This window comes from Pseudomonas sp. JAI115 (genome assembly GCF_014200835.1).
GTDB lineage: Bacteria > Pseudomonadota > Gammaproteobacteria > Pseudomonadales > Pseudomonadaceae > Aquipseudomonas > Aquipseudomonas putida_A.
Genome location: NZ_JACHCY010000006.1, coordinates 57,672 through 173,014, shown reverse-complemented (window position 1 = coordinate 173,014; position 115,343 = coordinate 57,672). Strand labels below are relative to the sequence as shown.

At 60.5% G+C, this 115,343-nt stretch carries 98 protein-coding genes and 1 tRNA gene (2 of these 99 cut by a window edge); 39 read left to right on the top strand and 60 right to left on the bottom strand.

Annotated features, from left to right (window positions below):
- Together HDC30_RS16225 and metR are read left to right on the top strand one after the other, a co-directional pair.
- Positions 1 to 4,905, top strand: partial view of a dermonecrotic toxin domain-containing protein gene (locus HDC30_RS16225; RefSeq protein WP_183783989.1) — the 3' portion only. Its footprint begins 258 nt before the window's first position; the window shows 4,905 of its 5,163 coding nt (coding positions 259-5,163); the start codon falls outside the window, past its left edge; the stop codon is at positions 4,903 to 4,905.
- A 120-nt stretch (positions 4,906 to 5,025) separates the two neighbouring features.
- Positions 5,026 to 5,943, top strand: a complete 918-nt coding sequence (metR, locus tag HDC30_RS16220) for a transcriptional regulator MetR (protein ID WP_007968856.1) — start codon at positions 5,026 to 5,028, stop codon at positions 5,941 to 5,943.
- 217 nt (positions 5,944 to 6,160) lie between these two features.
- Here the strand turns inward: metR and HDC30_RS16215 are convergent, their stop codons facing one another.
- The 4 genes from HDC30_RS16215 to HDC30_RS16200 all read right to left on the bottom strand — a co-directional run bounded on the left by HDC30_RS16215 (position 6,161) and on the right by HDC30_RS16200 (position 9,186).
- The gene (locus tag HDC30_RS16215; protein ID WP_183783987.1) at positions 6,161 to 6,658 is read right to left on the bottom strand and encodes a GNAT family N-acetyltransferase; all 498 of its coding nucleotides are present in this window, start codon (positions 6,656 to 6,658) and stop codon (positions 6,161 to 6,163) included.
- Positions 6,659 to 6,660: 2 nt separating this feature from the next.
- Complete coding sequence (locus tag HDC30_RS16210) at positions 6,661 to 7,299, bottom strand: LysE family translocator (protein WP_096795594.1); 639 nt, start codon at positions 7,297 to 7,299, stop codon at positions 6,661 to 6,663.
- 23 nt (positions 7,300 to 7,322) lie between these two features.
- Positions 7,323 to 7,757, bottom strand: a complete 435-nt coding sequence (locus HDC30_RS16205; RefSeq protein ID WP_183783985.1) for an NUDIX domain-containing protein — start codon at positions 7,755 to 7,757, stop codon at positions 7,323 to 7,325.
- Positions 7,758 to 7,824: 67 nt separating this feature from the next.
- Positions 7,825 to 9,186 (bottom strand): HD domain-containing phosphohydrolase, encoded by a 1,362-nt coding sequence (locus tag HDC30_RS16200; protein WP_096795592.1) that lies wholly within the window; start codon positions 9,184 to 9,186, stop codon positions 7,825 to 7,827.
- Between the two features lie 241 nt (positions 9,187 to 9,427).
- Between HDC30_RS16200 and HDC30_RS16195 the strand changes: the two genes are divergently transcribed.
- The 5 genes from HDC30_RS16195 to HDC30_RS16175 are packed head-to-tail and all read left to right on the top strand — an operon-like array spanning position 9,428 to position 17,768.
- Complete coding sequence (locus HDC30_RS16195; protein ID WP_183783982.1) at positions 9,428 to 11,692, top strand: EAL domain-containing protein; 2,265 nt, start codon at positions 9,428 to 9,430, stop codon at positions 11,690 to 11,692.
- The gene (locus tag HDC30_RS16190; RefSeq protein WP_183783974.1) at positions 11,689 to 13,563 is read left to right on the top strand and encodes a bifunctional diguanylate cyclase/phosphodiesterase; all 1,875 of its coding nucleotides are present in this window, start codon (positions 11,689 to 11,691) and stop codon (positions 13,561 to 13,563) included. Before HDC30_RS16195 ends, HDC30_RS16190 begins: the two co-directional genes overlap by 4 nt.
- Positions 13,564 to 13,603: 40 nt before the next feature.
- Positions 13,604 to 14,557: a cytochrome-c peroxidase gene (locus tag HDC30_RS16185; RefSeq protein WP_183783972.1), complete on the top strand. Its 954-nt coding sequence runs from the start codon at positions 13,604 to 13,606 to the stop codon at positions 14,555 to 14,557.
- Positions 14,554 to 16,368 carry a DAHL domain-containing protein gene (locus HDC30_RS16180; RefSeq protein WP_096795588.1) on the top strand — a complete coding sequence of 605 codons (1,815 nt, stop codon included), beginning with the start codon at positions 14,554 to 14,556 and terminating at the stop codon, positions 16,366 to 16,368. The genes HDC30_RS16185 and HDC30_RS16180 overlap by 4 nt, the downstream gene beginning before the upstream one ends.
- A complete protein-coding gene (locus tag HDC30_RS16175; protein ID WP_183783970.1) occupies positions 16,365 to 17,768 on the top strand; it encodes an ATP-binding protein in 1,404 nt (467 codons plus the stop codon). The genes HDC30_RS16180 and HDC30_RS16175 overlap by 4 nt, the downstream gene beginning before the upstream one ends.
- 6 nt (positions 17,769 to 17,774) lie before the next feature.
- Here the strand turns inward: HDC30_RS16175 and HDC30_RS16170 are convergent, their stop codons facing one another.
- Both HDC30_RS16170 and HDC30_RS16165 read right to left on the bottom strand, forming a co-directional pair.
- Positions 17,775 to 19,100, bottom strand: coding sequence for an APC family permease (locus HDC30_RS16170; protein ID WP_183783968.1), 1,326 nt, complete (start codon positions 19,098 to 19,100; stop codon positions 17,775 to 17,777).
- A gap of 207 nt (positions 19,101 to 19,307) precedes the next feature.
- Positions 19,308 to 20,129, bottom strand: coding sequence for a carbon-nitrogen hydrolase family protein (locus HDC30_RS16165; protein WP_183783967.1), 822 nt, complete (start codon positions 20,127 to 20,129; stop codon positions 19,308 to 19,310).
- A 125-nt stretch (positions 20,130 to 20,254) separates the two neighbouring features.
- On the opposite strand from HDC30_RS16165, the gene HDC30_RS16160 reads away from it, so the two are divergent.
- Together HDC30_RS16160 and HDC30_RS16155 are read left to right on the top strand one after the other, a co-directional pair.
- Positions 20,255 to 21,055 carry a LuxR C-terminal-related transcriptional regulator gene (locus tag HDC30_RS16160; protein WP_027612094.1) on the top strand — a complete coding sequence of 267 codons (801 nt, stop codon included), beginning with the start codon at positions 20,255 to 20,257 and terminating at the stop codon, positions 21,053 to 21,055.
- A gap of 241 nt (positions 21,056 to 21,296) precedes the next feature.
- Positions 21,297 to 22,916, top strand: coding sequence for an FMN-binding glutamate synthase family protein (locus HDC30_RS16155; RefSeq protein ID WP_183783965.1), 1,620 nt, complete (start codon positions 21,297 to 21,299; stop codon positions 22,914 to 22,916).
- A 6-nt stretch (positions 22,917 to 22,922) separates the two neighbouring features.
- On the opposite strand, the gene HDC30_RS16150 is transcribed toward HDC30_RS16155, so the two are convergent.
- Both HDC30_RS16150 and HDC30_RS16145 read right to left on the bottom strand, forming a co-directional pair.
- Positions 22,923 to 24,410 (bottom strand): glucosyltransferase domain-containing protein, encoded by a 1,488-nt coding sequence (locus HDC30_RS16150; protein WP_183783963.1) that lies wholly within the window; start codon positions 24,408 to 24,410, stop codon positions 22,923 to 22,925.
- 165 nt (positions 24,411 to 24,575) lie between these two features.
- Positions 24,576 to 25,994, bottom strand: coding sequence for an amino acid permease (locus HDC30_RS16145; protein WP_027612097.1), 1,419 nt, complete (start codon positions 25,992 to 25,994; stop codon positions 24,576 to 24,578).
- A 624-nt stretch (positions 25,995 to 26,618) separates the two neighbouring features.
- Between HDC30_RS16145 and HDC30_RS16140 the strand changes: the two genes are divergently transcribed.
- From HDC30_RS16140 to HDC30_RS16130, 3 genes are all read left to right on the top strand, one after another.
- Positions 26,619 to 27,077 carry an REP-associated tyrosine transposase gene (locus HDC30_RS16140; protein ID WP_027612098.1) on the top strand — a complete coding sequence of 153 codons (459 nt, stop codon included), beginning with the start codon at positions 26,619 to 26,621 and terminating at the stop codon, positions 27,075 to 27,077.
- A gap of 341 nt (positions 27,078 to 27,418) precedes the next feature.
- Positions 27,419 to 30,532 (top strand): transglycosylase domain-containing protein, encoded by a 3,114-nt coding sequence (locus HDC30_RS16135; protein WP_097086093.1) that lies wholly within the window; start codon positions 27,419 to 27,421, stop codon positions 30,530 to 30,532.
- A 165-nt stretch (positions 30,533 to 30,697) separates the two neighbouring features.
- On the top strand, positions 30,698 to 35,380 hold the full coding sequence (locus HDC30_RS16130) for an NEL-type E3 ubiquitin ligase domain-containing protein (RefSeq protein ID WP_183783962.1): 4,683 nt from the start codon (positions 30,698 to 30,700) through the stop codon (positions 35,378 to 35,380).
- 48 nt (positions 35,381 to 35,428) lie between these two features.
- Here HDC30_RS16130 and HDC30_RS16125 read toward each other — a convergent pair whose 3' ends face one another.
- The 5 genes from HDC30_RS16125 to HDC30_RS16105 form a co-directional block, all read right to left on the bottom strand.
- Complete coding sequence (locus HDC30_RS16125; protein WP_183783961.1) at positions 35,429 to 35,920, bottom strand: CS1 type fimbrial major subunit; 492 nt, start codon at positions 35,918 to 35,920, stop codon at positions 35,429 to 35,431.
- Between the two features lies 1 nt (position 35,921).
- Positions 35,922 to 36,680: a molecular chaperone gene (locus HDC30_RS16120; RefSeq protein ID WP_183783960.1), complete on the bottom strand. Its 759-nt coding sequence runs from the start codon at positions 36,678 to 36,680 to the stop codon at positions 35,922 to 35,924.
- A gap of 59 nt (positions 36,681 to 36,739) precedes the next feature.
- Positions 36,740 to 37,996, bottom strand: a complete 1,257-nt coding sequence (locus tag HDC30_RS16115; RefSeq protein ID WP_183783959.1) for a hypothetical protein — start codon at positions 37,994 to 37,996, stop codon at positions 36,740 to 36,742.
- Between the two features lie 28 nt (positions 37,997 to 38,024).
- Positions 38,025 to 40,547 carry a CS1-pili formation C-terminal domain-containing protein gene (locus tag HDC30_RS16110; protein WP_183783958.1) on the bottom strand — a complete coding sequence of 841 codons (2,523 nt, stop codon included), beginning with the start codon at positions 40,545 to 40,547 and terminating at the stop codon, positions 38,025 to 38,027.
- Between the two features lie 105 nt (positions 40,548 to 40,652).
- Positions 40,653 to 41,129, bottom strand: a complete 477-nt coding sequence (locus HDC30_RS16105; RefSeq protein WP_027612105.1) for a CS1 type fimbrial major subunit — start codon at positions 41,127 to 41,129, stop codon at positions 40,653 to 40,655.
- A gap of 515 nt (positions 41,130 to 41,644) precedes the next feature.
- Between HDC30_RS16105 and HDC30_RS16100 the strand changes: the two genes are divergently transcribed.
- Together HDC30_RS16100 and HDC30_RS16095 are read left to right on the top strand one after the other, a co-directional pair.
- Positions 41,645 to 42,226 (top strand): PadR family transcriptional regulator, encoded by a 582-nt coding sequence (locus HDC30_RS16100; protein WP_183783956.1) that lies wholly within the window; start codon positions 41,645 to 41,647, stop codon positions 42,224 to 42,226.
- Positions 42,223 to 43,008: a siderophore-interacting protein gene (locus tag HDC30_RS16095; protein WP_183783954.1), complete on the top strand. Its 786-nt coding sequence runs from the start codon at positions 42,223 to 42,225 to the stop codon at positions 43,006 to 43,008. The genes HDC30_RS16100 and HDC30_RS16095 overlap by 4 nt, the downstream gene beginning before the upstream one ends.
- Positions 43,009 to 43,114: 106 nt before the next feature.
- On the opposite strand, the gene HDC30_RS16090 is transcribed toward HDC30_RS16095, so the two are convergent.
- Positions 43,115 to 43,753 (bottom strand): Pr6Pr family membrane protein, encoded by a 639-nt coding sequence (locus HDC30_RS16090; protein WP_183783952.1) that lies wholly within the window; start codon positions 43,751 to 43,753, stop codon positions 43,115 to 43,117.
- A gap of 1 nt (position 43,754) precedes the next feature.
- A complete protein-coding gene (locus tag HDC30_RS16085) occupies positions 43,755 to 43,985 on the bottom strand; it encodes a VF530 family DNA-binding protein (RefSeq protein WP_003227831.1) in 231 nt (76 codons plus the stop codon).
- Between the two features lie 300 nt (positions 43,986 to 44,285).
- Between HDC30_RS16085 and HDC30_RS16080 the strand changes: the two genes are divergently transcribed.
- The 9 genes from HDC30_RS16080 to cmoB all read left to right on the top strand — a co-directional run bounded on the left by HDC30_RS16080 (position 44,286) and on the right by cmoB (position 56,005).
- The gene (locus tag HDC30_RS16080) at positions 44,286 to 45,647 is read left to right on the top strand and encodes a carbohydrate porin (RefSeq protein ID WP_183783950.1); all 1,362 of its coding nucleotides are present in this window, start codon (positions 44,286 to 44,288) and stop codon (positions 45,645 to 45,647) included.
- Positions 45,648 to 45,872: 225 nt separating this feature from the next.
- On the top strand, positions 45,873 to 48,284 hold the full coding sequence (locus HDC30_RS16075) for a glucose/quinate/shikimate family membrane-bound PQQ-dependent dehydrogenase (RefSeq protein ID WP_183783948.1): 2,412 nt from the start codon (positions 45,873 to 45,875) through the stop codon (positions 48,282 to 48,284).
- Between the two features lie 509 nt (positions 48,285 to 48,793).
- Complete coding sequence (locus tag HDC30_RS16070) at positions 48,794 to 49,159, top strand: DUF6124 family protein (RefSeq protein ID WP_027612112.1); 366 nt, start codon at positions 48,794 to 48,796, stop codon at positions 49,157 to 49,159.
- A 756-nt stretch (positions 49,160 to 49,915) separates the two neighbouring features.
- On the top strand, positions 49,916 to 52,333 hold the full coding sequence (gene lon / locus HDC30_RS16065; protein WP_095136918.1) for an endopeptidase La: 2,418 nt from the start codon (positions 49,916 to 49,918) through the stop codon (positions 52,331 to 52,333).
- A gap of 173 nt (positions 52,334 to 52,506) precedes the next feature.
- Complete coding sequence (locus tag HDC30_RS16060) at positions 52,507 to 52,935, top strand: hypothetical protein (RefSeq protein WP_183783946.1); 429 nt, start codon at positions 52,507 to 52,509, stop codon at positions 52,933 to 52,935.
- 133 nt (positions 52,936 to 53,068) lie between these two features.
- Positions 53,069 to 53,461 (top strand): protease inhibitor I42 family protein, encoded by a 393-nt coding sequence (locus tag HDC30_RS16055; protein WP_007964468.1) that lies wholly within the window; start codon positions 53,069 to 53,071, stop codon positions 53,459 to 53,461.
- 2 nt (positions 53,462 to 53,463) lie between these two features.
- Positions 53,464 to 54,099: a lysoplasmalogenase gene (locus HDC30_RS16050; protein WP_178083197.1), complete on the top strand. Its 636-nt coding sequence runs from the start codon at positions 53,464 to 53,466 to the stop codon at positions 54,097 to 54,099.
- 245 nt (positions 54,100 to 54,344) lie between these two features.
- Positions 54,345 to 55,052, top strand: a complete 708-nt coding sequence (gene cmoA, locus HDC30_RS16045; RefSeq protein ID WP_208101786.1) for a carboxy-S-adenosyl-L-methionine synthase CmoA — start codon at positions 54,345 to 54,347, stop codon at positions 55,050 to 55,052.
- Complete coding sequence (gene cmoB / locus HDC30_RS16040) at positions 55,049 to 56,005, top strand: tRNA 5-methoxyuridine(34)/uridine 5-oxyacetic acid(34) synthase CmoB (protein WP_096795532.1); 957 nt, start codon at positions 55,049 to 55,051, stop codon at positions 56,003 to 56,005. The genes cmoA and cmoB overlap by 4 nt, the downstream gene beginning before the upstream one ends.
- A 134-nt stretch (positions 56,006 to 56,139) precedes the next feature.
- Here the strand turns inward: cmoB and tadA are convergent, their stop codons facing one another.
- Both tadA and HDC30_RS16030 read right to left on the bottom strand, forming a co-directional pair.
- A complete protein-coding gene (gene tadA, locus HDC30_RS16035) occupies positions 56,140 to 56,637 on the bottom strand; it encodes a tRNA adenosine(34) deaminase TadA (protein ID WP_183783944.1) in 498 nt (165 codons plus the stop codon).
- Positions 56,637 to 58,013: a multicopper oxidase family protein gene (locus HDC30_RS16030; RefSeq protein WP_183783942.1), complete on the bottom strand. Its 1,377-nt coding sequence runs from the start codon at positions 58,011 to 58,013 to the stop codon at positions 56,637 to 56,639. Before HDC30_RS16030 ends, tadA begins: the two co-directional genes overlap by 1 nt.
- 226 nt (positions 58,014 to 58,239) lie before the next feature.
- On the opposite strand from HDC30_RS16030, the gene HDC30_RS16025 reads away from it, so the two are divergent.
- A complete protein-coding gene (locus HDC30_RS16025; RefSeq protein ID WP_183783940.1) occupies positions 58,240 to 61,182 on the top strand; it encodes a membrane-targeted effector domain-containing toxin in 2,943 nt (980 codons plus the stop codon).
- 82 nt (positions 61,183 to 61,264) lie between these two features.
- Here the strand turns inward: HDC30_RS16025 and guaA are convergent, their stop codons facing one another.
- The 4 genes from guaA to HDC30_RS16005 all read right to left on the bottom strand — a co-directional run bounded on the left by guaA (position 61,265) and on the right by HDC30_RS16005 (position 65,994).
- Positions 61,265 to 62,842 (bottom strand): glutamine-hydrolyzing GMP synthase, encoded by a 1,578-nt coding sequence (gene guaA, locus HDC30_RS16020; RefSeq protein ID WP_150368528.1) that lies wholly within the window; start codon positions 62,840 to 62,842, stop codon positions 61,265 to 61,267.
- 99 nt (positions 62,843 to 62,941) lie between these two features.
- A complete protein-coding gene (gene guaB, locus HDC30_RS16015; protein WP_027612123.1) occupies positions 62,942 to 64,411 on the bottom strand; it encodes an IMP dehydrogenase in 1,470 nt (489 codons plus the stop codon).
- A 116-nt stretch (positions 64,412 to 64,527) separates the two neighbouring features.
- Positions 64,528 to 65,076 carry a sugar ABC transporter ATPase gene (locus HDC30_RS16010; RefSeq protein WP_096795528.1) on the bottom strand — a complete coding sequence of 183 codons (549 nt, stop codon included), beginning with the start codon at positions 65,074 to 65,076 and terminating at the stop codon, positions 64,528 to 64,530.
- Positions 65,077 to 65,220: 144 nt separating this feature from the next.
- On the bottom strand, positions 65,221 to 65,994 hold the full coding sequence (locus HDC30_RS16005) for a sulfite exporter TauE/SafE family protein (protein ID WP_096795527.1): 774 nt from the start codon (positions 65,992 to 65,994) through the stop codon (positions 65,221 to 65,223).
- 100 nt (positions 65,995 to 66,094) lie between these two features.
- Here HDC30_RS16005 and HDC30_RS16000 point away from each other — a divergent pair, with 100 nt between their 5' ends.
- The 4 genes from HDC30_RS16000 to leuA all read left to right on the top strand — a co-directional run bounded on the left by HDC30_RS16000 (position 66,095) and on the right by leuA (position 71,474).
- Complete coding sequence (locus HDC30_RS16000; protein ID WP_183783938.1) at positions 66,095 to 67,024, top strand: LysR family transcriptional regulator; 930 nt, start codon at positions 66,095 to 66,097, stop codon at positions 67,022 to 67,024.
- Positions 67,025 to 67,123: 99 nt separating this feature from the next.
- Positions 67,124 to 68,503, top strand: coding sequence for an exodeoxyribonuclease VII large subunit (gene xseA, locus HDC30_RS15995; RefSeq protein ID WP_183783936.1), 1,380 nt, complete (start codon positions 67,124 to 67,126; stop codon positions 68,501 to 68,503).
- A gap of 3 nt (positions 68,504 to 68,506) precedes the next feature.
- Positions 68,507 to 69,331 carry a peptidoglycan DD-metalloendopeptidase family protein gene (locus HDC30_RS15990; protein WP_096795524.1) on the top strand — a complete coding sequence of 275 codons (825 nt, stop codon included), beginning with the start codon at positions 68,507 to 68,509 and terminating at the stop codon, positions 69,329 to 69,331.
- 463 nt (positions 69,332 to 69,794) lie between these two features.
- On the top strand, positions 69,795 to 71,474 hold the full coding sequence (gene leuA / locus HDC30_RS15985) for a 2-isopropylmalate synthase (protein ID WP_027612129.1): 1,680 nt from the start codon (positions 69,795 to 69,797) through the stop codon (positions 71,472 to 71,474).
- Positions 71,475 to 71,651: 177 nt separating this feature from the next.
- Here leuA and HDC30_RS15980 read toward each other — a convergent pair whose 3' ends face one another.
- From HDC30_RS15980 to trmJ, 21 genes are all read right to left on the bottom strand, one after another.
- The gene (locus HDC30_RS15980; protein WP_007964443.1) at positions 71,652 to 72,443 is read right to left on the bottom strand and encodes an amidohydrolase; all 792 of its coding nucleotides are present in this window, start codon (positions 72,441 to 72,443) and stop codon (positions 71,652 to 71,654) included.
- Complete coding sequence (locus HDC30_RS15975) at positions 72,431 to 73,579, bottom strand: pyridoxal phosphate-dependent aminotransferase (protein WP_027612131.1); 1,149 nt, start codon at positions 73,577 to 73,579, stop codon at positions 72,431 to 72,433. The genes HDC30_RS15980 and HDC30_RS15975 overlap by 13 nt, the downstream gene beginning before the upstream one ends.
- Positions 73,580 to 73,816: 237 nt before the next feature.
- Positions 73,817 to 75,289, bottom strand: coding sequence for a ribosome biogenesis GTPase Der (gene der / locus HDC30_RS15970; RefSeq protein ID WP_041071834.1), 1,473 nt, complete (start codon positions 75,287 to 75,289; stop codon positions 73,817 to 73,819).
- Positions 75,290 to 75,500: 211 nt separating this feature from the next.
- Positions 75,501 to 76,652 carry an outer membrane protein assembly factor BamB gene (gene bamB, locus HDC30_RS15965; RefSeq protein WP_027612133.1) on the bottom strand — a complete coding sequence of 384 codons (1,152 nt, stop codon included), beginning with the start codon at positions 76,650 to 76,652 and terminating at the stop codon, positions 75,501 to 75,503.
- Positions 76,645 to 77,286: a tetratricopeptide repeat protein gene (locus HDC30_RS15960; protein ID WP_007964436.1), complete on the bottom strand. Its 642-nt coding sequence runs from the start codon at positions 77,284 to 77,286 to the stop codon at positions 76,645 to 76,647. Before HDC30_RS15960 ends, bamB begins: the two co-directional genes overlap by 8 nt.
- 41 nt (positions 77,287 to 77,327) lie before the next feature.
- The gene (gene hisS / locus HDC30_RS15955) at positions 77,328 to 78,617 is read right to left on the bottom strand and encodes a histidine--tRNA ligase (protein ID WP_027612134.1); all 1,290 of its coding nucleotides are present in this window, start codon (positions 78,615 to 78,617) and stop codon (positions 77,328 to 77,330) included.
- A 36-nt stretch (positions 78,618 to 78,653) separates the two neighbouring features.
- Positions 78,654 to 79,763, bottom strand: coding sequence for a flavodoxin-dependent (E)-4-hydroxy-3-methylbut-2-enyl-diphosphate synthase (gene ispG, locus HDC30_RS15950; protein ID WP_007964434.1), 1,110 nt, complete (start codon positions 79,761 to 79,763; stop codon positions 78,654 to 78,656).
- A gap of 3 nt (positions 79,764 to 79,766) precedes the next feature.
- A complete protein-coding gene (locus tag HDC30_RS15945) occupies positions 79,767 to 80,804 on the bottom strand; it encodes a RodZ family helix-turn-helix domain-containing protein (protein ID WP_115988960.1) in 1,038 nt (345 codons plus the stop codon).
- The gene (gene pilW / locus HDC30_RS15940; protein WP_007964430.1) at positions 80,804 to 81,562 is read right to left on the bottom strand and encodes a type IV pilus biogenesis/stability protein PilW; all 759 of its coding nucleotides are present in this window, start codon (positions 81,560 to 81,562) and stop codon (positions 80,804 to 80,806) included. The genes HDC30_RS15945 and pilW overlap by 1 nt, the downstream gene beginning before the upstream one ends.
- Positions 81,563 to 81,574: 12 nt before the next feature.
- Entirely contained in the window at positions 81,575 to 82,723 is a 1,149-nt protein-coding gene (gene rlmN, locus HDC30_RS15935) for a 23S rRNA (adenine(2503)-C(2))-methyltransferase RlmN (RefSeq protein WP_003227893.1), read from the bottom strand.
- Positions 82,724 to 82,751: 28 nt separating this feature from the next.
- A complete protein-coding gene (gene ndk / locus HDC30_RS15930) occupies positions 82,752 to 83,177 on the bottom strand; it encodes a nucleoside-diphosphate kinase (RefSeq protein WP_007964426.1) in 426 nt (141 codons plus the stop codon).
- Between the two features lie 87 nt (positions 83,178 to 83,264).
- A complete protein-coding gene (iscX, locus tag HDC30_RS15925; protein WP_003227895.1) occupies positions 83,265 to 83,465 on the bottom strand; it encodes a Fe-S cluster assembly protein IscX in 201 nt (66 codons plus the stop codon).
- Positions 83,466 to 83,479: 14 nt separating this feature from the next.
- Complete coding sequence (fdx, locus tag HDC30_RS15920) at positions 83,480 to 83,821, bottom strand: ISC system 2Fe-2S type ferredoxin (RefSeq protein ID WP_007964424.1); 342 nt, start codon at positions 83,819 to 83,821, stop codon at positions 83,480 to 83,482.
- The gene (hscA, locus tag HDC30_RS15915; RefSeq protein WP_183783934.1) at positions 83,821 to 85,686 is read right to left on the bottom strand and encodes a Fe-S protein assembly chaperone HscA; all 1,866 of its coding nucleotides are present in this window, start codon (positions 85,684 to 85,686) and stop codon (positions 83,821 to 83,823) included. The genes fdx and hscA overlap by 1 nt, the downstream gene beginning before the upstream one ends.
- A 51-nt stretch (positions 85,687 to 85,737) precedes the next feature.
- Positions 85,738 to 86,259 carry a co-chaperone HscB gene (gene hscB / locus HDC30_RS15910; RefSeq protein ID WP_003227901.1) on the bottom strand — a complete coding sequence of 174 codons (522 nt, stop codon included), beginning with the start codon at positions 86,257 to 86,259 and terminating at the stop codon, positions 85,738 to 85,740.
- Positions 86,260 to 86,267: 8 nt separating this feature from the next.
- On the bottom strand, positions 86,268 to 86,591 hold the full coding sequence (iscA, locus tag HDC30_RS15905) for an iron-sulfur cluster assembly protein IscA (RefSeq protein WP_003227904.1): 324 nt from the start codon (positions 86,589 to 86,591) through the stop codon (positions 86,268 to 86,270).
- Positions 86,592 to 86,619: 28 nt separating this feature from the next.
- The gene (gene iscU / locus HDC30_RS15900) at positions 86,620 to 87,006 is read right to left on the bottom strand and encodes a Fe-S cluster assembly scaffold IscU (protein WP_003227907.1); all 387 of its coding nucleotides are present in this window, start codon (positions 87,004 to 87,006) and stop codon (positions 86,620 to 86,622) included.
- An 83-nt stretch (positions 87,007 to 87,089) separates the two neighbouring features.
- Positions 87,090 to 88,304, bottom strand: coding sequence for an IscS subfamily cysteine desulfurase (locus HDC30_RS15895; protein ID WP_007964423.1), 1,215 nt, complete (start codon positions 88,302 to 88,304; stop codon positions 87,090 to 87,092).
- Positions 88,305 to 88,354: 50 nt separating this feature from the next.
- On the bottom strand, positions 88,355 to 88,846 hold the full coding sequence (gene iscR / locus HDC30_RS15890; RefSeq protein ID WP_007956690.1) for a Fe-S cluster assembly transcriptional regulator IscR: 492 nt from the start codon (positions 88,844 to 88,846) through the stop codon (positions 88,355 to 88,357).
- Between the two features lie 239 nt (positions 88,847 to 89,085).
- Positions 89,086 to 89,862, bottom strand: a complete 777-nt coding sequence (cysE, locus tag HDC30_RS15885; RefSeq protein WP_003227913.1) for a serine O-acetyltransferase — start codon at positions 89,860 to 89,862, stop codon at positions 89,086 to 89,088.
- Between the two features lie 3 nt (positions 89,863 to 89,865).
- Positions 89,866 to 90,636 (bottom strand): tRNA (cytosine(32)/uridine(32)-2'-O)-methyltransferase TrmJ, encoded by a 771-nt coding sequence (gene trmJ, locus HDC30_RS15880; RefSeq protein WP_183783932.1) that lies wholly within the window; start codon positions 90,634 to 90,636, stop codon positions 89,866 to 89,868.
- Positions 90,637 to 90,781: 145 nt separating this feature from the next.
- Between trmJ and suhB the strand changes: the two genes are divergently transcribed.
- On the top strand, positions 90,782 to 91,600 hold the full coding sequence (gene suhB / locus HDC30_RS15875) for an inositol-phosphate phosphatase (RefSeq protein ID WP_003227916.1): 819 nt from the start codon (positions 90,782 to 90,784) through the stop codon (positions 91,598 to 91,600).
- A 248-nt stretch (positions 91,601 to 91,848) separates the two neighbouring features.
- Here the strand turns inward: suhB and HDC30_RS15870 are convergent, their stop codons facing one another.
- The 6 genes from HDC30_RS15870 to queA all read right to left on the bottom strand — a co-directional run bounded on the left by HDC30_RS15870 (position 91,849) and on the right by queA (position 97,952).
- Positions 91,849 to 92,397, bottom strand: a complete 549-nt coding sequence (locus tag HDC30_RS15870; RefSeq protein ID WP_027612139.1) for a glycine zipper 2TM domain-containing protein — start codon at positions 92,395 to 92,397, stop codon at positions 91,849 to 91,851.
- Between the two features lie 121 nt (positions 92,398 to 92,518).
- Complete coding sequence (secF, locus tag HDC30_RS15865) at positions 92,519 to 93,433, bottom strand: protein translocase subunit SecF (protein WP_096795519.1); 915 nt, start codon at positions 93,431 to 93,433, stop codon at positions 92,519 to 92,521.
- A 9-nt stretch (positions 93,434 to 93,442) separates the two neighbouring features.
- Complete coding sequence (secD, locus tag HDC30_RS15860) at positions 93,443 to 95,311, bottom strand: protein translocase subunit SecD (protein WP_103367340.1); 1,869 nt, start codon at positions 95,309 to 95,311, stop codon at positions 93,443 to 93,445.
- A gap of 64 nt (positions 95,312 to 95,375) precedes the next feature.
- Positions 95,376 to 95,714, bottom strand: a complete 339-nt coding sequence (gene yajC, locus HDC30_RS15855; RefSeq protein ID WP_003227923.1) for a preprotein translocase subunit YajC — start codon at positions 95,712 to 95,714, stop codon at positions 95,376 to 95,378.
- A gap of 43 nt (positions 95,715 to 95,757) precedes the next feature.
- The gene (gene tgt / locus HDC30_RS15850; protein ID WP_161794909.1) at positions 95,758 to 96,873 is read right to left on the bottom strand and encodes a tRNA guanosine(34) transglycosylase Tgt; all 1,116 of its coding nucleotides are present in this window, start codon (positions 96,871 to 96,873) and stop codon (positions 95,758 to 95,760) included.
- A gap of 14 nt (positions 96,874 to 96,887) precedes the next feature.
- Entirely contained in the window at positions 96,888 to 97,952 is a 1,065-nt protein-coding gene (queA, locus tag HDC30_RS15845; protein ID WP_007964414.1) for a tRNA preQ1(34) S-adenosylmethionine ribosyltransferase-isomerase QueA, read from the bottom strand.
- Positions 97,953 to 98,060: 108 nt separating this feature from the next.
- On the opposite strand from queA, the gene HDC30_RS15840 reads away from it, so the two are divergent.
- Positions 98,061 to 98,145, top strand: a tRNA-Leu gene (locus HDC30_RS15840).
- 166 nt (positions 98,146 to 98,311) lie between these two features.
- Here the strand turns inward: HDC30_RS15840 and HDC30_RS15835 are convergent.
- A complete protein-coding gene (locus tag HDC30_RS15835) occupies positions 98,312 to 98,668 on the bottom strand; it encodes a hypothetical protein (RefSeq protein WP_183783930.1) in 357 nt (118 codons plus the stop codon).
- A gap of 67 nt (positions 98,669 to 98,735) precedes the next feature.
- Positions 98,736 to 98,996, bottom strand: coding sequence for a DUF6429 family protein (locus HDC30_RS15830; RefSeq protein WP_027612145.1), 261 nt, complete (start codon positions 98,994 to 98,996; stop codon positions 98,736 to 98,738).
- Positions 98,997 to 99,260: 264 nt separating this feature from the next.
- Here HDC30_RS15830 and HDC30_RS15825 point away from each other — a divergent pair, with 264 nt between their 5' ends.
- The gene (locus tag HDC30_RS15825; RefSeq protein WP_027612146.1) at positions 99,261 to 99,590 is read left to right on the top strand and encodes a hypothetical protein; all 330 of its coding nucleotides are present in this window, start codon (positions 99,261 to 99,263) and stop codon (positions 99,588 to 99,590) included.
- A gap of 25 nt (positions 99,591 to 99,615) precedes the next feature.
- Here HDC30_RS15825 and HDC30_RS15820 read toward each other — a convergent pair whose 3' ends face one another.
- The gene (locus HDC30_RS15820; protein ID WP_183783928.1) at positions 99,616 to 100,365 is read right to left on the bottom strand and encodes a hypothetical protein; all 750 of its coding nucleotides are present in this window, start codon (positions 100,363 to 100,365) and stop codon (positions 99,616 to 99,618) included.
- 119 nt (positions 100,366 to 100,484) lie between these two features.
- Between HDC30_RS15820 and HDC30_RS15815 the strand changes: the two genes are divergently transcribed.
- From HDC30_RS15815 to HDC30_RS15805, 3 genes are all read left to right on the top strand, one after another.
- Complete coding sequence (locus HDC30_RS15815; protein ID WP_049827877.1) at positions 100,485 to 100,859, top strand: hypothetical protein; 375 nt, start codon at positions 100,485 to 100,487, stop codon at positions 100,857 to 100,859.
- A gap of 110 nt (positions 100,860 to 100,969) precedes the next feature.
- A complete protein-coding gene (locus tag HDC30_RS15810) occupies positions 100,970 to 101,701 on the top strand; it encodes a hypothetical protein (RefSeq protein WP_183783926.1) in 732 nt (243 codons plus the stop codon).
- A gap of 72 nt (positions 101,702 to 101,773) precedes the next feature.
- Positions 101,774 to 103,693: an alkaline phosphatase D family protein gene (locus HDC30_RS15805; protein ID WP_183783924.1), complete on the top strand. Its 1,920-nt coding sequence runs from the start codon at positions 101,774 to 101,776 to the stop codon at positions 103,691 to 103,693.
- A gap of 125 nt (positions 103,694 to 103,818) precedes the next feature.
- On the opposite strand, the gene HDC30_RS15800 is transcribed toward HDC30_RS15805, so the two are convergent.
- A complete protein-coding gene (locus tag HDC30_RS15800) occupies positions 103,819 to 104,991 on the bottom strand; it encodes an aspartate aminotransferase family protein (protein WP_183783922.1) in 1,173 nt (390 codons plus the stop codon).
- 102 nt (positions 104,992 to 105,093) lie between these two features.
- Here HDC30_RS15800 and HDC30_RS15795 point away from each other — a divergent pair, with 102 nt between their 5' ends.
- Positions 105,094 to 105,999, top strand: coding sequence for a LysR family transcriptional regulator (locus HDC30_RS15795; RefSeq protein WP_183783920.1), 906 nt, complete (start codon positions 105,094 to 105,096; stop codon positions 105,997 to 105,999).
- Between the two features lie 54 nt (positions 106,000 to 106,053).
- Entirely contained in the window at positions 106,054 to 106,458 is a 405-nt protein-coding gene (locus HDC30_RS15790) for a GNAT family N-acetyltransferase (protein ID WP_183783918.1), read from the top strand.
- A 10-nt stretch (positions 106,459 to 106,468) separates the two neighbouring features.
- Here the strand turns inward: HDC30_RS15790 and msrA are convergent, their stop codons facing one another.
- Genes msrA through msrB form a run of 3 tightly spaced genes read right to left on the bottom strand, consistent with a single transcriptional unit; the run spans position 106,469 to position 109,526 of the window.
- Positions 106,469 to 107,173 carry a peptide-methionine (S)-S-oxide reductase MsrA gene (gene msrA / locus HDC30_RS15785; protein WP_027612155.1) on the bottom strand — a complete coding sequence of 235 codons (705 nt, stop codon included), beginning with the start codon at positions 107,171 to 107,173 and terminating at the stop codon, positions 106,469 to 106,471.
- A 15-nt stretch (positions 107,174 to 107,188) separates the two neighbouring features.
- Positions 107,189 to 108,964, bottom strand: a complete 1,776-nt coding sequence (locus HDC30_RS15780) for a cytochrome c biogenesis protein DipZ (RefSeq protein ID WP_183783916.1) — start codon at positions 108,962 to 108,964, stop codon at positions 107,189 to 107,191.
- A 43-nt stretch (positions 108,965 to 109,007) separates the two neighbouring features.
- On the bottom strand, positions 109,008 to 109,526 hold the full coding sequence (gene msrB, locus HDC30_RS15775; protein ID WP_150368506.1) for a peptide-methionine (R)-S-oxide reductase MsrB: 519 nt from the start codon (positions 109,524 to 109,526) through the stop codon (positions 109,008 to 109,010).
- 151 nt (positions 109,527 to 109,677) lie between these two features.
- On the opposite strand from msrB, the gene HDC30_RS15770 reads away from it, so the two are divergent.
- From HDC30_RS15770 to HDC30_RS15760, 3 genes are all read left to right on the top strand, one after another.
- Positions 109,678 to 110,388, top strand: a complete 711-nt coding sequence (locus HDC30_RS15770) for a response regulator transcription factor (RefSeq protein WP_183783914.1) — start codon at positions 109,678 to 109,680, stop codon at positions 110,386 to 110,388.
- A complete protein-coding gene (locus tag HDC30_RS15765; RefSeq protein ID WP_183783912.1) occupies positions 110,385 to 111,905 on the top strand; it encodes a HAMP domain-containing sensor histidine kinase in 1,521 nt (506 codons plus the stop codon). Before HDC30_RS15770 ends, HDC30_RS15765 begins: the two co-directional genes overlap by 4 nt.
- Positions 111,906 to 112,024: 119 nt before the next feature.
- Positions 112,025 to 112,726 carry a hypothetical protein gene (locus HDC30_RS15760; protein ID WP_183783910.1) on the top strand — a complete coding sequence of 234 codons (702 nt, stop codon included), beginning with the start codon at positions 112,025 to 112,027 and terminating at the stop codon, positions 112,724 to 112,726.
- A gap of 67 nt (positions 112,727 to 112,793) precedes the next feature.
- Here HDC30_RS15760 and HDC30_RS15755 read toward each other — a convergent pair whose 3' ends face one another.
- The 5 genes from HDC30_RS15755 to cyoD all read right to left on the bottom strand — a co-directional run.
- On the bottom strand, positions 112,794 to 113,285 hold the full coding sequence (locus HDC30_RS15755) for a RidA family protein (protein WP_135296519.1): 492 nt from the start codon (positions 113,283 to 113,285) through the stop codon (positions 112,794 to 112,796).
- Positions 113,286 to 113,483: 198 nt separating this feature from the next.
- Positions 113,484 to 113,798, bottom strand: a complete 315-nt coding sequence (locus HDC30_RS15750) for a DNA-binding transcriptional regulator (protein ID WP_047599259.1) — start codon at positions 113,796 to 113,798, stop codon at positions 113,484 to 113,486.
- On the bottom strand, positions 113,795 to 114,139 hold the full coding sequence (locus HDC30_RS15745) for a toxin (protein WP_096795494.1): 345 nt from the start codon (positions 114,137 to 114,139) through the stop codon (positions 113,795 to 113,797). Before HDC30_RS15745 ends, HDC30_RS15750 begins: the two co-directional genes overlap by 4 nt.
- A gap of 126 nt (positions 114,140 to 114,265) precedes the next feature.
- The gene (gene cyoE, locus HDC30_RS15740) at positions 114,266 to 115,153 is read right to left on the bottom strand and encodes a heme o synthase (protein WP_003227980.1); all 888 of its coding nucleotides are present in this window, start codon (positions 115,151 to 115,153) and stop codon (positions 114,266 to 114,268) included.
- Between the two features lie 10 nt (positions 115,154 to 115,163).
- Positions 115,164 to 115,343, bottom strand: the 3' portion of a protein-coding gene (gene cyoD / locus HDC30_RS15735; RefSeq protein ID WP_003227981.1) for a cytochrome o ubiquinol oxidase subunit IV. It continues 156 nt past the right edge of the window; 180 of the gene's 336 nt are visible here — the last part of the coding sequence; the start codon falls outside the window, past its right edge — the gene reads right to left on this strand; its stop codon occupies positions 115,164 to 115,166.

Genomic DNA, 115,343 nt, shown 5'->3' with positions numbered 1-115,343 from the left:
GCGGGGGCCGAAGGCAGGCTCGACGCCACACAACGACAGAGGCTGTCGCAGCTCCTCCCCCCTTCGAACAAGGTCGCGGCGGACCTGCGGGTCGCGCAGCCGGTACTCAACCGCGTCGATAACAGCCGCCTGCGTGTGTACGGCACGTTGCTGATCAAGCTGGAGGAAACGCTGCTGCTTTATCTGCCCACGCACTCGCAACCGTTGATCCGTTTCGAACAGCAGACCGCGCTGGAACGCTGGCTGATTGACCAGCAGCCGGATCCGTTACGCATCACCTCGCTGGACTTCATCGAGTTCGGTAGCGATCCACTCACACGCGGAATTGAACCACTGCTGTCCACATCGGCAAGCAGCGGTGCCAGTTGGGCCGCGCTCGACAAATTTTTCCCGGTCGCGCCCACCCTGCCGGAGAGTGCCGGGCAAACCGTCGATGAAGTTGCGCCCTTCGGTTTGCTGGTTGCCGATATTCCCCTGGACGCGCGCCGGCAGACGCTGGCGCTTGAACAACGTGCGCTCGACCGCTTGTTTGGCGACGCCGAGCTGAACAGCCCGCAACGTCAGCAACTGGCGCAACGATTCGACGCTTTGAGCGAGGCGCAGCAAGCCAGTCATGACGCGGCATCCGCCCTGCTCGACAGCCACCATCCGCTGACGATGCTCGAACTGCGCCAGGCCAGCAACCAGCACTACCACGCCCTGCTTCAGGCGCGTATCGCGGGACTGCGCGCCGAGGTCGAACTGCAACGGGCGCTGGAGCAACTGTCCATCGAGGAGCATCGGCGCGTCATCGCAATGCTGGACGCACCGGGGCGCAACCTGCTGACAGCGGACGGGGTTATCGCGCGCGTATCGTTGGCGGCGACAAATGAGGGCGTTACCGCGGTCGAGGAGCTGCATGGCGTGCTGATCATCGCGACGACTGCGGCGCTGGCGCCCGACTCAAGCGACAGCCTGTTGCTTTACTGGCCCGGCCACTTCGGCGGACTGCAACGTTTTACTTCGCGTGCGGCGCTGGAGCAGAACCTGTTCAAACGCTCGCCCAACGACGGCGGGCTGACCTTGCACCTGACGCCACTGGCTGGCGATTCGCTCGTTTGGTCGCTTGATCAGCAACTCTATGACTGCGAACAGCAAGCCGCGCAGATCCTGCGTGACAACCCGCTGCCCGGCCGTGCCGACGAGCGCCGGGCCGAGATGGAAAAGCTGCGCGAACAATATCTGCCACGCCTGACCGTAGCGGTCGCGCAAGCCCGTGAACGGGCATTTACCGAACGTCAGGCGCAAGATCGCAGCGCGGCGCTGGCCGGCAACCTGCCTGCATGGTTTGAAAAGCTGGACGACGCGCCACGTGCACGGATCAAAACGCTGATCAGCCAGTACCTCGGCGCCATGCAACGCGCTCATGCGTTGCTCGAACGGGAATTACCGCCGCGTCAGGCCTTTGCCGAACAACGCATCGACGCCCGCTTGCGCGCAGACTTTGCGCTCAAACAAAGCGCGAGCGTGAGCCTCGACCTGCCCGACTCGACCTTCTGGCAAAAAACCGTGATGGAAGGCGCCGCGCCTGGCACACCGCAACGCAATATCCTGACCGCGAGCGACAAGCGCGGCGACCTCACCCTTGAACAACTGGCACAGGAAAACATCGATCAGGACGTGCAGTGGCGCCTGTCCTTCATGCGGGCCAGGATCCGCGCCGAGAACCCCACTGATCGACAGCGCCTGGAAGCCGGGATCACCCCGGCCTATTTGCGCAATCTGGTAACAGAGCTGGATCTGCCCGGACGTTACGAAGAACTGATTCGCCAGGCATTTTTCGGCGCGCCGGGAGAACCGGCGTTTCAGCAGGCCTGGCGCCGTGAATGCCTGAGCGAACCGTGGCGGCTGATGCTCAGGTTGCAAGGTGAGTTCGCGCTGCTGCAACGGCACATCGACAATGCCGGCCATGCCGTGCTGAAAGTCGCCATCGAGGCGAATACACCTCAGGCGTATGCCGTGAATGGACAACGCATCGCGCTGCTGCCGGTGCACCTGACCGTCGGAGGAGAGGACACCGCGCATCAAGGACCGAGCACGCTCGCGGGTGTCACATTGATTGTCGAGCAAACCAGTGGCCTGACGCTGCTGTACCTGCCCGACAGCCCCGACGCGATCCTCCTGCGTCAATACGAAACGCTGGAACAGGCGCGGGTGGATCTGTTCAGGCGTTGTGTGGACAGCAAAATGGTCAGCTACCTGGCCGGACGCGCCGTGAGCGGCGATTTTGCCAGCCATGTCAGCCGGATCAACCAGGCCCAACTGCGCAATTTCGATGCGCTGATCGGCGTCGGGATGGCCTGGCCGGCGACCACATCGTTGGCCATTCATTTATTGAACGTGCACATGGGCCGGTTGCTGGAGGCCCATCGCAGCAGTTCACGCTCCAACGATGCGTTGTATCTCGAACGCTGTGCACTGAAGTCCGGGGCGTTGTTCAACTATCTGAAAATGGCTATCGGCATGTTGCCGTTCGTGGGCGCGGCCGTGGCCCTGTATGACGCCTGGAACAGTGCCAATCTGGCGGTCGCGGCGTTCTTGCGCGGCGAGCTCGGACATGGTCTGGCGGAGGTGGAAGCGGTGCTGCTGTCGCTGATCGACGCGGCAATGGATGTGCTTCCCGGAACAGTTTCGGCACCCGCAGCCGCACGTCTGGCCAGCCGCCAGCGGCAACGCGCGGCACTGGGCAGATCCGCCGCGATGTCGACGTCCTGGCAATGGACCAGGCAGACGCTCGAGCGTTTCAAGGGTTACGAGTACGAATACGAAATTTCCCTCGCCGGCCTGCACCCGGCCACCCACGGGGTCTATCGCAACGTCTACCGCCACGCCGATGGCGACTTCATTGTTCGTCAGGGCCGCATCTATCAGGTTCAGCTCAGCGATGCGCCGCGTGGCTGGAGGCTTTATGGCTCACGGATGCGCAGCTACAAACAACCGATCGCCCTCGACGAAAATGGCCAGTGGAACACCCATTACGCGGTGTACGGCACCGTTATGGACGGTGGCGGTGCAGGCGGTGGCGCCGTGCTCGGACATCTGGCCGACGGCATAGACCCACTTTGGCCCGCGCCAATTCGCCAGTGGTTGCCGCGCTGGTGGACCGATCGGCAACTGCGCAGGCAATTGACCCTGACCAATACCGTCGAGGCCTATAGAAGACGCCTGAAGGCCCAGATAGATACCTCCAACCAGTTGCTGAAAAAGCATCAGAGTCTTGAGTTCGCCCAGCGCAAGCCGCTGCAGGCGGAGGTCGACACGGCCTGTGTCAACGACATCGACAGGGCCATCCAGCTTTTTCAGAACTCGGACGAACTGCTGCCTCTGAGCCACGGCAACAAACGCCAACAGCTCAAGGAGCTGAAGAGCGGCAGTGCATTACTGGTGGTAGACCGGACGGTAGAACGCGCGACCATCGCCCGCGACCGACTGCTCGAATACCTGAACCAGATCGATGCTCTGGTCGCCGAATCGGACGCCACGCCTTACCACCACACGGCAGCGCATGTGCACCTGATGGGCCGACGCAAGCTGATTCGCAAGGCTTTTCTCAAGGAGTTCGATCACCTGCACGCGACCATTGAACAGGCCAACCTGTGGAAGACTCACATCAACCCCACCCAGAGAGCCAAGATAGAAGCCGACATCACAGCCCTCAACCGCAATTACGGCGAACGCACTCACTATTACCTGAGAACCGCACATCTGTTGGAGACCATTACCCGATACGAAGCGGTCGATGATTTGTACTGGATGTACTTCCACACGCAAATGAAGGAAGCGAGGGGAAAAGTCGGGCGCGCGCTCCTGACCCAGCATCACCTGCCAGAGGTCAGCGCCAGCCTGGTCGAGCGCAAACAAGTGATCGAGGATTGCCTGCAGATCTATGCCGGTTTCCGTCGTCAGCTCAACGCCTGGACACTGGGTTATGCGCAGCACCTGGATCTGGAACAGGTCGGGCCATTCCTCGATGGCCTGAGCAAGGTTGAAGCACACGCGCGGCACTCGATCAAACAGCGCCCGCCGATCAAACCGAAGGAGCCCGGCGGCAGGCAACTGTTCGAAACCGAGGACAACCAGTTGCTGATCGGTACCGAAAGCATTGACCCCGGCACCCGGGAAAAACGCTTCACCGTCGAAGGCATCGACGGTTTCCGCGAAACCTGGCTACAGCGCTCCAGCGGTAAATACCATCTGCCAGCCCAACCCGCGCAAGCCGCTGCACCACTGCCTACCGATGTTCAGCCGTTGCTGGCCGAGGCGCGAAAACGTCTCGCGGCGGTTCCGGCCTACAGCAACCGGGTTCAGGCCTACGCTCCCCAGGACATGCTGCCGGTGGATCTGGAACACATGCTCGTCAGCGAAGCGACCGAGCTGAGCACCCGCGCACAGACCATCGAGCAATTGTCACCGGTTGAACCAGTGGTGCGGCAACTGCGCGACACGGCCGCTGAACTGCGGCGCACCGGCCGCACGCTGCGCATCGATCAATCACTGCGCAGCAAGACGCCTACCGAAGGCTATCTGGATTATTTGCTGCAACAGCAAGTGGTGGAGATTCGCAAGGAAGGATCGCTGCGGGCACTGGGCAAACGCGCTGACGGGCGCAAGGATTTCCTTCAGGAATACCAAGTGCGCGACCTCACCAGCACGCCGCCGCGCACGCTGTGGTATGCGCACTTTCACTACACCTCGGACAAGGTGCCGTTCGCCGACTTCGTCAAAGCCCATCTGAAATTGCCGGAGCAACGCAATCTCGGCCTGCAATGGCAGCAGGCCCAGGCCGCCGGCGGTGCGCAGGTCGAGGCGATCTGGCGTGGCGATATCGGCAAACCGCTGGGAATCCTGCATTTCGCTGATCTCTAAAGCAAAACCAGCGGGGCACTGCCTGTGCCCCGCTGCTGCTTGAGCGGTCGACAGCGCCGTCAACATGAGACAAACTCACCGCTTTCGTCATGATCACAAATTTTCTTCATGGGGCCAGCAGTGCTTGAAATCCGTCATCTGAAAACCCTGCACGCCCTGCGCGAGGCTGACAGCCTGGTCGATGCCGCCGACCGCCTGCACCTGACCCAATCGGCGCTGTCGCACCAGTTCAAGGAACTGGAGGAGCGCCTGGGCATGCCGTTGTTCGTGCGCAAGACCAAACCGGTGCGTTTCACCAGCGCCGGCCTGCGCCTGCTGCAACTGGCTGACGCCACCCTGCCGCTGCTACGCGCCGCCGAACGCGACATCAGTCGTCTGGCCGGGGGTACCGCCGGGCGCCTGCACATGGCGATCGAATGCCACAGCTGTTTCCAGTGGCTGATGCCGACCATCGACCAATTCCGCGACGCCTGGCCGGAGGTCGAACTCGACCTCGCCTCGGGCTTCGCCTTCGCCCCGCTGCCGGCGCTGGCCCGCGGCGATCTGGATCTGGTGGTGACCTCCGATCCGCTGGACATCGCCGGTATCACTTACGTGCCGCTGTTCACTTACGAAGCGATGCTCGCAGTCGCCAACCAGCACCCGCTGGCGAGCAAACCGTACATCGTTCCCGAAGACCTGCTGACTGAAACGCTGATCACCTATCCGGTGGAGCGCGATCGGCTGGACATCTTCACCCGCTTCCTCGAACCGGCCGACATCGAACCGGCGCAAGTGCGCACCTCGGAGCTGTCGGTGATGATGATGCAACTGGTCGCCAGCGGCCGTGGCGTCTGCGGCATGCCGCACTGGGCGCTGCACGAATACAGCTCGCGCGGTTACGTGAAGGCCAAGCGTCTGGGCGAGAAGGGTCTGTTTGCCACGCTGTACGCGGCGATCCGCGCCGACATGCTCGATGCGCCTTACATGCGCGATTTCCTGCTGACCGCCAAGGACACCTCGTTCTCGACGCTGGATGGGGTCAGCGCGGTTCGCTGACACCAAGGTGCCTCATGACTGACGGTAAACCGAGAACATTTGCGAGACAAAAAGATTCATTGTGGTGAGGGGATTTATCCCCGATGGGCTGCGCAGCAGCCCTGAGACCTGTGCACTCGGTGTTTCAGATAGCCCGCGTTTGTAGGATTTGGGGCTGCTTCGCCGCCCATCGGGGATAAATCCCCTCGCCACAAAAACCTCTCACTTAGGGGGACGATCAGAGTTGTCGCCACATGTGAATCTTGTCGAAGTAGTCTTCGCCGACCCGCACCGCCAGCGGCTCAAGGCCGAACTGGATGAAGCCGCAGCGTTGGTACAGGGAGAACGCGGCGTCGTTGCCAGCGGTGACGGTCAGTTGGATCAGTTTCAGTGCCGGATGGGTGTGCGCTTCGGCGATGGCAGCCTGCACCAATTCATGGCCCAGACCGTGCTGGCGAAAATCGGCTGATACGTACATGCCGAACAGGGTCGACTTATGGCGGGCCTTTTCTCGCGGCTCGAATGCCAGGCCGACGATGCCGGCCAGTGTGCCTTCCTCGAACGCACCGAGCACTACGTCGAGCTTGCTGGTCAGCCGCGCTTCCCACCAGCTCAACGGCATCACCGCGCGCTCGCGCACGCTGGAGGTGAAGGCCTGCGGATGGCGGTCGTAGGCTTCGAGCATCATCTCGCGGTAAGCCAGGGCATGACTGGCGTCGAGGCGTTCGATCCACATGTTCAGGCCGTCCTGCGTTGTTCAAGCATCAGACGCACCGCCAGACCGGCGAGTACAAATCCCATGAAGTAACGCTGCAGCGCCAGCCATGTCGGATTGCGCACGAACCACGACGCAATGCCCGCCGCGAACAGCGCGATCAGCAGATTGACGCTGAAACTGACGCTGATCTGGGTCAGGCCAAGAATGATGCTCTGGGTGAACACAGAACCGTGTTCGGGGCTGATGAATTGCGGAAACACCGAGAGGTAAAACACGGCGATTTTCGGGTTCAGGGCGCTGGTAAGAAAGCCCATGGTGATCAGTTTGCGCGACGAATCCGCCGGCAGTTGCTGCGCTTCGAACGGCGAGCGCGCACCGGGTCTGACCGCTTGCCAGGCCAGCCACAGCAGATACAGCGCTCCGGCCCACTTCAGCACTTCATAAGCCAGCGGCACCGCCAGAAACACCGCGGTCAAACCGGCGGCCGCGGCAAACATATGCACGAAAAATCCCGCGACCACACCGAGCAACGAGGTGACTCCGGCCTTGCGTCCCTGACAGATCGAACGCGAGATCAGGTAGATCATGTTCGGCCCCGGCGTCAGTACCATCAACAGCGCGGCGGCGGCGAAGATCAGCAGGTCTTGAAGCGGGATCATGGCAATGTCCTTTGCGTGAATGATCAGGCGAGCGCCGTCAGTGAGCTGCGATAAAACGGCAGGATCAGGTCGCGTGTCAATGGCGCCAGAACCACAGCAGGATCAGTGGCGGGATCAATCCAGATCACTTCCTCGATTTCGGCAGCGGGCGTCACATCGGCGTCGATGGTCAGCTGAAAGATCTCCGCTTGCACGACGAATCCCAGCTCGTTGGCGGCCGGCGCCGAGAACTGGCCAAGGAAGCAGGCCTGCGCCGGCTCGATCTGCAGGCCCAGCTCTTCTTCCAGCTCGCGGGCCAGTGCGTGCACCGGCAACTCATGCGCTTCGATCTTGCCGCCCGGCTGCATGAACGCCGTGGTGCCGCGCTTGCGCACCAGCAGAGTCTGGCCTTCGGCGTTGAGCAACAGCGCCGCGGCGATACGGATGAGGTTTGGAGCGACAACGGATGCAGAGGTCATGGGTCAGCCACCGGCCTGGAAAAACCGCAAGGATCCCATGCCCGGCCTGATTCAGTCACCTCACAGGTCACTCCCCCTGAGCCTTGAGCGCGGTTTCATCCTCCTCGGGCAGCTTGACGAATATCTTGTATTTGCCACCCTCCATGGCTTCGAAGGCAATCAGCTTTTCCACCAACAGCGCGCTGAGCACCTTGCCGGCGTTGAGCAGCAGCATGCCGTTATCGGCATTGAGATTACGCGCCAGAATCATCCCTGCCGCCAGGTCCCGGGTGGTCAGCACCTTGACCGACGGGTCGGCCAGGGTGACGTCGCCCAGAAATGCCGCGCACACCTGAATGAAATCTTCGACCAGCTCGGGATCATACAAACGCCCGGCGTACTGCCGCAGATAGAGCAGCGCTTCGTCGCTGTTCAAATGCCGTTCGAGGATCAGGCCGCGTTGCAACTCGACGAAATCCACCGCCAGTTTCAGCAACCGCGACCCCAACGGAATCGCCTCGCCCTTGAGCCGGTCAGGAAAACCGCTGCCGTCCCAGCGCTCCTGGTGATGCAGGATCAGACGGGCCGCGTCCTTCATCGGGTCAAGCGTCATCAACAGCGATTCGCTCTGCTTCGGATAGCTGCGATAACGCTCGCGATCGGTATGGCGCAGCAAGTCCGAAGGCGTGGTCATCATGCCGTCGGTCCAGCTCAGTTTGCCAATGTTGTACAGCGCGGCGGCCATGGTCAGATCACGGCTGGTGGCCTCGTCCAGACCGTGCTGTTTGCAGTAGCTGCGCACCAGTTCGATGATCTGCCGATTGGTCTGCTTGGCAGGCGGCAGACGCAAATTGGCCAGCAGCGAGAACACTTCGGTGCCGGTGACATAGCTGTGTTTGAGTTCTTCGTAGGCCAGGTCAAGCATGTCGGCGGTCTGCTGCAGTTCGGCAGTGCGCGCCGCGACGTGCTTTTCCAGGGTGCTGTTGAGCAGCTTGAGCTGGTCGTTCTGCACCTGGGTCAAGCGCTCCAGACGTAGGCGCTCCTGCTCGGAATGCTGATGTTCGAGGGCTTGGCGCAGGATCAGCAGCAACTCCTCGTCATTCCACGGTTTGCTGATGTAGCGGTGAATCTGCCCGTCGTTGATCGCCTTGATGATTGCCGACGGGTCGGCATAACCGGTGAGCATGATGCGCACGGTCGCCGGATAGCGTTGACGGACATGCGCCAGTAACGAGGCGCCATCCATGTTCGGCATGCGCGCATCGCTCATCACCAGGTCCACTGGCTGTTGCTCCAGCATCTCCAGCGCCTGGGCACCGCTGGTCGCCAACAGGACGTCATAGGGTTGTCCCCGCAGCAGACGACGCAGGCTGTTGAGGATCGATTCCTCGTCATCGACCAGCAACACCTTGGGTCGATGTACCGGCAACGGGGCGGATTGCTCTTCCATGGCTTGGCCTCAAGAAACAGGGTTAACGACACATCGACCGACCGCCTCACTGGCCCGCGCCTGAGTCCAAGGCTAGATGATTTTTGACTGCATTCACGCAAATCTTCGCTCACAGGCCACGGCGTCGCGCCGGGACGACTATGCTGAACACGGCGCAATACTCCATCGGTTGAACCGACAAGTTGCGAGGGAAAAGGATGCCCCGGATGACACCCGCCAGCGGCCTCATGGGCGGCGCGGCATGAACCAGCCAGCAGCGCATATCAATCGTCGGGTGCTTATCGTCGACGACAGCCCGTCGATTCATGGCGATTTCGCCAAGATTCTCTACCCGCTCGTCCCCGCTGACGACGGCCTGGGCGAAACCGAGAATCTGTTGTTTGGCACCCCGTCCGCGACACCGTCCCAGCATTTCGAGCTGGACTCGGCCTTTCAGGGCCGCGAAGCGCTGGAAAAACTCGAAGCCGCGCTGGCTGAAAACCGCCCCTACGCCATGGCGTTCATCGACATGCGCATGCCCCCAGGCTGGGATGGCCTGGAGACCATCGAACGGCTGTGGCAAGTCGACCCCAAGCTGCAAGTCGCGCTGTGCACGGCGTATTCCGACTATTCCTGGGAAGACATCGACCAGCGTCTGGCACTGAATGACCGCTTGCTGATTCTGAAAAAGCCGTTCGACGCGATCGAGATCCGGCAGATGGCCAGCGCGCTCACGGTCAAATGGCAGATGACCGAAGACGCCGAGCTGAAAATGAACCAGCTGGAACAGGCGGTTCAGGAGCGCACCCGCGAGCTGTCCGACGCCAACATGATTGTGCAGAACAGCCCGACCATCCTGTACCGGCTGCGCGGCGATCCGTCGTTTGCCCTGATGTACATCTCCCACAACATCACCCGCTACGGCCATGTCGCCGCCGACCTGCTGCGCTCGCCCAACTGGGCGCAGGAACTGATTCATCCGGACGATCAGGCCAGCGTCGATGCCGCCATGGCCCGGGTGCTGGACCGGCATGCGTCAGGCGCTTCGATCGAGTTCCGGATGCGCACCGGCCAGGGCACCTGGCGCTGGGTGGAAAACCGCTATATCCCGGTGCGCGATGATGACGGCCGTCTGCTGGAAGTCGAAGGCATCATCCTCGACATCACCGAGCGCCGCGTGGCCGAGGAAAAACTGGCGTTGCTGGCGCGCTCCGACGGCCTGACAGGCCTGGCCAATCGCGCCACGCTGATCGAACGCCTGCATCAGGCCTTCGCCGCCGCGCGTCGGGGGGCCGCGCCGTTTGCGGTGTTTTATCTGGATCTTGACCACTTCAAGCGGATCAACGACACCTTGGGCCACCCGGTGGGCGATCTGCTGCTGCAGGAAGTCGCCCGCCGCATCAAATCAGGCGTGCGCGAAAGCGACGTGGTGGCGCGCCTGGGCGGCGATGAATTCGCGATCCTGCAACTGGACGTCAGCGATCCGACCCAATCAGCCGCCATGGCGGCCAATATCCGCGACACGCTGCTGGCGCCCTACAACCTGGCCGGCAATGCGCTGCACATTTCGGTGAGCATCGGCATCAGCAGTTACAGCGGGCTCAGCCTCGACGCCGACAGCCTGCTCGGGCAGGCCGACATGGCGCTGTACCGCGCCAAGGAAATGGGGCGCAACCAGTATCACTTCCACTCCGAGGACATCTCGCGGGAAGTGGCCGAACGCATGACCCTGGTCGACGAATTGACCAGCGCCCTTCAGGGCAATCAACTGTTGCTGCATTACGCACCGGAGATTGACCTGCACAGCGGCAGGATTCTGGGCATGGAGGCACAAATCCTCTGGCAACATCCGCGCCTCGGCCTGTTACCCGCCTCCGCCTTCGTACCGATTGCGGAGAAAACCGGCGCGATCATTCCGCTCGGGCGCTGGGTACTGAATCACGCCTGCCACCAGATGCACCTGTGGCGAAATGACGGGGTCGCCCCGCCAGTGATGGCGATCAAGATTTCCCTGGCACAGCTCAAAAGTGGCCCCGAACTGATCTACGACGTTCTGCGCACCACCGCACGCTGGGAACTCGCCCCCTGGGACCTGCGATTCGATGTCACCGAAGCCACGCTGGCCCAGACCAAGTGGACCCACAACGATGCATTGCCGCGCCTGCGTGAGCTGGGCGTGGCGATTGCCATCGATGATTTCGGCACCGAATATTCCTCGTTCGATTACCTGAAAACCTACCGGGTCAATCACCTCAAACTGGCCCAGGGCTTTATCGCCAGCGCGTCCCAGGATGTGGCCGGAGCCAACGCCCTGCGAGCGATCGTCAATTTCGCCCGGGACCTGGACATCGGCATCATCGCCGAAGGCCAGACACCCCTGAATCGACCTGATGTTCCCCGTGCCGAAGCACCGCTGCCCAGCGCACAGGGGTTGTATTTCAGCGAAGCGGTCAGCGCCGAACAGGCGGGCCGGTTGCTCCGGGACGTGCCCCGCGCGGCGCCCTCCCCCAAGGAGGATGAGGCATGAAAACGGCCTTCCCCCAGACCAACCGGCGCATCCTGATCATCGATGACACGCCAGCGATTCATGAGGACTTTCGCAAGATTCTGGCCCCGCAGGCGCAGGACGACGTCGACTTGCATCAGTTGGAACAGACACTGTTCGGCACCCGTCAATCGCCGCACCTGACCTTCCAGCTCGATTCCGCCTATCAGGGCCAGGAAGCCCTGGCCCTGGTCAAACAGGCGCTGAGCCATGGCAGTCCGTATGCTCTGGCGTTCATCGACATGCGCATGCCACCGGGCTGGGATGGCCTGGAAACCATCGAGCAATTATGGCAAGTCGACCCCAACCTGCAGATAGCCTTGTGCACGGCGTACAGCGATTACAGCTGGGAGGCGATGGCCGAACGGCTGGAATTCGGCGACCAGTTGCTGATCCTGAAAAAGCCGTTCGACAGTCTGGAAATCCGCCAGATGGCCAACGCCCTGACCTGGAAATGGCAACTGGCGCAGGACGCAGCGCTGAAGATGCTCAGCCTTGAGCGGACCATCGAAGCGCGGGTTCACGAATTGCTCAAGGTCTCGCATCTGTTGCAATACGACAGCCTCACGGAGCTGCCCAACAGCACCTTGCTGGGTGATCGCCTGAGCCAGGCCATGGCTGTCTGCCGGCGCCATGACAAGCAACTGGTGGTGATGTTCCTCGGTCTGGATCGCTTCAAGCGCATCAACAATGCGCTGGGCCATCCGGCGGGCGACGAAATGCTCAAACGCACCGCCCGCCAACTGCTGTCATGCGTGCGTGATTCCGACTCGGTGTTTCGCTATGGCTCGGACGAGTTCGTGGTGATCCTCGGCGACATCAACCATCCTCAGCAAACCCACGGCGTCGCGGAAAAACTGCTGGCCGCCATTCGTCTGCCGCAGACGATAACCGGGCATGACGTCAGCGTCACCGCCAGCGTCGGCATCAGCGTGTACCCCGATGACGGCCTCGAAGCCATCGAGCTGATCAAAAAAGCCGAGACGGCGATGCGCAACGTCAAGGAGCACGGCCCTGACAGCGTTGGCTTCTTCATCGAAGCCATGAACCAGCACGCCCGCGAGCAGCACAGCATCGAGTCGGGCATTCGCCGCGCTCTGCACGAACACGAGTTTGTCCTGCACTATCAGCCGAAAATCGACCTGCGCAGCGGCACCGTGGTCGGCGCCGAAGCGCTGATACGCTGGCAGAAACCGGGACACGGCTGGATCTACCCGGCGGAGTTCATTCCGGTGGCCGAGGACAGTGGACTGATCGTGCCCTTGAGCAAATGGGTACTGGGCGAAGCCTGTCGCCAGACCCGCGCCTGGCAAACAGCCGGTCTGCCGCCGATCCGCATGTCGGTGAACATGTCACCCATCGATTTTCGCCAGCGTGACTTCGTTGCGGGCGTCGAACGCGTGCTTGAGCAGACAGGCCTGGCCCCTGACTGGCTGGAGATCGAGATCACCGAAGGTGTGCTGATGCAGAACGTCGAAACAACGATGGTAGCGCTCAATCGTTTGAAGGCGCTGGGCACCCGCCTGGCCATCGATGACTTCGGCACCGGCTATTCCAGCCTGAGTTACCTGCGCCGGTTTCCGATTGATGTGCTGAAGATCGACCAGTCGTTCATTCGCGGCCTGTGCAACGACAGCAATGATGCGGCACTGGTCAGCGCCATTATCAGCCTGAGCAAGAGTCTGGGGCTCAACGTTATCGCCGAAGGCATCGAAACCGCCGAGCAACTGGCGTTCCTCAAGGCCCACGACTGCGAAGAAGGTCAGGGCTACTTTTTCAGCAAGGCATTACCGGCTGACGACTTTGCGCACTGGCTGGCCAACGCAGCCCCGCCACCGTGGACGGCGCGATGAACGCCTCGATACCGGCCTTGAGTCAAGGAGACGATTGCCGATGAACCTGTTCCGTCCCGCCATGACGCTGCTGCTGTGCGGACTCTGCGCCGGGGCCAGTGCCGACCCGCTGGACGAGCCGCTCAAACCGTTGCCCGCCGTGCCACAGCAGGACGCCCGACGCGTGGAACTGGGTCGTCGGTTATTCCACGAGCCACGCTTGTCGATCAACAACACACTGTCCTGTGCCAGTTGCCACCAACTGGACAAGAACGGTGCCGACAGCCGGGCGCTCTCGCTGGGATTCGACGGCAAACCGGTGGCGGTCAACACGCCGACCGTGTTCAACGCCAGCCTCAACTTCCGCCAGTTCTGGGATGGCCGCGTCGAGACGCTGGAAGAACAGAGCAATGTCGTCATCACCAGCCCCCATGAAATGGGCAGCGACTGGAGCACGGTCGTCGAGCGGATCGCCAACGACGCCGATTACCGCCGCGATTTCGCCGCCACCTACCCGGACGGCGTGACCAAGACCAACATCCAGCAGGCGCTGGCCAGTTTCGAACGTACCTTGCTGACCCCCAACTCACGCTTCGATCAGTACCTGCTGGGCAATACCGACATCCTCACGCTGGACGAAAAATACGGTTATCAGCGCTTCAAGGAGTACGGCTGTATCGCCTGCCATCAGGGGGTGAACATCGGCGGCAACATGTTCCAGAAATTCGGCGTGTTCGGTGATTACATTGCCGATCGCGGCAACCCGACCGTGGCCGATCAGGGTCGTTTCAACGTGACCGGCGACGAAGTCGACCGGGCGGTGTTCAAGGTGCCGAGCCTGCGCAATGTCGCGATCACCGCACCGTATTTCCACGACGGCTCGGCGCCCACCCTCGAACGGGCCGTGGATGTGATGTTCCAGTATCAGCTGGGGCGCATGCCCAGCGAAGAGGACAAACGGCTGATCATGCTGTTTCTCACAACCCTGACCGGCCAACGGGAAGACAAACCATGATCAACATCTCGCGGCGACGCAGCCTGCTGTTGCTGACCCTGGTCGCCCTGGCACTGGCCTCGATCCTGCTGTTTCTGTACTTCAAGTCCAGCTCCGACCAGACCATGACGTACACCGAGTCGCGGGATCTGATCCGGCAGATCAAACAGCAGAACTCACTGTGGGAAAACGAGATCCTCAAGGCCAGGGTGGCACTGACCCACAACTACGATCCGTTGGTGTCACCGATGAACGAGATGAACCGGCTGTGGGCGCGCTTCGACGCAATCGAATCCGGGCATGGTCGCAGCGACTCGGCGCAATGGAACGAAGCTCACGAGGGTTTTCTGCAGGCGATGCAGGAGAAAACCCGTCTGGTCGAACAGTTCAAATCGCACAACGCGCTGCTGCGCAATTCCCTGGCGTTTTTGCCCACCGCCGAAGACGACATCCAAGAGCAGCTCGCCAACCTGGCGGACCTGGATAAATTACAGCTGCAGAACATCACCACCGACACCTATGACCTGCTGCTCAGCGCCTTGGAATTCGCCCAGGTCACCTCCGACGACAGGGCCGCCGACATCGAGGTCGGCCTGAACAAACTGAAGGTCAACGCCCAACGCCTTCCGCCGGCGTTTGAAGCCCCGATCAAGATCATGAGCAATCACATCAGCCTGATCGCTCGCGAGCAGCCACTGGTCAATCAGTTGCTCGAAAGCATCGAAAACATTCCCGTGGCCGAGCGCCTGGATACCCTCACCACCATGCTCGATCGCGATCAACAGCGCGTCGATCAGGTCGACCGCCAATACCACTTCTATCTGCTGCTGTTCTCGGTGCTGCTGATGTTGTCGCTGGTGTGGCTGGCCATCCGCCTGATCGGCAGTTTCGCCGAGATCAATCGGGTCAATACGGCCCTGCAAACCGCCAACGATGCGCTGGAGCAACGCGTCGAGGAGCGCACCCGGGAACTCAAGAACGCCCAGAGCGAGCTGCTCGACGCTGCACGTCAGGCCGGCATGGCGGAAATCGCCACCAACGTGCTGCACAACGTCGGCAACGTGCTCAACAGCGTGAACATTTCCAGCGATCTGATCGCGCGCAAGCTGCGCAGCAGCAAGACCCAGGGCCTGGGCAAGGCGATGCAGCTGATCAACGAGCACCCGCACGACCTCGGCGCCTTTCTCAGCGAAGACGCCAAGGGCAAATTGCTCCCCGGTTATCTCAACCAGTTGGTCGGAGCCATCGCCCAGGAACAGCAGGAAATGATCGACGAATTGAACCAGATGAACAAAAGCGTCGATCACATCAAGGACATCGTCGCCACCCAGCAATCCTACGCCGGCGCCAACAGCATGACCGAGCCGCTGTTTATCAACGAGCTGCTCGAAGATGCGTTGCGCATGAACGCCGGGGCCCTGACCCGGCATCACGTCACGGTGGTCAAGGAGTACGCCGAGGTGCCGCAGGTGATGGGCGACAAACACCGTTTGCTGCTGATCCTGATCAACCTCATCAGCAATGCCAAATACGCCATGTCTGACCTCAGCAACCGCCCCCGCACCATGACCCTGGCGGTAAGAATCGTCGATGACAACTTCCTCGAAATCAGCGTCAGGGACGACGGCGAAGGCATCGCGCCGGAAAACATGACGCGGATCTTTGCCCACGGTTTCACCACCCGCAAGGAAGGTCACGGCTTCGGTCTGCACAGCTGCGCGCTGGCGGCCATCGAGATGAACGGGCACCTCACCGCGCACAGCGACGGACCGGGCAAAGGCGCGCTGTTCACCTTGCAGATCCCCCTGATCAGCGTCACGGAGAACGCATGAGCGAGCTGTCGAACCGCCGCATTCTGCTGATCGACGACATGCCGTCGATTCATGAAGACTTCCGCAAGATCCTCGCGCCACCGGCAGCACAGTCAGTGGAACTGGACGAGATGGAAGCAGCACTGTTTGGCGCTCAGATTCGCGCCGAACGTCCGCCGTTCGAGCTGGACTCGGCCTACGGCGGCGAGGAAGGTCTGGGCAAACTGATGCAGGCCTTGCAGGAACAACGCCCTTACGCGCTGGCCTTCGTCGACATGCGCATGCCCGACGGCTGGGACGGCGCGAAAACCATCGAGCATCTATGGCAGCAGGATCCGCTGTTGCAGGTGGTGGTGTGTACCGCCTACTCGGATTATTCCTGGGATGAACTGCTCGAACGTCTGCAGGCGCATGACCGGTTACTGATCCTGAAAAAGCCGTTCGACAACATCGAAGTGCAGCAGATGGCCAACACCCTGCTGACCAAATGGCAGATGACCGAACGCGCCTCGTTGCAGATGCATCATCTAGAACATCTGGTCGATCAGCGTACCGCGCAGTTCAAGCAGGCCAGCGAAGAACTGCAGCGCGAAATAGATGAACGCAAGCAACTGGAAAGTCAGTTGGTGCAGTCGGAAAAGCTTGCTTCACTGGGGCAAATGGCGGCCGGCGTGGCCCATGAAATCAATAACCCGATCGGCTTCATCTCCTCCAACCTCGGCACCCTCGACGGCTACTTCAACCAATTGTTGAGCGTACTCGATGCCTGGCAGACGCTGGGCCCCACGCCGGACAGCGAATCCGTAGCCCGGCTTGAGCAACTGCGCAAAGACGCCGATCTGGATTTTCTGCTCGAAGACATCCCGGTGTTGATCCGCGAATCCAAGGAAGGCATTGGCCGGGTCGGACAGATCGTCAAGGATCTGAAGGATTTCTCCCGGGTCGATACCCATCAGCAATGGCAGTGGGCCAATCTGCAACAAGGCATCGACTCGACGCTGAACATCGTCGCCAGCGAACTCAAGTACAAGGCCGATGTGATCAAGGAATATCAACCGTTGCCGGACATCGAGTGCCTGCCCTCGCAAATCAATCAGGTGATCATGAACCTGGTGGTCAACGCGGCGCAGGCCATGGGGCCCGAGCGCGGCACCATTACTTTGCGTACCGGGCAGCAGCAGGACACGGCCTGGGTGGAAGTCGCGGATACCGGCGCGGGAATCGCGCCGGACATCCTGCAGAAAATCTTCGATCCGTTTTTCACCACCAAACCGGTCGGTCAGGGCACCGGGCTTGGCCTGTCCCTGTCCTACGGCATCGTGAAAAAACACGGTGGCGACATTTCAGTCCGCAGCGAACCGGGCGTGGGCACAACCTTTCGCGTCGAGTTACCGATGCGCCAAAGCCGACCCGCAGCCTGAGGTGTCTCAGGTCGCTTCCTGAAAATCCATCTCCGGCGGCTGACGACGAAAGCCGCCGGTGAGCACCGCCAGATACACCACGCCAATCGCCAGCCAGCTCAGGCCCAGATACACCGCCAGGTGATCCAGGCTGACCATTAGCCACAAGTCCGCCACCAGACCGATGAACGGGAAGACCAGAAACAGCACCAGCTCACGCGGGCCCTTTTTCTCGCCGCCGATCCAGTAATGAAAGATCACCGACAGGTTGACCAGACTGAACGCCAGGAACGCGCCGAAGTTGATGAACGAAGTGGACGTGGTCACGTCGAGTTTCAGCGCCAGCAACGCCACCACTGCACACAGCAGGATGCTGTTGACCGGTGTGCCGAAGCGCGCATGCAAGGTGCCGAAAAATGACTTGGGCAACACGCCGTCGCGGCCCATGGCAAACAGCAGACGCGAACCGCTGGCCTGGGCCGACAACCCCGAGGCGAACTGGCCGACGACCAAGCCAATGAGGAAGATCGAGACGAACAGATCGCCGCCGATGTTGCGCGCAATTTCATAGGCCGCCGAGTCGACGCTGTCGAACTGGAATGACGGGTGGGCGATCTGCACAAAGTACGACACCCCGACGAAGATCAGCCCGCCAATCAGCGTGATCAACATGATCGCCCGTGGAATGGTGCGGCGTGGGTCGCGGGTCTCTTCGGTCAGCGTGCTGACCGCGTCGAAACCGAGGAACGAATAACAGGCGATGGCCGCGCCACTCATGATCAGCGGCATCTGCATGTCGCCATTGAAGAACGGTTTGATCGACCACAACGGCGTGCGCACATCGCCGCCGACGTAGTGCACGCACAGCGCGACGAAAGCGATCAGCACCAGAAATTGCACCAGCATCAGCAAGGCGTTGATGCCGTTGGCCAGTTTCAGGCCGATGATGTTGATCGCGCTGGTGATGCCGATGAACGCCAGCACCCAGATCCACTGTGGGATCGACGGGAAGGCCGAAGCGAGGTACGCCGCGCCGATCAGCCAGATCGCCATCGGCAAAAACAGGTAATCGAGCAATACCGCCCAACCGGCGATGAAGCCGAGCTTGGGGCTGATCGCCTTGCGCACGTAGCTGTAGGCGGAACCGGCGACCGGGAACGCGGCGGCCATGTGCCCGTAGCTCATGGCGGTGAAGAACATCGCCACCAGTGCCGCCAGATACGCGGCCGGGACCATGCCGGCGGTGGATTGCGCGAGGATGCCGAAAGTGCCGAGGACAATGATCGGCGTCATGTAGGCGATGCCGAACAGCACCACCGACCCTAATGACAGGGTGCGTTGCAAACGAGCCATGGGCGACTTACTCCGAATGTTATTGGATTTATGGCAGAGCCGAGTTCGGCGAATGTTTCGGGTGTGGCTTTGTTGTTTTTTGGATCAAGCAGGTGTGTTGTCTGGACTGGCCTCTTCGCGAGCAAGCCCGCTCCCACAGTGACCGCGTTCCCCTGTGAGAGCGGGCTTGCTCGCGAAGGCGTCAGCCCGACCGACACAGAACCCGGATCAGCGCGCAGGAATCAGCAACTCACGCAATCCAGAAGCGTGCTCCACCACCTCCCCCGGCAGTTTCAAACGCTGATCATCCAGGTAGCGGTAATCCTTGCGCGCAACCTCCAACCGGTCGAAATCCAGCTCGACGCTGAACTGCCCCTCTTCCCGCCCCGCTTCGAACAGCAATTCCCCCAACGGATCCACCAGCGCACTGCCGCCGGCAAACATCAAACCGTCATCCCCGGCCTCGACGCGGTTGACCATCAGCGCAAACGCCTGGTTTTCCTGGGCGCGGGCCATGATCGCGGTACGGTGAGTCGGGGCGTACGGGTCCATGTTGCCGTTGGTCACGATCAGGAATTCGGCACCCAGTTGCGCCAGTGCGCGGGCGGATTCGGGAAACTCGATGTCGTAGCAGATCAGCAGGCCGGCGCGCACGCCGTTCCACTCGCAAGTGGCATAGCGGTCGCCCGCCTCGAACACGCCGCGATCCGACGCCCAGAGGTGGGTTTTGCGATATTTCAGCGCGATGCCTTCCGGGGTGATCAGCAGCGTGGTGTTGTAGAAGCGCCCGTTGTCGCTTTCGGCCATGCCGATCACCACGGCGATATTGCGCTCGCGGGCGGCGGCCAGCACGGCGCGGACGGTCGGGCCATCCAGCGGCTCGGCGATCTGCGCCACGGTGTCGGCGCTCGGGAAGCCCATCAGGTGGGTTTCCGGGAACACGATCAATTGCGTGTCGGCGGCGCATGCGGCAATCGCCGCGAGGACACGTTCGAGGTTGTATGCGGTGCCATTGTCACGGCCCGCCAGTTGGGCGAGTTCGACTTTCATGAGAATTCCTTGTGATGGGCAGCGGGCGCTGAAAGATTGCCCGGTGGCTGTCTGTGGGCCAGTATGCGCAGCAAGCAACCGGCCAGGGAATCACGCGGCCGGGGTAACCCGATAGGGGTAGATCCATGACCGTTTCGTTTGATGACATCACCTGGCACCGCGCCGTCGGGCAACTGATCGACGCGCTCGACAAGCCGAATTTCTGGGCGCAACTGGTGCGCCTGCTCGACCAGTACGTGGCGTTCGATAGTTGGGTGGTGCTGCTGTTCAGTGCCGATCAGCACCCGCAGGTGTTCGCCGAATGCCCCGGCGAGGACGGCAGTCCCGACCCGCTGTTTCAGGATTATCTGCGCGGGTTGTACCTGCTCGACCCGTTCTACATCGCCTGCCGCGAGCAGTCGCGCACCGGGCTGTACCGCCTGTCCGAGGTGGCACCGGAGCATTTCGAGCTGACCGAGTATTACCAGCGATACTTTCGTCTGAATGTGGTCGCCGACGAAATCCAGTTCAATTGCCAACTCGAAGGCGAGCGCACGCTGTGTCTGTCGCTGGGCAGTGAAAAACGTTTCACTGGCGAACAGATTGCCTTGCTGTCATTGATCCAGCCGTGGGTGCTGGGCCTGTTGCGTCAGCGTCTGCCGTACGAGATCAACCAGACCGTGGCCCTCGCTGCCGCACCTGCACCCGCTGACTGGCGGGTGCAACTGGAAGCGTCGGTGCAACAACTCAAGGGCGCGCAACTGACCGCCCGGGAGCTGGATGTCGGGCGTTTGATGCTCAGCGGTTGCTCCAGTAAAGAAATCGCCCGTAAGCTGGAAATCTCCGTAGAAACCGTGAAAGTCCATAAGAAACATATGTACAGCAAGCTGGGGATCAAATCCCAGTCGGAGCTGTTTTCGATTTTTCTCCAGGCGCAGAACGCCTGATAACGCGTGGAAATGCTTTCCTGTGTCGACAGATTCTCTGTGGTGAGGGGATTCATCCCCGATGGGCTGCGCAGCAGCCCCAAGTCTATGCATGCGGTCTTTCAGTTAAACCGCAGTGAATGGTTTTGGGGCGGCTTCGCCACCCATCGGGGATAAATCCCCTCACCACAATAAATCTCATCAACAGGCCCGCCTGCTGCCACAGGTTTGCAAACCATTGAGTCCGAACCAAGGAAACCGTATGAGCCTGTCACTCCTGAGCCGCTACGCCTTCTTTGCCGTCTGCGTGATTTTCACCCTCGCCAGCCTGCCCTTTCTCGAACACGACTGGCTGTGGCCGATCACCGCCGTCACCGGCGTACTGAGCCTGCTTGGTCTGTTCGACCTGCTGCAGAGCCCGCACGCGGTGCGCCGCAACTACCCGATCCTGGGCAACATCCGCTATCTGGTCGAAGGCATCCGCCCGGAGATCCGCCAGTACCTGCTGGAATCCGACAGCGACGCCCTGCCCTTCTCCCGCGCCCAGCGTTCGCTGGTGTACTCGCGGGCGAAAAATGAAAGCGCCGACAAACCCTTCGGCACGCTGATCGACGTGTATCAATCGGGCTTCGAATTCATCGGCCACTCGATGCGCCCGGCGCCGTTGAGCGACCCGAGCGGTTTCCGCGTCACCGTCGGCGGCCCGCAGTGCACCCAGCCGTATTCGGCCTCGGTGTTCAACATCTCGGCGATGAGCTTCGGCTCGCTCAGCGCCAACGCCATCCGCGCGCTGAATCAGGGCGCCAAGCTCGGCAACTTCGCCCACGATACCGGCGAAGGCAGCATCAGCCCGTATCACCGCGAACACGGCGGCGACCTGACGTGGGAACTGGGCAGCGGCTACTTCGGCTGCCGCACCAGCGATGGCCGCTTCGACCCGGAACGCTTCGCCATTCAGGCGCAGAATCCGCAGGTGCGGATGATCGAAATCAAGATGAGTCAGGGCGCCAAACCCGGCCACGGCGGGATTCTGCCCAAGCACAAGGTGACCCAGGAAATCGCCGACACCCGTGGTATCCAGATGGGCGAAGACTGCATCTCGCCGTCACGCCACAGCGCGTTTTCCACGCCGATCGAAATGATGCATTTCATCCAGCAGCTGCGTGAACTGTCCGGCGGCAAACCGGTGGGCTTCAAGTTCTGCCTCGGGCATCCGTGGGAATTCATGGGCATCGCCAAGGCCATGCTGGAAACCGGCATCCTGCCGGACTTCATCGTGGTCGACGGCAAGGAAGGCGGCACCGGTGCCGCACCGGTCGAATTCACCGACCACATCGGCGTGCCGATGCGCGAAGGCCTGCTGTTCGTGCACAACACCCTGGTCGGCCTGAATCTGCGCGACAAGATCAAACTCGGCGCCAGCGGCAAGATCGTCAGCGCCTTCGACATCGCCAGCGTGCTGGCCATCGGCGCCGACTGGGCCAACTCCGCGCGCGGCTTCATGTTCGCCATCGGCTGCATCCAGTCGCAAAGCTGCCACACCAACAAATGCCCGACCGGCGTCGCCACCCAGGACGCTCTGCGCCAACGCGCCCTCGTCGTCCCGGACAAGGCCCAGCGCGTCTACAACTTCCACCGCAACACGCTCAAGGCGCTGGCAGAAATGCTCGCCGCCGCAGGCCTTGAGCATCCGTCGCAACTGTCGGCCAAGCACCTGGTGCGCCGCATGTCGGCGACCGAGATCAAACTGTTTTCGCAGTTGCATGTGTTTCTGAAACCGGGGGAATTGCTCACGGGTGAGGTGAATGGCGAGTTCTATTCGCGGATGTGGCAGATGGCGCGAGCAGACAGCTTTGAGCCGCAGGAAGTGGCGGCAGCCTGAGCATCGTCACCAACTGAGCAGGCGGTGGGGCGGCGGCTCTTTCATGACGATGAAACCGTAATCGCCAATCAGGTAAATCCGGTAATACAGGCTGTCCACCAGCGCTGGAAACCCCTGATAGCCGACGCGGGTGGCGTTGCGCCGCTCGCGTTCGGTGACCACGTTGGTAATGCCTGCTGACGGCAGATTTTCCGCGAGCATGAAGTAGTCGACGTTGAGCAAATACTTCAGAACCGGTAGCCGTTTGAATGAACCGGTCGCACTGACCAGCCAGCGATCGGAGTAGCTCACCGAGAGATAGATCCGCTTGGCTTCACGCAACTCGCGATGGGCGGCGATGTCGTGGCTCAGGCTGTACAGCGCGCTGTTGGCGAAGGTTTTCTGCAGATTCAGTACCCGGCCGTAGGCGAAGGACAGCGAGAGTGTCGCCAGCAGCGGAATAATCAGCAGCAAGGGCAAGCGACGGTGCGCGGATGCCAACGCAACGTGAGACAGATAGAACAACCCCAGCAACAACACGCCGAAGCCCATCAGGGTGCGCGCGCCCTCATTGAAGTCACGGAACAGCAGCGTGATCCCCGGCACCAGCAAAGCCAGGACAGGCAGCGTGAGCAAGCACAGCAGCAAGTCTGGCCAACGGTGCGGGCGGCACTGAACCAGTCGCACACTGCCAGCGATCGCACACAACACCAGCGCAGCGAAAACCCACGGGTAGCCACCGTGAAACAGCAGCGCGACTTTCTCCAGGACCCGAGCGAAATTGATGCCGATCTGCAACAGCGGATCGGCGTCCAGGTTCAACAGATCCGTTTTTCGCAACGTTTCCATGAAAGGGTACGCCGTGGCGCTGTAGATCAGGATGCCCAGGCCCGCTTGTGCGAGTTTCCAGCCCAGCATCCGCAGAATCTCCGGCCACTGCGTTCGCCGCTGAACAGCCCTGATCAACTCGACACAACACAGCCCGAGAAACACATTGAAGCTGATCTGATAAAGACCGATTGCCAGCGCCAGCAACGCCGCAGGCACCAGCCAGCGCTGCACCCGCGATGAACCTTCGAATGTGATGGCGTAGATCGCCGCGACCATGCTCAGGGCCATGATCGGGCCGTCGTATTGATAGGACAAGTTCTGCAGCAGGAACGGGTTATACCAGAGCGGCAACGGCACCAGACAGCAGGCCAGCGTCGGTTCTGCAAAGTAGTGAAAGGTCAGGCGCGTCAGGGCCAGACTCATCGCTACGACGGCGAGCAACAGCAGCAACGGAAAGATGTTCGGCGCGGCGCCGGTGAACGTCAGCGCTTGATAAAACCAGTCGGCAAACAATCGCCCCTGCCCGGCCCAGGCATTGCCGGCGGCCAGCGTGCGCCAGTTATCGTCGATGTAGGGAAAGTCGGCGAGGATCAGGGGCAGGACGTACAACGCGGTAGCCAGCAGGAAGAACAGCACGACCTGACGCTGACTGAGTTCTCGTTGGAGAAATGCGCTCGTTCTCATGTGCGCGCCCCGTTTCAATGCCGCGCGAAATTTGCGAAGTGATACAGGTTTGAGCCTTGCTTCGAGGTTTTTATCGCGCTTTCAGACCGGCGGTTACAGCTTCTGAAACGCCCATAAAAAACCCCGACCAATAGGCCGGGGCTTGTTTGTTACCTTACCGTTGACTTACGAGACCGAACGCACCGCACCCTGCGTTTCACCGGTCGGTTGCAGCTTGAACACGTAGAACAACACGGTCAGCAGCACCAGGAACACCGGCCCCACATATAGCGCCACGCGGGTGTCCGGGAAGTACGCCATCAGGCCGACCACCAGCACCAGAAACGCCAGCGCGAAGTACGAACTGACCGGATACAACCACATCTTGTATTTCAGGCCGGCACGTTCGCTGGCGCTCAGGCCTTTGCGGAATTTCAGTTGCGCCAGCAGGATCATCACCCAGGTCCAGATCGCGCCGAAGGTCGCAATCGACGTCACCCAGACGAAGACTTTCTCCGGCACCAGGTAGTTGAGCAGCACGCCGATCAGCAGCGCGAAAATCGACAGCAGCAGCGCGCGGCGTGGCACGCCATTGGAGGTCTTGGCGAACCCGGCCGGGGCCTGGCCGTTCTGCGCCAGGCTGTAGAGCATGCGCCCGGTGCTGAAGATGCCGCCGTTGCACGACGACAGCGCCGCAGTGATCACCACGAAGTTGATGATGCCGGCGGCGGTCTTGATGCCCAGACGCTCGAAGGTCATCACGAACGGGCTGCCCTGGGTGCCAATTTCGTTCCACGGGTAGATCGACAGGATCACGAACAGCGCGCCGACGTAGAACAGCAGAATGCGCCAGAACACCGAGCCGATCGCATCGGGAATGGTCTTCTGCGGGTTCTTCGCTTCACCGGCGGTCAGGCCGATCATTTCGACACCGAGGTAGGCGAACATGACCATTTGCAGGGACATCAGCACACCGGTCACGCCGTTGGGCATGAAGCCGCCGTGGGCCCACAGGTTGGAAATCCCCAGCGCCACGCCGTCGTTGCCGAAACCGAAAGCAATGATGCCGACGCCGCCGATGACCATGGCGATGATGGTGACGATCTTGATCAGGGCGAACCAGAACTCGAATTCACCGAAGGCTTTTACCGCGATGAGGTTGATCGAGCCCATGCTGATCAGCGCCGCGAGGGCCCAGATCCAGCGCGGTACATCGGGGAACCAGATGCCCATGTACACGGCGACGGCGGTGATTTCCGCGACGCAGGTCACCAGCCACAGGAACCAGTAGTTCCAGCCAGTGAGAAAGCCCGCCAGCGGGCCGAGGTAGTCCTGGGCGTAGCGGCTGAACGAGCCGGCCACCGGGTTGTGTACGGCCATTTCACCGAGGGCGCGCATGATCACCAGGATCGCCAGGCCGCCGAGAATGTACGACAGCATGATCGCCGGGCCGGCCATTTCAATGGCCTTGGCCGAGCCGAGAAACAGGCCGACGCCGATACAGGCACCGAGTGCCATCAGGCGAATATGCCGTTCGCCGAGTTCGCGTTTAAGCGGGCCGCCGTGAGCGGTCTCGCCATGGGGCAGGTGATTGCCGACTGGCATAGGGATACAACCTCGTCTTGTTATTGGATATGACCACCGTGTGTCGAAGCCCCGACCGATAGGCCTCAGCTTCCCGACACCGCGCCTGCTTCGTGGGCAGACACGTCATGCAGGACCCTGCCTGCAAGATCAGCGGGGCGTGCAGTATAGAAAGCTTGTCACAGGGCTTTTCACTCTATAAGTGACAACATTCAGCTAGAAGTCTCGGCAAAAAGCCGCTTTGCGGAGAGATATTACCTGATATGCGTAGGAATATTCACCACAAAAATCCCGGCGAGTATTGCACGATGATGGTGCACCGTCATGGCCCTGCTTTGGTGGTCTTGAAGATTAAACAGCTCTAAACCGGTACTCCTCAGTTCATATGGCCTATTGCGTTGAAAGCTTTCTGTGGTGAGGGGATTTATCCCCGATGGACTGCGCAGCAGGCCCAAGCTCTTAAAATGTGATCACCCTTGGTCAGGGCCGCTTCGCGCCCCATCGGGGATAAATCCCCTCGCCACACGTGACGTCAATATTCCCCGCCCCGCCTGAAAAACGAAAATTCCTACGGCATTTACAGACCCGGCTCAAGTAATCCGCCACTAGCCTTCAGGCCTTGATGACTGAACGCAGGGAGCGAACATGCCAGTCAAACCAAATTCCTACCGTCTTCGTTTAGGACGACATTCCGAAACAGACCGAGCCTATTTCGTCACTTCAGTGGTGTATGACCGCCACCCCGTATTTTCCGACTGGCGCACAGGCCGTTTATTGGTTGCAGAGTTTCGCCACGCCCATGAACAAGGCTTAGTAGAGTCCATCGCCTGGGTGGTCATGCCTGATCACTTTCATTGGTTGATGCAGTTGAAAAGCGACAATCTTGGCAAAATCGTTGGCGCGGTAAAGGCGCGCTGCACCCAAGCCGTTAACAGGAAAACCGGTCGTCGCGGTCGATTGTGGCAAACCGGCTATCACGACCGCGCCATCCGTGATGGCGAAGACTTGAAACCGTTCGCCCGTTACATCATCGCCAATCCGCTACGGGCAGGATTGGTGGAGCGGATTGGCGACTACCCGCTTTGGGACGCCTGCTGGCTCTAGGTCCATTACCTAAACTCAATCATGTCAATTCATCTGTGGTCAGGAGATTTGAATGTGGTGAGGGGACTTATCTGTGGCGAGGGGATTTATCCCCGATGGACTGCGCAGCAGGCCCAGCTATTAAAATGCGTAGCCCCTTGTTCAGGGGCCGCTTCGCGCCCCATCGGGGATAAATCCCCTCACCACAGATAAATCCCCTCACCACAGTTAACCTCCACTCAAAATAGCCAGCGACTCCAGTTTTGTTCAGATGGCTTCCCCGCACTTTTTTTTCCCCATCACCAACCACCGTCTAAGCTTCAGTCAAGTCCGATCAATCTGCGTGAATGGATCAATCGACTATGGGCGCTTTGTGGCAAACCGATTCGAGTAAAGCCGTGGTTCCGACTGAACGTGTGGATGAAGCGCCTGTCCCCCCAAAAAAACGCCGCAGCCGGCATGGCTGGAAGGCGTTCTGGTTATTGCTGCTGATTATCGCCATCGTGGTGGGTCTGGCCGCGAGCAAGGAGATGCGTACCTCGCGTTTCCAGTCCCGGGAGCTGAGCCAGTACGCCGCCTCGCTCAAATATCAGTTGGAGCCCGGCCCCAGCGAAGCGATCCGCTATCCGGGCAACGGGCCGTTCGATCTGCGTCTGGGCTACAGCTCCCTCGATGAATTCCTGCCACGCCTGCTCAAGCGCAATTATGTGATCACCGAACAGACGCGATTTTCACCCGCGCTGTTGAGCTACACCGACAAGGGCCTGTTCGTGCCCTATTCGGAAAAGATCCAGGCCGGGCTGTCGATCACCGATTGCCGCGCCGCGCCGTTGTATCAGTACAAGTATCCGCAGCAGCTGTATTCGAGTTTTGCGGCAATTCCGCCGGTGGTGGTCAGCAGTCTGCTGTTCATCGAAAACCGCTTTCTGCTCGACCCCAAGCAACCGTTGGCCAACCCGGCGGTGGACTGGCCGCGCTTCGGCATGGCCGCGTGGTCGCAAGTGGCGAAGTTGCTCCATCTGCCGGGGCAATCGGCGGGCGGCAGCACCCTGGCGACGCAACTGGAGAAGTACCGGCACTCGCCCGATGGCCTGACGGTGTCTGGCGCCGAGAAGATCCGTCAGATGATTTCCGCCAGCGTGCGTGCCTATCAGCCCGGCCCGGAAACCCTCGGCGCGCGGCAGAACATTATCCGCGACTACCTCAACAGCGTGCCGCTTTCCGCTGTGCCGGGGCACGGTGAAGTACACGGCATGGCCGAAGGTTTGCGGGTCTGGTACGGCAGCGATTTCAACCAGGCCAATGCACAGCTGAACAGCCCGGCCACCGATGCGAAAACCATGGCCGACAAAGGCCTGGCCCTGCGCGAAATGCTCTCGCTGATGATCGCCCAGCGCCGCCCTTCGCATTACCTGACCAAAGGCCGCGAAGAACTCGCCGACCTCACCGACAGCCACTTGCGCCTGCTCAAACAGGGCGGCGTGATCGACAGCGCGCTGGCCGATGCCGCACTGGCGAGCAAGGTCACTTACCGCGACTGGCAGACCCAGCCGACCCTTCAGCCGATCGAAACCAACAAGGGCATCAGCGTCGCCCGCAGCCGTCTGGCGAGTATGCTCAACCGTCCGCTGTATGACCTCGATCGCCTCGACCTCTCGGCCACCAGCACCTTGCAGGGCGAGTTGCAGACCCAGGCTACCGATTACCTGAAAAAACTCGCCGACCCCACGTTTGCCGGGCAGATCGGCCTGATTGGCGAACGCCTGCTCACCCCCACCAGCACCACCCAGGTGCGCTACAGTTTCACCCTGTTCGAACTGACCCCGGACGGCTCGCGGGTGCGCGTGCAGACCGACAGCACCGACCAGCCGTTCGACATCAACGAAGGCAGCAAGCTGGAGCTCGGCTCGACGGCGAAGATGCGCGTGCTCACCACTTACCTGCAGATCATCTCCGAACTGCACGACAAGTACGGCGCCATGAGCGTGCCGGAACTGAAGAAGGTCGAAGTACCGGATCAGGACCGCCTCAGCCAGTGGGTGATCGATTACCTGATCCAGAACAAGGACCACGACCTGTCGAAAATGCTCGGCGCCGCGCTCGACCGCAAATATTCGGCCAGCCCCGGCGAGGCGTTTTTCACCGGTGGCGGCCTGCATGTGTTCCACAACTTTCGCAAGGAAGACAACGGCCGCCTGCCGACCCTGCGCGATGCGCTGCGCGAGTCGATCAACCTGCCATTCATTCGCCTGATGCGCGACGTGGTGCGCTACGTCACCTACTCCGGCCCCAACAGCAGCGCCGAACTGCTCAAAGACGACCGCGATCCGCGACGTCAGGAATACCTGGCCAGTTTCGCTGACCGCGAAGGCACCTCGTTCCTGCTCAAGTTCTGGAAGAAGTACAAGAACAAGGACACCCAGGCGCGCCTCGACACCTTCCTCGACAGCATGCGCCCGACCCCGATCCGCATGGCCGCCGTGCATCGTTATCTGCTGCCCAATGCCAGTCAGGAAGATTTCAACAGCTTCGTCCGCGCACACCTCAAAGGCGCCAAGCTCACCGAGAAACTCACCGACGATCGCCTGATCCGGTTGTACGACGCCTACGGCCCGGGCACCTACGATCTGCCGGATCAGGGCTTCATCGCCAAGGTCCACCCACTGGACCTGTGGTTGATGGGCTATCTGCTGCACAACCCGGACGCCACCTTCAGCCAGGTGGTCAAGGCCAGCCAGTTCGAGCGTCAGGAAGTCTATAGCTGGCTGTTCAAGAGCAAGCACAAGGGCGCCCGCGACAGCCGCATCCGCACCATGCTCGAGATCGAAGCGTTCCTGGAAATCCACCAGCGCTGGCAGAAAGTCGGCTATCCGTTCGACCATCTGGTGCCGTCGCTGGCCACCGCCATCGGCAGCTCCGGCGACCGCCCGGCGGCGCTCGCCGAACTGATCGGCACCATCCTCAACGACGGCGTGCGCATGCCGACCCTGCGCATCGACAGCCTGCACTTTGCTGCAGACACCCCGTATGAAACGCGTCTGACCAACGACCCGCATGTGGGCAAACGGGTGATGCCATCGGAGGTCGCCACAGCGATGCGCGAGGCTCTTTCACAAGTGGTGGACTCGGGTACGGCGAAACGGGTGTCCGGCAGTTTCAAAACCGCCGACGGCACCCCGCTGGTGATGGGCGGCAAGACCGGCACCGGCGACAACCGCATCGAAGCCATCGGCTCCGGCGGGCGGATACTCAGTTCGAAGTCGATCAACCGTACCGCGACCTTCGTGTTCTACATCGGCAACAACCACTTCGGTACGCTCACCGCGTTCGTCCCTGGGCGCTCGGCGGAGAACTTCAAGTTCACCTCGGCGCTGCCGGTGCAAGTGCTCAAGGGCATGGCGCCGATCCTTTCGCCGTACCTGCAACCGGGCACACACACGATGTGCCAGGCGCCGGAGGTCACCGCCGCCCGCTAAGCCACGAAAGCAGCGTGGCGTGGTGGTAACTGTGTATTTTTCACTCCGTGTTTTTCGAAGCCTCCGCGCGTAACCCCGGCGCTTTCAACCGGGTATTTGCGCTTTTTTCACCCACTGTCCTTGCCTAGGCTGATCGTTCCATTTTTGATCAAGGACGATCCAGCAATGCCCACCCTTTCCCCGCAGGGGCAACCGCCACGCACGGCGCACCTCGTCTCACCGGATGTCAGTGTTCATTATCAGACGATCGAAAAAGCCATCCCGGCCTGGCTGCGCGCAAGCTCAGCAAAGCGGGTCAATGAATTGCAGCTGCACCGACTGAAACTGCCGGCCTGGTATCAAGAGGTATCGGACGCCGAACATCGGCGTCTGCAACAGCAGATGCAAAATGCCTGGAAAGCACAAAACGACGTGGACAAGGCCTTGAGCAGTCTGCAAGACGTCTACGCCTTCGCCAAACCGTTATTACAGCAGGCACTGCAACAGCGCTTCGGTGTCGAAGACGACGTCGAGAACACCTGGCTGCGCCTGTACGCCCCCGTCAACAGCGCGTGGTGGGCCCATGACTTTGCCGGTGCAACCACCAGCCGGACCGTCTCGCTGCTCGACGCTGCATTGCATAATTTCTCCCGCGATGAAGCGTTCAGCCCGGCCTCGGAGTTCATTACCCGCCCCGATGCCAACGGCCACTTCACGGTCAGGCCGCTCAAGCACAAAGTGAGTATCGAGCAGTTCAAGTCACTGTGCCGCGAGCTGAATATCGGCGCCCGATACGAGCAGCATCTCAATGATTTTCTGCGCTCGGGCAACCGTGTGGCCCGCCAGGTTTTGCAGTACCGGGTCATCTTCAGTCAAAAAAGTACATTGAGCGTCTGTGCCCAGTTGGCTCTGGCAAAAAAGGACATTGACCGCGACGCCTACGAGGTCATTCAGGGCATGCTCGATGACCGGCGCAACCTGCGCTGGCGCGGGCGTGCCATCAACTACTACAACCTCGCCATGATGGATACGGCGCTGACCGGTATCACCCTCATCGCCCCCGACGTGGACACCGCCAACGCCCCGGTCCCGGTGATTGCCTATGTGCCCCATGACCCGGAACACCCGCTCAAACAATACCCCTCGGCGCTGGACTTCATGGCGGAACTGACGCGGCAACTGCGTGACCGCGACGCTACCGGCAGCTATCAGCGGTTTTTCAGCCAGTTCGTCAACCATCAGCAGCGCGGGCATTTTTTTGCAGGCTTGAACGCCCGCCTGAGCACCGTGAAATGGCACGCCGTACCGCCGGGAACCCACCTGCCCAGTTGGCGCGAAACGCCTGTGGATCACCCCGACCTGCGCTTTCGCCTGACGAAAGTCCAGGACGACCGCGATACCCGCTACACCGGCAGTCTCTGGGCTTACTTCCATCAGCAGAAGCTCAACAAGATTTTCAATGACGCCCGGGAGATCGCCATTTCCACCGAGTATGCCGACCGCATGGCCCGTTGGGCCTGGTGGGACAACCTAGGGAAAATCCTCTCGGATATTTTCAACGTGGCGCTGCTGGTGGTGACCCCGCTGGTGCCGGGGCTCGGCGAATTGATGCTGGCCTACACCACGTATCAACTGCTCGACGGCGTCTTTGAAGGCATCGTCGACATGGCCGAAGGGCATTTGGCCGAAGCGGGTGAGCAAGCCATTGGCGTGCTGCAAAGCATCGTCCAGCTCGGCGCCTTCGCCGCTGGCGCCAGCCTGGGACGTGTCGCACGGGTCAAGCTGTCGTCGTTTGTCGAAGGCCTGAAACCGGTGCAGTTGGCCGATGGCCAGACCCGCCTGTGGCACCCGGATCTGGCGCCCTATCGCCTGCCGGAACAGACCCTGCCGAGCCCGGCCCGCCCGGATGCGCACGGCGTTCATACGCTGGGGGACAAACAATTGCTGCGCCTGGATCAACACGTCTTCGAGGTGACCAAGGATCCGGTTTCCGGGAAACACCGCCTGCGCCATCCGCGACGTCCCCGGGCCTACGCGCCGACGCTTGCGCACAACGCCGACGGGGCCTGGGTCTGTGAAACGGAAAACCCGCGTCTGTGGGACAGTCGAAAACTGCTGCGGCGCATCGGCCATCGCACCGATGGTTTCAGCGACGCGCAACTGGAGCACCTGCGCCTGCTGACCGGCACCGACGAGGACATGCTGCGTCGCATGCATGTCGACAACACCCCGCCGCCACCGTTGCTCAGCGACACGCTGGATCGACTCGGCCCGGCGCGCCCGGTGCAGCCCGACACGCCACTGTCGCCGGCGGCCAGCCAGGTGCTGGTGGATTGTCCACAGTTGACGCCGGTTCTCGCCGAACGGGTGGTGTCCCATGCCCGGCCGCTGGAACAGCAGCAAGCCACGACGCAGCGCCGTTTGCCCTTGCGTTTGCGCACGACCGCCCGCGAGGTGCAGTTTGAATTGCAGTCCGTGCGCGCCGCCCAGGGTTTGCAGCAGGAAGCCCTGAGCAATATCGACAGCGAACGGCTGATCCTCGGCGCGCTGCGGCATTACAGCGATACCTTCGGGGCGCTGCGGATTGAAATCCGTGAAGGCACGTTCGATGGCGAGTTGCGTTGCGAAGCCGGTGCCGCGGTCGCCGAGCGCGTCCGGGTGCTGGTGCGGGTCGCTGCCGATCGCTATCAAGTGCGCGATGGCGCGGACCTGCCGATCCACCCTGCCAGTGGCCTGTACGAGGCAATCCTGCAGGCGATCAATCACGATGGCCGCAGTGCCCTGGGGTATCGAACCGACGACATCGAACCGTTCAAGCAGTGGATCATCGCCAGAACCCAGGCCCCCAGCGAGCGGCGCACGCTACTCGCCAGTCCGCCGATCCGCCCGATCGCTGAATACAACACCCTGTTTCTGGTGCGCGGCCCGGGCCTGAGCCGCAATGCCGCCACGCTGGAGCAACGCATCCAGGATCTGCATCCGCATTTCAGCCCGAGCGAGGTCGAAGCGTTTGCCAATGCCCTGACCGAACGCGGCGAGCCGCTCAAGGCCATCGAGGCACATGAAGATGAACTCGATGAACTGCGGGTCATCGTCCATCGCTGGCGCTATCAGCAACCGCAGACCTGGGGGCCGGGCAGTCAGGGGTTCCGTGACGGTGGCGGGCTGCATATCTACGAAAGTCTGCTGGACTGCTTCGAACGCAAGAACGCGCACCTGGGCAACCGCGCCGATCCGTCCGCCTATGCGCTGGATCTGTCGCGGGAACTGCTCTCCACGAATCTGGAAACCTGGTGGGCGAAACGTCCACCGCTGAAGAAGTTTCTCGACAAGGTCACGCTGCTCAATCTCGACAACGCGCGGTTTTCCCCCGACGCCAACGGCCTGCTCAAAGACTTTCCGAACGTGGTCGAGCTGAGCGCCAAATACTGCGAGCTGACGCGCTTGCCGGACCGCATCGGAACCACAATGCGCCGCCTCGAACGTCTGCGCCTGAACAACAACCACATTGTGCTGGACCGCGCCGCCGTCGAACGGCTGGGCAGCCTGACCTACCTCGAAGTGCTGAGAATGGACGACAACCCGCTGGGGCTGTCGCCTGATCTGTCGCGCATGCCGCGCCTCAAGGTGGTGGCGCTGAAGAACACCGGCCTGACCAGCTGGCCTGACGGCATTCTGGCCAAGCCACGGCCACGCGGTTTGCTGCTCGATCTGCGCGGCAACCCGCTGACGGTAATCCCCGACGTGCCGAGCGGTTCCGATGCGCAATGGCTGGTGGCGCGCACGCGTCTGGACGTCGCCGCCCTGTCGGACCTCAACCAGTTGCGTTACCAGGACAGTCGCCGTTCGATGGCACTGCCACCGGAGCCGATCATGCCGGTCGCCATCCCGGGCACCTCGATCATCTCCAACTATGGCGCCGACTACTGGTCCGACGTGCCGGGCTGGGGCATTGATCGCGAAACACCGTGGACAGAGCTGGTGGAAGATCCCATGGCCGCACCGTTCATGGCGACGTTGCTCAGCGTGCGTGAGTTTGCCGATTTCCGCGCTGGCGGAACGGCGCGCGAGCAGTTGATGCAACGCGTCTGGCGCATGCTCGACGCCGTGCACGTCGACAGTCGCTTGCGCGAAAAACTGTTCACCATGGTGGTGGCGCCGGTGGACTGCGCCGATGCCGGTACGCAGCTGTTCAACCACATGGGGGTGAACGTGCTGGCCTACGAGGCGCATGCCTATTCGGTCGAGCCGAAGGAACTGGAACTGAAGCTGGTGACGCTGGCCAAAGGCGCGGCGCGCCTGGAACAGGTCAACGAAATCGCCCGGGCCGATGTCGCCAGCCGTGGCGGCAATCCCGACGACGTGGAAGCTTATCTGGCCTACCAGACCGGCCTGGCCAAACGTCTCGGCTTGCCCTGGCAGTCCGAGGGCATGCTGTACCGGGCGGTGTCCGGCGTCACTGACGCGATGATCGATCAGGCCTGCGACACGGTACTGGCGCTGGGTGAAGGTGATGGCCTGGTCAACCAGATGCTTGAGCTCGACTTCTGGAAAGAGTATTTGAGCGAGCGCTATCCCGTGCGCCTGGAAAGCAACAAGCGTCTGTTCCAGCACCGCTACGAAGCCTTTGAATCGCTGCGCGAGATCCAGCGCCAGTGGGTGCAATCGACCGTGGCCGAGGAACGCGCAGCCTTGCGCGAACAGCTCAAGACGTTGATGAACGATCTGCCGGCGCCGGCAACCGTGGTGTTCAATGAAGAACCGATCAGCGACGCGCTGTTCGACCGGCTGCTGGTCGATCTGGCGGATGACGAAAAAGAGCTCGCGCGTCGCCTGACCCGTGAAGCCCTGACCCGCGCCGGGCTTTGATAACGGCGTGCCGGCCTGCCCGTTGCACATCGGGCAGGCCGGGCAACCTCAGGGCGCCGCCGCATTGAAGATCAGGTGCACGTTGCCATAGTAATTCCCCGGCTTATAGCCGCCGGCGGGCGTGATCGGCTGGATCTCCAGCGCATAACGCCCGCCGGCCCTGGCCTGCTCCGCAGAAACCACCTGACGCGGCGTCTCGTGAGTCAGCACGGTATCGGCGAAGCTGACGCGCAGATAAATGTTCTGCTCCTCGCGACCATTGGACAGAAACGCGGCGTTCTCAAGGCGGGCCTCGATGGCACTGGTGTCGTGCCTGAGGTCGAAGTGTTTGCGCATTCCGCCGAGGCTCTTGGTGCTGATATTCCACGGCAGAATCTGCGCACGATGAATCCAGTTCGTTTCGGCCGGTATCACATAAAAACCCAGCGTCGGAATATCCACCGACACCTCGAACCGATGCTCTTCGCGTGCCGCAAACGATTCTGCGCTGAACAGGGTCAGCACGCCCGCGCACAGGATCATCAACGATGGCTTGATCATTTCAGGCCCCCCCTGATGATTGGCCGGCTACGCGCAGGGACTTCTTGCTGTCGCCTTCCACCAGATTGAAGCGGTATTCACGTCCGGCCTGCTTGTCGAACTCGAAACTGTTGCCTGCGCGGATGTGGTGTTTGGTGGTTGGCTGGCAGGTGGTTTCGTCTTTCAGCGCACAATTGCGGAACTCGTCGATCAGCACCACGGTGTTGCCGTTATTGCGCACTCGATACGTGGCCGGGGTGTCTTCGATCACGCTGTCGAAGCGACTGCTTTTCGGGCGCACAAAGAACACCGTACCGAAACCGGTCATGACGTTGACCCCGGCCGACAGCGTGGTTTTGTATTGCTCACGCTCTTCGGCGGACACGGCGAATTCGTCTTCCTTTTCCGGGACAACGGGGATGAACCGCACGCGGAAATAGCGCTCCCGGTCACGCTCGCCCATCATCAACAGACGCGTACCCTGCATGCCGTTGGCCGGCACGATCAGCCGCGCGGGGCTGGCCATCAGGCCGTCTCGACTGCTCATGTCGGCCTGGCTCCTGACCTCGATTTCCCGCGAGGTGCCGTCGGCGTCGTAGAGGATTTCGAGGATGTTGACCTTGACGAATGCAGTGCTGTCGCCGCTGTTGAATACCCGTTTCAGGTAAGTGCTCTTGTCACCGTCGAGGTAGTCGTAGACCGTCCCGACATTGATCTGCGGGCCGGCCTGCAGGGCAAAGGGCAGCCCGCTCAAAACCATCAATAACACCAGACGCTTCATCACCTTGATTCCTTGGTCGTTGAACACAATGCCGATTCGACTCATCGATACGCAGCCCATCAGATATCCGAGTCCCAGATCACAATGACGATGCCGGAATACGAGCCTCCCGCACCGGGTTGCAGCATCCCGGCCATCGAATATGGCGGAACTTCGAAGTGCAGGGTTCCCGGCGTTCGATCCACGTAGAAACCCGGTTTGAAATACTGCTCATTCCCTAGTCCTGGCCTCAGTCGCAAGCGCCTCACAGGCTGGCCGGCAAGGTCGGTTATCCCGTTGGGCAGGCTGACGCTGACGAACAGCTCCACTCGACGGTTAGCTTCACGGTCCTCCAACGCGCATTCACCATTCAATCCTGGGCCGCAGCCTATCGACATCTTGAAACGCGATGACGCCGAGATGTTGAAGGTCTGGTCGCGGAACAGCCCGACCGGCCGCCGTCCGGCCTGCAGCCAGCTCTGCCAGCCACCGACGGGGACCATGCGGATTTTTTCACCACCGGGAGGAATTTCAACCTTGAGGGTGTGCTGTACATTCAGATTGAAATTCAAGGTCAGAGACGAACTCGACGGCAACATCACATCGCCAAAATCGAAATCCGCATTCGGCCCGACGCTGTAGGTCAGCGAACCGCTGTAGTCCCCCGACGACATGCCCAGCGGATCGGGGGTGACCAGTTCATAGGCAAAATCGAGGTGTTCCAGACGCAACCACGGCACATCGAACTTCGCCTGTTTGGTACAGGCAGCGGCCGCTGGCGTTTTCCAGAAAAACGAGTATGAATCGGGGGAGTACCAACCCACACCGCTGTACTGACAGGGCGCCGGAGCATAGACCCAACTCAAGCCCCACAACAGGTTGTGGGCGCTGCGATCGTCTTCTGCGCCCTCCACCAGTTTCATCACGTTCTCGGTCACATAGCGCGAACCGATACCGACGATCCGCACCTTGACGATTTTTGGCTCGCGGGTGGTCTCGTGATAGACCGTCAGTTCACGCCACTGCACGGGTACCTGAAACGTTGCCCCTTGCCGCGGCGAAGGATGATTCGCCGCAATCGGCGCACGAGCGTTGAACTGAATCGGCACCTGCAAGCTGAATATTTCGTGCTGCTCGCACTGCGCCGGATCGTAGGTGCAGTAACCACTGGAAGGCGTGGTGTTGTGGAACTTGTTGCGGTGCGGATAAGACGAGTCCGGCTTGAACTCGGCGGTGATCGACACCTGTTCGGCGTGAGCCGCAGATACCGTGCCGGCGACCAGCACAACAGCGGCCAGCCCGCGACGCAGGTATGTAGCCAAGGGTGAGACGTTCATGTCTGCAAATCTCCTGAAGCAGGCCGCATCAACCCGCGGTGTGAGCCTTTTGGGTGACGTCGGCCAACGTGTCCGGCGAGCAGCGCAAATCGCCGATCATCAGCACGTTGTTTTCGCTACGGTGTTGGTCGGGGTCGAGCCGGAACTGGCACAGCAGTTGATCGGCGTAGCGCACTTCGAGGGTCGGTGAGCCGGCGTGCATCTCCATCGAGAAAAACCCGTCGACTTCGCTGACCCCGCGACTGGCGTGATTGATCACGTGGTGGCCTTTGAGCGGCTGGCCCTGGGGGTCGAGCAGGCGTCCGAGTACGGTGACGGTTTTCATCACCCGCACCTTGCGGTACTCCACGCCGCCCTTGTTCAGGTGATAGCGGGCGCGAGACGGTTCGATGTTGGCGGCCGGAACGTGATTGCCTTCGAAATCGAAGCCCACCGAACTGTTGCGGTACGCCGTGAGCGGGATGAAATTACGCCCCGGCCGCAGCGCTGAACTGCCGCCGCTGAGGTCGTCGGCGCGCAGGGTGACGTCGGCGATATCCGACTCGACATCGACGATCATTCCGGCGCCACGGCCCTGATGCTGGCTGGTCATGACCAGTTGCTGACCGCCAACGATCACGCTGCTGTCGAGGTTCACGCCACCGGTGAAGTTGCCGTTGTAGGACGAGCGCTGCACGAAGCCGTCGCCATTGACCCAGTCGGTACGGAAGTTGGCCAGGCTCGAAAGACCGACGCCGTAGGTGTCGGTCAGCGCCGTGACCGAAACGCTTTGCAGAATGTGATTCTGCAGATCCTTGCGATAGCCGATCGAGCCATTGTTGTCGCGCCCGCCATCGCGGGCGGTGCGGCTGCCGATGCTGCCGGAAATCTGCTGCCCCGGCCCGCCCAGCGCTATGTTGATGCTCAGGTCGATCCCGCGATTACGCGCCTCGCCACTGCTGTAGCTGCCCGGCCGGTCGAACAGCGACAGCCGCCAGTTGGCATCGCTGCCAAACAGCTCGGTGCGCTGCGTCCAGCCCAGGTCCATGCCCACGCCTTCGACGTTGCCTGTGCTGTGCGAAACCCGCGCACTCAGCGAGTTCTTGCGGCTGATACGGTGGTTGAGCGCCAGCGACGAGTTACTGGTTTCGCCGGTGAACACATTGCGCTGCCGCACGCGGGTGCCGTCGGGCAGCGTGTCGTAACTGTTACGGGTATCGAGCCAGCTGCGGTTGTGGCTGACCACCAGGCTGCCGGCGCCATAGTTGTACAGGCCCTGCACATCGGCGCCGGTGCCGTGGTCTTCGGTCTGATAGAGATTGGCGAAGAGGCTGATGCTGTCGGCCAGACTCCAGTCGATCGAGGTGCCGTACTGCAAGGTATCGCGTACCTGACGCGCCGACAGGCCAAGGATCACGCGTGGGTGCAGCAGGTAGTTGAGCGCGGCGCCGGCAGTGAGATCACCGCTTTGCTGTTCCTCCCAATTGCTCAGCAGTTTGCTTTCCTGCCCGGCGAACACGTTATAGCGCCAGCGCTGGTCGAGGTTTTGCCAGTTCACCGGTTTGTAGACCAGCTCCTGAGTGGTCGCGGTGGTCTGGCCATCCTCGATCAGACGCACTTCGACTTCGTAGATGCCACCGGGCAAGGGCCGGGTATCCAGCGTCTGTAAACCGGCCGACACGGCTTGCGTGTTGATCAACAGGCCATCGCGATAGATCTCCACCGACGCCTGGCGATTGGCCGTGACGAAAATCGGGTAGACGCTGGGCCGCGGGCTGTCGACCGCCAGGCTGTCGGAGCTGCCATACATCACGCCCACCGCCGTATCGGGGCTGGTGCCGAACGACCGGGGTTGGCGGGTCAGGCCTTCGGAATTGGGGGTGAAATAGCCCAGGCGGAAAAAACTGCCCTGCAGTTCGCGCTGGGTGTAGAGCTCGTGTACCGCATGATAGGTCTTGGTGTCCGGCCCGCCGAGGCGCGCCAGTTGCATATTGAAGGCCTGGCTCCAGTTGCCGAGACTGGCACTGGCTTCCAGACCGAAACGTCCGCCCAGATCCTGATTCTGGCCGCCATTGAGGTTCAACTGATTACGCAGCATCAGACCGCTGCTGCCACCCTCGGGCTGCTCGTGGAAGCGTTGCGTCTGCAGATCGCGCTCGGCGTTTTCGGTGGCGATCGAGAGCAGTGAATTTTCCAGGTTGTAATGCACCGCCAGCAGTTGCTCGGGGCATTGCCCGCTGCAGTTGCCAAGCGCTACGCCGGATTTGAGGAGACTGGCCCAGGTTTCGCGCTCGGCGGCACTGATACGACTGTCACTGGTGTCGGTGAAGTCGAGCAAGGTAATTCGATCATCGCGCGACAATATAATCATTGCCTCGCCCAGCGGTTGTTGATCAAGTTCGACACGAACCGCCAAAGGCACATCAAAGAAATGCTCTTCAAAGTCTGCCGGAAGACCTTTCGCCTGAGCCAGCAAACTTCGCGGGGTATTATCGACTGGAGGCGGCGCCGCCAGTACGCTGCTGCTCAAAAGCAAGGCAAGCGCAGCCGCGATGGGCGTCATCGGATACATGGATTAATACTCTGATTACCGGAAGTAAAAGCCCGGCCGGGCAACTTCAAAGTTGCCGGCCGGTTACGTTACTGGACAAGTAACGTCAGGTATTGCCGTTATGAATCAAACCGAAGGTTCGACGACCAGCATGACCACACCGGTGTAGTCGCCAGCGGCCGGTTTGGCACCGGTAGCGCTGATCTTGAAGGGCGCGCGATAACGCGTATTGGACTCGGTATCACCCACTACTTCCTGCGAGGTGGTGGTCAGCGTCTTGCCGTTGAGTTCGACTTTCAGATCGATGGTGTTGCTGCCGCCAATCAGCTTCGGCACCCCTTCCAGACGTGCATGAACCTTGCCGGCCGTGTGCAGCACGTCGAAGTGCCCGTTGACTTCGCGCATCGAATTGGTGGCCGGGTTGTAGCTCATGTCCTGATCCTTGTTGACCAGATCGGCATCCACCGGCACCGCATAGAAGTCGTCAGCCGGTACGTGCGCCACGAGACTGATGGAGTGCTTGGCTTCAGTGGCGGCAAACGCCATCGAGGCGCTCATGGCCAGGACAGTCAGAGGGGCGGCAAAGGCGAGTTTCTTGAGCATCATTGAATACCTGTCTTATATAAATTAGTTGAGTCGTCGAGCAGTCAAGGCGAACTGAACAGTCACGAGCAGTCAGTGCTCACCGTTAACTTTCAACGCCGAAGAATGTTCAACCAATTTATCTTCAAAGTAAGCAGGCAACGTCCTGCGACCATGTAGCCTGGACGCCATTAGATGAGAAAGAAAAAACCGCGAAATTCAGGAAAGTTCCTGTCCAACTGTAAGAAACAGGCTACAGCGCGCCAGCCGAATGACTGCATGCGCCACAACTTGGTAGTAACTTCCGTAAGACATGTACCACACTTTCCCGGAAACAAAGGGCGAAACGGAATATTAGAGAATCTGCACTAATTTGCGCCTTTGCCGGGGGATTTAATACTGCGTTTTCTTGATCATTTTCCGGTTTTTTCGACCGCAGATTCGATCGGTCAGGTGTGCGCCGTTGGTCAGGAACCCTTGTCAACGCCTAAAGATATATCTTAAGTTGTATCTAAACACGACGAGAGAGCAGGAAAATGAGAGACCATCATTCCCCCCATCATCACCGCGAACACGGCGACGGCCGTGACGGCTTCGAAAAACGCCCCGGCCGCGAACGCGGTGGACGCGGCCCACGGGTGTTCGCCCCCGGTGATCTGAAATTGTTGCTGCTGGCGCTGATCGCCGAGCAGCCGTGCCACGGCTATGACCTGATCCGCCAGATCGAAGGCATGTTCGACGGCGCCTATAGCCCAAGCCCCGGCGTGATCTACCCGACCCTGACCTTCCTTGAAGAAAGCGACTTGATCAGCGGCGACGCCGAGGCCGGCAAAAAACGCTACAGCGTGACCGACGCCGGTCGTTTGTCCCTAAGCGAACAAGCGGTAGCGCTGGACGGCGTGCGCATGCGCATCGACGTCAGCAAACGCTCGTTGCGCGGCCATGACCGGCCGCCGGAAATCCACGAGGCAGTGCATAACCTGCGTCACGCCCTGCAACTGCACCATGGACGCTGGAGCGTGGAAGAAATCCAGCGGGTTGCCGCGTTGCTCAACGACACCGCCAAAGCCATCGTCGACGGCCCTGCCGTTCAATCTGCCCCGGAGAAAGCCGAATGACTGCAGTCGATACGCAAACTATTCACCGCGTGATGCACGAAATCAAACGCCGCAAACTCGAAGTGCTGCGCGTGGTCGACCTGACCCCGCGCATGCGCCGCATCACCCTCGGCGGCCCGGAGCTGGCCGGATTCACCAGCCTGGGCACCGACGATCACGTGAAATTGCTGTTCCCGCAGAATGCCGAACAAACCGCTGCGCTGGAGACCATGGTGCTCGGCGCCGGCAAGGACAACGGACCGCTGCCCGAGATGCGCGACTACACCCCGCGCCGCTATGACCTGGACAAACTCGAGCTGGACATCGACTTCGTCCTGCACGGCGACGGCCCTGCCTCGACCTGGGCTGAACAGGCCAGACCTGGGCAATTCCTGCACATCGGCGGGCCACGCGGTTCGATGATCGTGCCGGACATCTTCGACAGCTATCTGCTGATCGGCGACGAAACCGCCCTCCCCGCCATCGCCCGCCGCCTCGAAGGTCTGGCGAGCAATCGCAAGGCGCTGGTAGTGATCGAAGTGGAAAACGGTGCCGAGCAACAAGTGCTGGAAAGTGCGGCGCAGGTCAATGTGATCTGGATCCTGCGTGAAGGCGGCAAGGACAACCTGCTGACCACCGTCAAACAGTTGCAAGTGCCCAAGGGCAATCTGTATGCATGGGTGGCGACCGAGACCAAGGTCTCGCGGCAGATCCGTCGGGTGCTGCTGGATGAGCATGGACTCAATGAGCAGTTCGTCAAAGCCGTCGGCTACTGGCGCGCCGAGGGTTCCGCAGAAGAGTGATTTACCCTTGTGGGAGCGGGCTTGCTCGCGAATGCGGTCGATCATTCAACCATGATGTTGACTGACCTGACGCCTTCGCGAGCAAGCCCGCTCCCACATTGACCTTTTAACTTCGTCCTGACTGCCAGCGGTCGATCCCGATCACCAGCAAACCAATCAGCACAAACCCCACCAATATCCCCCCGGCATTGATGAACACCTGTGCATAACCCAGCAGCGCCACATCGATGAACGGATACGCATACGCGCCAAGCAGATGCCCGCGCAGCAACGCGTAAATGAAATACACCAACGGGTAAATCAGCCACAGCGGCAGGTGCCAAAGGCGCAACGTGCCTTTGGGTACGCAAAACCACCAGTAACCGAGAAACAGCAACGGCATCACGTCGTGCAGCAATTCATCGGCAATAAACTGCCAGCCCTGCGGGTGCCACAAATGCCGCAGCAAAATGCTGTAGGCCAGCCCCACCACAACAATGCTCACTGCCACCCCGCTACTGACCCACGGCTGCAGAAACCAGCGCTGCGCAGCGGATTCACGCCGGGTGACCGCGCAGGTCAGCACCGTTGCCACCAGCGTGTTGGTCAACACCGTGAAGTAACTGAAGAAACTCACCAGCCCGCCCAGCAGGCTGGCGTCGACACTCAGCCGCGCAAGGAAAATCAGGTACAGCTGGATACTCAGCCCGGCCCAACCGAGCGTGGCGATGAGCGTGATCAGGCGTCGCCGCGTAACGGCGTCCATCTCAGAGCGGACGCTTGGTGCGCATCAGTTTCACGTACAAGCGCTCGACCTTCTCCCGCGCCCACGGGGTTTTGCGCAGGAAGGTCAGGCTCGACTTGATGCTCGGATCGCTCTTGAAGCAGCGGATATCGATGCGCTCGGCCAACCCCGACCACTCGTAATGCGCCACCAGCGCATTGAGGATCTGTTCGAGGGTTACGCCATGCAGCGGATCGGGAGTGTGGTCGTTCATGCCAGGCCTTTGGACGGAGGGAAAATGCACAAGCCGCGCACCTTAGCCGAGGGGCCGGTCAGGTGGAAGGCCTTGGATCAAATGTAGGCCAACCCGAGAAGATCGCAGCCTGCAGCCATCGCCACAATGCGCCCGTTTGCCGCACTGTTACCGAATCAGAAATGCTGCATGTCTGCAAAAGCCCTTTGTCTTTTTGTTACAGATCATTATCCTGCCGCCCTTCAGCTGAATCGCTTCACTGCCTGCGTCAAATTGAAGCGCTCGGTTTACCCCCGTAAAACACCAAAAAAAGACTGACCCATGCCTGATTTTTCCTTCTCCCGAGACAGCGCTATCTCAGCCCTGCGCCTGCTCGGCGGCTGCACCGCGCTCGGCTTCGCCACCTACGCCCAGGCAGCCCCCGCCTTCGATAGCGACTCACCATGGATGCTCGGTGACTGGAACGGCACGCGTACCGAACTCGCGGAAAAAGGCTACGACTTCAAACTCGATTACACCGGCGAAATGGGCAGCAACCTGCACGGCGGCTACGACCACGATCGCACCGCGCGTTACAGCGACCAGTTCGGTCTGGGCACGCACCTGGACCTGCAAAAAATCCTTGGCTGGGACGACGCCGAGTTTCAGCTGACCATCACCAAGCGCAGCGGCAACAACATCAGCAACGACCGGATCAACGATCCACGCGTGGGCGGCTTCACCTCGGCCCAGGAAGTCTGGGGCCGTGGCCAGACCACGCGCCTGACGCAAATGTGGTACCAGCAGAAATTCTTCGACCAGAAGCTCGACATCAAGGTCGGCCGCTTCGGTGAAGGCGAAGACTTCAACAGCTTCCCGTGCGACTTCCAGAACCTGGCGTTCTGCGGCTCGCAGGTCGGCAACTGGGTCGGCGGCATCTGGTACAACTGGCCGGTCAGCCAGTGGGCGCTGCGGGTCAAATATCACCTGACCCCAGAGTTGTACGCGCAGGTCGGCGCTTACGAGCAGAACCCGTCAAACCTCGATCGCGGCAACGGCTTCAAACTCAGCGGCAGCGGCACCCAGGGCGCGGTGCTGCCAGTCGAACTGGTGTGGACGCCGAAACTCAATGGTCTGCCGGGCGAATACCGCGCCGGTTACTACTACAGCAGCGCCAAGGCCTCTGACGTCTATAAAGACCAGAACGGCCAGCCTGCTGCACTGAGCGGCGAAGCCTACCGCAGCGCGTCGAGCAAGCACGGCGTGTGGTTCGGTGCGCAGCAGCAAGTCACCAGCCTCGCCAGCGACCACTCGCGCGGCTTGAGCGTGTTTGCCAACGCGACGATGCACGACAAGAAAACCAACGCCATCGACAACTACGTGCAGGCCGGCGTGGTCTACAAAGGCCCGTTCGATGCCCGCGCCAAGGACGACATCGGTTTCGCCCTGGCTCGCGTGCACGTCAACCCGGCTTTCCGCAAGAACGCCGAAGCGAGCAATCAGGCGCACGCCGTCTACGACTATGACGACCCGTCCTTCCTGCCGCCGCAGGACACCGAATACAGCGCCGAACTGTATTACGGCGTGCACGTCGCCAACTGGCTGACCGTGCGCCCGAACCTGCAATACATCCGCCATCCGGGCGGCGTGAACAATGTCGACGACGCCCTGATCGCGGGGATCAAGATCCAGTCGTCGTTCTAAAGCACACCGAAATACTCAATGTGGGAGCGAGCCTGCTCGCGAAGGCGGCGTGTCAGTCGATGCATCAGCCTTCTGATACACCGCTTTCGCGAGCAAGCCCGCTCCCACAGGGGGATTTATGAAATTCGTTAGCTACACAAGTTTTATCTGAACCATACCTGTGCCCAATCGTCATCTAAAGTGACTACAGCGCGGGACTACATAAACGTCACGGAGAATCACACTATGAGCACCGAAAGTGCTTCGAGTCGGGGCCGTCTGCTACCGAGCCTGCTCGGCATTCTGCTTCTACTGATGGGCCTGGCCATGTTGGCCGGGGGAGTCAAGCTGAGCATGCTCGGCGGCTCGCTGTACTACCTGCTGGCCGGTATCGGCATCGCGCTGAGCGGCATTCTGTTGCTGTTGCGTCGTCGTGCAGCGCTGGGCCTGTACGCCATCGTGCTGTTCGCCAGCACGGTCTGGGCCTTGTGGGAAGTCGGTCTGGACTGGTGGCAACTGGTGCCGCGTCTGGCCCTGTGGTTCGTTCTCGGCATCGTGATGTTGCTGCCGTGGTTCCGTCGTCCGCTGCTGCTCAATGGCCCGGCGCCGATGGGCACGGGTGGCCTGACCGTAGCCGTGGTGCTGGCCGGCGTCACTGCCCTGGCCAGCCTGTTCACCCACCCGGGCGAAACCTTTGGCGAACTGGGCCGCGACACCGCAGACATGACCAGCACCGCGCCGCAAATGCCTGATGGCGACTGGCAGGCCTATGGCCGCACCGAATTCGGTGACCGCTACTCGCCGCTGAAGCAGATCACTCCGGCCAACGTCGGCAAGCTGCAAGAAGCCTGGCGCATCCAGACCGGCGACCTGCCAACCGCAGATGACCCGGTCGAGCTGACCAACGAAAACACCCCGCTCAAAGCCAACGGCATGCTCTATGCCTGCACCGCGCACAGCAAAGTGCTGGCGCTGGATCCGGACACCGGCAAGGAACTGTGGCGCTTCGACCCGCAGATCAAGAGCCCGGTCGGCTTCAAGGGCTTCGCCCACATGACCTGCCGTGGCGTGTCGTACTACGACGAAGCCGCTTACGCCAAGTCTGAGAACGCTGCCTCGGCCGTTATCTCCGAAGCTGGCAAAGCCGTTGCTCAGGCTTGCCCGCGTCGCCTGTACCTGCCAACCGCCGATGCGCGCCTGATCGCCCTGAACGCCGACACCGGCAAGATCTGCGAAGGCTTCGGCAAAAACGGCGTGGTCGACCTGACCCAAGGCATCGGCCCGTTCACCGCCGGTGGCTACTACTCCACCTCGCCAGCGGCGATTACCCGTGATCTGGTGATCATGGGCGGTCACGTCACCGACAACGAGTCGACCAACGAGCCATCGGGCGTAATCCGCGCCTTCGACGTGCGCGACGGTCACCTGGTGTGGAACTGGGACAGCGACAAGCCGGACGCCACCGAGCCATTGGCGCCGGGCGAAACCTACAGCCGCAACTCGGCCAACATGTGGTCGCTGGCCAGCGTCGACGAAAAACTCGGCATGGTTTACCTGCCACTGGGCAACCAGACTCCAGACCAGTGGGGCGCCGACCGCACTCCAGGCGCCGAGAAATTCAGCGCCGGCGTCGTCGCCCTCGACCTGGCCACCGGTAAAGTGCGCTGGAACTACCAGTTCACCCACCACGACCTGTGGGACATGGACGTTGGCAGCCAGCCAACCCTGCTCGACATGAAAACCGCCGACGGCGTGAAACCGGCGCTGATCGCCCCGACCAAACAGGGCAGCCTGTACGTCCTCGACCGTCGTGACGGCACGCCGATCATCCCGATCAAGGAAATCCCGGTTCCGCAAGGCGCCGTGAAAGGCGATCACACCGCACCGACCCAGGCCCGTTCGGACCTCAACCTGCTGGCCCCGGAACTGACTGAAAAAGCCATGTGGGGCGCCAGCCCGTTCGACCAGATGCTGTGCCGCATCCAGTTCAAGGAACTGCGCTACGAAGGCCAATACACGCCTCCGTCGGAACAGGGCAGCCTGATCTATCCGGGTAACGTCGGCGTGTTCAACTGGGGCGGCGTCTCGGTCGACCCGGTTCGCCAGATGCTGTTCACCAGCCCGAACTACATGGCCTTCGTCTCGAAAATGGTGCCACGCGAGAAAGTCGCCGCCGGCAGCAAGCGCGAGAGCGAAACCGCTGGCGTGCAACCGAACACCGGCGCGCCATACGCGGTGATCATGCACCCGTTCATGTCGCCACTGGGCGTACCGTGCCAGGCCCCGGCCTGGGGCTACGTCGCCGGTATCGACCTGACCACCGGTAAAGTCGTGTGGAAACGCAAAAACGGCACCAGCCGCGACAGCTCGCCGATCCCGATCGGCTTCACCCTGGGCGTACCAAGCATGGGCGGTTCGATGGTCACTGCAGGCGGCGTCGGCTTCCTCAGCGGCACCCTCGACCAGTACCTGCGCGCCTACGACGTGAACACCGGTAAAGAACTGTGGAAATCGCGTCTGCCTGCCGGCGGCCAAGCGACCCCGATGACCTACACCGGCAAGGACGGCAAGCAATACGTGCTGCTCGTTGTCGGCGGTCACGGCTCGCTGGGCACCAAGATGGGTGACTATGTGATTGCGTACAAACTGCCGGAATAAGTTTCAGCGGCGGTAAAGGAAAGGCGATGTTCCGTGAGGGGCATCGCCTTTTTTGTTGCCCACCGTTTTTCTGAACTCACTGAAAAACCTGTGGGAGCGGGCTTGCTCGCGAAGGCGGTGTGTCAGCCAATTAACTTGCCGGCTGACACACCGCCTTCGCGAGCAAGCCCGCTCCCACAATGGACGGTGTCCGTCCTACAGAAGCGCGTTATACGCGGGAGTTTTCCGACAAGTCGCGTCGGTTGTGCCTCGGAAGTTGGCTGGATAGGCTCTGGTGGTCGCTGGAAATTCAGCGGCCGGGCGTCGCGGCCTGATAACTGATGCATAATCGCCAACCTGACAGCACCTCGGATGCCTGTTGGTTGTGTCATGGCGGCTGTGCGCGGGATACCTTCTTTGGGGGTATGCCGATTCCTCAGTTATCGGTCCGCGAACCCGCGTACAGCTGCCACCTCAGATTGCGTCGCGGCAATTGAAGGTAGCTCCACTTCACCAACTGAGAATTCACCATGATCAAACCCACACCCAATCCCCCAGAAACCTCGCCCTACGAATCCCTCGATTCCAGAAAACTCCACGACGCCGCCGAGCGTGCGCTGGATCACTACCTGAAACCCTCCGCCGCCGCGGTGAGATTCCACAAACCCAGCAGCATGTTCCAGGTCGCCCCGGACATGGACAACGAAAGCCTGCTGGTTCACGCCTGCGAATCACTGGCCCAAGCCAGCCTCATGACCAGCGACATCGCTGCGTACATCGACATCCCGCAGCGCCGGACGATACTGGCCATTCAGCAAATCATCATGCTCGCCGAACTGGCGGTGAATCGGGTGCTGGATAATGTGGAAATCACCCAATCTGCGGCACACAGCTGAGCCATAGTGGGAGCGGGCTTGCTCGCGAAAGCGTCAGCACATCCAACACTTGCGGTGACTGACACACCGCTTTCGCGAGCAAGCCCGCTCCCACAGTGGAATTGGTTGAGTCAGGTGGAGATTGGTCGGCTCGTAGGCCGCCATCGCGAGCAGGCTCACTCCTACAGTTTGAACCCGGTGCATTCAGGTAGAGATTGGTCGGCTGTCAGGCCGCCATCGCCGGCAAGCCAGCTCCCACAGTTTTGATTTGTGTATGCCCCATGCGGCGCAGCCGCCCCACTCAAAACAATGAGCGCAAGCTCGAGTACCGCTCTTGATCTTGATCCACGGGCGACGTCGGAAGGCTTCGTTCCGGGATTGATCCGGGGGTGGGAGCGCAGCGACCGTTTGGCGCAGCCAAACACAGCGAGAGGAGGTGCAGCGAAGCAAACCGGAGGCGCTGCCCCACGGATCAGTCCCGCAGCGAAGGAACCCCGAGCCCCAGCGAGCGGGCCGAACGCAGGAGCAAGCCTTTTCGGTTACCTTTTCGGCGTCTGGAAAAGGTGACTCGCCGTAAGGGCGAAACCGCCAGCCGCCACACCCAAAAAAACGGATAAACACCCAAAACCCCATGAACATGGTCGGCCCAAAGGCCGCCAAGTCCAAAGCGTGACGCCTGTCAAAACCCTGAACGCACAAGCAGAAACACCGCCCCCCATTGAAACCACCCAAAGCCTGCCCCATCTAAGACCCATACCCCATTGCGCAGGTGCCCCAATGAGCGACCAGCAAGAATTCCCGGACAACCCCGACGACTACACCGAAGCCGAACACATCGAACACACCTCATCCGGCAAAGGCCTGGCCCTGCCCGGCCAGAACCTGCCGGACAAGGTCTACGTCATCCCGATCCACAACCGCCCGTTCTTCCCGGCCCAAGTGCTGCCGGTCATCGTCAACGAAGAACCCTGGGCCGAAACCCTCGACCTGGTGAGCAAATCCGACCACCACTCCCTGGCCCTGTTCTTCATGGACACGCCCCAGGAAGACCCGCGCCACTTCAACACCGGCGCCCTCCCCGAATACGGCACGCTGGTGAAGGTGCACCACGCCAGTCGCGAAAACGGCAAATTGCAGTTCGTCGCCCAAGGCCTGAGCCGCGTGCGCATCAAGACCTGGCTCAAACACCACCGCCCGCCGTACCTGGTGGAAGTCGAATACCCGCACCAGCCGACCGAGCCGACCGACGAGGTCAAGGCCTACGGCATGGCGCTGATCAACGCGATCAAGGAACTGCTGCCGCTCAATCCGCTGTACAGCGAAGAGCTGAAGAACTACCTCAACCGCTTCAGCCCCAACGATCCGTCGCCGCTGACCGACTTCGCCGCCGCCCTCACTTCGGCGACAGGTAATGAACTGCAAGAAGTGCTCGACTGCGTTCCAATGCTCAAGCGCATGGAAAAAGTCCTGCCGATGCTGCGCAAGGAAGTCGAAGTCGCGCGCCTGCAGAAAGAGATCTCCGCAGAAGTGAACCGCAAGATCGGCGAGCATCAGCGCGAGTTCTTCCTCAAGGAACAACTCAAGGTGATCCAGCAGGAACTCGGCCTGACCAAGGACGACCGCAGCGCCGACCTTGAACAGTTCGAGCAACGCCTGGAAGGCAAGGTTCTGCCGGCGCAGGTGCAGAAACGCCTCGAAGAGGAAATGAACAAACTGTCGATCCTCGAAACCGGCTCGCCAGAGTACGCGGTCACCCGCAACTACCTCGACTGGGCGACCTCGGTGCCGTGGGGCGTGTACGGCGAGGACAAACTCGACCTCAAGTACGCGCGCAAGGTACTCGACAAACACCACGCCGGCCTCGACGACATCAAGGACCGCATCCTCGAATTCCTCGCGGTCGGTGCCTATAAAGGCGAAATCAGCGGCTCCATCGTCTTGCTGGTCGGCCCGCCGGGCGTGGGAAAAACCAGCGTCGGCAAATCCATCGCCGAATCCCTTGGCCGGCCGTTCTACCGCTTCAGCCTCGGCGGCATGCGCGACGAAGCCGAGATCAAGGGCCACCGCCGCACCTACATCGGTGCGCAGCCGGGCAAACTGGTGCAGGCGCTGAAAGACGTCGAAGTGATGAACCCGGTGATCATGCTCGACGAGATCGACAAGATGGGCCAGAGCTACCAGGGCGACCCGGCCTCGGCGCTGCTGGAAACCCTCGACCCGGAACAGAACGTCGAATTCCTCGACCATTACCTCGACTTGCGCATGGACCTGTCGAAAGTCCTGTTCGTGTGCACCGCCAACACCCTGGATTCGATTCCCGGGCCGTTGCTGGACCGCATGGAAGTGATTCGCCTGTCGGGCTACATCACCGAAGAAAAAGTCGCCATCGCCAAGCGCCACCTGTGGCCGAAACTGCTGGAAAAGGCCGGCGTGTCCAAGGGCAGCCTGAGCATCAGCGACAGCGCGCTCAAGGCCTTGATCGACGGTTACGCCCGTGAAGCCGGGGTGCGCCAGCTGGAAAAACAGATGGGCAAACTGGTGCGCAAAGCGGTGATGAAGCTGATCGAAGACCCGAAAGCGGTGATCAAGCTCGGCCCGAAAGATCTGGAAGCCTCGCTGGGTCATCCGGTGTTCCGCAATGAACAAGTGCTGTCGGGCACCGGTGTGATCACCGGTCTGGCCTGGACCAGCATGGGCGGCGCGACCCTGCCGATCGAAGCCACGCGGATTCACACGCTTAACCGTGGGTTCAAACTCACCGGACAACTGGGCGATGTAATGAAAGAGTCGGCGGAGATCGCCTACAGCTACGTCAGCTCGCACCTGAAACAGTTTGGCGGCGATGCGAAATTCTTCGATGAAGCCTTCGTCCACCTGCACGTACCCGAAGGTGCCACACCGAAAGACGGCCCGAGCGCCGGCGTGACCATGGCCAGTGCCCTGCTCTCCCTCGCCCGCAATCAGCCGCCGAAAAAAGGCGTGGCGATGACCGGCGAACTGACGCTGACCGGGCATGTGCTGCCGATTGGCGGAGTGCGCGAGAAGGTGATTGCGGCGAGAAGGCAGAAGATTTTCGAACTGATCCTGCCGGAGCCGAACCGCGGCAACTTCGAGGAGTTGCCGGATTATCTGAAGGAAGGGATTACGGTGCACTTTGCCAAGCGCTTTGCGGATGTAGCGAAAGTTTTGTTCTGACTTAGACTGAGACGCTGTCAACCTCAATTGGCAGCGTTTCGCTTTATACTTTAAATACTGCACACCTATAGAGAAACGTTATTAAACACTGTTATTTATGACAGTAGACACTACGACTGAAAAATCCCAAAACTAACCGGGCTGATTTTTTATAAATCCATCCCGGAGCAGGTATGAAAAAATCCACCACTCTACAGCCAGCCGCAGGCATATGGTTACTCGACATTGATCATGAAACTCTGTTCGCCGACAGCCTATATGGGACTATCCATAGCAATGTTGTCATCCTACAAGGCTCGCGCAGGTCGGATCGGACCGGTTTTGATTTCAGAATCGAGATTAAGGATAGCAAACTTGGTAATGGGCAGCAGGATTTGCCTCCGAATGGACTCTATGACTATCCGCTGGACAAAGAGCTCATCAAAGTCAGTTACAACGGTATTAAAGACAGCCAGAACTTTGTAGGCATCCCGCAAACTGGAAAAATAACGATATGCCTTGACCCGACAAAAAAACTTTACTTCGGACATCTGGACATTAAGTTTTTAGTCAATCAGGAACCGTTAAACATTAAAAGCATCTTCGGCATTCATATCTCCTAACAGGTTAACGCATTGCGGAATCTGCCGACGACAAGGGCAAGTTGTCGGCGAGATTCTGGCATCGTCCAATTAGCATCCGGTGCTACTTGAGTTATGCTCGCCGTTCGTCGTCAACGCCGGAGCCACTGAGCCTATGTCCGCCACTCGCCTGTTTGTCCCTCTCGCCCTCTCTTTGCTGGCCGCCTGCGCCACGCAGCCAAAACAGAACGTGACCGTGGAAAACCAGAGCGAATGCCCCGTGCAGTTAACCAACGGACAAAACCTGATCGTGATGCTGCCGAGCAACCCGACCACGGGCTATCGCTGGGCAATTCAGGATTCCGCCGGCGGCGTGCTACATGCACTCAGCCCTGAGGTTTACAGCAGTCCGAAAGATTCCGGCATGGTCGGCGCGGGCGGTTTTTCCACCTGGCGCTTCCAGGCCTTTGCCACCGGCACCGGCCGCCTGCGCCTGACCTCGCAGCAGCCGTGGGAACCGGAAGTTGAACCGGCAGAAACCTTCGACTGCGCCATTTCGGTGAACTGATCGTGGGCTGGCTGATTCTGGCGCTGATGGGCGCGGTGACGTTTCTCTACGGTGTGAGCACGCATGCGGCATTGCTCTGCCTGCTGGTCAAACCGTTACCGGTGCTGGCGCTGCTCGGCTGGCTGCACGATGCGCCACCCAGCGACTATCGACGCTGGATCAGTCTGGGGCTGATTTTCTCTTTGCTCGGTGACGTGTTGCTGGCGTGGCCGGGGGATTTGTTTGTGTTTGGCCTGGGGGCGTTTCTGGTGGCGCATCTGGCGTATCTCAAGGCTTACCTCAGCGATTGCAAGCGTTTGGCGCTTTTGCCGCTGGTGCTCGCGCTCGGCGTCGGCGCGGTGCTGCTGGGGATTTTGATTTCCAGTGGCCTCGGGCCGTTGCTAGTGCCAGTGGTCGTCTATGGCACCGCGATCAGCGCCATGCTCTGGCGCGCCCTCGCCCGCCTCGGCACCGATGTGCCCAAGCGATCGGCGCTGCTGGCGGCGGCGGGTGCGCTGGCGTTCGTGTTCTCCGACAGTGTGATCGGCATTGATCGCTTCGTATCGCCATTCCACGCCGCGCCGTACGTGATCATCCTCAGTTACTGGCTGGGGCAGTGGGGGATTGCCGCTTCGGCGTTTTCCGTGAAACACCGCTAACTTTGTAGTGAGGGGATTTATCCCCGATGGGCTGCGCAGCGGCCCTGAAACCGGTCAATCAGGTATGTCAGACAGACCGCAGGCACAGATCTTGGGGCTGCTTCGCAGCCCATCGGGGATAAATCCCCTCGCCACGTCGGACAACCCAAGCATCCCGACGTCACTTTGGCTAAAATGCCGGCCTTTTCATCAACACCGCCGGAACCGCCGTGAGCAAAGAACCCGATCGCATTTTCGCCCAGCCGATGGCCCAGGTGCCTGACTTCGCCTTCAACGAGGACGTGGTGCGGGTGTTCCCGGACATGATCAAGCGCTCGGTGCCGGGTTACCCGACCATCGTCGAAAACCTAGGCGTACTCGCGGCGCAATTTGCCCAACCGAACAGCGTTCTGTACGACCTCGGCGCTTCGCTCGGCGCCGTGACTCAGGCCCTGCGCCGTCACGTGCGCACCGATGGTTGCCGGGTGATCGCGGTGGATAACTCGGCGGCGATGGTCGAACGCTGCCGCGAGTACCTGAACGGTCAGGATTCGATGTTCCAGGAGCTGCTCCCGGTCGAAGTGATCGAAGGCGACATTCTCGCGCTCGAGTTCAAACCGGCCTCGGTGGTGGCACTGAACTTCACCCTGCAATTCATCGCCCCGGAGCAGCGCACCGCGTTGCTCTCGCGTATTCGCCAGTCGCTGCTGCCCGGCGGCGCGCTGATTCTGTCGGAGAAGCTGCGCTTCAACGATGCGCAAGAGCACGCGCTGCTCACCGATCTGCACGTCGCGTTCAAACGCGCCAACGGCTACAGCGAACTGGAAATTGCCCAGAAGCGCAGCGCCATCGAAAACGTCATGAAGCCCGACAGCCTCGAAGAACACCGTGAACGCCTGCTGGCCGCCGGGTTCTCGAAAGTCGTGCCGTGGTTCCAGTGTCTTAACTTTGCCTCGTTGATTGCCTTGCCATGATTGATCTGTCCCCCCTCGCCCGCCGTCTGGCCGGTAGCCCGCTGGCCGACTGGGCCAACACCCTGCAAGGGCAACTCGACAAGAAAATGGAGAAAGGTCACGGCGATCTGGAGCGCTGGCAGAGTGCGCTGGACGCGTTGCCGAAACTTGAGCCGACTGAAGTCGATCTGCTCAACGGCCTGAAACTCGACACCGACTGCGACGACGAAACCCGCGCGCAGATGCGCACCGCGCTGATGGGCCTGTCGCCGTGGCGCAAGGGGCCGTTCGACCTGTTCGGCGTACACGTCGACACCGAATGGCGCTCGGACTGGAAGTGGTCGCGGGTCGCCCCGCATCTGGACCTGAAGGGCAAACGCATCCTCGACGTCGGTTGCGGCAACGGCTATTACATGTGGCGCATGCTCGGCGCCGGTGCCGACAGCGTGATCGGCGTCGATCCGAACTGGCTGTTCTTCTGCCAGTTCCAGGCCGTGCAGCGTTATCTGTCCGAGCCGAATGCCTGGCACCTGCCGTTCCCGTTCGAAGACCTGCCGCCGAACCTCGAAGGCTTCGACACAGTGTTCTCGATGGGCGTGTTCTACCACCGTCGTTCGCCGATCGAGCATTTGCTGGCGCTGAAGGATTGCCTGGTCAAGGGTGGCGAGCTGGTGCTGGAAACGCTGGTGGTTGAAGGCGACAAGCATCAAGTGCTGGTGCCGGAAGATCGCTACGCGCAGATGCGCAACGTGTGGTTCCTGCCATCGGTACCGGCGCTGGAGTTGTGGCTGCGGCGGGCAGGTTTCACCGATATTCGTTGTGTCGACGTCAGCATGACGACGGTCGATGAACAACGAGGCACCGAATGGATGAAGTATCAGTCGCTGAGTGACTTCCTTGATCCGGAAGATCACAGCAAGACTATCGAAGGGCTGCCGGCGCCGATGCGCGCGGTGATTGTCGCGAAGAAATAACCCGATCTCCCCTACACGGGAGATCCCCCCTGTGGGAGCGGGCTTGCTCGCGAAAGCGGTGTGTCAGGCGATTAAAATGTTGCCTGATACACCGCTTTCGCGAGCAAGCCCGCTCCCACATTGGGGGGTTGTGTTTATTCAGATGGTTTTGCGCGACGGGCTCTGAAGAATTCGGTCAGCACTGCTCCACATTCTTCGGCCAGCACCCCACCTTCATACAACACCCGGTGATTCAAAAAGCCCTGGGTAAAGAATTGTCCCTGACTCTGCACGATCCCGGCCTTCGGTTCCAGCGCGCCATACACCACCCGCGCAATGCGTGAATGCACGATCAGCCCGGCGCACATGCTGCACGGTTCCAGCGTCACGTATAGCGTGCTGCCCGGCAGGCGATAGTTGTTGATGGCCTGAGCGGCAGCGCGGATCGCGACCATTTCCGCGTGGGCACTCGGGTCGCTGGTGGTGATCGGGCAATTGTAGCCACGCCCGATGATTTCGCCGTTCTGCACCAGCACCGCGCCCACCGGTACTTCGCCAAGCGCTGCGCCTTGGGCAGCAAGCTCCAGCGCTTCACGCATGAAGTCGCGGTCACGGCTGCGGTCGATGATCGCGGCGGGGCGAATCTGGCGCATCACTTCACCTCGATGGCGGCCATCAGGCCGGTTTCCATGTGATCGATCACGTGGCAGTGGAACATCCACACCCCCGGGTTATCCGCCACCAGCGCCACTTGCGCACGCTCGTTCTTGCCCAGCAGATAAGTGTCGGTGAAGTACGGCGTGATCTTGTGCCGGTTCGACGCAATCACCTTGAAACTCATGCCGTGCAGGTGGATCGGGTGCTGATACTGGGTCATGTTCTTCAGTTCGAAGATGTAGCTTTGGCCCAGTTTCAGGCTGGCAATCGGCCGATCGGCGCAGGTCTTGTCCGTGATGTCCCAGGCCTTGCCGTTGATCTGCCACAGGCTCGGTGGCTTGCCGTTGTCGACATTCACCGACACCGAACCGACCCATTCGAAATTGAAGTTGAGTTTTTCGGCATTCGCCAGATCCGGTTCGGCCACCGGGTTGGCGGGCAAGGCTTTCGGCCACTCGGTCGGCGCATCGTTATTGGCTACCGAGCGCAAGGTCCCCAGACGCACCGGGCCGTTGCGCAGCGACAACTCTTCACCGGCCGGGGGCGCCTTGATCGCCAGGCAAATGCGCATGCCGGGGCCGAGCCAGTATTCCTTGCCCAGCGGCCGCGGCTCGACCGGGTTGCCGTCCAGCGCATAGATCTGCGCTTCGACGCCGGGAATGTTGATGCGATAGGTCAGGGTGTTGTCGAGGTTGAGCAAACGCACACGGGTGATCTGCCCGGCCGGCAACTCGATCACCGGCGTTGGCGCGCCGTTGATGGTCGACAAGCGCCCCGCCGTACCGCCACGCGCCGCTTCACGGGGAATGCTGAACTCGACGAAATTGCCTTGCTCGTCGATGTGCCAGTTCTTCAGGCTCAGGGTCTTTTCGTACTTGAAACCGGTCGGCTCGCGCTCTTCGACAATCAACGGCCCGACCAGCCCGCGCCCCAGCTCCTCGCTGCTGCTGACGTGCGGGTGATACCAGTAGCTGCCAGCGTCCGGCACGCGGAATTTGTAATCGAAATATTCACCGGGCAGCACCGGCAATTGCGAGACGTACGGCACGCCGTCCATCTCCAGCGGCAGACGGATGCCGTGCCAGTGAATGGTGGTCGCCACCGGCAGGTGGTTGATGAAGCGCACCCGCAGCCACTCGCCCTGACGCACGCGCAGTTCAGTGCCCGGCGCCGATGGGCCGAACGCCCATGCCTCGGTCTTGTGCCCCGGCACCAGCTCAACGTCCAGTGGCGCCGCGATCAGCTCGTAGTCGTGGCCCGCGTCAGCATCGGCCATCTTGCCCAGCCAGTAGCGCGACGCGCCTCCCGCTCCGACACCAACGACAACAAGACCGGCCAGGCCACCGAGGATTTGGCGACGGGTAAAGGACATGAACTCAACTACCTCACGTATCTGCGTCGGGCACCGGGCCCGCAAAAGGCAAATACGATACACCTGCAATTGCGAAACAGTAAGGGCAGCGCGGCGGATGGACGCAGTTGCGCCTCGCGCGTACACGATTTCGAGCGCTCAAGTGACATAACTATGTAGTGCACATGCATCGAACAGCCGGGCCATCCTGTGCCACCCGTTTCTCAAGGAAAGAGAGCCCAAACACATGCCCAACCCGATGCCCAACGCCGCCGACAAGGCCGCGCTCAAGGCGATTGCCGCCACCGTCATCCAGACCTGCCCGAGCCTGCAGGACGCTGCTCGACAGGTCGCCAGCGACTTGTTGATCAAATACCAGGTCCACGGCCTCGACCCGGATCAGGTGTATTTCCACCGCTTCGACGCCTCGCAAAGCAGCTCGAATGCCTTCACCGGCTGGGAGCATGTGCACGCCACGCCCACGTCAAGCATGACCCTGACCCAGTTGGTGATTCACCGCTTCCGCGTCACCGACCAGGACAACGCCGACCTGCTCGACGTCTATGGCGGTTTCTATACTGCCGGTCCCGATGCCCGCACCTTCGATGAACGCAATGAAGTGCGCCTGCACGGCAACGATGTGCTCAAGGACTTCTGGAGCATCGACTTCAGCGCACTGTACGACGCTCAACTGAACGCTTTCTGGAATACCAGCGGCAGCGACTTTCGTACCCTGGCCAAGTGCAACTTCCTGATCAAAGCGCTGCAGGCGCGGGACAAACGTCAGCTGAGTGGCGAGGATTTCCAGTTCGTCACGCAAGCGGCGATCGGCCCGCTGACGTGGCCAGTCAGCCTGCCAATGCTGCAGACCAGCCACCCTTGCCCGGACAGTGTGCGCACGCTGGACATTGCCGGTTACGCCGCTACCAACGTCCTGCGTTTCGTCATGCCCCAGGGTAGGCAGATCCTCTACCTGCCCGGCAACAGCGATGCCTTCCATGTACTGGAAAGCGCCACCGACCTGCACTTCTGGATCCTGCAGCGGATGAACACACCTGCGGCGCGCGAGACATTCCTTGCGCATTTCTCGCTGGCCGACCGGCAGCAGATCAACGCCAATCTTGGTGACCTGATGAATCGCCTGGTGGCTACATGGGGCCGCTACGACCATTCGCTGATCAATCAGGACAACCGCGCGGTCAGTGGCGACGCCTTTACTTGGCTGAGTGACTCGACCCGCACGGCGATGTTTGCAGAAGCCAGCCTGTCCCTGACCTCCAACGGTGACCTGCGCAAGAAGCTGTGGATCGGCTACCTCAGCGCCGGGGTCAAGGTGTTCGGGCCAATGGCCGTGGTCGGCTGGCCAGTCGCATTGCCGGTGATCGGCGCCAGCATTGCCAACATGGGGCTGAACATCGATCAGGCGGTCAATGGCAAAACCGCCGCCGAGCGCAAGGCCGGGATTGTCGGTGCGGTGCTCAGCGGCATCGACATGCTGTTCAATCTGCTGGCACTCAAGGGCCCGGGATCATTGGCCGAGGTCGGACCCGAGGTGGATGCCGCCGAAGCGGCGGAGATGAGCGACCTGACCGATAAAGTCGGGACGCCGATGGGTGGGCCTCAGCCGCCGATTGCCACCCCCCTGATTGAAGACACCCCGCGACCGGTCATTCCGCCGAGCTGGCAAGCCAATGAGTTGCTCGATGGCGTTACGCCGGTGAGCGAGCCCGGAAAATTCCAGGGCATTTATCTGCTCGATTCGAACCCCTCAACCGCCATCCTGATGGACGACACCGCCTATTACGTACGCTACGAAGCCGACATCAACGGCAGCGGACACTGGGCGGTCATCGATCCCGAGCACCCCCACGGCTTTACTCGCTCGATCCCGGTACGCCTGAACCCTGAGGGTGAATGGGAAACCATGCCTCGCGCAGGACTCGCCGGCGGTGGCAAACCTTCGGCACTGGCCGGATCGAGCAGCCGCAGCCCGGTGGCCGCCCTGCCCGCCTCGCAATACGACGTACCTGCACCGCTCAAGGCGCATCTGGAGGAAGGCGCAGCGGGACTGAATGACGAAGCCCTGCGTGACTTCTACGACAGCTTGAACGAGTTCGATGCCTACCGCGATTTCAAGGTCATCCGCAAACGCCTGTATCGCGACGCGCTGGATTTTTACAGCACCTTGCGCCTGCCCGATCGTCCTCCGGTGCCCGCCCTGGCGGCGGACGCGACTGCTGAGGAGATCATCGAAAAAATCCTCGAACATGCCCGAGGCCTGGTGCTCGGCGAGAGCCACACGGCCATCGGCAGCAAGCAATGGCTGATCGAGAACATGCCATTGCTCGCCAGCAAACAGTTGAAGAGCCTGTACATGGAGCACCTGCTGACCGATTTCCATCAAGCCGCGCTTGATGAGTTCTTCCGCACCGGCAACATGCCGCAAAAACTCGAGACCTATCTCAAGGCACTCGACGTCGGCAACATGACCGATCCGCTGGAGCGCTACACGTTCCTGGAACTGGTCAAGGAAGCCAGAAAGCAGGGGATCCATGTACAAGCCATCGATTGCATGGCGAGTTACCGACTCAACGGCATGGACTTGCCATTGGGCAACAACACCGCGCGGCAGAAAATGATGAATTACTTCGCCCGCCTGATGATCCGCGCTGATCAGTCCGCACGCGGCGCGCACAAATGGGTGGCGCTGATGGGCAACTCTCACTCCAACACTTTTGATGGGGTTGCCGGCGTCAGCGAACTGGAAGAGGCGATCGGCATTCGCGTCGAGGATGTCGCCGAAGGGACTTCACGGGGCATTGAAGTCGATCCCGGGAGAATCCTGCCCTTGGGCGGTACGGCGCACGATCGTTCCGCGCTGGTCAGAGGCGACTTGCGCCTGCAAATCGAAACACCCTGGACCGCGCACACGATGACCGAATTCGAAACCCTGCTGCCTCGCTACGGCATGTACTCCCTGAAGCAGCAACCCAACCTGACGTTCATTGTCCATCGCAGCCGCACCCGAGAACTGGTACGGACCGTCATCGACACAGACGGCAAGCACTTCTACATCGAACGCCCCGGCTGGCCTTCGGTGAGCGGTAAACGCTACCCGAGCATGAAAGCCCTGCTGCAAGCTCTGGATGACATGGGCATGCAACTGGGTGGCTGGTCAAAACCGCTGTAACGCAAAAACAGAAAAGCCGTGTGAAACGGATTTCACACGGCTTTTCGGTTGCAGCGATCAAGCCTTTACGGCTTGCGCGGGATCACTCCCACTCAATGGTCGCCGGCGGCTTGCTCGACACGTCGTAAGTGACGCGCGAAATACCTTCGATTTCATTGATGATGCGGCCGGAGACGGTTTCCAGCAGTTCGTAAGGCAGGTGTGCCCAACGTGCGGTCATGAAGTCGATGGTTTCCACGGCACGCAGGGCCACGACCCAGGCGTAACGACGGCCGTCGCCGACCACGCCAACCGATTTCACTGGCTGGAACACCACGAAGGCCTGGCTGACTTTGTGGTACCAGTCGGCTTTGCGCAGTTCTTCGATGAAGATATGGTCGGCGCGACGCAGCAGGTCGGCGTATTCCTTCTTCACTTCACCGAGGATGCGCACGCCCAGACCCGGGCCCGGGAACGGGTGACGGTAGACCATGTCGTACGGCAGGCCCAGTTCCAGACCCAGACGACGGACTTCGTCCTTGAACAGTTCGCGCAGTGGCTCGACCAGTTTCAGGTTCATTTCTTCCGGCAGGCCGCCCACGTTGTGGTGCGACTTGATCACGTGCGCCTTGCCGCTTTTCGCGCCAGCCGACTCGATCACGTCCGGGTAGATGGTGCCTTGCGCCAAGTACTTGATGTTGTCCAGCTTGCAGGATTCGGCATCGAACACGTCGATGAAGGTACGGCCGATGATCTTGCGCTTCTTCTCTGGATCAGCTTCGCCGGCCAGGTTGTTCAGGAACTGGTCTTCCGCGTTGGCGCGGATCACCTTGACGCCCATGTTCTCGGCGAACATGGCCATCACTTGCTCGCCTTCGTGCAGACGCAGCAGGCCGTTGTCGACGAAGACGCAGGTCAGCTGATCGCCGATGGCTTTGTGCAGCAGCGCCGCAACCACCGAGGAGTCAACGCCGCCGGACAGACCCAGCAGCACGTTGTCGGTGCCGACCTGTGCGCGGATGTTGGCAATGGCGTCTTCCGCGATCTTCGACGGAGTCCACAGGGCTTCACAGCCGCAGATGTCGAGCACGAAGCGCGAGAGGATGCGACCGCCCTGCTTGGTGTGGGTCACTTCCGGGTGGAACTGCACGCCGTAGTAAGCACGTTCGTCATTGAACATGCCGGCGATCGGGCAGCTCGGGGTGCTGGCCAGGATGTGGAAGTCTTCCGGCATCCTGGTGACCTTGTCACCGTGGCTCATCCACACGTCGAGACCGAACAGGCCGTCGGCGTCGATGTGGTCCTCGATGCCGTCGAGCAGGCGGCTCTTGCCGACTACGTCAACGCGGGCGTAACCGAACTCACGCAGCTCGGAACCTTCAACCTTGCCGCCCAGTTGCTCGGCCATGGTCTGCATGCCGTAGCAGATACCGAAGACCGGCACGCCCAGATCGAAGACTGCCTGTGGGCAGCGCGGGCTGTTGGCTTCGTGCACGGACTCGGGGCCGCCGGCGAGGATGACGCCTTTAGGTGCGAATTCGCGGATCGCCTCTTCGTCCATGTCGAACGGGTGCAGCTCGCAATACACACCGATCTCGCGCACGCGGCGGGCAATCAGTTGGGTGTATTGCGAACCGAAGTCGAGGATCAGGATGCGGTGAGCGTGAATGTCGAGGGCCATGATTCAGTCTCGTCTAAGTAATTCAGAAACAGTCGTGATTCAGAAACAACTCGGGGCTGAATAAAACAGCCCCGGTTGCTTAACGATTTGCTTGAAGCATCAACCTACGCGGTAGTTTGGCGCTTCTTTGGTGATCTGCACGTCGTGAACGTGGGATTCGGCCATACCGGCACCGGTGATCCGCACGAACTCAGGCTTGGTGCGCATTTCTTCGATGTTGGCGCTGCCGGTGTAACCCATCGAGGAACGCAGACCGCCCATCAACTGGTGGATGATCGCCGTCAGGGTGCCTTTGTACGGCACACGGCCTTCGATCCCTTCCGGAACCAGTTTCTCGGCGCCTGCCGAGGAGTCCTGGAAGTAACGGTCGGAAGAACCTTGCGCTTGGGACATGGCGCCCAGCGAACCCATGCCGCGATAAGCCTTGTACGAACGGCCCTGGAACAGTTCGATCTCGCCCGGGGCTTCTTCAGTACCGGCGAACATCGAACCCATCATCACGCAGGACGCCCCAGCCACGATGGCCTTGGACAGGTCACCGGAGAACCGGATGCCGCCGTCGGCGATCAACGGCACGCCAGTGCCTTCAAGGGCAGCGGCGACGTTGGCGATGGCACTGATTTGCGGCACGCCGACACCGGCGACAATACGGGTGGTGCAGATCGAGCCAGGGCCGATACCGACCTTGACCGCATCGGCACCCGCTTCGGCCAGGGCCTTGGCGGCTGCGCCGGTGGCGATATTGCCGCCGATCACCTGCACTTCAGGGAAATTCTCTTTGACCCAGCGAACGCGGTCGATCACGCCCTTGGAGTGACCGTGTGCGGTGTCGACCACCACCACGTCCACACCGGCGTTGACCAGCGCGGCAACGCGGTCACCGGTGTCTTTACCGGTACCGACGGCAGCGCCAACGCGCAGACGACCTTGATCATCCTTGCTGGCCAGCGGGTAGGCTTTGGCTTTTTCGATGTCTTTGACGGTCATCATGCCTTTGAGGGCAAACTTGTCGTCGACGATCAGGACTTTTTCCAGGCGGTGCTTGTGCAGCAACTCGCGGACTTCGTTCTTGTCGGCGCCTTCACGCACGGTGACCAGACGCTCTTTAGGCGTCATCACTTCACGTACGGTGGCTTCCAGACGGGTTTCGAAGCGGACGTCACGGGAGGTGACGATGCCGACCAGGTCGCCATCGTGCAGCACCGGAACGCCGGAAATGTTGTGCATGCGGGTCAGTTCGAACAGGTCACGCACCGTGGCATCAGCCTCGATGGTGATCGGATCTTTCACGACGCCGGCTTCGAACTTCTTGACCTTACGCACTTCGGCAGCTTGCTGCTCGATGGTCATGTTCTTGTGGATGATACCGATACCACCTTCCTGAGCCATGGCGATTGCCAGACGGGCTTCAGTAACGGTGTCCATGGCGGCAGAAACCAGAGGAATATTCAGCTCGATGCCACGGGTAAGGCGGGTCTTGAGACTGACTTCGTTAGGAAGCACCTCGGAATAACCAGGCACTAGGAGAATGTCGTCGAATGTCAGAGCTTCTTGGCTGATACGCAGCATCGCGGGGGCTCCCGAGCGGGAAAATGGAAGCGCGCCATTATAGTCAGACACCCCCTGCTGTTCAATGTAAAACTCAGCTTAATATCAATGTTGCTGATATACGGAGACCCCCGCCGCTAAAGCTCCACCTTGACCCAAGAGACAGGTTGATCGAGCCAATCGGCGAACTCATCGATAAAGCTCTGCTTGAACCCGGCTTCCAGCCAGTTGTTGAAGATGAAGCCGAGGTTGGAAAACGCACATTCCTGCAAGAACAGAAAGCCGTTGATGTCGTCTTCATGCCCGCATTCCGGGCAGGTAAAGTTGTCGGTGCGGCCTGGAAACCAGTCTTCCAGGCTTTCGAACAGCGCTTCGCCGACTTCGCGGCGGCACTCGGCGCACCCGGCTTCTTCGAGAAAGCCCTTGGCCGGCGTGTAGATGCAGCGCTTGACGATGATCTCCAGTCCATTGACCGGCTCACCGAAGGGCAGCGCCTCGGGGTGCAGCACCACCGCACGCGCGCCGTCGGCAATCGCATGGGCCATGCGATTGCCGGTGCGGCCGCAAGTGGTCAGCTGTTCTTCGATGATGTTCTTGCGCACCAGCCAGCGCACGATCGCCCGCGCCCGGGGTTCGTGGACCGGCAGGGTGGAGATTTTCGGGACGATGATGCTTTGCGAATTCATGGAAAGTCCTGCGGTATGGCTTCTGACGCCTTCGCGAGCAAGCCCGCTCCCACAGGGACATGCATTCCAATGTGGGAGCGGGCTTGCCCGCGAAGGGGCCCTAAAGGCCGGCAGCTTAATCCCTGACGAAATCCGGTCAAGTGCTCACGCCATACTAATAATGTAGCGCCCGATCAACGCAATCCCGCTCGCCAGCACCAGCCAGGTCACCAATCGGACAAACGCCTCGCGCGACAAGCGCATCGTCAACCGCCGCCCGATCCACAGGCCCAGCGCCATGGCCGGCAACAGACACAGCGCCAGCATCAACAAGGGTAGCTCGGCATACACCCCGGCGATGGCGAACAGACTCAAACGTACCACCGTGCTGCAACTGATCAGCGCACTTTGCGTGGCCCGCGCCGCGTCCTTGGGCAGGCGGCTGTTGAGATAGATCGCATATAGAAAGCCGCCACTGCCAAACAGCGCGCCAAACAGGCCGCCTACCGTGCCCATCGGCAGCGCCCATGCGGCAGACAACTGCGTCGGCCGGGTTTTCACCCACAGGCTGTAAACCGCATAAGTGCTGATGAACAGCCCCATCAACAGCAGCAACAGGTCGGATTTGAGGTTGAGCAGGAAAATCACCCCCAACGTGCACCCCACCGCCATGCATGGCAGCAGCCGCAACAACTCGGGCTTGGCCACATCCCGGCGCGAGGGCAGCAGGTTGCCGAACGCCGCGACGAAATCCAGCAGCACCAGCAGCGGCACGATTTTCGACAACGGCATGAACAGAATCAGAATCGGCCCCGCGACCAGTGCGGTACCGAACCCGGCAATCCCGAACACGATATAGGCCAACGCGATTCCCAGGCCGATCACCACCCAGCCGCCCGCGCCCCACGTCCACTCGCTCAACAACCCCGCCACGCTCATCGGTTCGCTTCCTTTATAAGCCTGTGATGACTTTAGCCAGCACCAAGCCTTGCGACTAATATGTTCAAAGCCACTCACCCATCTCGAAAGGGCATACCTGATGCTTTCAACCCGTCAACTGCGCTACTTCGTGGAAATCGCCGAATGCGGCAGTTTCAGCGCCGCGGCTGAACGCCTGTTCATCGCGCAGTCGGCGCTGAGCCGGCAGATCAAGGACATGGAAGCGCGCCTGCAAACCTCGCTGTTCGAACGCACCGCACGCCAGCCCCGGCTCACGGCGGCAGGTGAGGCGTTTTTGCCGCGAGCCAGAAACCTGCTCAATGAACTGAGCAAAGCCAGCGCGATGGCGACCGAAGTAGGCAATGGCCAGCTGGGCACGTTGCGCCTGAGTCATTCCAGCACCGTGTCGATCAGCGGGCATTTATTACGTCGGATCAGCACTTATCTGAATCAGCAGCAGGGCGTGTCGCTGGACATCGGGAAGTCGTCCTCCGAGGCGCAGTTTGAGGAACTCGCGGAAGGACGCCTGGACATTGGCATGTTGCGCCTGCCGGTGCTGCGTCAGCGTGAAGGTATTCAGGTGGTGCCATTGTTCACCGAACGCTTGCTTCTGGCGGTGCCGAACGATCATCGCCTGGCCGATTCAGCCGCTGTCGAATTGGCGCAACTGAAGGACGAGCCGTTTATCTCGATCCCGCATCCGCAGCGTGGCGGGCTTAGCTATTTGTGTGCCGACCTGTGTATGCGTCAGGGCTTTTTTCCCAAAGCGGCGCGGGTGATGTCGCGCAAAACTACGCAGTTGCAGTTGATCCAGGCTGGATTCGGCATCGCCCTGCTGCCCGAATCAATGCAGGACATCGCCCCCGGCGGTGTACGATTTCTGCCGCTGAGCGATCCCGATTGCCAAAGCACCGTGGCCCTCGCCTATCGCCAGACCCCCACGCCACTGGTTCAACACTTCATCAATATGTTCACAAAACCCTGTGGGAGCGGGCTTGCTCGCGAAAGCGACGTGTCAGTCGAAACTTGATTTGCCTGCCACACCGCTTTCGCGAGCAAGCCCGCTCCCACAATTGGTTTTGTGTTGGGTCATGGTGATCGACAGGCAAATGCCCTTAAACTGCGCCCCATGATTAAAGATCCCTTTGCAAGACTTGGCCTGGACCGTGAAGTCCTGACCGTCAGCCAGCTCAACGGCCGCGCGCGGGTGTTGCTCGAAGACGTGTTCAGCAACATCTGGGTCGAAGGCGAAATCTCCAACCTCGCCCGCCCCGCGTCCGGCCACGTGTATTTCACCCTCAAGGACAGCGGTGCGCAGGTGCGTTGCGCGCTGTTCCGCAATAATGCGGCGCGGGTGCGTCAGGCGCTGAAGGACGGTCTGGCCGTGAAGGTACGCGGCAAGGTCTCGCTGTTCGAAGGACGTGGCGACTACCAACTGATTCTCGACACCGTGGAGCCGGCCGGTGACGGCGCGCTACGCCTGGCCTTCGATGCGCTGAAGGAAAAGCTCAGCGCCGAAGGTCTGTTCAATGCCGAACGCAAAGTGCCGCTGCCGGCGCATCCGCAACGCATCGGCATCATCAGCTCGCCGACCGGCGCGGTGATTCGCGACATCATCAGCGTGTTCCGCCGGCGGGCGCCGCAGGTGCAACTGACGCTGATCCCGACTGCCGTGCAGGGCCGTGAAGCCACCGCGCAAATCGTCCGCGCCCTGAAACTGGCCGACGCCCGTGGTTTCGACGCGCTGATCCTCGCCCGTGGCGGTGGTTCGCTGGAAGACCTCTGGTGCTTCAACGAAGAAGCCGTGGCCCGCGCGGTCGATGCCTGCGTGACGCCGATTGTCAGCGCCGTCGGGCATGAAACCGACGTGTCGATCAGTGATTTCGTGGCTGACGTGCGCGCCCCAACGCCCTCTGCTGCCGCTGAGCTGTTGGCCCCGGATTCGAGCCACCTGATCCGTCAGGTCGAAAGCCTGCACCGGCGTCTGGTGATGCGCATGCGCGACCGGCTGATGCGCGATCGTCTGCGCCTGGAAGGCATGGCCCGCCGTCTGCGCCACCCCGGCGAACGCCTGCGCCAGCAAGCGCAACGCCTGGATGACCTGGACATGCGCATGCGCCGGGCGTTCGAACGCCAACTGAATACCCGCCGCGAGCGCCTGATCCGCCTGGAAACCCGCCTCGCCGGGCAACATCCGGGACGCCAATTGGCGATGCTCCGTCAGCGCCTCGACAGCCTCGCCGAACGCCTGCCGCGAGCCATGCGCGAAGGTCTGAAAAGCCGTCGCCTGCAACTGCACAGCCAGATGCAGACGCTGCATGTGGTCAGTCCGCTGGCAACCCTCGGCAGGGGTTACAGCATTCTGCTCGATGAGCGCGGGCACGCCATTCGCAACGCCGCGCAGACCCACACCGGCCAACGCCTGAAAGCCAAGCTGGGCGAAGGCGAACTGCAAGTGCGCGTCGAGGACAACCACCTGACGCCTGTCACCCTTTCTTTACTGGACTGATCCATGCCGCGTTTTTTTGCTCCGTTATTGTTGCTGTGCCTGACCTCCTTCAACGCCCACGCCGACAGCTACATCACCCGTTTGCTGAACAAACCGGTGCCGGGCGGCGTCGCGGTGGTCGATCTGGGCAGCGCCGCGCAGGCACCAAAAGCCACCTATCAGGGCAAACCGGTGCTGGTGGTGAAAGAACAGAACAACTGGCTGGCGATTGTCGGTGTGCCGCTGACGGTCAAACCCGGCAGCCAGCAGATCAGCAGCGGCGGGCGTAATCTGCCGTTCACCGTTGGCACCAAGAAATATCCGGAACAGCACATCACCCTGAAGAACACTCAACAGGTCAATCCGAACCCGGCCAATCTCAAGCGCATCGAGGGTGAACTGGCCGAGCAGATCAAGGCCTACCGCAGCTTCAGCCCGAACACTCCGAGCAACTTGCTGCTGGACAAACCGGTCAACGGACCATTGTCGAGCAAGTTCGGTGTGCGCCGCTTCTTCAATGGTGAAGAGCGCAACCCCCATGCTGGTCTCGACTTTGCGGTGCCGGCCGGCACGCCGATCAAGACCCCGGCGGCGGGCAAAGTGATTCTGACCGGCAACTACTTCTTCAACGGCAACACGGTGTTTGTCGATCACGGCCAGGGCTTTATCAGCATGTTCTGCCACATGTCGAAAATCGACGTGAAGGTCGGCGATCAACTGGCCCGTGGCGCGGTGGTGGGCAAGGTCGGCTCGACCGGCCGGGCGACCGGGCCGCACATGCACTGGAACATCAGCTTGAACGATGCGCGGGTGGATCCGGCGATTTTCATTGGTGCGTTCCAACCGTAATTCCTGATTGAGGCTACCGGCCCCTTCGGGAGCAAGCCCCCTCCCACAAAGGATCTTTGAGCGACACACATCCAATGTGGGAGCGAGCCTGCTCGCGAAGACGACCCATCCCACACTGCAAACACCGCTGACACCCCACCAGTTTCAATTGCGCCCCAATCCAACCCCGCGCAAACATCAATAAGATCATCCGCCTGAAGCACAATAAAATCGCGCAAATCCGCGCTTTTCGAGTATTCCTCTCAATTTTTTTCGACTGCTTGCCATCCTCTCCCCTCGCGGTTAGGGTTGAAGGCATGAAAACCTCTCACACCCTTATTCAGCTTCGCCAGCACCGCAGTCTGTGCCTCGTCAGCGCACGACTGCCGGGCTGAATCGCTGCGCCTCGTCCCAAGCTGTTCCCCGAACATTCGTTCCACCGGCAGGCCGCCTCTTTTCGGCCCAGACAATAAGGAATTTCCCGATGAGCATGCTCAAAGACCCGTCTTCGAAATACCGCGCGTTCCCCGTCATCAATCTGCCGGATCGCACCTGGCCGTCGAAAACCATCGACGCCGCGCCGATCTGGTGCAGCTCCGACCTGCGTGACGGCAACCAGTCGCTGATCGAGCCGATGGACGCGGTGAAGAAGCTGCGCTTCTGGAAAACCCTCGTTCAGGTGGGTGTGAAGGAAATCGAAGCCTCGTTCCCGGCCGCTTCGCAAACCGACTTCGACTTCGTGCGTACCCTGATCGAAGAAGGCCACATCCCGGACGACACCACCATTCAGGTGCTGACCCAGGGCCGTGAAGACCTGATCGAGCGCACCTTCGAATCCCTGCGCGGGGCGAAGAAAGCCATCGTTCACCTGTACAACGCCACCTCGCCGTCCTTTCGTCGCATCGTCTTCAACCAGGATAAGGACGGCATCAAGGCGATCGCGGTCAACGCTGCCAAGCTGTTCGTCAAATACGCGGCGATGCAGCCGGACACCGAGTGGACTTTCGAATACTCCCCGGAAACCTTCAGCGCCACCGAGCTGGAGTTCGCCAAGGAAGTCTGTGACGCGGTGATCGAGGTCTGGAACCCGACGCCTGAGCACAAGATGATCCTCAACCTGCCGGCCACCGTTGAATGCGCAACGCCGAACGTCTACGCCGACCAGATCGAATGGTTCGGCCGCAACATCAACCGTCGTGACAGCGTGATCATCAGCCTGCACACCCACAACGATCGTGGCACCGGCGTCGCCGCCACCGAGCTGGGTCTGATGGCCGGCGCGGATCGTGTCGAAGGCTGCCTGTTCGGCAACGGCGAGCGTACCGGTAACGTTGACCTCGTCACTGTGGCCCTGAACATGTACACCCAGGGCGTCGACCCTGAGCTGGACTTCTCCGATATCGACGGCGTGCGCAAAGTCGTTGAAGAGTGCAACCAGATCCAGGTGCACCCGCGTCACCCGTACGTCGGCGACCTGGTCCACACCGCATTCTCCGGCTCGCATCAGGACGCGATCCGCAAGGGCTTCGCCCAGCAGAAACCGGACACCCTGTGGGAAGTCCCGTACTTGCCGATCGACCCGGCCGACATTGGCCGCAGCTACGAGGCGGTGATTCGTGTGAACAGCCAGTCGGGCAAGGGCGGTATCGCCTACTTGCTGGAGCAGGAATACGGCATCAGCCTGCCGCGTCGCATGCAGATCGAGTTCAGCCAGGTGGTGCAGCGTGAAACCGATCGCCTCGGCCTGGAAATGACCGCCAAGCAGATCCACTCGTTGTTGATCAGCGAATACCTGCAAGCCAACACCCCGTACGCGCTGGTTAGCCATCGCCTGCAGGAAGAAAACGGTAACAGCGCCGTCGAAGTGGAAGTGGCAAGCAAGGGTCAGGGCGAAACCAACCTGCACTGGCGCGGCAAGGGCAACGGTGCGCTGGAAGCACTGGTGGCCGGCCTGCCGATTCCGGTGGAGATCATGGACTACAACGAACACGCGATCGGCGCGGGCACCAACGCCAAGGCCGCCGCGTACATCGAGCTGCGCGTGAATGGCGAACGTGCGGTGCACGGCGTGGGTATCGATGAAAACATCACCACCGCCAGCTTCAAGGCGCTGTTCAGTGCGCTGAACCGCTCGTTGAGCCAGCCTGAGGCGAAAGCGGCTTAAGCCTTCGCTGACATGCAAAAGGCCCCGAAATGTAAGTTCCGGGGCCTTTTTTTTGCCTGATGCTTTTTTACTGACTTTTATGGCCCCTTCGCGAGCAGGCTCGCTCCCACATTTGGAATGCATTTCCCTGTGGGAGCGAGCCTGCTCGCGAAGGCGTCCTGACAGGCGCTGCGAGTATCAGGTGAACTCGAAGGTATCTGCATCCAGATTGGCCGGAAAGCGCTCCCGATACGCCGCCAGTGGCGCGGCTTCCAGCACGACCTTGAACACCCCGTCCGCCTCCCCCGCCGCCAGCAACGTCTCGCCCTGGAAATCCAGCACCTGACTGTCGCCGGTATAGGCAAAGCCCTTGCCGTCGGTGCCGATCCGGTTCACTGCCGCCACGTAGCACAGGTTTTCAATCGCCCGCGCCGGCAACAAGCGGTTCCAGTGCAGACGCCGCGCACCCGGCCAGTTGGCGGTGTACAGCAGCAGATCGGTGTCCTGCGCGTCGCGACTCCACACCGGGAAACGCAGGTCGTAGCAAATCAGCGGCCGAATCCGCCAGCCCTTGAGTTCGAACTGCACCTGGCGCTCGCCGGGGGTGTAGTGGTTGTGCTCACCGGCCATGCGGAACAGGTGGCGCTTGTCGTAATGCCAGACTTCGCCGTCCGGGCGTGCCCACAGCAGGCGATTGCGATGGCTGCCGTCCGCCGCCTGAATGATCACGCTGCCGGTGATCACCGCATTCAGCTTCGCGGCCTGCGCCTTCATCCACTTGCTGGTCGGGCCATGCTCGGCTTCGGCGAGGGTTTCCGACTCCATGGAGAAGCCAGTGGTGAACATCTCCGGCAGGATGATCAGGTCGGCGCCTCGGGCCTGCTCCAGCAGCACCTCGAAGTGCTCGAGGTTGGCCTGACGATCATGCCAGGCCAGGCTGGTCTGGATCAGCGCCAGATTGAGATCGGGCAATGCACTCAGATCACGCATAGTTTTGCCGCTGCTTCGCGCAGCGTCTCCTCGCGTTTGGCGAAGCACAGGCGCACCAGGCGCTGGCCTTCGGGTGGATTCTGGTAGAACACCGACACCGGAATGCTCGCCACGCCGTGTTCGCGAGTCATCCAGATCGCCATGTCGACGTCGTTCAAGTCAGGGCGGATCTGCGAGTAGTCGACCAACTGGAAATACGTGCCGGTGACGCGGGTGAAGGTAAAGCGCGACGGCGCCAGCAAATCGCAGAACAGGTCGCGCTTGGCCTGATAGAAACCCGGAAGCTCTTCGACGTGTTCCGGGTGCTCGGCCATGTAATCGGCCAGGGCATATTGTAGCGGCGTGACACCGCAGAAACTGACGTACTGGTGCACTTTGCGCAGCTCGGCGGTCAGCGCCGGCGGTGCAACCACGTAACCGGTTTTCCAGCCGGTGACGTGGTAGGTCTTGCCGAACGAGCTGACCACGAAGGCGCGCTGATACAGCTCTTCGTGAGCCAACACACTGACATGCGGCACGCCGTCGAACACCAAGTGTTCGTACACCTCGTCGCTGATCAGATAGATGTCGCGACCACGGATCAACTCCGCCAGTTGATCCAGTTCGGCACGGCTGATCAGTGCACCGCTCGGGTTGTGCGGTGTGTTGATGACGATCATTTTCGTGCGCGGGCTGAGGGCCGCGGCGAGCTTGTCGAAATCGATGGAGAAATCGTGCGGGTTCAGTTGCACATGCACGCAGCGGCCGCCCGCCAACTGCGTCGCCGGTTCATAGCTGTCGTAGCACGGGTCGAACACGATGACTTCGTCGCCGCTGTGGATAACCGCCTGAATCGCACAGAAGATCGCTTGGGTCGCACCCGGCGTGACGGTCACTTCGCTGTCGGCATCGACTTTCACGCCATAGCTGCGCGCGATCTTCGCCGCGATCTGCTCGCGCAGCGCCGGCAGGCCGGTCATCGGTGAATACTGGTTGTGGCCGCTGGCGATATGCCGACCGACCGCGTCACGCAGGGATTGCGGGCCGTCGAAGTCAGGGAAACCCTGGGACAGGTTGATCGCTCCGGTCTGTGCCGCGAGCTGAGACATCTGCGTGAAAATAGTGATGCCGACGTTCGGCAGCTTACTGGTGATCATCGAGGGGTTCCCTGCTCTACACCCGGCTCTGACGGCGGCGCGGGAGAGCCCGAGAATAGCCCATCCGGCGCCCATAAAAAAAGGGCGCCCAACTGAGCACCCTTCTTTCATTTATAGCGCAGCAACCTTGTGGCGAGGGGATTCATCCCCGATCGGCTGCGAAGCAGTCGCAAACCCTATGACAGGTATTTGAGGTCGCTTCGCAACCCGTCGGGGATAAATCCCCTCACCACAGGATCACTTCTTGTCGCGGCGCTTCTTGCTGGCTTTCTTGTTGTGCGACATCAAACGACGCTTCTTGTTGACCTGGCGGTCGGTCAGCGTGTTCTTGTTGCCTTCGTACGGGTTTTCGCCCCCCTTGAACTCGATGCGGATCGGCGTACCGACCAGCTTCAGCACACGGCGGTAAGTGTTCTCCAGATAGCGCACATACGACTTCGGCACTTTCTCGATCTGGTTACCGTGGATCACGATGATCGGCGGGTTCGCGCCACCCAGGTGAGCGTAACGCAGCTTGATCCGGCGGCTGTTGACCATCGGCGGCTGGTGCTCGCTGACCGCGTCTTCGAGAATTTGCGTCAGGCGGCTGGTCGGCCAGCGGGTGACCGCGGACTTGAACGAGTTCTGCACCGAGGCGTAGAGGTTGCCCACGCCAGTGCCGTGCAGCGCCGAGATGAAGTGAATGTCGGCGAAGTCGACGAAGAACAGCCGACGCTGCAGCTCGACCTTGACGAAGTCACGCTCGCTCGGGGTCATGCCGTCCCATTTGTTGATTGCGATCACCAGCGCACGGCCGGCTTCGAGGGCAAAGCCCAGCAGGTTGAGGTCGTGATCGACCACACCTTCGCGGGCGTCCATCACGAAGATCACCACGTTGGCGTCTTTGATCGCCTGCAGGGTTTTGACCACGGAGAATTTTTCGACTTCTTCGTGGATCTTGCCGCGCTTGCGCACACCGGCGGTGTCGATCAGCGTGTACTTCTCGTCGTTACGCTCGAACGGGATGTAGATACTGTCGCGGGTGGTGCCGGGCTGGTCGTAGACGATGACGCGGTCTTCACCGAGCATGCGGTTGACCAGAGTCGACTTGCCGACGTTCGGACGGCCGATGATGGCGATCTTGATCCCGTCTTTTTCGCTCGGGCCAGGAATGCGCTTGGCTTCCTCACCCTCGGCGACGATCTCTTCCTCTTCGCCTTCCTGCGGCTCGTCTTCGTCACGCGGGAAATCGCTCAGCGCCGCTTCCAGCAGTTGAGTGATACCACGGCCGTGAGCACCGGCGATCGGGATCGCGTGGCCCATGCCCAGCGGGGCGAATTCAGCGCGGGCCATTTCCGGGTCGATGTTGTCGACCTTGTTGGCAACCACGTGGGAACGCTTGTTACGCTTGCGCAAGTGTTCGGCGATCATCTGGTCGGCGGCGGTGAAACCGGCCTTGGCATCTACCAGGAACAGCACAACATCCGCTTCTTCAATGGCCAGCAGCGACTGCTCGGCCATTTTTTCGTCCATACCGTGTTCGTCACCGGAGATACCACCGGTGTCGATCAGAATGTAGGAACGCCCTTGCCACTTGGCCTCACCGTACTGGCGATCACGGGTCAGACCGGACAAGTCGCCGACGATGGCGTCGCGAGTCCTGGTCAGGCGGTTGAACAAGGTGGATTTGCCGACGTTCGGTCGGCCCACCAGGGCGATTACGGGAACCATGCGGCTCTCCACTTCGTTATTTCAGAAAATACAAAAGCCGCTGCGAGGCAGCGGCTGGTGCTCGGGGCAACACTGTGGGAGCGGGCTTGCTCGCGAAAGACCGTATCAGCACCGCGTTTAATCAGGCTGTACGCGTCTTCGTTGAAGCCTTCGCGAGCAAGCCCGCTCCCACAAATGAAGCTGCCTGGGGCGTTAACCCCAAGCATAGTTGTTACTTGATGGTCAGGGCTTCCAGTTTGCCGCTGTTGCCATACACATAGATCGTGTTGCCCACCACCAGCGGACGGGCACGCAGGCCGTCACTGTCGATACGCTCACGACCCACAAAACGACCGTCCACCTGGCTCAACAGGTGCAGGTAACCTTCCAGGTCACCGACGGCTACGTAGCTGGAGAACACTTCCGGCGCCGACAGCTGGCGGCGAGCCAGCGAGTCGTTGCTCCACAGTGCAGTGGTCGAACGCTCGTCAACGCCTTCAACGGTGCCCGAAGACAGACTCACGTAGACGTTGCCGAAACCCTGGGCAACACCGGCATAGCTCGATGCATCGCGCTGCCACAGCTGGCGACCGCTTTGCAGATCGAGTGCCGCAACGCGACCCTGATAGCTGGCAACGTACAGGGTTTCACCGGACAACAGCAGACCGCCGTCGATGTCGACCACGCGCTCCAGTTCCGAACGACCGGTTGGAATCGCGACCCGTTGTTCCCAGACCGGCACACCGTTGGAAATGTCCAGGGCGACCACTTTACCGGTCGACAGGCCAGCCACTGCGAGGCGGTTCGTCACGACAGGGGCGCTGGTGCCACGCAGGGTCAGTACCGCAGGGGTGCTGTCGTAAGTCCAGCGACGGTCGCCGGTAGCAGCGTCCAGACCGATCAGACGATCGTCCTGAGTCTGTACCACTACGACGTCACCGTTGTTGGCCGGTGGCGCGAGGACTTCGCTGGATACCCGGGCGCGCCACTTCTCTTCGCCGTTGATGGCGTCGAGGGCAACGATTTCACCCTTCAGGGTACCGATCGTGACCAGACCGTAGCCCACGCCAACGGCGCCGGAGACAGGCAGTTCAAGATCTTTTTTCCACTTCACGTCGCCATTGCTGCGATCCATGGCCATCAGCACGCCGGTCACATCGGCGGCGTAGATGGTGTCACCATCGATCGCCGGCACCAGCATGTTGTAGGTTTCGCCCTGACCGTCACCGATCGAACGGCTCCACTGCTTTTGCAGAACCACTTCTTCTTTGAAGTCGGTCAGCTCGGCCGGTGGCAGTTCTTTTTTGCTGTTGCTGCTGCAACCCGCGGCCAGAATGGCCAGAGCCAGCAATGCTGCATGCTTCCAACGGATCACGTCACGCATCCCCTTTGGCCAGGTCGTCAAGCTTGATTTGAAGGCCACCGACTGCCGCTTCATCCGACAGTGCCGCCTTGGCTTTTTGATACGCGGTGTTCGCCTCGTCGGTACGACCCAACTGAACCAGCAGATCACCCTTGAGTTCTTCGCGAGTGGCCAGGAACGCCTTGTCGGCATCGCCGTCGAGCAGCTTCAGGGCTTCATCGGCCTTGTTCTGCGCACCCAGCACCTGCGCCAGACGCTGACGGGCGATTTCGCCCAGCGCCGGGTTGGCCGGTTTGGCAACGATGGCTTTGAGTTCAGTCGCAGCGTCGTCCAGCTTGCCGCTGTCGACCGCTACTTTGGCCACGAACAGGCTGCCGTACTGCGCGTACGCGGTGCCGCCGAATTCGCTGTTGAGCTTGCCGGCCAGATCCGCAACGCGGGCAGCGTCAGGCTTGCCGTCCGGGGTCAGCGTTGTTTCCAGCAGTTGCTGATAGAGCACCGAGGCGCCTTGCGACTGGTTGCTCTGATACTTGTGAAAAGCCTGCCAGCCGAACACGATGACCAGCGCCAACAGGCCGCCGGTGACCAGAGGTTTGCCGTTGCGTGTCCACCAGTCCTTCAAATCCGCCAACTGTTCGTCTTCGGTACTCGACACCCCAATACTCCTTAATCGCTAAATCGGCTGTTTAGACAGCTTCAACCCTGCACGACGCAGGTGGCCAGGTGAGCGGCAAGCGCATCCCAGGCAATGCTTTGTTGTTCGCCCTGGCCACGCAGGGGTTTGAAACCTACCACTTGCTGGGCCATTTCGTCGTCACCCAGGATCAGTGCATACAGCGCACCGCTCTTGTCGGCTTTCTTGAACTGGCTTTTGAAGCTGCCGGCGCCGGCATTGACTTGCAGGCGCAGGTTCGGAAGCTGGTCACGCACACGCTCGGCCAGGGCCAGACCGGCCAGTTCGGCCTCCTCGCCAAAGGCGCAGAGGTAAACGTCGACCTGACGGGAGATTTCTTCCGGGATCTGCTCCAGGGTTTCGAGCATCAACACCAGACGCTCGATGCCCATGGCGAAACCCACGCCTGTAGTCGGCTTGCCGCCCATCTGCTCGACCAGACCGTCGTAACGACCGCCCGCGCAGACCGTGCCCTGAGCGCCGAGCTTGTCGGTGACCCATTCGAATACGGTTTTGCTGTAGTAATCGAGGCCGCGCACCAGTTTCGGGTTGAGCACGTACGGGATGCCAACCGCGTCCAGACGCGCCTTCAGACCTTCGAAGTGCGCACGGGATTCGTCGTCCAGGTAGTCGGCCATCTTCGGCGCATCGACCAGTACCGCCTGAGTGTCGGCATTTTTGGTGTCGAGCACGCGCAGCGGGTTGGTTTTCAGGCGACGCTGGCTGTCTTCGTCGAGCTTGTCGTGGTGCGCCGAGAGGTACTCGACCAGCGCTTCACGATAGCGACCACGGGACTCGCTGGTGCCCAGGCTGTTGAGTTCGAGCTTGACCGCATCACGGATACCCAGCTCGCCCCACAGGCGCCAGGTCATGATGATCAGCTCGGCATCGATGTCCGGACCGTCGAGGTTGAACACCTCCAGACCGATCTGGTGGAACTGGCGATAACGGCCTTTCTGCGGACGCTCGTGGCGGAACATCGGGCCGATGTACCAGAGTTTCTGCACCTGACCACCGCCGGTGATGCCATGTTCGAGCACCGCACGCACGCACGCCGCTGTGCCTTCCGGACGCAGGGTCAGGGAGTCGCCGTTGCGGTCTTCGAAGGTGTACATCTCTTTTTCGACGATGTCGGTCACTTCACCGATCGAGCGCTTGAACAGCTCGGTGAATTCGACGATTGGCATGCGGATCTGCTTGTAACCGTAGTTATCCAGCAGACGCGCGACAGTGCCCTCGAAATAACGCCACAGCGGGGTCTGTTCGGGCAGGATGTCGTTCATGCCACGAATGGCTTGCAGAGACTTGCTCACTTTAAATCCTTAAATTCATTCGGCTTTCAGTCAGGCTCAGCCGCGCGCGATGACCGCTGCGTCAGCTTCGACCTTCTCGGCCGCTTTCTCGCGGATCAGCTTTTCCAGCTCGTCCACCAGATTGTCATTCGTCAGTTTCTGCGACGGCTTGCCGTCGATGTAAATCAGGTTTGGCGTGCCGCCGGTCAAGCCGATATGGGCTTCCTTGGCTTCGCCGGGGCCGTTGACCACGCAACCGATCACCGCGACATCCAGCGGCACCAGCAGGTCTTCAAGGCGCCCTTCCAGCTCGTTCATGGTCTTGACCACATCGAAGTTCTGCCGCGAGCAGCTCGGGCAGGCGATGAAGTTGATGCCACGGGAACGCAGATGCAAAGACTTGAGAATGTCGTAACCGACCTTCACTTCCTCGACCGGATCGGCCGCCAGCGAGATGCGGATAGTATCGCCAATCCCCTCGGCGAGCAGCATACCTAGGCCCACGGCGGATTTCACTGTGCCCGAACGCAATCCACCGGCTTCGGTGATGCCCAGGTGCAGCGGCTGGACGATTTCTTTCGCCAGCAGACGGTAGGCTTCGACGGCCATGAACACGTCGGAGGCTTTCACGCTGACCTTGAAGTCCTGGAAATTCAGGCGCTCGAGGTGCTCGACGTGACGCAGCGCGGACTCGACCAGTGCAGCCGGGGTCGGTTCGCCGTATTTCTTCTGCAGGTCTTTTTCCAGCGAGCCGGCGTTGACACCGATACGGATCGGAATCCCGCGGTCACGGGCGGCATCGACCACGGCACGCACCCGGTCTTCACGACCGATGTTGCCCGGGTTGATGCGCAGGCAGTCCACACCCAGTTCGGCGACGCGCAGCGCGATCTTGTAGTCGAAGTGGATGTCGGCAACCAGCGGCACCTTGACCAGTTGCTTGATCCTGCCGAACGCCTCGGCGGCGTCCATGTCCGGTACCGAAACGCGGACGATGTCGACGCCGGCCGCTTCCAGACGATTGATCTGGGCGACGGTGGCAGCCACATCATTGGTGTCGCTGTTGGTCATGCTCTGCACAGCGATAGGCGCATCGCCGCCAACAGGTACGTTACCGACCCAGATCTTGCGCGAAACGCGACGTTTGATTGGAGATTCGCCGTGCATGACTTATTGACCCAACTTCAGGCGAGCAGTCTCGCCACTGGTGAACGGAGCGATATCGACCGGTTGGCCGTTGTAGCTGACCTGTGCGGCGCGAGCCACACCCAGACGCACCGCCAGTGGCGGCTTGCCGGAAACCGAAACGCTGTCGCCTTTATGTTTCAGACCGCTGAACAGCACTTTGCCGCGACCATCGGTGACCTGTGCCCAGCAATCGGCGGTGAACTGCAGTTGCACCTGGCCGTCGCCAGCCGCTGGGACAGCTGCTTCTGCGGTCGGCGCAGGGGTAGCCGCGACCACTGGTGCGGTGACCGTCGGCGCTGGTGTGGCCGGGGCATTCGGTGCCGGAGTCGCCGGAGCCGCCACAACCGGAGCCGGTGTGTGAACCGGTGCGGCTGGCGTGGTTGCAGCCGGGGCGGCTGGTGCGGTGGCCGGAGCAACCGGCTCGGCACCGGTCGATTCAGCGGTGGTTTCCGATTGCGGCAGTGCCAGCGCGGTTGCGCCCTCGGCCTGACCTTCGGCAACGGCCTGGTCTTCCGGCTCGTCGATCGGGTGAATCTGTGTGGTGCCGTCGGCGCCTTCGACTTCAACGTGCTCAGGGGCCAGGCTGGTCACGTCCTTGCTGCGCTGCGAGGTCTGATCCTGCCACCAGACGAAACCGCCGCCGATGACCGCGACCAGCAACAGCAGGCTGACAATACGCAAAATAGTGTGTGAAACCCGCACCGGCTCTTCGATACGACCCAGCGCATGCACGTTGCTGCCCTGTGAGTCGGTGCCGGTGGACTGGTCGAATTGCTGAACCAGAACAGTCTGATCCATCCCGAGCAATTTGGCATAAGCGCGAATGTAACCGCGAGCGAAGGTATGCCCCGGCAGCTTGTCGAAAGCGCCAGCTTCAAGATTGCTCAGGGAAGTCACGGTGAGGTTGAGCTTGAGGGCCACTTCGGCCAGCGACCAGCCATTGCTTTCGCGGGCCTGGCGCAAAGTCTCACCGGGATTAACGCGAGTCGCTGCTACAACTTCGGGATGCGCCGCTTTCATCATTGCTCCGACAGGTATTGCTGATATTCCGGCGTACCGGGATAGAGTCGTTTTAATTGCAGGCCATAACTGGCGGCCTTGTCGCGATCTTCAAACACTTTTGCCAGCCGAACGCCGAGCAATAGACTACGTGCATTTTGCTCGGTTAGCAGGCTGAAACGGTCGTAATAGTCACGCGCGGGCACATAATGCCTGTCTTCGAAGGACAACTCAGCCATTTCCAGCAAAGCGCGCGGTTGTTGACGGTTCAGCCGTAGGGCTTTTTCCAGTTGCTGCTGTGCCAGATCCCGCTGACCGAGTTTCGAGGCGGTCATGCCGAGGTTCTCGAAGACTCGCGAACGCTCAGGATACAGGGTATCGGCGGCTGCCTGCTCAAAACGCTCGTAGGCTTCCTTGTAACGCTGTTCTTCGTAGAGAAAACTGCCGTAGTTATTGAGGATTCGTGCATCGGTGGGACGCGAGGACAGGGCTTTGCGGAAATGTTCGTCGGCCAGCTTCGGCTCCATTTCGGCCTGGAACACCAGGCCGAGGGCAGCGTTGGCATCAGGATCGGAGCCGTCCAGCTCCAGCGCTTTCTTCAGCGGCACCTTGGCGCGCTCGGTCATCCCTTGCTGCAAGTATCCCAGTCCCAGCTGCACGTAGGCGGCACGCGCTTCGTCGCGGCCCTTGCTGGTCTTCATCGGGTTGTAGTCACCCGACAGGACACAACCAGCACACAGGCTGGCCATCAGCAACAGCAGCGCAAAGCGCAGGGACATAGAGATCCTCTCTTAGTTAGTGTTCGCGGCGTTCTGTGCCAGATCGCTGTCGGCGCTCAACTCGCGCACGGCGATGTAACGTTCACTGCGACGGGTGCGATCCAGCACCTGCCCTACCAATTGACCACATGCGGCGTCGATGTCTTCACCACGGGTGGTGCGGACAGTGACGTTAAAGCCGGCCTGATGCAACTGATCCTGGAACCGACGAATGGCATTGTTGCTCGGCCGCTCGTACCCGGAATGCGGGAACGGGTTGAATGGAATCAGGTTGATCTTGCACGGAATGTCTTTGAGCAGCTCGATCATTTCCACGGCGTGCTCAAGCTTGTCGTTGACGTCCTTGAGCAAGGTGTACTCGATGGTCAGCACGCGTTTCTCGCCCAGGGCGGACATGTAGCGCTGGCACGACTCGAGCAGCATCTTAAGCGGATATTTCTTGTTGATCGGCACCAATTGGTTACGCAATGCGTCATTCGGTGCGTGCAGAGACAACGCCAGGGAGACGTCGATGTGCTTGGCCAGCTCATCGATCATCGGCACCACGCCCGAAGTGGACAGGGTCACGCGGCGCTTGGAGATCCCGTAACCGAGGTCATCCATCATCAGATGCATGGCGGCCACGACGTTGTCGAAGTTCAGCAGCGGTTCGCCCATGCCCATCATCACCACGTTGGTGATGGCGCGGTCGATGGTGGCGGGAACACTGCCGAAGGATTTGTTGGCAATCCACACCTGACCGATGACTTCGGCGGCGGTGAGGTTGCTGTTGAAGCCTTGCTTGCCGGTGGAGCAGAAACTGCAGTCCAGGGCACAGCCTGCCTGGGACGAAACGCACAGCGTGCCGCGTTTGCCCTGGGGAATGTACACGGTCTCGACACAGCTGCCGGACGCCACGCGCACCACCCACTTGCGGGTGCCGTCGCTGGAAATGTCCTCGCTGACCACTTCGGGACCACGGACCTCAGCAATAGCCTTGAGCTTGTCGCGCAAGGCCTTGCTGACGTTCGTCATGGCGTCGAAATCATCGACGCCAAAATGGTGAATCCATTTCATTACCTGACCGGCACGGAAACGCTTCTCCCCGATTGAGTCGAAGAATTTTTCCATTTCCGGCTGGGTCAGACCCAGCAGGTTTGTTTTAACAGTCGATGTAGTCATGGATTCACCTTCACTCTTTAAGCAATGCTTAGCGAGTGGTTACTTCAGTAGCTGCGAAGAAGTACGAGATTTCGCGAGCAGCAGCGGCTTCGGAGTCGGAACCGTGAACGGCGTTGGCGTCGATCGACTCGGCGAAGTCAGCACGGATGGTGCCAGCAGCAGCTTCTTTAGGGTTGGTAGCGCCCATCAGCTCACGGTTCAGAGCGATAGCGTTTTCGCCTTCCAGAACCTGAACAACAACAGGACCGGAGATCATGAAAGCAACCAGGTCGCCGAAGAAACCGCGCTCTTTGTGCTCAGCGTAGAAGCCTTCAGCTTCGGCTTTGGACAGTTGCTTCAGTTTCGAAGCTACAACGCGCAGGCCTGCTTTTTCGAAACGAGTGGTGATCTCGCCGATGACGTTTTTTGCAACAGCGTCAGGCTTGATGATGGAGAAAGTACGTTGAACAGCCATGGTGTAACTCCAGAAACAGTAATTTGCGAAAAATTAAACCCGCGAATTATACGCGGGTTCTTGGGTATTGCCTAACCTGCGAGACGATCAGTCCAATTCTGCGGCCCAAAGCTCCTGAACCCTTTCCAACACCTTCTCGCCAACGCGGCCAGAGGTCTTATCGAAGTCAGGCAGCTCCTCGATCATATGCTGCAGACGGACGAAACCTACAGAGTACGGATCGAGCCCCTCATGGGTCTCGGCCAATTCTTCTGCAATGCGTTGAACATCATTCCAACCGTAGCTCATGACAGTCTTACCAGTCAGTGCGGCGCTTCGGCCGCATGGTTAAGCGAATATTTCGGAATCTCGACGGTGATGTCTTCTTCACCAACGATAGCCTGACAGGCCAGACGCGATTGCGCTTCCAGACCCCAGGCGCGATCGAGGAAGTCTTCTTCCAGCTCGTCCGCCTCTTCCAGCGAGTCGAAACCCTCGCGGATGATGCAGTGGCAAGTGGTGCAGGCGCAGACGCCGCCGCAGGCGCTTTCCATCTCGATGTGGTGTTCGTGAGCCAGCTCGAGAATCGAAGTGCCGGGCTCGGCCTCGACAACCATGCCTTCAGGGCAGAACTTCTCGTGGGGCAGAAAAATGACCTGCGGCATCAGATATCCTCGATTTCATTCAGATTGCGCCCCGACAGAGCGGCTTTCACCGTCAGATCCATGCGGCGGGCAGCAAAAGCATCGGTCACTTGCGACAGACGCTTGGTCTGTTGCTCGATGGCGTAACCATCGGTGCCTTTCATCAGTTCGGCCAGTTCCTGCATCTGCAGCTCGATGACCATGCGCTCTTCGGCGTCGAGCAAACGCTCGCCATCAGCCTCCAGAGCGCCCTGCACCGCTTCGATCAGGCGCTGGGCATCGACTTGCTGCTCACGCAGGACGCGGGCAACCTTGTCGTCATTGGCGTGCTGGAACGAGTCCTTGAGCATCTTGGCGATTTCACCGTCGGTCAGACCGTAGGACGGTTTGACCTGAATGCTCGCCTCGACGCCCGAACCCAGTTCGCGGGCAGACACGCTGAGCAGGCCGTCGGCATCGACCTGGAAGGTCACGCGAATCTTCGCCGCACCGGCCACCATCGCCGGAATGCCGCGCAGTTCGAAGCGCGCCAGGGAGCGGCAATCGCTGATCAGCTCGCGCTCACCCTGCAGCACATGGATCGCCATGGCCGACTGGCCGTCTTTATAAGTAGTGAAGTCCTGCGCACGGGCGACCGGGATGGTGGTGTTGCGCGGAATCACCTTCTCCATCAGCCCGCCCATGGTTTCCAGCCCAAGGGACAGTGGAATCACGTCGAGCAGCAGCAGTTCGCCGCCATCACGCTTGTTGCCAGCCAGCGTATCCGCCTGGATCGCGGCCCCGATGGCCACCACTTGATCCGGGTCGATTTCGGTCAGTGGCTGACGACCGAAGGCTTCGGCGACGGCCTCGCGAACACGCGGCACACGGGTCGAACCACCGACCATGACCACGGCATGCACGTCTTCCAGCTCAATACCGGAATCACGCACAGCGCGGCGGCAGGCTTTCAGGCTGCGAGCAACCATCGGCTCGATTAGCGCATCGAAGGCTTCGCGGGTCAGCTGCGCTTTCCAGTCACCGTAGGCGACTTCAACGCTGGCCGCATCGGTCAGGGCTTCTTTGGCCGCACAGGCGGTTTGCAGCAGATTGCGTTGTGCGCCCGGGTCGAGATCGGCAGACAGGCCGGCGCTCTCGATAATCCAGCCGGCAATCGCGTGATCGAAGTCATCGCCGCCCAGCGCGCTGTCGCCGCCGGTGGCCAGCACTTCGAAAACACCGCCAGTCAGACGCAGAATCGAAATATCGAAGGTTCCGCCGCCCAGGTCATAGATTGCGACCAGACCTTCGGCGTGTTGATCCAGGCCATACGCCACGGCGGCAGCGGTCGGCTCGTTGAGCAGACGCAGCACATTCAGACCGGCGAGTTTCGCCGCATCCTTGGTGGCTTGGCGCTGCGCATCGTCGAAATACGCCGGAACGGTGATCACCGCACCGACCAGCTCGCCACCCAGGGTCGATTCAGCACGCTGACGCAAAACCTTGAGGATATCGGCAGAGACTTCGACCGGGCTTTTCGGACCTTGTACGGTGTCGATGAACGGCATGTGCGATTCGCCGCCGACAAAGCGGTATGGCAGTTGCTCGCCCAATTGCTTGACGTCGGACAGACCACGCCCCATCAGGCGCTTGACCGACAGCACAGTGTTCAAGGGATCGGAGGACGCGGCCAGTTTGGCCGACTCGCCAACCTCGACGCGGTCGGCGTGATAACGCACGGCGGACGGCAGGATGACCTGCCCGTCAGCGTCGGCCAGTGGCTCGGAAAGACCACTGCGCAACGCAGCGACCAGCGAATTGGTAGTGCCCAAGTCGATCCCCACAGCCAGACGACGCTGGTGCGGTTGAGGACTTTGGCCGGGTTCGGCGATCTGCAGTAGGGCCATCGTGATCAGGACTTATCTGTATATCAGGCGTGCGACCGGAGCGGCACTGGGTTAATCGTCGAGGCGCTCTTCTAACTGGCGCACTTCGTAGGTGAGCTTGTCGAGGAACTGCATGCGCCGCATCAGGCGTTCGGCCTGTTCGCGTTGCGCTGCATCATCCCAACAGGCTGCGAAGCTTTCGTTCAACTGTTCCTGAGCCACCTTCAGGCGCCGCTTGAATACCGCGACACCGTCGAGGTCGGCACTGTCCTGAAGGTCTTCGAGTTCTTCGCGCCATTGCATCTGCTGCAGAAGAAACTCGGGATCATGGACCGTGACTTCCATCGGCACTTCATGCCCGCTGATGGTCAGCAGATAGCGTGCACGCTGGGCCGGACTCTTGAGCGTCTGGTACGCGTCGTTGAGTCGCGCAGACTGCTCGAGCGCCGACCGCTGCTCGCGCTCGGAAGCGTCGGCAAAGCGGTCAGGATGAACACCGCGCGCCAACTCACGGTAGCGCGTGGCCAACTGCTCGAGATCCAGGCGAAAGCTCGGCTGCAGCTCGAATAAAGCGAAATGACAAGGAATACCCACGACAAGCCTCAGATGTTGAAGCTTTCGCCGCAGCCACATTCACCGCGTACGTTGGGGTTGTTGAACTTGAAGCCTTCGTTCAACCCTTCCTTGACGAAATCGAGCTCGGTGCCGTCCAGGTAAGCCAAGCTTTTCGGGTCGATGATCACTTTCTCGCCGTGACTTTCGAACACCTGATCCTCGGCAACCACCTCGTCGACAAACTCCAGCACGTAGGCAAGGCCGGAACAGCCCGTGGTGCGAACACCCAGACGAATCCCTTCACCTTTGCCGCGCCCGTCGAGGGAGCGTCGCACGTGTCGAGCAGCCGCTTCTGTCATGCTGATAGCCATCGTTGACTCCTTACTCGTCGCGCAATGCTTAGATCAAGCCTTTCTTCTGCTTGTAGTCGCGAACAGCCGCTTTGATAGCGTCTTCAGCGAGTACCGAGCAGTGGATTTTCACTGGCGGCAGAGCCAGTTCTTCGGCCAGCTGAGTGTTCTTGATGGTCTCGGCTTCGTCCAGCGTCTTGCCCTTCATCCACTCGGTGGCCAGGGAGCTGGAAGCGATTGCTGAACCGCAGCCATAGGTCTTGAACTTGGCGTCTTCGATAACGCCTTGATCGTTGACCTTGATCTGCAGACGCATCACGTCGCCGCACGCCGGAGCGCCGACCATACCGGTGCCGACATCCGGGTCTTCCGCGTTCATCTTGCCGACGTTGCGCGGGTTTTCGTAGTGGTCGATGACCTTTTCGCTGTAAGCCATGGTGCTTAATCCTCACTCATCAGAGAGTCGCTCTTTAAGCCCTGCAACCTGGGGTCGCAGGGCCGGTTCGCGGCGACTTGAAATCAGTGTGCCGCCCACTCGATTTTCGAAATGTCGACACCGTCTTTGTACATGTCCCACAGCGGCGACAGAGCGCGCAGCTTGGTAACGGCCTCGCAGACTTTCTGCGCGGCGTAGTCGATTTCTTCTTCGGTGGTGAAACGGCCGAAGGTGAAACGGATCGAGCTGTGTGCCAGTTCGTCGTTGCGGCCGAGGGCACGCAGCACGTACGAAGGCTCCAGGGACGCCGAGGTGCAGGCCGAACCGGACGATACCGCCAGATCCTTGAGCGCCATGATCAGCGACTCGCCTTCAACGTAGTTGAAGCTCAGGTTCAGGTTGTGCGGAACGCGGGCGGTCAGGCTGCCGTTGACGTACAGCTCTTCCAGATGCTCGACCTGCTTGTAGAAGCGGTCGCTCAGGGCTTTGATGCGCACGTTTTCGGCAGCCATGTCTTCCTTGGCTACACGGAACGCTTCGCCCATGCCGACGATCTGGTGGGTCGCCAGCGTGCCGGAACGCATGCCGCGCTCGTGACCGCCACCGTGCATGGTCGCTTCGATGCGCACACGCGGCTTGCGGCTGACGTACAGCGCGCCGATGCCTTTAGGGCCGTAGGTTTTGTGGGCGGAGAACGACATCATGTCGACTTTCAGCTTCTGCAGGTCAATGTCGACCTTGCCAGTGGACTGAGCCGCGTCAACATGCAGCAGAACGCCCTTGGAGCGGGTCAGTTCGCCGATGGCAGCGATGTCATTGATGGTGCCGATTTCGTTGTTCACGTGCATCACCGACACCAGAATGGTGTCTTCGCGCAGTGCCGCTTCGATCATCGCCGGGGTGATCAGACCGTCTTCAGTCGGCTCGAGGTAGGTCACTTCGAAACCTTCACGCTCCAGTTGGCGCATGGTGTCGAGAACGGCCTTGTGTTCGATCTTGCTGGTGATCAGGTGCTTGCCCTTGGAGCCATAGAAATGCGCCGCACCCTTGATCGCCAGGTTGTCGGATTCGGTGGCGCCGGACGTCCAGACGATTTCACGCGGGTCGGCGTTGACCAGGTCGGCCACCTGACGACGGGCGTTTTCGACGGACTCTTCAGCTTTCCAGCCGAACACGTGGGAACGGGACGCCGGGTTACCGAAGTTTCCGTCGACCAGCAGGCATTCACTCATCTTTTGCGCAACGCGCGGATCGACCGGGGTGGTCGCAGAGTAATCAAGGTAAATCGGCAATTTCATGGACTATCTCCTAAATCAGGCTGGCTGGCGTGCCGCTAGCTCTTTGGCTGTCATTCGACGGCGGACGCTTCAATCTTGTCCAGGCGCGGCGCCTTGCCATTGCAACGACGCTGATCCTGACGCTGGGCCACTTCCTGCACCTCACGGCGAGTTACGAGGTCGGCCAAGCTGATACCGCTGAGAAATTCGTGAATCTGCAGGCTCAGGTCGCACCACAGGTGATGAGTCAGGCAGGTGTCGCCGGAGTGGCAATCGCCCTGGCCCTGGCACTTTGTAGCATCGACCGATTCGTTGACCGCATCGATCACCTGAGCCACCTGGATGCCCTGCATGTCGCGCGACAGCTGGTAGCCACCGCCTGGACCGCGAACACTGGAAACCAGGTTACTGCGGCGCAGCTTGGCGAAAAGCTGTTCGAGATAGGACAGGGAGATGCCTTGGCGCTCGGAGATATCGGCCAGGGACACCGGCCCGTGCTGCGCGTGCAACGCCAGGTCAAGCATGGCGGTCACGGCGTATCGGCCTTTTGTAGTCAGTCGCATGGACAATTACCACGGAGTTCGGAATGGGCGGGAGTATGCAATTCCCGAGCATTTAAGTCAACTATAAGACCTAGTGCTTTAGTCGGGTTTACCCGCAAAAGAGCGCGCGCATCATAGCAAAGGCTGGCGGCGTACAGCCAGCGCAACCGCGAGATCGTTCTTCGCGAGCAGGCTCGCTCCCACATTGGAAAGCATTCACCAGCGGGAGCGAGCCTGCTCGCGAAACGCAGCGCCCCGGTTTAGCTGGCCTGGCTCTGATCCTTGCCCTTCACGCAGGCAAAGTCTTCTTCGCGCAGCTCAGGCAGATCTTTCGCACAGTAATTACTGCCCAGATCCTTCAGCGCGCCGCACATCCCTTCCAGCCGTCCATCCACCGCTTGCAGGTGATCGAGCAACTGACCGATGGCTCGGGCCACCGGATCGGGCATGTCTTCGCTGACACCATAAGCATCGAAGCCGATCTTCTCAGCCATCGCTTTGCGCTTGGCGTCCTGCTCTTCATCGGTTTTGACGATGATCCGCCCCGGAATCCCCACCACTGTGGCGCCCGGCGGCACTTCCTTGGTGACCACTGCATTGGAGCCGACTTTCGCGCCAGCCCCCACCGTGAATGGACCGAGCACTTTGGCACCAGCACCCACGACAACTCCATCACCCAGCGTCGGGTGGCGCTTGCCCTTGTTCCAACTGGTGCCGCCGAGGGTCACGCCCTGATAAATAGTCACGTCATCGCCGATCTCGGCGGTTTCACCAATAACGATGCCCATGCCGTGGTCAATGAAAAAGCGCCGACCAACTTTGGCACCCGGATGAATCTCGATCCCGGTCAGCCAGCGACCGAAATTCGATACCAGCCGCGCCAGCCATTTCAGCTCGTTGCGCCACAGCATCCCGGCCAACCGATGAATCCAGATCGCGTGCATACCGGGGTAGCAGGTCAGGACTTCAAAAGCGTTACGCGCCGCCGGGTCTCGATGGAATACGCTCTGGATATCTTCACGCAAACGCTCAAACATCATTCAGTCCTTCCGCTTAAGAAGCTCACCACGGGCCGCTTTTTGGGTTTCCGTGAGGATGCCACGCAAAATATTCATTTCCGCCCGGCTGACCGAGCTGCGTCCGTACAATCGGCGCAGGCGCGCCATCAAGTGCCGAGGCTTTTCCGGATCGAGAAATTCGATGGCGACCAGCGTCTGCTCCAGATGCTCGTAAAAGCGCTCCAGCTCATCCATGGTCACGAGCTCGGCGCTTTTCACCGAAGCCACTTCTTCTTTCTCGATCTTGGTCGGCTGCCCTTGAGCGGCCAGCCAGGCCATGCGCACTTCGTAGCTCAACACCTGCACCGCCGCCCCGAGGTTCAACGAGCTGAACTCAGGATCGGAGGGGATGTGCACGTGAAAGTGACATCGCTGCAGCTCCTCGTTGGTCAGGCCGGAGTCTTCACGACCGAACACCAACGCGATTTGTGCGCCCTGCCCCGCCTCCTCGACCACTTTGCTCCCGCATTCGCGGGGATCGAGCAGCGGCCAGGGAATGCGCCGGTCACGGGCGCTGGTGCCGAGCACCAGATTGCAGCCGACCAAAGCGTCTTCCAGAGTGGCGACGACTTGGGCGTTTTCAAGAATGTCACCGGCACCGGAAGCACGCGCATCGGCTTCGTGGTGCGGAAACAACCGCGGTTCGACCAGCACCAGCCGCGACAGACCCATGTTTTTCATGGCGCGCGCGGCCCCGCCGATGTTGCCGGGGTGGCTGGTATTGACCAGGACGACACGAATGTTCTGCAGCAAGGGAGGCGCTCTCGGACACAGGAAAGGGGTGCAAATCTTACAGAACAGCCTACCGTTAAGCTATGAAAGCGAACAGCGACCTTCACCTGAAGAAAAGTTCTGATAGAATGCGCGGCTTTCTTTAACAACCTTAGGTGACACATCCATGCAGCCCATGCTGAATATCGCGCTGCGCGCCGCCCGCAGCGCCAGTGAACTGATCTTCCGCTCCATCGAGCGCCTGGATACCATCAAGGTCGACGAAAAAGACGCCAAGGATTATGTATCCGAGGTCGATCGCGCCGCCGAACAGAAAATCATCGATGCTCTGCGCAAGGCTTACCCGAATCACTCGATCCAGGGTGAAGAGACCGGCATGCACGTCGGTAACGGCATCGAAGGCGAAGAGTACCTGTGGATCATCGATCCACTGGACGGCACCACCAACTTCCTGCGTGGCATTCCTCACTTTGCCGTCAGCATTGCCTGCAAATACCGTGGTCGCCTGGAACACGCTGTGGTTCTGGACCCGGTTCGCCAGGAAGAATTCACCGCCAGCCGTGGTCGCGGCGCTCAACTGAACGGTCGTCGTCTGCGCGTCAGCGGTCGCACCAGCCTCGACGGCGCTCTGCTGGGCACTGGCTTCCCGTTCCGTGACGACCAGATGGACAACCTCGACAACTACCTGGGCATGTTCCGCGCCCTGGTTGGCCAGACTGCCGGCATCCGCCGCGCCGGCTCCGCCAGCCTGGACCTGGCCTACGTGGCTGCCGGTCGTTTCGACGCGTTCTGGGAATCGGGTCTGTCCGAGTGGGACATGGCTGCAGGCGCCCTGCTGATCCAGGAAGCAGGCGGCCTGGTGAGCGACTTCACCGGCGGTCACGATTTCCTTGAAAAAGGCCACATCGTTGCCGGCAATACCAAATGCTTCAAGGCAGTACTGACGGCGATCCAGCCGCACCTGCCGGCTTCGCTGAAGCGCTAAGCTTCCTGCGAAAAGCAAAAAGCACCCTTTGGGGTGCTTTTTTTATGCCTGGAATTCGATCTTCAGATCACCAAAACCTTCATATGGGAGCGAGCCTGCTCGCGAATGCGGTATGCCAGCCGACATCAATATTGACTGTCAGAATGCGTTCGCGAGCAGGCTCGCTCCCACAAGAAATCCGGGTTTAGCCAGAAATTCCGGGCACAAAAAAGCACCCCGCAGGGTGCTTCTTGTTAAACAGTCGGTCCTTACTGAGCCGGCTGATTCTGCGACAGAATTAGCTTGCCTTCCTTGTCGACCGGAATCTGGTTGCCCGGATCGCGATCCATCCGCACTTTGCCTTCCTTGCCATCCAGCGAATAACGCACGTCGTAACCGACAACCTTGTCACTGATGTCATTCACGGTGTTACAGCGAGTCTGGGTGGTGGTGTAGGTATCGCGGTTCTGCATGCCTTCCTGCACCTTGTTACCGGCATAACCGCCACCGACCGCGCCAGCGACCGTGGCAATCTTCTTGCCGGTACCGCCGCCGATCTGGTTACCCAGCAAACCACCCGCTACCGCACCAATCGCGGTACCGAGGATCTGGTGTTGATCCTTGACCGGCGCCTGGCGGGTTACAGCAACATCCTTGCACACTTCACGTGGAGTCTTGATCTGTGTTTTGACCGGTTCTACGGCCAGCACTTGCGCATACTCAGGGCCGCTTTTAACCAGGCTGTAGGTGGCAACAGCACCCCCGGCAGTCACACCGACAGCACCCAATACCGCACCAACCAGCAACGACTTGTTCACATGAACCTCCTGACCATCACATGCGGGACGCGCCCGCGCTTCTCCCAGCCTTGGAGCATAAAAAAAGGCGCGAGTTCAACTCGCGCCTTTTTCGGGCTGACAACCGGTGAAGCGATGGCCGTTATGGACGGTCGTCGACTTCCTTCTCGGTGTTGGCCGGAGGAATCAGATCCTCGGTGCTCAGGTTCAGCCAGATCAGCACCACGTTCGCGATGTAGATCGACGAGTAGGTACCCGCCAGAACGCCGATGAACAGGGCGATGGAGAAGCCGAACAGGTTGTCGCCACCGAAGAACAGCAGCGCAGCGATCGCCAGCAAGGTGGAGATCGACGTTGCCATGGTCCGCAGCAAGGTCTGGGTGGTCGAGATGTTGATGTTCTCGATCAACGAAGCCTTGCGCAGCACACGGAAGTTTTCACGAACCCGGTCGAACACGACGATGGTGTCGTTCAGCGAGTAACCGATAATCGCCAGTACCGCCGCCAGCACCGTCAGGTCGAAGGTGATCTGGAAGAACGACAGGATACCGACAGTCACGATCACGTCGTGAATCAGCGAAACGATGGCGCCGACCGCGAATTTCCACTGAAAGCGGAAAGCCAGGTAGATCAGGATGCCGCCGAGCGCCAGGAGCATGCCGAGGCCGCCCTGGTCGCGCAGTTCTTCACCGACCTGCGGGCCGACGAACTCGACACGCTTGACCGTCGCCGGGTTGTCGCCGCCGACTTTCTGCAGCGCGTCTGCTACCTGATGACCCAATTGCGGGTCTTCACCCGGCATGCGCACCAGCAGATCGGTGGTCGCACCGAAGTTCTGCACGATGGCTTCGTGGTAACCGGAAGTCGCCAGTTGCTCGCGCACTTTGGTGACGTCAGCCGGACGCTCGTAGGTCAGCTCGATGAGCGTACCGCCGGTGAAGTCCAGACCCCAGTTCATGCCCTTGTGGAAAACGCTGAACAAGGCCAGAACGGTGAGAAACACAGTGACGCCGAACGCAAAGTTGCGAACGCCCATGAAGTTGATTGTACGTAACATGGCAGCCCCTTAAATCCACAACTTCTTGAAGTCACGTCCGCCGAAGATCAGGTTGACCATTGCGCGGGTCACCATGATGGCCGTGAACATCGAGGTAAAGATCCCGAGGGACATGGTCACTGCGAAGCCCTTCACCGGGCCGGTGCCCATGGCGAAGAGGATGCCGCCGACCAGCAGAGTGGTCAGGTTGGCGTCGAGAATCGCGGTGAATGCCCGGCCGAAGCCTTCGTTGATTGCACGCTGCACGGTCATGCCGGCGGCGATCTCTTCACGGATCCGCGAGAAGATCAGCACGTTGGCGTCGACCGCCATACCCATGGTCAAGACGATACCGGCGATACCCGGCAGGGTCAGCGTTGCACCCAGCAGCGACATCAGCGCCAGCAGCAGCACCATGTTCACCGCCAGTGCGACCGTGGCGATCACACCGAAGAAGCGGTAGATGGCGATGATGAACAGCGAGACGAACAGCATGCCCCACAGCGATGCATCGATACCTTTGGTGATGTTGTCAGCACCCAGGCTCGGACCGATTGTGCGCTCTTCAGCGAAGTACATCGGAGCGGCCAGACCACCGGCACGCAGCAGCAGTGCCAGCTCGGACGATTCGCCCTGGCCGTTCAGGCCGGTGATACGGAACTGCGCACCCAGCGGCGACTGAATGGTCGCCAGACTGATGATCTTCTTCTCTTCCTTGAAGGTCTGAACCGGCACGTCTTTCTCGACGCCGTCGACAACCTGCTTGGTGTAAGTGGTCACCGGACGTTGTTCGATGAAGATCACCGCCATGCTGCGACCGACGTTCGAACGGGTCGCGCGGCTCATCAGCTCGCCACCGTGACCGTCCAGACGGATGTTCACTTCTGGTGTGCCGTGCTCGCCGAAACCAGCCTTGGCGTCGGTTACCTGGTCACCGGTGATGATCAGGCCACGCTCGATCTGCGCAGGAGGACGCTTGCCTTCACGGAACTCGAAGGTTTCGGAAGTGGCTTTCGAAGCACCCGGCTCTGCAGCCAGACGGAACTCAAGGTTGGCCGTCTTGCCGAGAATACGCTTGGCTTCGGCAGTGTCCTGCACGCCCGGCAGCTCAACCACGATGCGGTTGGCGCCCTGACGCTGAACGATCGGTTCGGCAACACCCAGCTCGTTGACGCGGTTACGTACCGTGGTCAAGTTCTGCTTGATGGAGTATTCACGGATTTCCGCCAGCTTGGCCGGGGTCATCGCCAGACGCAGCACCGGTTGACCGTTGAGATCGGCCGGAACAATGTCGAAATCGTTGAAGTTCTTGCGGATCAGCGCACGGGCCTGTTCGCGGGAGTCAGCATCGCTGAAGCCCAACTGAATGGCGCCGCCCAGTTGTGGCAGGCTGCGATAGCGCAGCTTCTCTTTGCGCAGCAGGCTCTTGACGTCGCCTTCGTAGACTTTCAGGCGGGCGTCGAGGGCTTTGTCCATGTCCACTTCCAGCAGGAAGTGCACACCACCGGACAAGTCCAGACCCAGCTTCATCGGGTGCGCGCCCAGGTTGCGCAGCCATTGCGGGGTGGTTTGTGCCAGGTTCAGTGCGACGACGTAGTCATCACCCAATGCCTTGCGCACAACGTCCTTGGCCGGCAGCTGGTCTTCAGCCTTGGCCAGACGGATCAGACCGCCCTTGCCGTTGGCGGCCAGCGAAGCTGCCTTGACGTTGATCCCGGACTCACGCAGCGCGGTGCTGACGCGATCCAGATCGGCCTGATTGACCTGCAGTGCCGTGCTGGCGCCGCTGATCTGAATGGCCGGGTCATCGGGGTATAGATTGGGAGCGGAATAAATCAGACCGACCGCCAGCACCGCCAGGATCAGAATGTATTTCCACAGAGGATATTTGTTCAGCATCACGCCGCCCGTTATGAACGCGGGGCGCCTTGCGCGCCCCGTCGATTGAGTAGAAGTTGGAACCTTAGATCGCTTTCAGCGTGCCTTTTGGCAGCGTGGCGGCGATGGCGCCCTTCTGGAACTTCATTTCCACGGTGTCGGAAACTTCCAGAACCACGAAGTCATCGGCCACTTTGGTGATCTTGCCGGCGATGCCGCCGGTGGTGACCACTTCGTCACCCTTCGCAAGGCTGCTCAGCAGGTTCTTCTGCTCTTTGGCGCGCTTGGCCTGTGGACGCCAGATCATCAGGTAGAAGATGACCAGGAAGCCGACCAGGAAAATCCACTCGAAGCCGCCGCCCATTGGGCCTGCAGCAGCCGGTGCAGCTGCGTCAGCCATGGCGTTAGAGATAAAAAAGCTCATTTAGCACTCCAGTTGCAAATGTTGAATCTTGGGGTCAGAAAACTCAGTCCAAAGGCGGAACGGGGAGCCCGCGTTTGGCGTAGAAGGCATCGACAAAGGCGGCCAATGTACCCTGTTGAATAGCCTCGCGCAAACCAGCCATCAGCACCTGATAATGGCGCAAGTTATGGATGGTATTGAGCATGCTGCCGAGCATTTCGCCGCACTTGTCCAGGTGATGCAGATAAGCGCGGGAGAAGTTCTGGCAGGTATAGCAATCGCAGGTCGGATCCAGCGGCGAATCATCATGGCGATGGAACGCGTTACGGATCTTCAGCACGCCTGTGTCAATGAACAGATGCCCATTGCGGGCATTACGGGTTGGCATCACGCAATCGAACATGTCCACACCGCGGCGCACACCCTCAACCAGATCTTCCGGTTTGCCAACGCCCATAAGGTAACGAGGTTTGTCAGCCGGCATCATGCCCGGCAGATAATCCAGCACCTTGATCATCTCGTGCTTCGGCTCGCCCACCGACAGACCGCCAATGGCCAGGCCATCGAAGCCGATCTTGTCGAGGCCTTCCAGCGAGCGCATGCGCAGATCCTGGTGCATGCCGCCCTGAACGATACCGAACAGCGCCGCGGTGTTGTCGCCATGCGCGTTTTTCGAGCGCTGGGCCCAACGCAGCGACAGCTCCATGGATACGCGGGCGACGTCTTCGTCAGCCGGGTACGGCGTGCATTCGTCGAAGATCATCACGATGTCGGAACCCAGATCGCGCTGCACCTGCATCGATTCTTCCGGGCCCATGAACACTTTCGAGCCGTCGACCGGGGAGGCGAAGGTCACGCCCTCCTCCTTGATCTTGCGCATCGCGCCCAGACTGAACACCTGGAAACCACCGGAGTCGGTGAGGATCGGGCCTTTCCACTGCATGAAATCGTGCAGGTCGCCGTGCTCCTTGATCACCTCAGTGCCGGGGCGCAGCCACAGGTGGAAGGTGTTGCCCAGAATGATTTCCGCGCCAGTGGCGACGATGTCACGCGGCAACATGCCCTTGACCGTGCCATAGGTGCCCACCGGCATGAAGGCCGGGGTCTCGACGGTGCCACGCGGGAAGGTCAGCCGACCACGACGAGCCTTGCCATCGGTGGCAAGCAGTTCAAAGGACATGCGACATTCGCGACTCATTCTGTTTCCTCTGGGCCTGTGTGTTCAGGGGCAGTCGGGGCGGGATTACGGGTGATGAACATCGCATCACCGTAGCTGAAAAAGCGGTAGCCGTTGTCGACAGCGGCTTTATAGGCGGCCATGGTTTCGGGATAACCGGCGAACGCCGAAACCAGCATCAACAGCGTGGATTCCGGCAAATGGAAGTTGGTGACCAAGGCGTCGACCACATGGAACGGCCGGCCCGGATAGATAAAGATGTCGGTGTCGCCACTGAACGGCTTGAGCACGCCATCGCGCGCGGCACTTTCCAGCGAACGCACGCTGGTGGTGCCCACGGCAATCACCCGCCCGCCACGCTCACGGCACGCGGCAACAGCGTCGACCACGTCCTGGCCGACTTCCAGCCACTCGCTGTGCATGTGGTGATCCTCGATCTTGTCGACGCGCACCGGCTGGAACGTCCCCGCACCGACGTGCAGCGTGACGAACGCGGTCTCGACGCCCTTGGCGGCAATCGCCTCCATCAGCGGCTGATCGAAATGCAGCCCCGCCGTCGGCGCCGCCACCGCACCGAGACGCTGGGCGTACACGGTCTGATAGCGCTCGCGATCCGAGCCTTCATCCGGGCGGTCTATATAAGGAGGCAACGGCATGTGCCCGACGCGATCGAGCAGCGGCAGCACTTCTTCAGCAAAGCCCAGCTCGAACAGCGCATCGTGACGCGCGAGCATCTCGGCTTCGCCACCACCGTCGATGAGGATCTTCGAACCCGGCTTCGGCGACTTGCTGGAGCGCACATGGGCCAGCACGCGGTGCGAATCGAGCACGCGCTCGATGAGAATTTCCAGCTTGCCGCCCGAGGCTTTCTGCCCGAACAGCCGCGCCGGAATCACCCGGGTATTGTTGAATACCATCAAATCGCCCGGGCGCAAATGCTCAAGCAAATCAGTGAATTGACGGTGTGCAAGGGCGCCGCTCGGCCCATCAAGGGTCAGCAGGCGACTACCGCGACGCTCGGCCAAAGGGTGGCGGGCGATCAGCGAATCAGGAAGCTCGAAGGTAAAGTCAGCAACGCGCATGATGGGGTTCGTCTAGCAGGGCCGGAAAGTCTAGCGGAATTATCAAAAATTGACCATGAAACGTGATTGACCAACGGTAATCACCTCTCTATACTTCGCCGCCATTGAGCCCTGATGGCGGAATTGGTAGACGCGGCGGATTCAAAATCCGTTTTCGAAAGGAGTGGGAGTTCGAGTCTCCCTCGGGGCACCAAAATTAAGAAAGGTCTTGCTTAGCAAGGCCTTTTTTTTCGTCTGTCGGAAAGTGCCCCCTCTCCACTCAATGGCCACCTGCTCACCAGCGATGAGACCGGTTGCGCGATAAACTTGGCGAAGTATTTATCGCTAAAAGCGAAGAACTTCAGACGCTCGCCACAAGCTCAAAGCCTGCTGGCGATTTCTTGCCACATATGGTCGTAGTTGTATTTCAACCAACGAATCAGCAACTTGTCGAACAACCTGCGAAACCAATTACGCTGCCGCGCCACAAGCCTTTCCTCTATCTCGCCCCTGAGCCGATCAGGGTCAAAACCTGTCCAGACAGTCGGCAAGACCGCTGCAATGTTCATAAAGCACACCGGCGCTACTTCTGAATAAAAAATCTCGTAGAGCACCGCTGGATCGACGCCTTTTAGCTGGCATGCGATGTAATCGTAATCAGTGGGAAAATCGTTGAATGGCTCAGAAAGCGCAGCTCTCACATTTGTCAGTTGTGGTTCATTCAGAAAATGCTCCAACGGGAAAACCCCTCCATTTGCGTTCCACTGGCGCGGCGCAGTTCAAACGACGAGCCGATACAGGAACTCAGATATCTGGATCAGGCGCACGCGGGGCTTGAACAACTCCCCCAAACAAACGCTCAGCTATCTGACGACCTCGTTCCTGGCCCTCCTCCGTCAACCAGATCGATTTGTTCCTGTTTACCGGATTACTGATGAGACCCTGCTCATGCAATCGGTTCATGACTTCAAAATCGAAGCCTTTCCATGCATTGCCGTCGTCGGAACTGAAAGCGGCCAACAGGGCAAGCACAGCCTCTTCAATCAACTTTTCGTCGTATTCCATGATCGTCGCTCCGCTCATGTGCCTGAACTATCGTTGAGTTTGTCTGGCAGCTCATACTCGCTGGCCATCCTGAGAAACTCGTTCTGTTGCTTAGGTCATTGAATGTCTCGGCGCTGTCCGTGCAACCTGTTTTGCCTAAGGACTGCACCTGATGCGTCCGCTCAGTATAATCACGCCCGCCCGCACGCGGTCTGCCGCCCGTAGCGGCTTTCGTTGGTCGTTCCGACTTTCAAGACTCATGCTTAAGGACCTCCAAGGCCAACCATGGAAAAGTCACTGGAAACCGTCGCCCTGTTCTCTCTCAAACTCGCTTACGAGGAGGAAGGCCTGAGCCCGATTCTGCGGGATGACATGGTTATGGGTGACTATCAGAAAGACGTTTTCGAACTGCTGGTGCGCCGGGGTGATGTCGAGACCATCCAGTTCAAGATGAACGAGTGCCTGGGCTTGGCGATGGATGCGTTGGGCGGCGTCGAGAAACCGCTGGGGCGGGAGCTGCACAAGCTGTCAGCCGATTTCAGTCAGGCGCAGTCGCTGGAGCAGCTTGATCAGCCGCTCCTCGCGCTCAAGGGTTATCTGAAAGACATCCTCTGATCCATCGCGCCGTCCGTACAGTCTTTCAGCGTCGAGCCTTCAACACCCGAATATCCGTGGGAAACCCATCCGCCCCCACAATCTTCTTCCAGCCCACATACTGAAACTCGCCCCGCTCATCGATGTAATCGCCCTTCTCCACCGACCGGCCACCGACGATCGCCACGCGTTTTTCCTCGCCACAGCCGCCATCCGACGGGCGCACGGTGTAGATGACGTACGGCTTCACATATTGCGTGGCGCGGAAGTGTTGGCCGCAGATTTCGTCGACGGTGATGAGCATGGTTTTCAGGCGGGCTTCGCCGTCCATGTCTTCGTGGAGTTTGAGGAAGGAGATGTCGCCGACGTCGCTGTAGCCGAGTGAACGAGCGCGTTTGTATTCGGGGGAGTTCTGGTGGGCGATGCGGCCTTGTTCGGCGGCTTGGTTCATTCTGGCGGCAAACTCGGCATTGCCTTGCGCAATGGTTGCTTCGGCCTGGGCGGCGACGTTTTCGCATTGCGCGAATTCGCGGGAGCCGAGGTATTGGGGCGTCAGGTTCGAGCGGCGCTGGTTCATGCTCCGCAGGCTGTTGTCGAGGTCGCCGATCACCTCATAGGCGCTGGGTACGCGACCGCTCTGGACGTCGGCGATTTTCTCCTGCATTCGCTGGCAGTTGGCGAGGTAATACTGCCAGCTGCTTTCCGGGGGCTCCTTCCACTCGGCGAATGCCGGGGTAATGACAGCGGCGCACGTGATTGCACAGAGCAAGCGCAGAACAGAAGCGGCTTTTGGCATGAGTAGTCCATTACAGGAATCAAGAAAGTGGCGCGACGCTACTATTTTGCTATCGTGCCGTCCACTGTCGGCAAGGTGCCGAGCGTTTGTACCGTGACGGGTTTCGAAGGATGGATACGATGGATGTTGTGTTTTTCTTTATCGCCTGGATAGGCATGTGGGTCTGGGTCGTCAGGCAGCGTGGTGCGTGGAATCTGCTACTCGCCAATGTGTTGGGTGCGGCCAGCGGCATGATTGTCGGCCTGGTGGTTTCGCAGCTTTGTGTCGGTCTGTTCGGCTCTAGCCGGCCACCGGTCCCGGGGGTCATGGGATCGCTTCTGGAAATGCTGGCGACTGCCGCGGCGCTGACCGGCGTCTGGATGCTGGTGGCCCGTCGCTCGCAGGTCGAACACCCTGTCGCGCGTCAGCTACTGGCCGGCCTTTGCGGCGTTGTGGCCGGCATAACGGCGATCATGTTTTTTGTTCAGATCAATCCGCCCAATCTCGGCATGTGAATGTCTTCGTGGCGTCAGACCTCTATTTTGATATCTTGCCGTCCATCTTCAGCACTCACCGCCAGTGGGTGCTGTTTTGCAGGCTATTGAAGGGTTAAGGAAAGGATCGAATGGAGTTTCTGAGTTTTCTGGCATTTATCGCCGCCTGGGGTTTGATGTGGCGCTGGGTGGTGAAAAACCGCGGCAGCTGGAATCTGTTTTACGGCAACATCGTTGGCGCGGCGGGCGGTTTTATCGTCGGCATGGTGGTGCTGTCGATCTTCCTGTCGTTGTTCCCGTCGGCGCATAACGCCGAAAAGGCGCCAGTCGAAGACGTGATCACACAGAGCGATGTCACCACCAGTCTGTTGCCCGAAGCCGAGTCGGATTCGACGTCCGCGGTGCTGGAAAACGCGCCGGGCTTTGCCGCGATCGAGCCGGATAACCAACCTTCTCCGCCGGATTCCGCACTGCTGCCGAATTACGCCAGCCGGGCGCCGAAATCGATATCGGAAAAAACCGTCCTGGATCAGAGCGACGCGCAGGGCCGTAAAGCGCTCACCGCGCTGCGCGACAAGCTTGGGCAAAATGCAGACAGCGATAAATCGATGCTCGCGTATGTCATTTGCGGCACGGTGGTCACCAGCACACTGCGCTTCCCCGCGTCGGAGCGCTTCGCCGACAGTTCTGCCATTGTCACCAAGCGCTTCAAGGATCAGGTCTACACCCTCAGCAACAAGGTCACCGCGCGCAACATGAACGGTGATGACGTCACTTATCGCTTCGACTGTTCGGTGCAGGAGCAACCCGCGTCCGCCGAATGGCGACTGCTGAATCTGAAGTTGCAGAAGGTCGGTTCTTAAGCCTCGTTTAAGGGTTCAAGGCGCCGGCTGCGCTATCATCGCCAGCCTGTGCGCCTTGAGCTTTGCCCCCGAATGTCCCCGATACCTGCTGACCTGAATCCGCTGCCTCCCGTCTTGGCCGGCCCACTGCTGCGCCGGCTGGAAACCACGCGCGTGGTGCTGTGGCTGGTCGGTACGCGTCAACTGTCGCTGACCTTGCGCCTGCTAGGCGTAGGAGACATCCCTCTCGATGCCGGGAAGTGCACGGTCATTCCTGTAGGCCGTCATGCGTTCGTTCATTTGATTGACGTTGTGCTCGACAGCGCCCTGCCCTGCGACACGCGCATCGACTATGACCTGCTGATCGACGGCCAGACGCCCATCGCCGAATGGGCGCCGCACCTGCTGTACGGCAATGCCCGCTGTCCAAACCTCGTCGTGCGCTCACGGATTGATCAGTTGCTGCATGGCTCCTGCCGCAAGCCACATCATCCGGCGGCAGACGGTCTGCTGTGCGTCGATCAACTGCTGTCAGGCGAAACCGATCCGCAACAACGCCCAGCGCTGCTGATGATGAGCGGCGACCAGGTTTACGCAGACGACGTTGCCGGCCCGATGCTGCGGGCGATTCATGCGTTGATCAAGCGCCTCGGCCTGTTCGACGAACACCTCGAAGGTGCCGTGGTCAGCGACAGCGCCAAGCTCTACCAACACCCGGCCAGTTACTACCACCGTGCGGATCTGTTACCGGCGCTGGAGAGCAACGAGACCTTGCGCGAGCGATTTTTCGGCGGTGCGCGCAAGCCGATTTTCACCAGCAGCAGCGCCGACAATCACCTGGTGACCTTCGCCGAAGTGATGGCGATGTATTTGCTGGTGTGGTCACCAGTTGCTTGGGCGTTGATCAATCCTGCTGCTCCATCGCTGACGCCTGAACGCTTGAAGCGCTACACTCTGGAGCAGACCCGAATCGATGGTTTCAAGGCCGGGTTGGCCAACGTTGCCCGGGCGCTGGCGCACCTGCCGAGCCTGATGATTTTCGATGACCACGACATCACCGATGACTGGAATCTTTCCGCGCAATGGGAGGAAACCGCCTACGGTCATCCGTTCTCCAAACGCATCATCGGCAACGCCTTGATCGCGTACATGTTGTGTCAGGGCTGGGGCAACAATCCGGATGCGTTCAAGGATGTGCTGGAGAACACCCGACGCCTGAGCGCCAGTGGTGACGATCAATATCTCGCCAGCTCGGTGCAGGACGCGATGATCGATGATTTGCTGCGCTTTCAGCATTGGCATTTCGTGCTGCCGAGCAGCCCGGCGCTGGTGGTGCTCGACACCCGCACCCGCCGCTGGCGCAGCGAGATGGCACTCAAGCAACCCTCCGGTTTACTGGACTGGGAGGCGCTGAGCGAACTGCAGCAGGAACTGCTCGATCATCCGTCAGCGATCATCGTTTCCCCCGCGCCGATCTTCGGCGTGAAGTTGATCGAAACCGTGCAGAAAGTTTTCAGTTGGTGCGGCTATCCCCTGTTGGTCGACGCCGAAAACTGGATGGCTCATCGCGGCGCCGCGCAGGTGATCCTGAACATTTTCCGACACACCCGCACACCCGGGAACTACGTGGTGCTGTCCGGCGACGTGCATTATTCCTTCGTCTACGAAGTGCTTATCCGACACCGCAAGGCCGGGCCACGGATCTGGCAGATCACCAGCAGCGGGATCAAGAACGAGTTCCCGAAAACCCTGCTGGAATGGTTCGACCGCCTCAACCGCTGGCTCTACTCGCCGCGCTCGCCGTTGAACTGGTTCACCAAACGCCGACGCATGCGCATCATGCCCTATACCCCGGAACATGCCGAAGCGGGTGAACGGCTGTGGAATTCAGCCGGGATCGGCCAGGTGTTTTTCAATGCGCAGGGACAGCCGAGCGAGATCATTCAGCACAATTCAAACGGGGCGGTGAAGACGCGGATGCTGGCGCCGGAGTTGGGGGATTATCCTGATTAGCATCACGCATTTTTCCAATGTGGGAGCGGGCTTGCTCGCGAATGCAATTGATCATTCAACATCAGTGTCGACTGACAACACGCTTTCGCGAGCAAGCCCGCTCCCACAGGGGTTGTCGGTGCCTGTCAGTGCGCGGCTACAACAAGCCCCACACCTCTGACAATCATCCCCACCTCCCGCTCATCAATCGTCAGCGGCGGCAACAGCCGTATCGTCTTGCCACGCGTCACGTTGATCAGCAATCCATGATCCCGCGCCGCAATCAGCGTCAGATCGCGAATCGGCTGTTTCAACTCGATGCCGATCATCAAGCCCTGCCCGCGAATCGCCAACACATTGGGGTTGTCTGCCAGTTCGGCGCGCAGGCGGGTCAACAGGCGCTCACCCTGCACCCGGACATTTTCCAGCAAGCCCTGTTCTTCGATGATATCCAGCACCGTGCAACCGACCCGGCAGGCCAGCGGGTTGCCGCCGAAGGTGCTGCCATGGCTGCCGGGAGTGAACAGGTCCGCCGCTCTGCCCCGTGCCAGGCAGGCGCCGATCGGCACACCGTTGCCGAGGCCTTTGGCCAGGGTCATGACGTCCGGCACGATGCCTTCATGCTGGAACGCGAACCACTGGCCGGTGCGGCCGATGCCGGTCTGGATTTCGTCGAGCATCAGCAGCCAGGCGCGCCGATTGCACACTTCCCGCAGAGCTTTGAGGTAGCCGGGCGGCGCCAGTTGCACGCCGCTTTCGCCCTGGATCGGCTCGACCAGAATCGCCACGATGCGCTCGCCATGCTTTTGCTGCAGTTGATCCAGCGCCGCCAGATCACCGAAAGGCACTTTGACGAAATCCCCCGGCAGATCATTGAAGCCCAGCCGCACCGCTGGGCCATCACTCGCCGACAACGTGCCGAGCGTGCGGCCATGAAATGCGTTGGCCATGACTACCACCAGCGGCTGTCCGATACCTTTGCTCCAGCCGTACAAGCGCGCAAGTTTCAGTGCGGTTTCGTTAGCCTCAGCACCCGAGTTATTGAAGAACGCGCGATCCATACCCGACAGCTCAGTCAGCCGTTTGGCCAGTTGCTGCTGCCAGTCGATGCTGTACAGATTGGAGGTGTGCAGCAGCATTCCGGCCTGCTCACTGATGGCCGCGACGATCCGTGGGTGCGAGTGCCCGACATTGGTCACCGCAACCCCGGCGACAGCATCCAGGTATTCACGACCGGCCTGATCCCACAGGCGAGTGCCCAGACCTCTGGTAAAACTCAGAGCCAGCGATTGGTAGGTGTTCATCAGGGCGGCGGTCATGACTTCAAACTCCAGTGAAGGTCGGTGTGTTTGCAGTATGGTTAGCCACCAAAACTGGATAAACTCGGTAAGACTTCAATCATTTAAAAGCAGAGCTTGATAATGGACCTGTTGCAGGCAATGAGCGTCTACGTGAAGGTTGTAGAAGCCGGGAGCATGACGGCGGCCGCGTTGCAGTGCGAAATGTCCACGACCATGGTCGGAAATCACCTGCGCGCACTGGAGCAACGGCTCGGCGTGCAATTGTTGCAGCGCACCACCCGCCGGCAGCGGCTTACCGAGTTCGGCAGCGTGTACTACCAGCGCTGTCTGGACGTTCTGGGTCTGGTGGCCGACTCCGAACGCTTGGCCGAACAGGCCCTAGACGAGCCGCGCGGACTGTTGCGCATCACCGCGCCGCTGACCTTTGGTGTCGAACGCCTGGCCCCAGCGCTCAGTGAATTTTCCCTGCAATACCCGCAGGTGAAAATGGATGTGGTGCTGACCAACCGCCGCCCGGATCTGCTGGAAAGCGGCCTCGACGTAGCGTTTCGGCTGGGACATTTCGAGCAGTCGAACCTGATCGCCCGGCCGCTGATCGACTACACCCTGACCGTGTGCGCTTCGCCGGCTTACGTCGCCCGACGCGGCATGCCGATCACCCCGGAAGACCTGCAACAACACGACTGCCTGTCGTTCGCCTACCCTGCCGGCGACGACTGGCAATCAGTCGAAAAACGCTGGCGCCTCAGCGGCCCGAACGGCGAGATTCTGGTCGACGTCAGCGGCCCGATGCTGATGAATACCTCCGCCGGCCTGCATCAGGCAGCGCGCACCGGCATGGGCATCGTGATGCTACCGGATGCGCTGGTGGAACAAGACCTGCGCGACGGCAAACTGGTGACGGTGATCCCCGATTATCAGCCCCCAAGCCGCCCTTTGCATTTGCTCTATGCCCCGGATCGTTATCGTTTGCCCAAGCTGCGGCGCTTCGTCGAATTCGCAATGCAAACCTGGGGCAGATCCTGACTCAGTTGCTATCGACTACGCTCCGGTGATTGCCGACAAGGATGCTGCCACGTGATGAAAAACGACCTTACCGTACGCGATCTGTTGCCCGAAGAAGTGGAGCCAGTGCGGCTGTTTCTCGGCCTACATGGCTGGGGACACCGGACAGGCTCCAGCGACTACTTCGCCCAACTCATCGAAAACTCGCAACGCACTGCCGTCGCGCTGAGCGGCGAGCAGATCATCGGTTTCGCCCGAGGCATCACCGATGGTTTGTCCAACGGTTATCTGTCGATGGTCGTGGTTGATGGCCAGCATCGGCGCGCCGGCGTCGGGCGCGCACTGGTCGAGCATGTCATGGGGGACAACCCCGAGATCACTTGGGTCCTGCGCGCCGGGCGCGAAGGTGCGGAGGCGTTTTTTGCCAGTTTGGGGTTTGAAACATCGGTGATTGCCATGGAGCGCCCAAGGCTCAAGTAACACGTGAGATTCAACTCCCGCTTTTCACCAACACCGGTTTCTCCTGATAACGCTGCGCAAACAACTGCTTCAACTGCGCCACCTTGGGCATGTCGTTGATCACGATGTACGGATAGCTCGGGTGTTCGGTGAGGAAATCCTGGTGATAGTCCTCCGCCGGGTAAAAGCCGTTGTAGGTTTCCAGTTGGGTGACGATCGGTTTGTTGTAGGCATGCGCCGCGTCGAGTTGGGCGATGTAGGCCTGGGCCACACGTTGTTGATCGGCATTGACCGGGAACAGCGCCGAGCGATATTGCGTGCCGCTGTCCGGCCCTTGGCGGTTGAGTTCGGTCGGGTTGTGGGCCACCGAAAAGTAGATCTGCAGCAGGCTGCCGTAGCTGACTTGCGTCGGATCGAAGGTGACTTGTACTGACTCGGCATGACCGGTGTCGCCCTCGCTGACCCGCTCATATTCCGCCGTGTTCGCCGCACCGCCGGCATAACCGGAAACGGCTTTCTGCACACCTTTGACGTGTTGGAAAACCCCTTGCACGCCCCAGAAACAACCACCGGCGAACACCGCGGTTTCACTGTGCGCCTGAGTGGTTTCGTCGAGGACTGGCGGCGGGATGACCACCGCGTCCTCTGCACCGAAAGAGAACGCCGAGCACTGACCGATCACACCTGCCATGGCGACGCCGAGCAATGCACGTCGCCAGTTGTTTTGAGCTTTCATGTTGCGCACTCCCGATCAGCCGAAGGTGAAGGCGTAAGCCGATACGCCCGGGTCAAGAAATTCGATGGTGAAGGTCCGGTCCTTCACCTCGTCGGTTTGCCGTACCAGTTGATACAGGCGCTGCTCGGTCACGCGGCCGCTGCCATCCGCGGCGACATCGACACCGTGGGCGTCACCCGGCGCCTGCCCGTCAATCGACACGTTGAAACGCACCGGTTTGCCATCCGCACCCGGGCCCAGCACCAGATGCAGATCGCGGGCGTGGAAGCGGTAGACGATGCGACTGGCCGGCGCGCTGGCGGTGGCCTGCTCGGCACCGACGGCCCACTGGCCGCCAAGGCTCCAGTCATTCAGGGTCAGGTTGGCGGGTGGGTTATAGGTCGCGACCTTGTCAGGCACCAGCCCGGTTTCCGGTACGAAATGTTCCGCACGCTGGTAGCCGACGTAGGTTTCCGGTGACAGCACCTGATTCATGTCCGGCGCCTGTTGCACGCCTTGGGCATCGGCGTTGATCAAGCCGTCGGCGACGGTTTTCGCCCCGGCCTCACGCAGCAACTGCTGTATGACCCGTTCCGATTCGGCGTAATCCCCTTCGCCAAAATGGTGGTAACGAATCCGTCCTTGAGCATCGGCAAAATAATGCGCCGGCCAGTATTCGTTGTTGAAAGCACGCCAGATTTTGTAGTCGTTATCGATGGCGACCGGATAGTTGATACCCAGCTCCTTCATGGCTTTGGTGACATTGCCGACATCGCGCTCGAAAGCGAATTCCGGGGCGTGCACGCCAATCACTACCAGGCCTTGATCGCGGTACTTTTCCGCCCAGGCTTTGACGTATGGCAAGGTGCGCAGGCAGTTGATGCAGGAGTAGGTCCAGAAATCCACCAGCACCACTTTGCCCTTCAATGCCTGGGCGTCCAGCGGTGGCGAATTGAGCCATTGCACGGCGCCATTGAGCGGCGGCAACTGGCCTTCGACCGGTAGTGTTCCCGGTGCCTTGTCGGCAACTTTCATCGCCCCGCCGGCAGCAGGAATCTGCGCCATCATGGTTCCGTTGCCCGTCGGCGATTTGCTGGTCAGCTTGCCGACCAGCGCCTGTTCAATCCCGCCCGTGGAAGCCGTCGACAGCCGCGCCAACAGCCCGGTGTCGAGGCCCAGCGCAATCGCTGCGACACCCGCCAGCATCGCCGCCCCCAACCCGCGCCGGATCCACTCACCGGTGCCGACCGAGCGCTTCATCAACGCAAAGACCTTACCGCCCAGCAGCAGCGCCGCCGCCAGTGAAGTCGCGGCGCCCGCCGCGTAGGCGAGCAACAACAGCGTGGTGGCGATGCTTGCCCCTTGCAGCGCGGCTCCGGTCAGAATCAAACCGAGGATGGGCCCGGCGCACGGTGCCCAGAGCAGACCCGTGGCGACGCCAATCAGAAACGAGGCGCCGGGACGCGGACGATTGTCCTGGCCCGCGGCTTCGGACAGCCGACTGCCGGCCGAGACCAGCGGTCGCGTCAGGCGCTCGGCGAGGCGCGGCAGCAGCAGCGTCAGCCCGAACAGTGCAACGAACAGCAACGCGAGCCAGCGCCCGTACTGATTGACTTGCACCACCCAACCGCCGCCCACCGCCGCCAGTGTGGCGACGAGGGCGAAAGTCAGCGCCATCCCGGCCAAGAGCGGCAAGCCACTCTTGATAAACGGCTGCCCGGTGCGAGCGAAGACAAAAGGCAGAACAGGCAGGATGCAGGGACTGACGATCGTCAGCACACCGCCCAGATAAGCGAGAACCAAGAGCAACATGGTGTCGTCCTGTAGAAAGTGAACATCGAAAAATGGCCATGGCTCATGCCGCCACGGGTTTGAACGTCATCGCCAGGCCATTCATGCAATAGCGCAGGCCGGTGGGTTTCGGGCCGTCGTCGAACACATGTCCCAAGTGCCCGCCGCAGCGTCGGCAGTGCACTTCATTGCGTGACATGCCGAATGATCGGTCCTGACGCGTGGCCACCGCATGTTCCAACGGTGCCCAGAAACTCGGCCAGCCCGTGCGGCTGTCGAACTTGGTCGCCGATGAAAACAGCGCCAGATCACAACCCGCGCAGGCGAATGTGCCGTTGCGATGTTCGTTGTTGAGCGGGCTGGTATAGGCCCGTTCGGTGCCTTCGTCGCGCAGGATGGCGTACTGCTCGTCCGAGAGCAGCGAGTGCCATTCACTGTCGCTGTGGCTCACCTCGAAAACCTCATCGGCATGGGCTTGCTCGATCAGTGCGGAGCCCGAGGAAAATTTTGGCAATACACCCGCCACCAGAGCTGCAACCCCCAGCCCGCCGCTCGCTACGAGAATCTGTCGCCGTGAAAACATGGCCGTCTCCAAAAATTCCAGGTGCCTGTCATGGAACACAGCCTAGGCTTGGGTTGATCGCCAAATCCTCACGGGAAGTTAACGAATTCGTGATAACTCGCCCCGAGGAAAACCCGCACAATGCGCTCACTGCGCCGAAGGATTGAGCTTGATGGAATTAACCAGACGCATCCTCGTGGTCGAGGATGACCAACACATCGCCGACTTGATTAGCCTGCACCTGCGCGATGAACATTACGACGTCGTGCACAGCGCCGACGGCGACGAAGGCATGCGCCTGTTGCAACAGGGACAATGGGATGCACTGATCCTCGACCTGATGTTGCCGGGGGTCGACGGCCTGGAAATCTGCCGCCGCGCCCGGGCGATGGCGCGCTATACGCCGATCATCATCACCAGCGCCCGCTCCAGCGAATTGCACCGCATTCTGGGTCTGGAGCTGGGTGCCGACGATTACCTTGCCAAACCGTTTTCAATGCTGGAACTGGTGGCTCGGGTCAAAGCCTTGCTGCGCCGGGTCGACGCCATGGCGCGCAACCTGAAAATGGACGCCGGCAGCCTCAGTCTCGATGGTTTGAGCATCGACCCGATCACCCGCGACGTCGCCCTCAACGGTGCGCGTCTGGACCTCACTCCGCGAGAGTTCGACTTGCTGTATTTCTTCGCCCGACAGCCGGGCAAGGTGTTCTCACGCATGGACCTGCTGAACGCGGTGTGGGGCTACAGCCACGAGGGTTATGAACACACGGTGAACACGCACATCAATCGCCTGCGGGCGAAAATCGAAAGCGATCCGGCGCAACCGACACGCATCCTCACTGTGTGGGGTCGCGGCTATAAATTCGGCACGGAACAACCATGAGACTGAACCTGTCGCAGCGCCTGTCGCTGGTGTTCGCCGTTTTGCTGCTGGTGTGCTGCGGCACCTCGGCATGGCTGCAGGTGCGCTCCAGCAAGATGCATGAACTGGAAGTGGTGCAAGGCCTGTCGCGGGATCTGGCGCAGCACATCGCCCATGACACGGTGCTGATGGACAGCAATGGCCTGATGCCCGGCGCCGTGCGCGAACTGTTCAGCAAGCTGATGCTGGTCAACCCGAGTGTCGAGGTGTACCTGCTCGACCCCGAGGGACGGATTGTCGGCAATGCGGCACCGGAAGGACATCTGCGCCGGGAAACGGTTGATCTGGCGCCGATCCGCCGGCTGCTCGATGACCAGCCGTTGCCTATTCTCGGCGATGACCCGCGCAGTGCCGACGGGCGCAAGGTCTTCAGTGCCGCGCCGTTACGGGTCAACGGCAAGCCCGCCGGTTATCTGTACGTGGTGTTGCTCAGTGAAGAACACGATCGCTTCGCTGAACGGGGCGCGACCAGTGCTGCACTCAATACGGCGTTGCTGTCGATCGGGCTGGTGGCGCTGTTGTGCCTGATCGCGGGTCTCACGGCGTTCAACCTGATCACCCGGCCACTGCGCCGATTGACCGAAACCGTCAGCCGGTTCGACATTGATGGCGCGCCGCAACCTCTGCCTGCACCTTCAGTGGCTGTGGATAAAAGCGCTGACCCGGATGAAATCGCCGTACTCGATGGCGCCTTCCGGCAGATGCAAAACCGACTGGGTGAACAGTGGCGCTCGTTGACCCGCCAGGATCAGGAGCGCCGCGAACTGGTGGCGAACATTTCTCACGACCTGCGCACACCGCTGGCCTCGTTGCACGGCTATCTGGAAACCCTGACGCTCAAGGACGCCACACTCACCGCCGAAGAACGCCGCCGGTATCTGGGCATCGCGCTGGATCAGAGCCGCAAGGTCGGCGGGTTGGCGCAATCGCTGCTGGAGCTGGTACGTCTGGAGCACGGTTTCGTGCAGCCGGTACTGGAGCGCTTCTCGCTGATCGATCTGTTGCAGGACATTTTCCAGAAATTCGAACTGGCCGCCGAATCACGCCACGTCGAACTCAAGGCCAGCTTCGGTCCGAACCTGCCGACGGTGTGCGCCGACCTTGGGTTGATCGAACGGGTGCTGACCAACCTGGTGGATAACGCCTTGCGCCACACGCCTGCGGGCGGTGAAATCGAGCTGGATTTGAAACCCCTGGGCGCCTTGGTCGAAGTCACGGTCAGCGACACCGGCCCCGGCATCGCTCCGGATCTGCGCGAAGGTCTGTTCCTGCGTCCTTTCAATATTGGCGGCGCGCGGCGTGACGGTGGACTGGGCCTGCGGATCGTCCACCGCATCCTGCAACTGCACGGGCGTGACATTCAGTTGATCGATGTCGCCGGGCGCGGGGCGACTTTCCGCTTCACGCTGCCGACCGATCAGCAAACCGCTGAACAGTGGATGGTGCGCTCGATGAACCTGAACACGCCGGACAAATAATCCGCACCACCGGACTGTTGTTCCGTGACAACGCCGCCCCGCTCCCCTAAATTAACCGGCCTGAAAAAGACCTCGCGCTTTCTCGTTTCCACTCAAGTTAAAAAAGTAGTGAAATTTCAATGTCCGATTTCAACACCGCTGAATCCGTAGTCACCGAATCGTCCAAAGCGGAATACGAAAACTCCATCAATCTTTCACAACACCTTCCACAAGCCAAAATCATCAGCGAGATGGTGCTGGATGCTTTCCAGTCGACCCGCGAAAGTGACCAGATCCGCGAGCTGCGCGCCGCGATCCGTCAGGCGCACGACAGCTTCGATGACGACAAGGCCTACGAGCTGATGGGCGAACTCAAGCGCCTCAAGGACGCCGAGGCCGCCGACATCGCCGCCCTCGAAGACCTGAGCAGCAAGTTTTCGATCGGCCGCATCCTGTCCTGCTTCAAGGACGATCCCGCGTTCCAGGAAATCGTTTACGGCCTCGCGCTCAAAGTGCTGAATCAGACCCACCAGGCGATCAGCAACCCGAGCGGCGGCAAGAGCAAGGCTGCCAAGAAGAAAGAACTGGAAATCTTCACCATCAGCAAGGACGGCAACAGCGTGACCCTGCCGCTGCGCACGCCGCGCTCGCGTCTGAACGTTGACCGTGAAGCGCTGGAGTTCCTCGGTTTCACCTTCGTCGGTGAAGGCGAAGAAGCCGAGTTGGAGGGCGAGACCTTCATCGACAACGCCGGCACCGAACACGCGATCAACCGCAAGAACATCATCACCGCCCTGCAACAGCAAACCGCGTTCGATGGTTACAGCATCGCCGCGCAGTAATCCCGGCGCCGACAAAAAAGCCCCGCTCTGAGATTCAGGCGGGGCTTTTTGTTGGGCGGCGCGGCGATCAGACTTCCGACTGCACCGCCGCGATCATGTCGACTTCAATCGCGGCGTTCTTCGGCAACTGATAGACACCGACCGTGGTGCGGGTGTGCCGGCCGGCATCGCCGAGCACATGGCTGAACACGTCCGATGCACCGTTGGCCACTTCGCTCAGGTCTACGAAGTCCGGGGTCGACTTCACATACACCGTGACCCGCAACAACGCCCGGATCTTGTCCAGCGAACCCACCGCATCGACAATCAGCGCCAGGCAGCGCATGGCACTGATGCTCGCGGCGGCCTGGGCGTCCTTGAGGGTCAACTCCAACCCCACGCGACCGGGATACAGAATCCTGCCATTGACCCGCGGCACCATGCCGCTGATGTACAACTCATCGCGATGACGGATCAGCGGCGCATAATTGCCGCCGGCGGTATTCTCGCCATAGATGTCGTAGTTCAGCTCGTGTGCCAGGGCAATGAAACGTTCGTCGCAGGTCATCCTCTCAGTCATTTCGCCCAGCCTTTTGATCAGTGCATGAAGAATCGCGGAGTGGAACAGTTGAGCGCCGAGGAAGTGGCATGGCGCTATCACTAAGGACTGGATCCAAATCTAGGTGGTTTGCGGCGATACCGCAACCTGCCGTTCTGGACGAAAAACCCCGCGACTCTATCGAATCGCGGGGCTTGATGACGTATATCAACGAACTATCTACACAGCGCCCAAGCGCTCAACCATATCAGGGAATTTCTCCACCAAGCGGATCAACAGTGCCGCCTGAGCATTGGGCTTGGACTTCTCCTGCTCCCAATTCCTCAATGTGCTCGGGCTGGTCCTGATTCGCTTTGCAAATACCGCTTGTGACATGTGCAATTTTTCACGCAGTGCAACGATCTCTTGTGCACCAACCTCGGGAACCGGTTTGTCCTCGACGACCGTATTGCGCAGCGTAATTTTACCTTCGCGATGGGCGGCCATCTCTTCAACGCCCTGCATCAATTCCGCAAACAGGTCGCGTTTTTTCATGAGGCACCTCTTTTTCTCAACTCTATCTCAATGGCTTTTTTGAGCGCCTTCTCTTTCTCGGCGGACAGATTCTCAAGCTCATCTTTGTCATAAATCGCAAACATCCAGAACTGACGATCATTCATAAGCCAATAGTAGATGACCCGCAAGCCACCTCGTCGGCCTTTGCCACGCCGAGCGTCAGACCAACGTAATTTCCGGAAGCCGCCAGTTCGCGGTATTACGTCGCCCGACGCTGGATTGCACTGCAGATAATTCTGCAACTCCCGATACTCATCGTCCGTCAGATAATGACCAACGCTCGCGGTGAATATTGTGGTTTCAAAAAATACAGTTCGCATGGGCAAACTATAGGCAACTTGCCCATGGAGAGACTATCAACAAATTCGACCTTTGATAAACATCCGATCAACAAAAAACCCCGCACATCTCTCAATGTGCGGGGTTTTTCGTGAAGCCATCCAGCCTTACGGCGCGTACGTCAGCAGCAGCTCGGCGGGCACCTTGAAGTCCAGGGACATCATGACGCTCAGGGCGGTGATGGTGAAGATCGAGAACACGAACAGCTTGCGTGCCCAGACCGTGTCATCCACCGCCTTGTAGCCGGTCCAGGCCATGTACAACCAGTACATGCCCATGGCCGCGGCGACCGCGAGGTAGCTCATGCCGGCGTAACCGCTGAAGGTCAGCATCAAGGTCGCCACGAGGAACGCCAGGATGTAGAGCAGGATGTGCTTCTTGGCCACTTCGATTCCGCGCTTGACGGGCAACACCGGAATCGATGCGGCCAGGTAGTCGTTGAAGCGGAAGATCGCGATGGCGTAGGAATGCGGCATCTGCCACAGGCTGAACATCACCAGCAGGGTCAGTGCGGCCATGTCGAAGCTGTTGGTTACGGCAACGTAACCGATCACTGGCGGCATGGCGCCCGACAGACTGCCCACCAGCGTGCCGTGAACCGACTTGCGCTTGAGGTACAGGCTGTAGAAGCCGACGTAGATGATGAAGCCGATTACCGCGAACAGGGCGGCCAACGGGTTGGCCACCTTGTACAACAAGGCAACGCCGAGAACACCCAGGATGGTCGCGTAGACCAGGGCCAGTTTCAGGGAGATCAAGCCCTGCACCAGCACCCGGTTCTTGGTGCGTTCCATCTTCAGGTCGATGTCGCGGTCGATGCAGTTGTTGAACACGCAACCGGAGGCCACAACCAGGGAAGTGCCGATCATGGCGGCCAGGAACACCGCCAGATCTACATGCCCTTTCGAGGCCAGGAAGAACCCGCCTGCCACAGAAAGCACGTTACCGAAAATGATCCCCGGTTTGGTGATTTGGATAAAGTGCTTGAGCGACATCGGGTCTACCTCACTTCGCCATCATGTACGTGTGGATGCTGAACATGATCCACAGCGACAGGCCAACCAGCAGCAGGATCACGATGGCCGTAAAGACAAACGCGATCACGTTGTTACGTTGTGCAATCGAACGGTCCAGGTGCAGGAAGTAGTACAGGTGAACAATCACCTGGATTACTGCGAACAGCAG

Coding starts and splice junctions, on each gene's coding strand:
- tgt (WP_161794909.1), bottom strand. CDS start 96,873: ATGTCCTTTGAACTGCTTGCCACCGATGGCAAGGCTCGTCGTGGTCGG.
- leuA (WP_027612129.1), top strand. CDS start 69,795: ATGAGCATGCTCAAAGACCCGTCTTCGAAATACCGCGCGTTCCCCGTC.
- HDC30_RS16115 (WP_183783959.1), bottom strand. CDS start 37,996: ATGAACGTCTCACCCTTGGCTACATACCTGCGTCGCGGGCTGGCCGCT.
- HDC30_RS16185 (WP_183783972.1), top strand. CDS start 13,604: ATGAACCTGTTCCGTCCCGCCATGACGCTGCTGCTGTGCGGACTCTGC.
- tadA (WP_183783944.1), bottom strand. CDS start 56,637: ATGCGCCAGATTCGCCCCGCCGCGATCATCGACCGCAGCCGTGACCGC.
- HDC30_RS16075 (WP_183783948.1), top strand. CDS start 45,873: ATGAGCACCGAAAGTGCTTCGAGTCGGGGCCGTCTGCTACCGAGCCTG.
- secF (WP_096795519.1), bottom strand. CDS start 93,433: ATGTTACGTACAATCAACTTCATGGGCGTTCGCAACTTTGCGTTCGGC.
- HDC30_RS16120 (WP_183783960.1), bottom strand. CDS start 36,680: ATGAAGCGTCTGGTGTTATTGATGGTTTTGAGCGGGCTGCCCTTTGCC.
- HDC30_RS15830 (WP_027612145.1), bottom strand. CDS start 98,996: ATGGAATACGACGAAAAGTTGATTGAAGAGGCTGTGCTTGCCCTGTTG.
- HDC30_RS15750 (WP_047599259.1), bottom strand. CDS start 113,798: ATGAAAAAACGCGACCTGTTTGCGGAATTGATGCAGGGCGTTGAAGAG.
- suhB (WP_003227916.1), top strand. CDS start 90,782: ATGCAGCCCATGCTGAATATCGCGCTGCGCGCCGCCCGCAGCGCCAGT.
- HDC30_RS15770 (WP_183783914.1), top strand. CDS start 109,678: ATGGAATTAACCAGACGCATCCTCGTGGTCGAGGATGACCAACACATC.
- HDC30_RS15815 (WP_049827877.1), top strand. CDS start 100,485: ATGGATGTTGTGTTTTTCTTTATCGCCTGGATAGGCATGTGGGTCTGG.
- HDC30_RS16005 (WP_096795527.1), bottom strand. CDS start 65,994: ATGAGCGTGGCGGGGTTGTTGAGCGAGTGGACGTGGGGCGCGGGCGGC.
- HDC30_RS15745 (WP_096795494.1), bottom strand. CDS start 114,139: ATGCGAACTGTATTTTTTGAAACCACAATATTCACCGCGAGCGTTGGT.
- bamB (WP_027612133.1), bottom strand. CDS start 76,652: ATGCGTGACGTGATCCGTTGGAAGCATGCAGCATTGCTGGCTCTGGCC.
- HDC30_RS16085 (WP_003227831.1), bottom strand. CDS start 43,985: ATGAACGACCACACTCCCGATCCGCTGCATGGCGTAACCCTCGAACAG.
- cmoA (WP_208101786.1), top strand. CDS start 54,345: ATGGCCCAGGTGCCTGACTTCGCCTTCAACGAGGACGTGGTGCGGGTG.
- iscX (WP_003227895.1), bottom strand. CDS start 83,465: ATGAGCTACGGTTGGAATGATGTTCAACGCATTGCAGAAGAATTGGCC.
- HDC30_RS16180 (WP_096795588.1), top strand. CDS start 14,554: ATGATCAACATCTCGCGGCGACGCAGCCTGCTGTTGCTGACCCTGGTC.
- iscA (WP_003227904.1), bottom strand. CDS start 86,591: ATGGCTATCAGCATGACAGAAGCGGCTGCTCGACACGTGCGACGCTCC.
- HDC30_RS16155 (WP_183783965.1), top strand. CDS start 21,297: ATGAGCCTGTCACTCCTGAGCCGCTACGCCTTCTTTGCCGTCTGCGTG.
- HDC30_RS15975 (WP_027612131.1), bottom strand. CDS start 73,579: ATGATCACCAGTAAGCTGCCGAACGTCGGCATCACTATTTTCACGCAG.
- HDC30_RS16160 (WP_027612094.1), top strand. CDS start 20,255: ATGACCGTTTCGTTTGATGACATCACCTGGCACCGCGCCGTCGGGCAA.
- fdx (WP_007964424.1), bottom strand. CDS start 83,821: ATGCCGCAGGTCATTTTTCTGCCCCACGAGAAGTTCTGCCCTGAAGGC.
- der (WP_041071834.1), bottom strand. CDS start 75,289: ATGGTTCCCGTAATCGCCCTGGTGGGCCGACCGAACGTCGGCAAATCC.
- HDC30_RS16025 (WP_183783940.1), top strand. CDS start 58,240: ATGCCCAACCCGATGCCCAACGCCGCCGACAAGGCCGCGCTCAAGGCG.
- msrA (WP_027612155.1), bottom strand. CDS start 107,173: ATGAAAGCTCAAAACAACTGGCGACGTGCATTGCTCGGCGTCGCCATG.
- HDC30_RS15755 (WP_135296519.1), bottom strand. CDS start 113,285: ATGACTGAGAGGATGACCTGCGACGAACGTTTCATTGCCCTGGCACAC.
- yajC (WP_003227923.1), bottom strand. CDS start 95,714: ATGAGCTTTTTTATCTCTAACGCCATGGCTGACGCAGCTGCACCGGCT.
- cmoB (WP_096795532.1), top strand. CDS start 55,049: ATGATTGATCTGTCCCCCCTCGCCCGCCGTCTGGCCGGTAGCCCGCTG.
- guaA (WP_150368528.1), bottom strand. CDS start 62,842: ATGGCCCTCGACATTCACGCTCACCGCATCCTGATCCTCGACTTCGGT.
- queA (WP_007964414.1), bottom strand. CDS start 97,952: ATGCGCGTTGCTGACTTTACCTTCGAGCTTCCTGATTCGCTGATCGCC.
- HDC30_RS15760 (WP_183783910.1), top strand. CDS start 112,025: ATGTCCGATTTCAACACCGCTGAATCCGTAGTCACCGAATCGTCCAAA.
- HDC30_RS16060 (WP_183783946.1), top strand. CDS start 52,507: ATGAAAAAATCCACCACTCTACAGCCAGCCGCAGGCATATGGTTACTC.
- HDC30_RS16110 (WP_183783958.1), bottom strand. CDS start 40,547: ATGTATCCGATGACGCCCATCGCGGCTGCGCTTGCCTTGCTTTTGAGC.
- HDC30_RS16100 (WP_183783956.1), top strand. CDS start 41,645: ATGAGAGACCATCATTCCCCCCATCATCACCGCGAACACGGCGACGGC.
- HDC30_RS16095 (WP_183783954.1), top strand. CDS start 42,223: ATGACTGCAGTCGATACGCAAACTATTCACCGCGTGATGCACGAAATC.
- HDC30_RS15980 (WP_007964443.1), bottom strand. CDS start 72,443: ATGCGTGATCTGAGTGCATTGCCCGATCTCAATCTGGCGCTGATCCAG.
- ndk (WP_007964426.1), bottom strand. CDS start 83,177: ATGGCTGTTCAACGTACTTTCTCCATCATCAAGCCTGACGCTGTTGCA.
- HDC30_RS16125 (WP_183783961.1), bottom strand. CDS start 35,920: ATGATCAAGCCATCGTTGATGATCCTGTGCGCGGGCGTGCTGACCCTG.
- HDC30_RS16010 (WP_096795528.1), bottom strand. CDS start 65,076: ATGAATTCGCAAAGCATCATCGTCCCGAAAATCTCCACCCTGCCGGTC.
- HDC30_RS16145 (WP_027612097.1), bottom strand. CDS start 25,994: ATGCCAGTCGGCAATCACCTGCCCCATGGCGAGACCGCTCACGGCGGC.
- HDC30_RS16090 (WP_183783952.1), bottom strand. CDS start 43,753: ATGGACGCCGTTACGCGGCGACGCCTGATCACGCTCATCGCCACGCTC.
- iscU (WP_003227907.1), bottom strand. CDS start 87,006: ATGGCTTACAGCGAAAAGGTCATCGACCACTACGAAAACCCGCGCAAC.
- HDC30_RS16210 (WP_096795594.1), bottom strand. CDS start 7,299: ATGATCCCGCTTCAAGACCTGCTGATCTTCGCCGCCGCCGCGCTGTTG.
- HDC30_RS16150 (WP_183783963.1), bottom strand. CDS start 24,410: ATGAGAACGAGCGCATTTCTCCAACGAGAACTCAGTCAGCGTCAGGTC.
- HDC30_RS15990 (WP_096795524.1), top strand. CDS start 68,507: ATGCCGCGTTTTTTTGCTCCGTTATTGTTGCTGTGCCTGACCTCCTTC.
- cysE (WP_003227913.1), bottom strand. CDS start 89,862: ATGTTTGAGCGTTTGCGTGAAGATATCCAGAGCGTATTCCATCGAGAC.
- HDC30_RS16175 (WP_183783970.1), top strand. CDS start 16,365: ATGAGCGAGCTGTCGAACCGCCGCATTCTGCTGATCGACGACATGCCG.
- HDC30_RS16195 (WP_183783982.1), top strand. CDS start 9,428: ATGAACCAGCCAGCAGCGCATATCAATCGTCGGGTGCTTATCGTCGAC.
- HDC30_RS15945 (WP_115988960.1), bottom strand. CDS start 80,804: ATGAAAGCGGCGCATCCCGAAGTTGTAGCAGCGACTCGCGTTAATCCC.
- rlmN (WP_003227893.1), bottom strand. CDS start 82,723: ATGACTACATCGACTGTTAAAACAAACCTGCTGGGTCTGACCCAGCCG.
- pilW (WP_007964430.1), bottom strand. CDS start 81,562: ATGTCCCTGCGCTTTGCGCTGCTGTTGCTGATGGCCAGCCTGTGTGCT.
- msrB (WP_150368506.1), bottom strand. CDS start 109,526: ATGTTTTCACGGCGACAGATTCTCGTAGCGAGCGGCGGGCTGGGGGTT.
- HDC30_RS16165 (WP_183783967.1), bottom strand. CDS start 20,129: ATGAAAGTCGAACTCGCCCAACTGGCGGGCCGTGACAATGGCACCGCA.
- xseA (WP_183783936.1), top strand. CDS start 67,124: ATGATTAAAGATCCCTTTGCAAGACTTGGCCTGGACCGTGAAGTCCTG.
- HDC30_RS15780 (WP_183783916.1), bottom strand. CDS start 108,964: ATGTTGCTCTTGGTTCTCGCTTATCTGGGCGGTGTGCTGACGATCGTC.
- cyoE (WP_003227980.1), bottom strand. CDS start 115,153: ATGTCGCTCAAGCACTTTATCCAAATCACCAAACCGGGGATCATTTTC.
- HDC30_RS16030 (WP_183783942.1), bottom strand. CDS start 58,013: ATGTCCTTTACCCGTCGCCAAATCCTCGGTGGCCTGGCCGGTCTTGTT.
- HDC30_RS16170 (WP_183783968.1), bottom strand. CDS start 19,100: ATGGCTCGTTTGCAACGCACCCTGTCATTAGGGTCGGTGGTGCTGTTC.
- hscA (WP_183783934.1), bottom strand. CDS start 85,686: ATGGCCCTACTGCAGATCGCCGAACCCGGCCAAAGTCCTCAACCGCAC.
- HDC30_RS16105 (WP_027612105.1), bottom strand. CDS start 41,129: ATGCTCAAGAAACTCGCCTTTGCCGCCCCTCTGACTGTCCTGGCCATG.
- HDC30_RS15820 (WP_183783928.1), bottom strand. CDS start 100,365: ATGCCAAAAGCCGCTTCTGTTCTGCGCTTGCTCTGTGCAATCACGTGC.
- HDC30_RS15895 (WP_007964423.1), bottom strand. CDS start 88,304: ATGAAATTGCCGATTTACCTTGATTACTCTGCGACCACCCCGGTCGAT.
- HDC30_RS16140 (WP_027612098.1), top strand. CDS start 26,619: ATGCCAGTCAAACCAAATTCCTACCGTCTTCGTTTAGGACGACATTCC.
- HDC30_RS15805 (WP_183783924.1), top strand. CDS start 101,774: ATGTCCCCGATACCTGCTGACCTGAATCCGCTGCCTCCCGTCTTGGCC.
- HDC30_RS16215 (WP_183783987.1), bottom strand. CDS start 6,658: ATGTGGATCGAACGCCTCGACGCCAGTCATGCCCTGGCTTACCGCGAG.
- HDC30_RS15810 (WP_183783926.1), top strand. CDS start 100,970: ATGGAGTTTCTGAGTTTTCTGGCATTTATCGCCGCCTGGGGTTTGATG.
- HDC30_RS16000 (WP_183783938.1), top strand. CDS start 66,095: ATGCTTTCAACCCGTCAACTGCGCTACTTCGTGGAAATCGCCGAATGC.
- HDC30_RS16135 (WP_097086093.1), top strand. CDS start 27,419: ATGGGCGCTTTGTGGCAAACCGATTCGAGTAAAGCCGTGGTTCCGACT.
- lon (WP_095136918.1), top strand. CDS start 49,916: ATGAGCGACCAGCAAGAATTCCCGGACAACCCCGACGACTACACCGAA.
- HDC30_RS16205 (WP_183783985.1), bottom strand. CDS start 7,757: ATGACCTCTGCATCCGTTGTCGCTCCAAACCTCATCCGTATCGCCGCG.
- HDC30_RS15795 (WP_183783920.1), top strand. CDS start 105,094: ATGGACCTGTTGCAGGCAATGAGCGTCTACGTGAAGGTTGTAGAAGCC.
- ispG (WP_007964434.1), bottom strand. CDS start 79,763: ATGCACGGCGAATCTCCAATCAAACGTCGCGTTTCGCGCAAGATCTGG.
- iscR (WP_007956690.1), bottom strand. CDS start 88,846: ATGCGACTGACTACAAAAGGCCGATACGCCGTGACCGCCATGCTTGAC.
- HDC30_RS16200 (WP_096795592.1), bottom strand. CDS start 9,186: ATGGAAGAGCAATCCGCCCCGTTGCCGGTACATCGACCCAAGGTGTTG.
- HDC30_RS15790 (WP_183783918.1), top strand. CDS start 106,054: ATGAAAAACGACCTTACCGTACGCGATCTGTTGCCCGAAGAAGTGGAG.
- HDC30_RS16055 (WP_007964468.1), top strand. CDS start 53,069: ATGTCCGCCACTCGCCTGTTTGTCCCTCTCGCCCTCTCTTTGCTGGCC.
- HDC30_RS15765 (WP_183783912.1), top strand. CDS start 110,385: ATGAGACTGAACCTGTCGCAGCGCCTGTCGCTGGTGTTCGCCGTTTTG.
- guaB (WP_027612123.1), bottom strand. CDS start 64,411: ATGCTGCGTATCAGCCAAGAAGCTCTGACATTCGACGACATTCTCCTA.
- HDC30_RS16190 (WP_183783974.1), top strand. CDS start 11,689: ATGAAAACGGCCTTCCCCCAGACCAACCGGCGCATCCTGATCATCGAT.
- HDC30_RS15825 (WP_027612146.1), top strand. CDS start 99,261: ATGGAAAAGTCACTGGAAACCGTCGCCCTGTTCTCTCTCAAACTCGCT.
- secD (WP_103367340.1), bottom strand. CDS start 95,311: ATGCTGAACAAATATCCTCTGTGGAAATACATTCTGATCCTGGCGGTG.
- HDC30_RS16070 (WP_027612112.1), top strand. CDS start 48,794: ATGATCAAACCCACACCCAATCCCCCAGAAACCTCGCCCTACGAATCC.
- HDC30_RS15800 (WP_183783922.1), bottom strand. CDS start 104,991: ATGACCGCCGCCCTGATGAACACCTACCAATCGCTGGCTCTGAGTTTT.
- HDC30_RS16080 (WP_183783950.1), top strand. CDS start 44,286: ATGCCTGATTTTTCCTTCTCCCGAGACAGCGCTATCTCAGCCCTGCGC.
- HDC30_RS16130 (WP_183783962.1), top strand. CDS start 30,698: ATGCCCACCCTTTCCCCGCAGGGGCAACCGCCACGCACGGCGCACCTC.